115 protein-coding genes and 1 tRNA gene (2 of these 116 running past the window's edge) are annotated in these 115,343 nt (G+C 36.1%); 63 read left to right on the top strand and 53 right to left on the bottom strand.

Features of this window, described 5'->3' with window-relative positions; translation table 11 throughout:
• Positions 1-191 carry the start of a DUF1573 domain-containing protein gene (locus AEQU1_RS05470; RefSeq protein ID WP_111879421.1) on the bottom strand. The gene continues 205 nt to the left of window position 1, outside the view, so 191 of the gene's 396 nt are visible here — the first part of the coding sequence; its start codon is at positions 189-191; the stop codon falls past the left edge of the window.
• 127 nt (positions 192-318) lie between these two features.
• Here AEQU1_RS05470 and AEQU1_RS05465 point away from each other — a divergent pair, with 127 nt between their 5' ends.
• Positions 319-2,949, top strand: a complete 2,631-nt coding sequence (locus tag AEQU1_RS05465) for a valine--tRNA ligase (protein WP_111879420.1) — start codon at positions 319-321, stop codon at positions 2,947-2,949.
• Positions 2,950-3,103: 154 nt separating this feature from the next.
• Positions 3,104-3,346, top strand: coding sequence for a hypothetical protein (locus AEQU1_RS05460; RefSeq protein WP_111879566.1), 243 nt, complete (start codon positions 3,104-3,106; stop codon positions 3,344-3,346).
• A 1-nt stretch (position 3,347) separates the two neighbouring features.
• Here the strand turns inward: AEQU1_RS05460 and AEQU1_RS05455 are convergent, their stop codons facing one another.
• The 6 genes from AEQU1_RS05455 to rsfS all read right to left on the bottom strand — a co-directional run bounded on the left by AEQU1_RS05455 (position 3,348) and on the right by rsfS (position 8,155).
• Complete coding sequence (locus AEQU1_RS05455) at positions 3,348-3,614, bottom strand: acyl-CoA-binding protein (RefSeq protein ID WP_111879418.1); 267 nt, start codon at positions 3,612-3,614, stop codon at positions 3,348-3,350.
• Positions 3,614-4,264, bottom strand: a complete 651-nt coding sequence (locus tag AEQU1_RS05450; RefSeq protein ID WP_111879417.1) for a phosphatidylserine decarboxylase family protein — start codon at positions 4,262-4,264, stop codon at positions 3,614-3,616. Before AEQU1_RS05450 ends, AEQU1_RS05455 begins: the two co-directional genes overlap by 1 nt.
• The gene (locus AEQU1_RS05445; RefSeq protein ID WP_258455146.1) at positions 4,254-5,087 is read right to left on the bottom strand and encodes a phosphatidate cytidylyltransferase; all 834 of its coding nucleotides are present in this window, start codon (positions 5,085-5,087) and stop codon (positions 4,254-4,256) included. The genes AEQU1_RS05450 and AEQU1_RS05445 overlap by 11 nt, the downstream gene beginning before the upstream one ends.
• Before the next feature lies 1 nt (position 5,088).
• Positions 5,089-5,700, bottom strand: a complete 612-nt coding sequence (locus AEQU1_RS05440) for an LUD domain-containing protein (RefSeq protein WP_111879414.1) — start codon at positions 5,698-5,700, stop codon at positions 5,089-5,091.
• A 113-nt stretch (positions 5,701-5,813) separates the two neighbouring features.
• Positions 5,814-7,769, bottom strand: a complete 1,956-nt coding sequence (ftsH, locus tag AEQU1_RS05435) for an ATP-dependent zinc metalloprotease FtsH (protein WP_111879412.1) — start codon at positions 7,767-7,769, stop codon at positions 5,814-5,816.
• A gap of 14 nt (positions 7,770-7,783) precedes the next feature.
• Complete coding sequence (gene rsfS, locus AEQU1_RS05430) at positions 7,784-8,155, bottom strand: ribosome silencing factor (RefSeq protein WP_111879411.1); 372 nt, start codon at positions 8,153-8,155, stop codon at positions 7,784-7,786.
• Between the two features lie 89 nt (positions 8,156-8,244).
• Here rsfS and AEQU1_RS05425 point away from each other — a divergent pair, with 89 nt between their 5' ends.
• On the top strand, positions 8,245-8,976 hold the full coding sequence (locus AEQU1_RS05425; RefSeq protein WP_111879565.1) for a biotin--[acetyl-CoA-carboxylase] ligase: 732 nt from the start codon (positions 8,245-8,247) through the stop codon (positions 8,974-8,976).
• Positions 8,977-8,978: 2 nt separating this feature from the next.
• Here AEQU1_RS05425 and AEQU1_RS05420 read toward each other — a convergent pair whose 3' ends face one another.
• Entirely contained in the window at positions 8,979-9,371 is a 393-nt protein-coding gene (locus AEQU1_RS05420) for an SRPBCC family protein (RefSeq protein ID WP_111879409.1), read from the bottom strand.
• A gap of 24 nt (positions 9,372-9,395) precedes the next feature.
• Positions 9,396-10,037, bottom strand: a complete 642-nt coding sequence (gene pyrE, locus AEQU1_RS05415) for an orotate phosphoribosyltransferase (protein ID WP_111879408.1) — start codon at positions 10,035-10,037, stop codon at positions 9,396-9,398.
• A 7-nt stretch (positions 10,038-10,044) separates the two neighbouring features.
• Between pyrE and AEQU1_RS05410 the strand changes: the two genes are divergently transcribed.
• Entirely contained in the window at positions 10,045-10,674 is a 630-nt protein-coding gene (locus tag AEQU1_RS05410; protein ID WP_111879406.1) for an NUDIX hydrolase, read from the top strand.
• Here AEQU1_RS05410 and AEQU1_RS05405 read toward each other — a convergent pair.
• Entirely contained in the window at positions 10,636-12,372 is a 1,737-nt protein-coding gene (locus AEQU1_RS05405; RefSeq protein ID WP_111879405.1) for a M14 family metallopeptidase, read from the bottom strand. The genes AEQU1_RS05410 and AEQU1_RS05405 overlap by 39 nt on opposite strands.
• A gap of 107 nt (positions 12,373-12,479) precedes the next feature.
• Between AEQU1_RS05405 and AEQU1_RS05400 the strand changes: the two genes are divergently transcribed.
• A complete protein-coding gene (locus AEQU1_RS05400) occupies positions 12,480-13,394 on the top strand; it encodes a T9SS type A sorting domain-containing protein (RefSeq protein WP_111879403.1) in 915 nt (304 codons plus the stop codon).
• A gap of 227 nt (positions 13,395-13,621) precedes the next feature.
• On the opposite strand, the gene rho is transcribed toward AEQU1_RS05400, so the two are convergent.
• Positions 13,622-15,379 carry a transcription termination factor Rho gene (gene rho, locus AEQU1_RS05395; RefSeq protein WP_111879401.1) on the bottom strand — a complete coding sequence of 586 codons (1,758 nt, stop codon included), beginning with the start codon at positions 15,377-15,379 and terminating at the stop codon, positions 13,622-13,624.
• A 200-nt stretch (positions 15,380-15,579) separates the two neighbouring features.
• Here rho and AEQU1_RS05390 point away from each other — a divergent pair, with 200 nt between their 5' ends.
• On the top strand, positions 15,580-15,990 hold the full coding sequence (locus tag AEQU1_RS05390; RefSeq protein ID WP_111879400.1) for a DUF4293 domain-containing protein: 411 nt from the start codon (positions 15,580-15,582) through the stop codon (positions 15,988-15,990).
• Positions 15,991-16,090: 100 nt separating this feature from the next.
• Here AEQU1_RS05390 and AEQU1_RS05385 read toward each other — a convergent pair whose 3' ends face one another.
• A complete protein-coding gene (locus AEQU1_RS05385) occupies positions 16,091-16,582 on the bottom strand; it encodes a metallophosphoesterase (RefSeq protein ID WP_111879563.1) in 492 nt (163 codons plus the stop codon).
• Positions 16,583-16,688: 106 nt separating this feature from the next.
• On the opposite strand from AEQU1_RS05385, the gene truA reads away from it, so the two are divergent.
• Together truA and AEQU1_RS05375 are read left to right on the top strand one after the other, a co-directional pair.
• Complete coding sequence (truA, locus tag AEQU1_RS05380) at positions 16,689-17,432, top strand: tRNA pseudouridine(38-40) synthase TruA (RefSeq protein WP_111879398.1); 744 nt, start codon at positions 16,689-16,691, stop codon at positions 17,430-17,432.
• Positions 17,432-19,198, top strand: coding sequence for an ABC transporter ATP-binding protein (locus AEQU1_RS05375; protein WP_111879397.1), 1,767 nt, complete (start codon positions 17,432-17,434; stop codon positions 19,196-19,198). Before truA ends, AEQU1_RS05375 begins: the two co-directional genes overlap by 1 nt.
• Here the strand turns inward: AEQU1_RS05375 and cdaA are convergent.
• Complete coding sequence (gene cdaA, locus AEQU1_RS05370) at positions 19,195-19,968, bottom strand: diadenylate cyclase CdaA (RefSeq protein ID WP_111879395.1); 774 nt, start codon at positions 19,966-19,968, stop codon at positions 19,195-19,197. The two genes, AEQU1_RS05375 and cdaA, sit on opposite strands and share 4 nt — an antisense overlap.
• 49 nt (positions 19,969-20,017) lie before the next feature.
• Positions 20,018-20,791: a dihydropteroate synthase gene (folP, locus tag AEQU1_RS05365; protein WP_111879562.1), complete on the bottom strand. Its 774-nt coding sequence runs from the start codon at positions 20,789-20,791 to the stop codon at positions 20,018-20,020.
• A 186-nt stretch (positions 20,792-20,977) separates the two neighbouring features.
• Here folP and AEQU1_RS05360 point away from each other — a divergent pair, with 186 nt between their 5' ends.
• The 7 genes from AEQU1_RS05360 to AEQU1_RS05330 are packed head-to-tail and all read left to right on the top strand — an operon-like array spanning position 20,978 to position 26,750.
• Positions 20,978-21,523 (top strand): DUF1599 domain-containing protein, encoded by a 546-nt coding sequence (locus tag AEQU1_RS05360; RefSeq protein ID WP_111879560.1) that lies wholly within the window; start codon positions 20,978-20,980, stop codon positions 21,521-21,523.
• Positions 21,524-21,541: 18 nt separating this feature from the next.
• A complete protein-coding gene (locus AEQU1_RS05355) occupies positions 21,542-23,251 on the top strand; it encodes a BT_3928 family protein (protein WP_111879394.1) in 1,710 nt (569 codons plus the stop codon).
• Between the two features lie 5 nt (positions 23,252-23,256).
• Complete coding sequence (locus tag AEQU1_RS05350) at positions 23,257-24,333, top strand: ABC transporter permease (RefSeq protein WP_111879392.1); 1,077 nt, start codon at positions 23,257-23,259, stop codon at positions 24,331-24,333.
• A 51-nt stretch (positions 24,334-24,384) separates the two neighbouring features.
• A complete protein-coding gene (locus AEQU1_RS05345; protein ID WP_111879391.1) occupies positions 24,385-24,861 on the top strand; it encodes a redoxin family protein in 477 nt (158 codons plus the stop codon).
• On the top strand, positions 24,858-25,607 hold the full coding sequence (gene tpiA / locus AEQU1_RS05340) for a triose-phosphate isomerase (RefSeq protein ID WP_111879389.1): 750 nt from the start codon (positions 24,858-24,860) through the stop codon (positions 25,605-25,607). Before AEQU1_RS05345 ends, tpiA begins: the two co-directional genes overlap by 4 nt.
• Positions 25,607-26,443 carry a 50S ribosomal protein L11 methyltransferase gene (prmA, locus tag AEQU1_RS05335; protein WP_111879387.1) on the top strand — a complete coding sequence of 279 codons (837 nt, stop codon included), beginning with the start codon at positions 25,607-25,609 and terminating at the stop codon, positions 26,441-26,443. The genes tpiA and prmA overlap by 1 nt, the downstream gene beginning before the upstream one ends.
• A gap of 31 nt (positions 26,444-26,474) precedes the next feature.
• Positions 26,475-26,750, top strand: a complete 276-nt coding sequence (locus tag AEQU1_RS05330) for an ATP-dependent Clp protease adaptor ClpS (RefSeq protein ID WP_111879386.1) — start codon at positions 26,475-26,477, stop codon at positions 26,748-26,750.
• On the opposite strand, the gene AEQU1_RS05325 is transcribed toward AEQU1_RS05330, so the two are convergent.
• Both AEQU1_RS05325 and AEQU1_RS05320 read right to left on the bottom strand, forming a co-directional pair.
• Complete coding sequence (locus tag AEQU1_RS05325) at positions 26,747-26,905, bottom strand: hypothetical protein (RefSeq protein ID WP_181566714.1); 159 nt, start codon at positions 26,903-26,905, stop codon at positions 26,747-26,749. The genes AEQU1_RS05330 and AEQU1_RS05325 overlap by 4 nt on opposite strands.
• Before the next feature lie 101 nt (positions 26,906-27,006).
• Positions 27,007-27,080, bottom strand: a tRNA-Arg gene (locus AEQU1_RS05320).
• 73 nt (positions 27,081-27,153) lie between these two features.
• Here AEQU1_RS05320 and AEQU1_RS05315 point away from each other — a divergent pair.
• On the top strand, positions 27,154-27,666 hold the full coding sequence (locus tag AEQU1_RS05315; protein ID WP_111879385.1) for an adenine phosphoribosyltransferase: 513 nt from the start codon (positions 27,154-27,156) through the stop codon (positions 27,664-27,666).
• Here the strand turns inward: AEQU1_RS05315 and AEQU1_RS16285 are convergent.
• The gene (locus AEQU1_RS16285; RefSeq protein ID WP_111879383.1) at positions 27,663-27,815 is read right to left on the bottom strand and encodes an SsrA-binding protein; all 153 of its coding nucleotides are present in this window, start codon (positions 27,813-27,815) and stop codon (positions 27,663-27,665) included. The genes AEQU1_RS05315 and AEQU1_RS16285 overlap by 4 nt on opposite strands.
• A 64-nt stretch (positions 27,816-27,879) precedes the next feature.
• Entirely contained in the window at positions 27,880-28,767 is an 888-nt protein-coding gene (locus tag AEQU1_RS05310; RefSeq protein WP_111879382.1) for a hypothetical protein, read from the bottom strand.
• Between the two features lie 133 nt (positions 28,768-28,900).
• Between AEQU1_RS05310 and AEQU1_RS05305 the strand changes: the two genes are divergently transcribed.
• The 15 genes from AEQU1_RS05305 to AEQU1_RS05235 all read left to right on the top strand — a co-directional run bounded on the left by AEQU1_RS05305 (position 28,901) and on the right by AEQU1_RS05235 (position 48,794).
• Entirely contained in the window at positions 28,901-29,854 is a 954-nt protein-coding gene (locus AEQU1_RS05305; protein WP_111879380.1) for a calcium/sodium antiporter, read from the top strand.
• A 133-nt stretch (positions 29,855-29,987) separates the two neighbouring features.
• Positions 29,988-32,174 carry a glutamine synthetase III gene (locus AEQU1_RS05300; RefSeq protein WP_111879379.1) on the top strand — a complete coding sequence of 729 codons (2,187 nt, stop codon included), beginning with the start codon at positions 29,988-29,990 and terminating at the stop codon, positions 32,172-32,174.
• A 406-nt stretch (positions 32,175-32,580) separates the two neighbouring features.
• Positions 32,581-34,575 carry a hypothetical protein gene (locus tag AEQU1_RS05295; protein WP_111879377.1) on the top strand — a complete coding sequence of 665 codons (1,995 nt, stop codon included), beginning with the start codon at positions 32,581-32,583 and terminating at the stop codon, positions 34,573-34,575.
• Between the two features lie 640 nt (positions 34,576-35,215).
• The gene (locus AEQU1_RS05290; RefSeq protein ID WP_111879375.1) at positions 35,216-36,670 is read left to right on the top strand and encodes a hypothetical protein; all 1,455 of its coding nucleotides are present in this window, start codon (positions 35,216-35,218) and stop codon (positions 36,668-36,670) included.
• 935 nt (positions 36,671-37,605) lie between these two features.
• Positions 37,606-39,048, top strand: a complete 1,443-nt coding sequence (locus AEQU1_RS05285; RefSeq protein WP_146743717.1) for a curlin — start codon at positions 37,606-37,608, stop codon at positions 39,046-39,048.
• A gap of 178 nt (positions 39,049-39,226) precedes the next feature.
• Entirely contained in the window at positions 39,227-39,763 is a 537-nt protein-coding gene (locus AEQU1_RS05280) for a hypothetical protein (RefSeq protein ID WP_111879372.1), read from the top strand.
• Positions 39,764-40,567 (top strand): CsgE family curli-type amyloid fiber assembly protein, encoded by an 804-nt coding sequence (locus AEQU1_RS05275; protein ID WP_111879370.1) that lies wholly within the window; start codon positions 39,764-39,766, stop codon positions 40,565-40,567. It abuts the gene before it with no gap.
• Between the two features lies 1 nt (position 40,568).
• On the top strand, positions 40,569-40,985 hold the full coding sequence (locus tag AEQU1_RS05270) for a curli production assembly/transport component CsgF (protein ID WP_111879369.1): 417 nt from the start codon (positions 40,569-40,571) through the stop codon (positions 40,983-40,985).
• Between the two features lie 9 nt (positions 40,986-40,994).
• Positions 40,995-42,377 carry a CsgG/HfaB family protein gene (locus tag AEQU1_RS05265; protein WP_111879367.1) on the top strand — a complete coding sequence of 461 codons (1,383 nt, stop codon included), beginning with the start codon at positions 40,995-40,997 and terminating at the stop codon, positions 42,375-42,377.
• An 18-nt stretch (positions 42,378-42,395) separates the two neighbouring features.
• Complete coding sequence (locus tag AEQU1_RS05260; RefSeq protein ID WP_258455141.1) at positions 42,396-43,928, top strand: carboxypeptidase regulatory-like domain-containing protein; 1,533 nt, start codon at positions 42,396-42,398, stop codon at positions 43,926-43,928.
• An 80-nt stretch (positions 43,929-44,008) separates the two neighbouring features.
• Complete coding sequence (locus tag AEQU1_RS05255) at positions 44,009-45,187, top strand: AIR synthase related protein (protein WP_111879366.1); 1,179 nt, start codon at positions 44,009-44,011, stop codon at positions 45,185-45,187.
• 100 nt (positions 45,188-45,287) lie between these two features.
• Positions 45,288-45,995 (top strand): hypothetical protein, encoded by a 708-nt coding sequence (locus AEQU1_RS05250; RefSeq protein WP_220092309.1) that lies wholly within the window; start codon positions 45,288-45,290, stop codon positions 45,993-45,995.
• A 105-nt stretch (positions 45,996-46,100) separates the two neighbouring features.
• Entirely contained in the window at positions 46,101-47,177 is a 1,077-nt protein-coding gene (gene prfA / locus AEQU1_RS05245; protein WP_111879363.1) for a peptide chain release factor 1, read from the top strand.
• A gap of 26 nt (positions 47,178-47,203) precedes the next feature.
• Positions 47,204-48,025, top strand: coding sequence for an orotidine-5'-phosphate decarboxylase (gene pyrF / locus AEQU1_RS05240; RefSeq protein ID WP_111879359.1), 822 nt, complete (start codon positions 47,204-47,206; stop codon positions 48,023-48,025).
• Complete coding sequence (locus AEQU1_RS05235; RefSeq protein WP_111879358.1) at positions 48,012-48,794, top strand: ABC transporter substrate-binding protein; 783 nt, start codon at positions 48,012-48,014, stop codon at positions 48,792-48,794. The genes pyrF and AEQU1_RS05235 overlap by 14 nt, the downstream gene beginning before the upstream one ends.
• 2 nt (positions 48,795-48,796) lie before the next feature.
• On the opposite strand, the gene AEQU1_RS05230 is transcribed toward AEQU1_RS05235, so the two are convergent.
• The 3 genes from AEQU1_RS05230 to AEQU1_RS05220 all read right to left on the bottom strand — a co-directional run bounded on the left by AEQU1_RS05230 (position 48,797) and on the right by AEQU1_RS05220 (position 50,813).
• Complete coding sequence (locus AEQU1_RS05230) at positions 48,797-48,979, bottom strand: Lacal_2735 family protein (RefSeq protein ID WP_111879356.1); 183 nt, start codon at positions 48,977-48,979, stop codon at positions 48,797-48,799.
• A 110-nt stretch (positions 48,980-49,089) separates the two neighbouring features.
• Positions 49,090-49,803, bottom strand: coding sequence for a DUF4197 domain-containing protein (locus AEQU1_RS05225; RefSeq protein ID WP_111879354.1), 714 nt, complete (start codon positions 49,801-49,803; stop codon positions 49,090-49,092).
• An 83-nt stretch (positions 49,804-49,886) separates the two neighbouring features.
• Positions 49,887-50,813 (bottom strand): T9SS type A sorting domain-containing protein, encoded by a 927-nt coding sequence (locus tag AEQU1_RS05220; protein WP_111879353.1) that lies wholly within the window; start codon positions 50,811-50,813, stop codon positions 49,887-49,889.
• A gap of 162 nt (positions 50,814-50,975) precedes the next feature.
• On the opposite strand from AEQU1_RS05220, the gene AEQU1_RS05215 reads away from it, so the two are divergent.
• Genes AEQU1_RS05215 through AEQU1_RS05205 form a run of 3 tightly spaced genes read left to right on the top strand, consistent with a single transcriptional unit; the run spans position 50,976 to position 55,417 of the window.
• Positions 50,976-54,401, top strand: coding sequence for a methylmalonyl-CoA mutase family protein (locus AEQU1_RS05215; RefSeq protein WP_111879351.1), 3,426 nt, complete (start codon positions 50,976-50,978; stop codon positions 54,399-54,401).
• A gap of 54 nt (positions 54,402-54,455) precedes the next feature.
• On the top strand, positions 54,456-54,956 hold the full coding sequence (locus AEQU1_RS05210; protein ID WP_111879350.1) for an antitoxin Xre/MbcA/ParS toxin-binding domain-containing protein: 501 nt from the start codon (positions 54,456-54,458) through the stop codon (positions 54,954-54,956).
• A gap of 2 nt (positions 54,957-54,958) precedes the next feature.
• A complete protein-coding gene (locus AEQU1_RS05205; RefSeq protein ID WP_111879348.1) occupies positions 54,959-55,417 on the top strand; it encodes an RES family NAD+ phosphorylase in 459 nt (152 codons plus the stop codon).
• A gap of 95 nt (positions 55,418-55,512) precedes the next feature.
• On the opposite strand, the gene AEQU1_RS05200 is transcribed toward AEQU1_RS05205, so the two are convergent.
• Entirely contained in the window at positions 55,513-55,908 is a 396-nt protein-coding gene (locus AEQU1_RS05200; protein WP_111879347.1) for a hypothetical protein, read from the bottom strand.
• A gap of 126 nt (positions 55,909-56,034) precedes the next feature.
• Between AEQU1_RS05200 and AEQU1_RS05195 the strand changes: the two genes are divergently transcribed.
• Together AEQU1_RS05195 and AEQU1_RS05190 are read left to right on the top strand one after the other, a co-directional pair.
• Positions 56,035-56,478 (top strand): Lrp/AsnC family transcriptional regulator, encoded by a 444-nt coding sequence (locus AEQU1_RS05195; protein ID WP_111879345.1) that lies wholly within the window; start codon positions 56,035-56,037, stop codon positions 56,476-56,478.
• A 113-nt stretch (positions 56,479-56,591) separates the two neighbouring features.
• Positions 56,592-56,795, top strand: a complete 204-nt coding sequence (locus tag AEQU1_RS05190) for a DUF1328 domain-containing protein (protein ID WP_111879343.1) — start codon at positions 56,592-56,594, stop codon at positions 56,793-56,795.
• A 3-nt stretch (positions 56,796-56,798) separates the two neighbouring features.
• Here the strand turns inward: AEQU1_RS05190 and AEQU1_RS05185 are convergent, their stop codons facing one another.
• On the bottom strand, positions 56,799-58,022 hold the full coding sequence (locus AEQU1_RS05185) for an MFS transporter (protein ID WP_111879342.1): 1,224 nt from the start codon (positions 58,020-58,022) through the stop codon (positions 56,799-56,801).
• A gap of 450 nt (positions 58,023-58,472) precedes the next feature.
• Between AEQU1_RS05185 and AEQU1_RS05180 the strand changes: the two genes are divergently transcribed.
• Complete coding sequence (locus tag AEQU1_RS05180) at positions 58,473-59,078, top strand: DUF1684 domain-containing protein (protein ID WP_111879340.1); 606 nt, start codon at positions 58,473-58,475, stop codon at positions 59,076-59,078.
• Here AEQU1_RS05180 and crcB read toward each other — a convergent pair.
• A complete protein-coding gene (crcB, locus tag AEQU1_RS05175; RefSeq protein WP_111879339.1) occupies positions 59,075-59,446 on the bottom strand; it encodes a fluoride efflux transporter CrcB in 372 nt (123 codons plus the stop codon). The genes AEQU1_RS05180 and crcB overlap by 4 nt on opposite strands.
• Positions 59,447-60,502, bottom strand: a complete 1,056-nt coding sequence (locus AEQU1_RS05170) for an SRPBCC family protein (RefSeq protein WP_111879337.1) — start codon at positions 60,500-60,502, stop codon at positions 59,447-59,449.
• 150 nt (positions 60,503-60,652) lie between these two features.
• Between AEQU1_RS05170 and AEQU1_RS05165 the strand changes: the two genes are divergently transcribed.
• Positions 60,653-62,692 (top strand): dipeptidyl-peptidase 3 family protein, encoded by a 2,040-nt coding sequence (locus AEQU1_RS05165; protein WP_111879336.1) that lies wholly within the window; start codon positions 60,653-60,655, stop codon positions 62,690-62,692.
• 72 nt (positions 62,693-62,764) lie between these two features.
• Here the strand turns inward: AEQU1_RS05165 and AEQU1_RS05160 are convergent, their stop codons facing one another.
• Positions 62,765-62,953, bottom strand: a complete 189-nt coding sequence (locus tag AEQU1_RS05160) for a hypothetical protein (RefSeq protein WP_111879334.1) — start codon at positions 62,951-62,953, stop codon at positions 62,765-62,767.
• Between the two features lie 46 nt (positions 62,954-62,999).
• Here AEQU1_RS05160 and AEQU1_RS05155 point away from each other — a divergent pair, with 46 nt between their 5' ends.
• Positions 63,000-63,386, top strand: a complete 387-nt coding sequence (locus AEQU1_RS05155; RefSeq protein ID WP_111879333.1) for a nucleoside triphosphate pyrophosphohydrolase family protein — start codon at positions 63,000-63,002, stop codon at positions 63,384-63,386.
• A gap of 58 nt (positions 63,387-63,444) precedes the next feature.
• Here the strand turns inward: AEQU1_RS05155 and AEQU1_RS05150 are convergent, their stop codons facing one another.
• Positions 63,445-64,515, bottom strand: a complete 1,071-nt coding sequence (locus AEQU1_RS05150; RefSeq protein ID WP_111879331.1) for a branched-chain amino acid aminotransferase — start codon at positions 64,513-64,515, stop codon at positions 63,445-63,447.
• A 112-nt stretch (positions 64,516-64,627) separates the two neighbouring features.
• Here AEQU1_RS05150 and AEQU1_RS05145 point away from each other — a divergent pair, with 112 nt between their 5' ends.
• The 3 genes from AEQU1_RS05145 (at position 64,628) to AEQU1_RS05135 (ending at position 66,928) form a co-directional block, all read left to right on the top strand.
• A complete protein-coding gene (locus AEQU1_RS05145; RefSeq protein ID WP_111879330.1) occupies positions 64,628-65,143 on the top strand; it encodes a DUF4920 domain-containing protein in 516 nt (171 codons plus the stop codon).
• Positions 65,144-65,147: 4 nt separating this feature from the next.
• Positions 65,148-65,843, top strand: coding sequence for a tRNA (5-methylaminomethyl-2-thiouridine)(34)-methyltransferase MnmD (gene mnmD / locus AEQU1_RS05140; protein WP_111879328.1), 696 nt, complete (start codon positions 65,148-65,150; stop codon positions 65,841-65,843).
• 176 nt (positions 65,844-66,019) lie between these two features.
• A complete protein-coding gene (locus tag AEQU1_RS05135; protein WP_111879327.1) occupies positions 66,020-66,928 on the top strand; it encodes a TIGR01777 family oxidoreductase in 909 nt (302 codons plus the stop codon).
• Positions 66,929-66,985: 57 nt separating this feature from the next.
• On the opposite strand, the gene AEQU1_RS05130 is transcribed toward AEQU1_RS05135, so the two are convergent.
• Positions 66,986-67,639 carry a YceI family protein gene (locus AEQU1_RS05130; protein WP_258455137.1) on the bottom strand — a complete coding sequence of 218 codons (654 nt, stop codon included), beginning with the start codon at positions 67,637-67,639 and terminating at the stop codon, positions 66,986-66,988.
• Between the two features lie 106 nt (positions 67,640-67,745).
• Here AEQU1_RS05130 and AEQU1_RS05125 point away from each other — a divergent pair, with 106 nt between their 5' ends.
• From AEQU1_RS05125 to AEQU1_RS05090, 8 genes are all read left to right on the top strand, one after another.
• Complete coding sequence (locus tag AEQU1_RS05125; protein WP_111879325.1) at positions 67,746-68,342, top strand: nucleotide exchange factor GrpE; 597 nt, start codon at positions 67,746-67,748, stop codon at positions 68,340-68,342.
• A 3-nt stretch (positions 68,343-68,345) separates the two neighbouring features.
• Positions 68,346-69,458, top strand: a complete 1,113-nt coding sequence (dnaJ, locus tag AEQU1_RS05120) for a molecular chaperone DnaJ (protein ID WP_111879324.1) — start codon at positions 68,346-68,348, stop codon at positions 69,456-69,458.
• A gap of 248 nt (positions 69,459-69,706) precedes the next feature.
• Positions 69,707-70,633: an ABC transporter ATP-binding protein gene (locus tag AEQU1_RS05115; protein ID WP_111879322.1), complete on the top strand. Its 927-nt coding sequence runs from the start codon at positions 69,707-69,709 to the stop codon at positions 70,631-70,633.
• A 6-nt stretch (positions 70,634-70,639) separates the two neighbouring features.
• On the top strand, positions 70,640-71,947 hold the full coding sequence (locus tag AEQU1_RS05110) for an ABC transporter permease (RefSeq protein WP_111879321.1): 1,308 nt from the start codon (positions 70,640-70,642) through the stop codon (positions 71,945-71,947).
• Positions 71,948-72,010: 63 nt separating this feature from the next.
• Complete coding sequence (locus AEQU1_RS05105; protein WP_111879319.1) at positions 72,011-72,955, top strand: hypothetical protein; 945 nt, start codon at positions 72,011-72,013, stop codon at positions 72,953-72,955.
• Positions 72,955-74,118, top strand: a complete 1,164-nt coding sequence (locus AEQU1_RS05100) for a sigma-54 dependent transcriptional regulator (protein ID WP_111879318.1) — start codon at positions 72,955-72,957, stop codon at positions 74,116-74,118. Before AEQU1_RS05105 ends, AEQU1_RS05100 begins: the two co-directional genes overlap by 1 nt.
• Before the next feature lie 79 nt (positions 74,119-74,197).
• Positions 74,198-75,076, top strand: a complete 879-nt coding sequence (locus AEQU1_RS05095) for a PPK2 family polyphosphate kinase (RefSeq protein WP_111879316.1) — start codon at positions 74,198-74,200, stop codon at positions 75,074-75,076.
• 51 nt (positions 75,077-75,127) lie between these two features.
• Positions 75,128-76,519: a M28 family peptidase gene (locus tag AEQU1_RS05090; RefSeq protein ID WP_111879314.1), complete on the top strand. Its 1,392-nt coding sequence runs from the start codon at positions 75,128-75,130 to the stop codon at positions 76,517-76,519.
• 2 nt (positions 76,520-76,521) lie between these two features.
• Here AEQU1_RS05090 and AEQU1_RS05085 read toward each other — a convergent pair whose 3' ends face one another.
• From AEQU1_RS05085 to AEQU1_RS16360, 3 genes are all read right to left on the bottom strand, one after another.
• Complete coding sequence (locus AEQU1_RS05085) at positions 76,522-77,220, bottom strand: DUF1853 family protein (protein ID WP_258455159.1); 699 nt, start codon at positions 77,218-77,220, stop codon at positions 76,522-76,524.
• A 104-nt stretch (positions 77,221-77,324) separates the two neighbouring features.
• Positions 77,325-77,522: a hypothetical protein gene (locus AEQU1_RS16365; protein WP_309300249.1), complete on the bottom strand. Its 198-nt coding sequence runs from the start codon at positions 77,520-77,522 to the stop codon at positions 77,325-77,327.
• Complete coding sequence (locus AEQU1_RS16360) at positions 77,501-77,779, bottom strand: DUF1801 domain-containing protein (protein ID WP_309300247.1); 279 nt, start codon at positions 77,777-77,779, stop codon at positions 77,501-77,503. Before AEQU1_RS16360 ends, AEQU1_RS16365 begins: the two co-directional genes overlap by 22 nt.
• Before the next feature lie 187 nt (positions 77,780-77,966).
• On the opposite strand from AEQU1_RS16360, the gene AEQU1_RS05075 reads away from it, so the two are divergent.
• Positions 77,967-78,299, top strand: coding sequence for a hypothetical protein (locus AEQU1_RS05075; protein WP_111879311.1), 333 nt, complete (start codon positions 77,967-77,969; stop codon positions 78,297-78,299).
• 21 nt (positions 78,300-78,320) lie between these two features.
• Here AEQU1_RS05075 and rlmF read toward each other — a convergent pair whose 3' ends face one another.
• The 3 genes from rlmF to AEQU1_RS05060 form a co-directional block, all read right to left on the bottom strand.
• Positions 78,321-79,166 (bottom strand): 23S rRNA (adenine(1618)-N(6))-methyltransferase RlmF, encoded by an 846-nt coding sequence (gene rlmF, locus AEQU1_RS05070; protein WP_111879310.1) that lies wholly within the window; start codon positions 79,164-79,166, stop codon positions 78,321-78,323.
• Between the two features lie 316 nt (positions 79,167-79,482).
• Positions 79,483-81,327 carry a PLP-dependent transferase gene (locus AEQU1_RS05065; RefSeq protein WP_111879308.1) on the bottom strand — a complete coding sequence of 615 codons (1,845 nt, stop codon included), beginning with the start codon at positions 81,325-81,327 and terminating at the stop codon, positions 79,483-79,485.
• A 214-nt stretch (positions 81,328-81,541) separates the two neighbouring features.
• Positions 81,542-81,928 carry a lipocalin family protein gene (locus AEQU1_RS05060; protein ID WP_111879307.1) on the bottom strand — a complete coding sequence of 129 codons (387 nt, stop codon included), beginning with the start codon at positions 81,926-81,928 and terminating at the stop codon, positions 81,542-81,544.
• Positions 81,929-82,170: 242 nt separating this feature from the next.
• Between AEQU1_RS05060 and AEQU1_RS05055 the strand changes: the two genes are divergently transcribed.
• Entirely contained in the window at positions 82,171-82,500 is a 330-nt protein-coding gene (locus AEQU1_RS05055) for a hypothetical protein (RefSeq protein ID WP_111879305.1), read from the top strand.
• A 1-nt stretch (position 82,501) separates the two neighbouring features.
• Here AEQU1_RS05055 and AEQU1_RS05050 read toward each other — a convergent pair whose 3' ends face one another.
• The 4 genes from AEQU1_RS05050 to AEQU1_RS05035 all read right to left on the bottom strand — a co-directional run bounded on the left by AEQU1_RS05050 (position 82,502) and on the right by AEQU1_RS05035 (position 85,591).
• Positions 82,502-82,858: a hypothetical protein gene (locus tag AEQU1_RS05050; RefSeq protein WP_111879303.1), complete on the bottom strand. Its 357-nt coding sequence runs from the start codon at positions 82,856-82,858 to the stop codon at positions 82,502-82,504.
• Between the two features lie 180 nt (positions 82,859-83,038).
• On the bottom strand, positions 83,039-83,329 hold the full coding sequence (locus AEQU1_RS05045) for a helix-turn-helix domain-containing protein (RefSeq protein WP_111879302.1): 291 nt from the start codon (positions 83,327-83,329) through the stop codon (positions 83,039-83,041).
• Positions 83,326-83,667: a type II toxin-antitoxin system RelE/ParE family toxin gene (locus AEQU1_RS05040; protein ID WP_111879300.1), complete on the bottom strand. Its 342-nt coding sequence runs from the start codon at positions 83,665-83,667 to the stop codon at positions 83,326-83,328. The genes AEQU1_RS05045 and AEQU1_RS05040 overlap by 4 nt, the downstream gene beginning before the upstream one ends.
• A gap of 85 nt (positions 83,668-83,752) precedes the next feature.
• Complete coding sequence (locus AEQU1_RS05035; protein WP_111879299.1) at positions 83,753-85,591, bottom strand: ABC transporter ATP-binding protein; 1,839 nt, start codon at positions 85,589-85,591, stop codon at positions 83,753-83,755.
• Between the two features lie 170 nt (positions 85,592-85,761).
• Between AEQU1_RS05035 and AEQU1_RS05030 the strand changes: the two genes are divergently transcribed.
• The 3 genes from AEQU1_RS05030 to AEQU1_RS05020 all read left to right on the top strand — a co-directional run bounded on the left by AEQU1_RS05030 (position 85,762) and on the right by AEQU1_RS05020 (position 88,105).
• Positions 85,762-87,150 carry an MATE family efflux transporter gene (locus tag AEQU1_RS05030; protein WP_111879297.1) on the top strand — a complete coding sequence of 463 codons (1,389 nt, stop codon included), beginning with the start codon at positions 85,762-85,764 and terminating at the stop codon, positions 87,148-87,150.
• A gap of 59 nt (positions 87,151-87,209) precedes the next feature.
• A complete protein-coding gene (locus tag AEQU1_RS05025) occupies positions 87,210-87,440 on the top strand; it encodes a hypothetical protein (RefSeq protein ID WP_111879296.1) in 231 nt (76 codons plus the stop codon).
• 86 nt (positions 87,441-87,526) lie between these two features.
• Positions 87,527-88,105 (top strand): phosphatase PAP2 family protein, encoded by a 579-nt coding sequence (locus AEQU1_RS05020; protein WP_111879294.1) that lies wholly within the window; start codon positions 87,527-87,529, stop codon positions 88,103-88,105.
• Positions 88,106-88,231: 126 nt separating this feature from the next.
• Here AEQU1_RS05020 and AEQU1_RS05015 read toward each other — a convergent pair whose 3' ends face one another.
• The 3 genes from AEQU1_RS05015 to AEQU1_RS05005 are packed head-to-tail and all read right to left on the bottom strand — an operon-like array spanning position 88,232 to position 91,186.
• Entirely contained in the window at positions 88,232-89,857 is a 1,626-nt protein-coding gene (locus AEQU1_RS05015; RefSeq protein ID WP_111879293.1) for a glycosyltransferase family 39 protein, read from the bottom strand.
• Positions 89,847-90,479, bottom strand: coding sequence for a lipid-A-disaccharide synthase N-terminal domain-containing protein (locus AEQU1_RS05010; protein ID WP_111879291.1), 633 nt, complete (start codon positions 90,477-90,479; stop codon positions 89,847-89,849). The genes AEQU1_RS05015 and AEQU1_RS05010 overlap by 11 nt, the downstream gene beginning before the upstream one ends.
• Positions 90,476-91,186 carry a glycosyltransferase family 2 protein gene (locus AEQU1_RS05005; protein WP_111879290.1) on the bottom strand — a complete coding sequence of 237 codons (711 nt, stop codon included), beginning with the start codon at positions 91,184-91,186 and terminating at the stop codon, positions 90,476-90,478. Before AEQU1_RS05005 ends, AEQU1_RS05010 begins: the two co-directional genes overlap by 4 nt.
• A gap of 96 nt (positions 91,187-91,282) precedes the next feature.
• Between AEQU1_RS05005 and AEQU1_RS05000 the strand changes: the two genes are divergently transcribed.
• Genes AEQU1_RS05000 through AEQU1_RS04985 form a run of 4 tightly spaced genes read left to right on the top strand, consistent with a single transcriptional unit; the run spans position 91,283 to position 95,883 of the window.
• Positions 91,283-92,221: an NAD(P)-dependent oxidoreductase gene (locus tag AEQU1_RS05000; protein WP_111879288.1), complete on the top strand. Its 939-nt coding sequence runs from the start codon at positions 91,283-91,285 to the stop codon at positions 92,219-92,221.
• A gap of 58 nt (positions 92,222-92,279) precedes the next feature.
• Entirely contained in the window at positions 92,280-94,277 is a 1,998-nt protein-coding gene (locus AEQU1_RS04995) for an LTA synthase family protein (RefSeq protein WP_111879287.1), read from the top strand.
• Positions 94,267-95,154, top strand: coding sequence for a diacylglycerol kinase family protein (locus AEQU1_RS04990; protein ID WP_111879285.1), 888 nt, complete (start codon positions 94,267-94,269; stop codon positions 95,152-95,154). The genes AEQU1_RS04995 and AEQU1_RS04990 overlap by 11 nt, the downstream gene beginning before the upstream one ends.
• A gap of 30 nt (positions 95,155-95,184) precedes the next feature.
• Positions 95,185-95,883, top strand: a complete 699-nt coding sequence (locus AEQU1_RS04985) for a DUF1003 domain-containing protein (protein ID WP_111879283.1) — start codon at positions 95,185-95,187, stop codon at positions 95,881-95,883.
• A 13-nt stretch (positions 95,884-95,896) separates the two neighbouring features.
• Here AEQU1_RS04985 and meaB read toward each other — a convergent pair whose 3' ends face one another.
• The gene (gene meaB, locus AEQU1_RS04980) at positions 95,897-96,976 is read right to left on the bottom strand and encodes a methylmalonyl Co-A mutase-associated GTPase MeaB (RefSeq protein ID WP_111879282.1); all 1,080 of its coding nucleotides are present in this window, start codon (positions 96,974-96,976) and stop codon (positions 95,897-95,899) included.
• Between the two features lie 94 nt (positions 96,977-97,070).
• Here meaB and AEQU1_RS04975 point away from each other — a divergent pair, with 94 nt between their 5' ends.
• Positions 97,071-97,499, top strand: coding sequence for an organic hydroperoxide resistance protein (locus AEQU1_RS04975; RefSeq protein WP_111879280.1), 429 nt, complete (start codon positions 97,071-97,073; stop codon positions 97,497-97,499).
• Between the two features lie 46 nt (positions 97,500-97,545).
• On the opposite strand, the gene AEQU1_RS04970 is transcribed toward AEQU1_RS04975, so the two are convergent.
• Positions 97,546-98,079 carry a DUF2383 domain-containing protein gene (locus AEQU1_RS04970; RefSeq protein WP_111879278.1) on the bottom strand — a complete coding sequence of 178 codons (534 nt, stop codon included), beginning with the start codon at positions 98,077-98,079 and terminating at the stop codon, positions 97,546-97,548.
• Between the two features lie 148 nt (positions 98,080-98,227).
• Between AEQU1_RS04970 and AEQU1_RS04965 the strand changes: the two genes are divergently transcribed.
• The 3 genes from AEQU1_RS04965 to AEQU1_RS04955 are packed head-to-tail and all read left to right on the top strand — an operon-like array spanning position 98,228 to position 100,770.
• Positions 98,228-98,773 (top strand): RNA polymerase sigma factor, encoded by a 546-nt coding sequence (locus tag AEQU1_RS04965; RefSeq protein WP_111879277.1) that lies wholly within the window; start codon positions 98,228-98,230, stop codon positions 98,771-98,773.
• A complete protein-coding gene (locus AEQU1_RS04960) occupies positions 98,757-99,377 on the top strand; it encodes a hypothetical protein (protein ID WP_111879275.1) in 621 nt (206 codons plus the stop codon). The genes AEQU1_RS04965 and AEQU1_RS04960 overlap by 17 nt, the downstream gene beginning before the upstream one ends.
• On the top strand, positions 99,349-100,770 hold the full coding sequence (locus tag AEQU1_RS04955) for a hypothetical protein (protein WP_111879274.1): 1,422 nt from the start codon (positions 99,349-99,351) through the stop codon (positions 100,768-100,770). Before AEQU1_RS04960 ends, AEQU1_RS04955 begins: the two co-directional genes overlap by 29 nt.
• Positions 100,771-101,016: 246 nt before the next feature.
• Here the strand turns inward: AEQU1_RS04955 and AEQU1_RS04950 are convergent, their stop codons facing one another.
• From AEQU1_RS04950 to miaB, 10 genes are all read right to left on the bottom strand, one after another.
• Positions 101,017-103,671: a YCF48-related protein gene (locus tag AEQU1_RS04950; RefSeq protein ID WP_111879272.1), complete on the bottom strand. Its 2,655-nt coding sequence runs from the start codon at positions 103,669-103,671 to the stop codon at positions 101,017-101,019.
• Positions 103,672-103,866: 195 nt separating this feature from the next.
• Complete coding sequence (locus AEQU1_RS04945; RefSeq protein WP_111879271.1) at positions 103,867-104,997, bottom strand: tetratricopeptide repeat protein; 1,131 nt, start codon at positions 104,995-104,997, stop codon at positions 103,867-103,869.
• Entirely contained in the window at positions 104,981-106,540 is a 1,560-nt protein-coding gene (locus AEQU1_RS04940; protein ID WP_111879269.1) for a helix-turn-helix domain-containing protein, read from the bottom strand. The genes AEQU1_RS04945 and AEQU1_RS04940 overlap by 17 nt, the downstream gene beginning before the upstream one ends.
• Before the next feature lie 63 nt (positions 106,541-106,603).
• Positions 106,604-107,080: a DUF4199 domain-containing protein gene (locus tag AEQU1_RS04935; protein ID WP_111879268.1), complete on the bottom strand. Its 477-nt coding sequence runs from the start codon at positions 107,078-107,080 to the stop codon at positions 106,604-106,606.
• A 113-nt stretch (positions 107,081-107,193) separates the two neighbouring features.
• On the bottom strand, positions 107,194-110,553 hold the full coding sequence (gene secA, locus AEQU1_RS04930; RefSeq protein WP_111879266.1) for a preprotein translocase subunit SecA: 3,360 nt from the start codon (positions 110,551-110,553) through the stop codon (positions 107,194-107,196).
• Between the two features lie 221 nt (positions 110,554-110,774).
• Positions 110,775-110,996 (bottom strand): DUF2795 domain-containing protein, encoded by a 222-nt coding sequence (locus tag AEQU1_RS04925; protein ID WP_014782927.1) that lies wholly within the window; start codon positions 110,994-110,996, stop codon positions 110,775-110,777.
• Positions 110,997-111,138: 142 nt separating this feature from the next.
• Positions 111,139-111,711 (bottom strand): cob(I)yrinic acid a,c-diamide adenosyltransferase, encoded by a 573-nt coding sequence (locus tag AEQU1_RS04920; protein ID WP_111879264.1) that lies wholly within the window; start codon positions 111,709-111,711, stop codon positions 111,139-111,141.
• A gap of 372 nt (positions 111,712-112,083) precedes the next feature.
• Entirely contained in the window at positions 112,084-113,361 is a 1,278-nt protein-coding gene (locus AEQU1_RS04915; RefSeq protein ID WP_111879263.1) for a sigma-54-dependent Fis family transcriptional regulator, read from the bottom strand.
• A 33-nt stretch (positions 113,362-113,394) separates the two neighbouring features.
• Positions 113,395-114,270, bottom strand: a complete 876-nt coding sequence (locus AEQU1_RS04910) for a hypothetical protein (RefSeq protein WP_111879261.1) — start codon at positions 114,268-114,270, stop codon at positions 113,395-113,397.
• A 43-nt stretch (positions 114,271-114,313) separates the two neighbouring features.
• A protein-coding gene (miaB, locus tag AEQU1_RS04905) for a tRNA (N6-isopentenyl adenosine(37)-C2)-methylthiotransferase MiaB (protein ID WP_111879259.1) crosses the window boundary here: on the bottom strand, positions 114,314-115,343 show its 3' portion. Its footprint extends 416 nt past the window's final position; only the last 1,030 of its 1,446 coding nucleotides appear in the window; its start codon lies off the right edge, out of view; its stop codon occupies positions 114,314-114,316.

The raw sequence follows: 115,343 nt of genomic DNA, 5'->3' as shown, positions 1-115,343 counted from the left end.
CTAGATTTTACATCACTAATAATAAGGGGAGCATCTCCTGTGTTAGTGAATTCAAATACACGAACGCCATCACTACCTTTTGCAATAGTACCGTAATCAACGGTGTCGTCCTTGAAACTGATTTTTGCTTGTTGCGCCTGAGCGGCAAAACCGATAAAGGCAACAAGAGCCATAAGAGCTAATTTTTTCATGATTTTGTGTTTTTAATATTGCTAAAGTATATAACTTTTGAACAACGAGCAAAATAACTTATTCACTTTTATTATCCTTTAGTTATAATTACTTTTGCAACTCATTACACAAATACCAGACCAAAGTATGGCTTTAGAAGCAAAATATAATGCAAAAGAGATTGAGAATAAGTGGTATAGCTACTGGATGGAAAATAAATATTTCCACTCAGAAGTTGATGAAAGAACGCCATACACCATCGTCATTCCACCGCCAAACGTTACGGGAGTTTTGCATATGGGCCACATGCTCAACAATACTTTACAAGATGTTTTAATTCGTCGCGCACGTTTACAGGGCTTTAACGCTTGCTGGGTGCCGGGTACCGATCATGCTTCTATTGCAACTGAAGCAAAAGTTGTTTCAAAATTAAAAGTCGAAGGAATTAATAAAGCGAACCTTTCCCGCGAAGAGTTTTTAGAACACGCTTGGGAATGGACACATAAACACGGTGGAATTATTCTAGAACAGTTGAAGAAACTTGGAGCTTCCTGCGATTGGGAACGAACCAAATTCACCATGGATGAAGATATGTCAGCCTCCGTTATAAAGGTTTTTGTGGATTTGTACCGAAAAGGAAACATTTATCGCGGTTATCGCATGGTCAATTGGGATCCCCAGGCAAAGACCACGCTTTCTGATGAAGAGGTGATCTATGAAGAAAAACAAGGTAATCTCTATTACCTAAATTATAAAATTGAAGGTAGTGATGAAACATTAACAATCGCTACCACACGTCCCGAAACCATTTTGGGAGATACAGCAATATGTATAAACCCAAATGATGAACGTTTTGCACATCTTCGCGGAAAAAAAGCCATTGTTCCAGTTTGCAATCGTGTAATACCTATCATTGAGGATGAATATGTTGATATTGAATTCGGGACGGGATGTCTAAAAGTAACTCCCGCACACGATGAAAACGACAAGATGCTGGGCGACAAGCACAATCTTAAAATCATAGATATCCTGAATGACAACGGAACCTTGAACAGTTTTGGCCTTCATTACGAAGGCAAAGACCGTTTCGTGGTTCGTAAGGGAATAGTAAAAGAGCTTGAAGAAATGGGCGTGGTTTCAAAAATTGAAACCCATATGCACAAAGTTGGTACAAGCGAGCGTACTGGTGCAGTAATAGAGCCAAAACTCAGCGATCAATGGTTCCTTAAAATGAAAGACCTTGCACAGCCTGCTTTAGATGCCGTGCTTGAAAAAGAGGTGCATCTTTTCCCAGAAAAATTCATAAATACATACCGCCACTGGATGGAAAACGTGCGCGATTGGAACATTTCCCGCCAACTTTGGTGGGGACAACAAATCCCAGCGTATTTCTATGGTGATGGAAAAGAGGATTTCGTAGTTGCTGAAAATATTGAGGAAGCACTTCAACTTGCAAAAGAAAAAACCAGCAACCAACAACTAACCACCGCAAGCCTAAAACAAGACCCAGATGCCTTGGACACTTGGTTCTCTTCATGGTTATGGCCCATTAGCGTTTTCAATGGAATCTTAGAGCCAGACAACAAAGAAATTAATTATTATTACCCAACTAACGATCTCGTTACGGCCCCCGAAATATTATTTTTCTGGGTAGCAAGAATGATTATTGCTGGATACGAATACCGAAACGAAAAACCGTTCACAAATGTTTACTTAACGGGAATCGTACGTGATAAACAACGTAGAAAGATGAGTAAATCTTTAGGAAACTCTCCTGATCCTATAGATTTAATGAACGTTTACGGCGCCGATGGTGTACGTGTAGGAATGCTTTTAAGCTCACCTGCAGGAAACGATTTAATGTTCGATGAAGACCTCTGCAAACAGGGGAGTGGCTTCGTAAACAAAATCTGGAACGCCTATCGTTTAATTGATGGTTGGGAAGTTGACCTAGAAAAAGAGCAGTCACAAAGTGATATAATCGCTCTGCAATGGTACCGAAGTAAGTTCCAAAAAAACCTAGCTGAAATTGAAGATCATTACAGCAAATACCGTATAAGCGACGCTTTAATGTCAACCTATAAGTTGGTGTGGGATGATTTCTGTTCTTGGCTTTTAGAAATGGTAAAACCACCTTTCGGCGAAAAGATTTCAGAAAAAACCTATTTGGAAGTAATCTCTGTATTAGAAGATAATTTAAAAGTATTACACCCTTTCGTTCCCTTTATTTCTGAGGAAATTTGGCAACACATCACACAACGTGATATTTCCGAAGCCTTGATAATTGCTGAATGGCCAAAAATGGAATCTTTTGACGAAAAAATTATTAAAGACTTTGAATTCGCTTCTGAGGTAATCTCTGGAATCAGAACAATTCGCAAAGAAAAGAACATTTCTTTTAAAGATACCATTTCTCTTTCTGTATTGAATAACGACAATGCTTCAAAAGAATTTGATGCGGTAATTTCAAAACTCGGCAATGTTTCAGCGTTGAATTACATTTCAGAAAAATTGGATGGCGCCCTCACATTCCGCGTAAAGAGTAACGAATATTTTATTCCAATTGCTGGTGCTATAAACGTAGAAGAAGAAATTGCAAAGCTTTCCGAAGAATTAAAATACACCGAAGGTTTCTTAAGAAGTGTTCAAGGGAAATTAAAAAATGAACGTTTCGTAAGTGGTGCCCCCGAACAAGTTGTAGCTTTAGAAAAACAAAAAGAAGCTGATGCTTTGGCGAAGATTGAAACTTTGAAAGCTAGTCTTCAAGGATTGAAATAATATTTTTTACTGTATTACGGACCTGTTAGATTTTAAAATCTGACAGGTCTTTTAAATTAAAAGCAGTTAAAAATTCTTAATTTATTCTAAAACAAGGTTAATTTATAATTTTTGAAATGTTTTGCCCGTAACTTGTTCAAAAATTAAACTTGTTATGGATCAATCAAAGTATAATGAAATGGAAGCAATGCTTCACAAACTGGAAGATATCAAAAACAGTCAAAAAAGTATTATTGACAAAATTAATCATGTAATCACAGATCTTTTCCAGCACCCAGATAAAGACTTAGAGAAAGCAATGGAAGACGCTCACGAGCGCGCATCAGAAAACGTTGATAAAATTCGAGAAGCTATCGAGGAGTACGAAATAAAATTTAATAAGCAGCAACAGAATTAGTTCATTTTCTGTATAAAAAATATTGGGTTACCGCTTCTATGTAAAGCTTTTTAGCCTCATCACATGTTAAACCACGCGTTTGGAAAAGCGCATTGGTTTTAAAAGCAGAAATATGCGGCTTCCCGCCCGTGGGTGTATCATCATCATTACTGGCTCGTTTGTAATAAGCATATAAACGCAATAAAACATCTGCAGGAAAAGGTTCTTTATGGTCGTTAATGCTTTTTACTGCATTTTTAAAGGCTATATCGAGCTCTTTGGAAGTCATTATTTTTCAGCGATTATTGAGATACCTCCCTTAACTTTTTGGTTAAGGGTTACTTTTATTTTAGCATCTAGCGGAAGATAGATATCTACACGAGATCCAAATTTTATAAAACCACTGTCTGCTGCCTGCTCAACTTCTTGATTAATTTCGGCATAATTTACAATTCGCTTTGCCATGGCCCCGGCAATCTGTCTAAATAAAACATCTCCGAATATTTCATTTTTTACAACAACTGTTGTGCGTTCGTTTTCTTCGGAAGATTTTGGATGCCAGGCAACCAAATATTTTCCTGGATGATATTTGCTATAAACCACCTCTCCGCCCACTGGGTAGCGCGTTACGTGCACATTAATAGGGCTCATAAAGACAGAAACCTGTAATCTTTTATCATTGAAATATTCCTTTTCAAAAACTTCTTCAATAACCACTACTTTGCCGTCAACGGAAGAAAGAATATAATCTGGATGAACCAAAAAGTTGCGCTTAGGATTTCTGAAGAACTGTAAAACCAGCAGCAAAATTATTATCAAAGAAATAATTACTCCACCGCGAATGGTTGGATCTCCCACAAAAACATTTGCCAAAAGGCTAAGCCCGATAACAATTACCAGTGCTACAAAAATAATTTTAAAACCTTCTCTATGAAACATTGTCAACAATTAATAAAAACGCATAAACAAAAGGGCTGGCGTAAATAATGCTATCTAACCTATCATACAATCCACCGTGACCCGGCATAATAATCCCGCTATCTTTAACACCTGCCTGTCTTTTAAATTTGGACTGTATTAAATCTCCAATCGTTCCAAAAATAGCAACGATAATAGCCATTACAATCCAAACCCACAATGGATACTTTACAGCATCCATTGGCCGATAGTTTTCCAACACTTTAAAGATAACGAATCCTGCCAAAAGAGCACCCAGCATGCCACCTACAAAACCTTCAATAGTCTTTTTGGGTGAAATGCGCTCTAGGAGCTTATGTTTTCCAAAGTTTTTACCGATGAGGTAAGCAAACGTATCGTTGCTCCAAACCAATATAAAAACCGCCACGATTATTTCTGGCATAAACCTACCGTCAATATTCATTATGGGTATTAGGGTAAGAAACACGAAACCACTTATAATATACAATATTACAGTAACATATTTTTTCTTTTCAAACATCGGAATTTTACTGGTCCAGAGTACATCTTTTAAAAGATAAAGGTTTACAAAACCACTTAAAATTAAAAAAAGATAAACTGCATTATCGTCAAAAACGTTGTAGCTCAAAAAGTAAAAAGCAGCAGCAAGTAGAAAGTAGGCTAGATAACTGGTAAGGTGTACTAGTTTTAAGTATTCGCTTAAAGTGATAACAGCAAGTACAAAAAAGAGCCCCATAAACCATTCACGCGACGTGAACATTGCAAAAATGATGATCGAAATGTATAATACGCCCGAAAGGGTCCGTACGAGAATTTCCTTCATATTATAAGTCTTCCAGTAGCAACAAATATAGGTTTTTTGTGCTACTTCCATAACTCATAAAATCCTTTTCTTTTTCAGTTTCAAAGTCTTGAATAGTAGTAATGTTACTTGGGATATAACCTGAACTTTGGTTTTTAATTGTCCGTAAACCTTCACTAATGGTATCAACAATTTGACTAGTAGTTGCAAAAATGATAAAGTTTGATGGCAGTTCTTTTAGTTTCTTTTCCTTTATTTGGTTTGAGGAAAGCAAGACGGAGCCATTATTAGAAACCAATGATTCGCAGGTAGAGAGGAAAAATTTTGAATCCGCATTTTTCACGAAACTAAGGTTAAAACCATCAAATTTTTTGGAAAGCATTTCATTAACGCAGAAGACATCCTGTTCATACCAATCATTTTCTAGCATTATATTGTCAAAACTTTCCAATATCTCTTCCCAATTTTCACAGTAAATGAATTTACCTCCGTTATTTTTGAAATTATAGGTGAACTTTTCGTCAATAGGAAGTTTCTGTTCTGGGTAATAACTGCTATGGTCGGCTTTGTCGGCGCGCTTGGCCTTCTCTTCCGATTTATATTTAGGGTTTAGAAGCCTTTTAAATAGACTCATTATAATTCATTGAGGAGTTTATAATTACGTTGAACTTCAAATATATAAAATCTATATTGAAGTGTTGTTACCTAATATCAAAGTTTCAGAACAAATCTAAATAAACGGCAACTTTATGTTGTTGCCGTTCTTGTAGCTTCTTCGGGAATTTCAAAAGGACGGTCACCAAATATTTTCTGGAGATTATCCTTAAAGATAACTTCTTTTTCAAGAAGCACATTCGCGAGTTCGGTCAATTTATCTTTATTGTCTTCTAAAAGTTTAATAGCACGTTCGTACTGACTTTCTATTAATGCGGAAATTTCTTTATCTATCAATTCCGCTGTTTTTTCACTGTATGGCTTAGAGAAGTTATATTCAGACTGTCCGCTGCTATCGTAATAAGTAATGTTTCCAATTTTATCATTTAGACCATAAATAGTAACCATTGCGCGGGCCTGTTTTGTCACTTTTTCCAAATCACTCAAAGCTCCCGTAGAAATACGATTGAAAATTACTTTTTCAGCAGCACGGCCACCAAGTGCAGCGCACATCTCGTCCAACATTTGTTCTGGGTGAATAATCAATCTTTCTTCAGGTAAATACCAAGCGGCACCTAAAGATTGTCCTCGGGGAACAATAGTAACTTTCACCAATGGCGCAGCGTGTTCAAGCATCCAGCTCACTGTAGCGTGGCCAGCTTCATGATATGCAATAGCACGTTTTTCGTCCATTGTCATTATCTTATTTTTCTTTTCAAGTCCGCCAACTATTCTATCAACGGCATCCAAGAAATCTTGCTTACCAACAGATTTCTTTCCATTTCTTGCAGCAATTAATGCAGCTTCGTTACAAACATTGGCTATATCTGCACCAGAGAAGCCTGGGGTTTGTTTTGAAAGAAAATCAGTATCTAAATTATCATCTTTTTTAATAGGGCGTAAGTGAACTTCAAAAATTTCTTTACGTTCACGAACGTCTGGAAGGTCAACATATATCTGCCTGTCAAAACGACCGGCACGCATTAATGCTTTGTCTAATACGTCTGCACGGTTTGTGGCGGCAATAACAATAACGTTTGTATTGGTGCCGAAGCCATCCATTTCAGTTAAAAGCTGATTTAATGTGTTTTCACGCTCGTCGTTACTTCCGGAAAAGTTGTTTTTTCCACGAGCACGTCCAATAGCATCTATTTCATCAATAAAAATAATTGCTGGCGATTTGTCTTTTGCTTGTTTGAAAAGATCACGAACACGTGAAGCTCCAACACCAACAAACATTTCAACAAAATCTGAACCTGAAAGCGAGAAAAATGGAACTTTTGCTTCACCTGCAACAGCTTTTGCCAAAAGCGTTTTACCAGTTCCCGGAGGTCCTACTAATAATGCTCCTTTAGGAATTTTACCTCCTAAGGAAGTATATTTTTCAGGTTGTTTTAAGAAATCTACAATTTCTTGCACTTCTTCTTTAGCGCCTTCTAAACCTGCAACATCTTTAAAAGAAGTTTTAACATCTGTTTTTTCATCAAAAAGCTTCGCTTTAGATTTTCCAATATTAAAAAGTTGCCCACCAGCGCCACCTCCGGCACCTGAAGACATTCTTCGCATTATAAAGATCCAAATACCAATGATGATAACAAATGGCAAGATGCCCATTAAAATATCGCCCCAAACATTATTCTCTGTATCAAAGTTTAAGTTTGCTGGTAAATTGTTTTGAGTTTTAATATCTTGGAAATCTTTTTGAAACAATTGTAGATCGCCAAATTCAAATTGATAGTTTGGGTCATTTGGCCCAGGTGATAAAAAAGAAGGGGCATTATCTTTTTTGGAATGGATTTCCTTTGCCTTGGCATCTTCTGTAAGATAAACTTTCGCAATTTTTTTATTAATAACGTCAACTTTTTCAACGTCACCATTTCTCAAAAACTCCTCAAATTTTGCTTGATTGATTTTTGCTGGTTGGGACCAGCTACCGCCGCCAAAAATGTTTATACCCACAAATAAAAGTGCTATGGCTATATAAATCCAATAATAACTGGACTTAGGCTTTTTTGAATCGTTCTTTTTATTCTTATTTTCTTCAGCCATATGGCAAATTCTTTTTAGTTTGTTGTTTCTATTTTAACCGATTTTGCATCACCCCAAAGCCCCTCAATATCATAAAACTCGCGAATATGCTTTTGAAAAACGTGTACTACTATATCAACGTAATCCATAAGTATCCACTCCGAGTTGTCGCTTCCTTCGACATGCCAGGGCTTTTCTTTTAAAGCTTTGCTTACTGATTTTTGGATGGAGTTCACAATGGCATTAACCTGTGTGTTTGAGGTACCATTGCAGATTATAAAATAGTCACAAACGGTATTTTCTATATCTCGGAGGTCAAGAATTTCTATATCTTTCCCTTTTACTTCTTCAATCCCTCGTATTATTTGGGTAATAAGCTGATCTGTTCCTGCTTGTTTTTTCTGCATTAATTATTTTTCTTTTCTTTTTCGCAAAGTTATTACTTTTTTGTTTCTTGAAGCGCCATAAAAGCGTAATACTAAACATAATTATCGTTTTGAAGATAATCAAACTTAATGCCATCGATTCTACCAATACTTACTTAAAGCAATTGGCAAAAGAAACTCTGCTGCAGGACGAAACAGTTGTCCTAGCAAAGAGTCAACTTTCTGGTCGCGGGCAAATGGGTAGCGGGTGGCTGTCAAGGGAAGGGCAAAGCCTTACATTCAGTATGTTTAAGACTTTTGAGGAGCTTCAGATAGAGCAACAATTTATGATTTCTATGGCCGTTTCTGTGGCTATTGCTAATGCGCTTAAAAATATAAATATACCTAAAATGGCAATTAAGTGGCCAAACGACATATTGTCAGCAAATCGAAAAATTGGCGGTATTTTAATTGAAAACGTATTGGAAGGTAGTTTTGTGAAATACTCAATAATTGGTATTGGAATTAATGTAAACGAATCAGAATTTCCAAATTTGCCACAAGCTAGTTCCTTAAAACTTGAAACTGGTAAAACATTTCAGTTGGAAGAAGTTTTTCATAAAGTTTTGAAAAGCATTTCCAAAAATCTAAAAAATATTTCAGCAGAAGATTTTTTAGATATGAAGCAGCTTTATGAAAACAGTTTATTCAGAAAAGATATAGTTTCGGTTTTTGAAACTCCGGATGGTTCACGTTTTAACGGAATTATAAAAGGAGTTTCTAATATTGGCGAACTTTTAGTGGAAACTGAAAATGATCCGTTACAAAAATTCCAATTGAAAGAGATGAAACTAATTTATTGAACTTAAACTTGTTCCAAATTTGAGGCAAGGGTATCAATAAATTTTGAAATTGGCCCCTTCACCATCATTGCCATCATTGTATTGAATTCCCCTTCAAAAAGCAGTTCTACTGTTGAACTATTTTCAGAAATTTCTTGAATATTTCCAGTTAAAGAGAAGGGGATTTTATCACTTATTGCTCCCAAAACAACTTTATTTGGCTTTTCAACTTCTTTTACTTCCAATGCAATTTCGGGCATTCCCTTTAGTGCAAAAACAAATGCATTTTCTCTGATAACCTCAAATTTGCTGATGTTTTCAGGCATTAAGGTTTCAAAATTCTTTACATCTGTCAAAAAATCACAAAGTGCTGCTGCAGATTTTTGAGTGGTTACTTTTTTACTGTTTAATTTCATTTTGCAATTTTTAAATTAATTTTTTTATTGTCCCCAGGTTTCAGGATTTTTACGCCATTGATTAAGTAAAATAGCTTCCTCGGAATTTATATATCTTGATTTCTCCGCTTCTTCCAGCAACATTTCATAATTGCTCAAGGTATTTAAAGTAACTTCGGCATTCTTGAAATTTTCTTCCGCGGTTTTAAAACCGTAGCTGAAAATTGCTAACATTCCTTTCACATTCGCATTTGCTTCTTTTAAAGCTTCAACGGCCAATAGACTGCTTTTACCGGTACTTATTAGGTCTTCAACAACAATTACACTAGTATTTGGCTCTAAATGCCCTTCAATTTTATTTTGACGTCCATGACCTTTTGCTTCTGGACGAACATAGCAAAAGGGAACGTTCAGATAGTCTGCAACTAAAGCACCCATCCCGATAGCTCCTGTGGCCACTCCAGCAATCATTTCGGGCTTTCCGTAAAGTTCCTCAATTTGTTTTGCAAGGTTTTCGCGGATGTAATTTCGTATTGTTGGATAGGAAAGTGTGATGCGGTTATCACAGTAAATTGGAGATTTCCATCCCGATGCCCATGTAAAAGGGTTTTGTGGTTGCAATTTTATTGCATTAATTTGCAATAATAACGCAGCGGTTTTTTGTGCCGTCTCTTTGTTTAATATCATTGTGCAAATGTATAAAGTTTTTGTAAAAGATATTCCCATTATTCTTTCTACGGAAAAAAATATTGGGGAGCATTACACCACCATTCCTTTAAAACACGCTCGTTTTAAAAAGTTGGTAAAAAAAATAAATAACGGAGAGCTACTCTACGTGAACCTTTACCACAAAAATGCTGAAAAGCTGGAACGCTTTCTACGCAAAAAGATGAAGGTAGTGGAAGCTGCGGGAGGTTTGGTTTATAACAGTAAAAAGGAAATTCTTTTTATCCGCCGAAATAAAAAATGGGATCTTCCAAAAGGGAAAATTGAAAAAGGGGAAACCCACGAACAAGCTGCTATTCGTGAAGTTGTGGAGGAAACTGGGGTAAAGGATCTTGAAATTCGTCAATTTTTAATGACCACCTATCATGTTTTTACGCGCAACAATAAGTTTCGTCTAAAAATCACGTATTGGTATGAAATGTTCAGTGATTATGATGGCCCCCTAATACCCGAGCCTTCCGAGGGAATTAAAAAAGTAAAGTGGAAAAATTTTGAAAAATCGCAAAAGGCACTTCGGGATTCTTACGAAAACATAAAATTACTTTTTCCCAAGGAATACCTAACCACCCACCCGAACGATAGGATAACGGAGGTGTGATTTTTCGTAATACGGAGATTGTTTATGAATCCAATCAAGTTGTAAATACCAGTTATTTGCAAATTCGGGCTCATTGCGCCTTTTTGTTTCAAACTCTTTTTTGATTTTCGGGTTTTCATTTATGAATTTTTCAGCCATATCTTCCCAAACGTACGGTGAAAAGCCTTCTTTTTGCTGAAGTATTGCATCGAAAAAATTCCAGTTAAAAAATGAATCGCGAGCAGATGGTTCCAGCGTTTCTAATAGATAACGAATACCAGGCTGTTGGGTTTTAATTAAAATATCACCTTTTTTCACCGTAACGTTTTCTTTGCTTTTCGTCACTTCCGTTTTGTAATGAAGATAATGCCCTTCAAACGGACTTTTCACAGTTTCAAAACTTGCTATTCTGTACACTTCGGCTGAAATAGCGGTGTCATTTTTAATTTCTGAAAATTCAATATTATTCAATTTTAAAAGTTCAATAACGTTCCAATAGCCTTTCGGAACAATATATGCCGAAGGAATTGACACGGAGTCAGTAGCCTTGAAATAATTGTAATAAGTCACCTCTTTTGTAAAAGGTTTATCTCTGAAATATTTTAAACGTTCTGCGCCAGTTATGTTGCTCGTAATCATTTTTCCTTCAAAACCTTTAAATTTAAGTGTTGCGTTTTTTGAAGAATCTACTTCCCAAGAAATAGGGTAATAATTTCCTGTTTTATATTTTTCTAAAGCATTTTTACGAAGTATTTTTATTTTTGAAGCATCCGAATCTACGATATTTATAAAACTTTTCATCAATTGATAAGTGCCCTCAACTCTTTGTTTGTAAGGTTTTAGCATATGTGTTTCTACCATCATTCCCAAAGTATTGAATAGTGTGGTATAGCCTGTGGAATAGCGCGGTGAATCCATAAATTGTTCAAAACCTATTTCGGGCACTTGGTTGAAGACATTTACATACGGAGTTATATCCCAGTTTTTTTGATGAAGCGAATCCTCTAATTGTGGCATTAAAGAAGTATGTAAATAATTCCCTAATTCGCCACCCAATTTGTCGTGTTGCGTAAAAAGATGGGTGAGTACATATTGGTAATCTGCGCCATTGCTTACGTGATTATCTATAAATAAATCTGGGTTGAGCCAATGAAAAATTTCCGCGAAAGCGCGAGCATTTTTTGTGTCAGATTTTATAAAATCCCGATTCAAATCATAATTTCTTGAATTGCCCCGAAAACCGTATTCCTCAGGGCCATTTTGATTGGTTCGGCTGGTGCTGTTTCTATTTAAAGCACCACCAATATTGTAAATAGGAATAGTTGCAATGATAGTATTCTTGGGGGCTGGAATTTTATTTTCAGCAAAATCTCGAAACAGTAGCATTGTCGCATCAATTCCATCGGGTTCACCAGGATGAATACCATTGTTTATCAGCAATAAATTTCTGCCGTTTTTTGAAAATTCTTGTTGCTTTTTCGCTTGAGTTTTATTTTGCGGATCAAAAATTACCAAATGCAGTGGGAAGCCGCTATCGGTCTGGCCCATTTCAAAAACGGTAATTGTGGAAGATTTCTTTTCTAAATTTAAGTAGAAGTTGATGGTTTCTTGGTAAGTTAATGTTTGATTGAATTCCGAATCTTTAATAGTACTGCTATTTAATTGTTGTGCTTTGGTCTGAGAAATAAACAAAAGCAGGATAATTAAGGTAGTTTTCATGAATTTAAAAAATAAATAAAAAGGATTAGAATTTGTTGTTGTAATATATAGACTTTATATTTTTTTTTGTAATATTGTTCTTATAAACCTTTAAAATTATAAATATTATGAAAAAAATTACATTTTTATTCGCACTTTTTATAAGTGCAGTGTCAATTCAAGCTCAATCGACGCTATCGTCTTCTAGCAGCACAGGAACTACTGTCTTTATCAATCAAGATGCAAATAGAGCTCCAGTAATTATTACACAAAGTAATACTCAAACTATCGAAGTTGGTCAAGAGATTGCTTGTGCTTCACCTACAAGTTTCCGTGATAATAATCTTTTTAGATCATTTGATCTTGCTGGAGATTTTGGAATTGTTAATGGACTTCAAGTGAATGCAGTAGAATTTGCAATGGGTACAATTACAACCCCTGCTGGTTTCGAAATTTTCGCAAACATTTACTCTACAACTCCTGGTTCTTTTCCTGGTGGAACATTAACGTTGCAAGGAACTGCAGTTTACTTTGCTACAAACGCTGATGCTTTTACTATGATAAACCTTCCTTTAGCAGCAGTTATTCCTGCTGGAGAAGAAATGGTTATGGAATTGGTTCTTTTTGATGATGGTACTGATACAAACTTTATGCGTTTTGGATGTAATAATGATGGTCAAACAGGCCCTTCTTATATTCAAGCTGTAGATTGTGGAGCTGCTACACCTACAGACTTTACTACATTAGGATTGACTCAAGGTTTGGTTTGGAATGTTCTTGGAGATGATGAAATTCTTTCTACTGGAAGCAATCTTCTTTCTCAAGTAGCTGTTTATCCAAATCCTACATCTACTACTTTAAACTTAAAAGTTCCTTCAACTGTTGAAGTAAACAAAGTTTCTGTATTTGATTTATTAGGAAGAGACACAGGTGTTTCTTATAATGATGGAGTTATCAATACATCAAACCTTTCTCAAGGTGTTTATCTATTGAAAGTTCAAACTTCTGCTGGTACTTACACACAAAAAGTTGTTAAGCAATAAGTAATAACATATTAAATATTTAAAACCCTAGCTTTTTAGCTAGGGTTTTTTTATGCGGAAATTTCACATAAAAGGGCTGGAAAGTTTAGTGGGTAATTAGAAGTTGGGTTAAGCATGAAGAACTGTGTATACTTGTTTTAATATAATAAAACTGCCTACACGTCATAAAAAAACCAGTTGCGAAAGTGAATCCACAACTGGTCTATAATACATTTAAATAACTTCTCTTATCCGTTCATCGAAATCAAGAACTCTTCGTTATTTCGAGTCTGTTTAATTCGGTCGTTGATGAATTCCATTGCTTCCACAGGGTTCATGTCCGCAAGGTATTTACGCAATACCCACATTCTTTGAATAGTGTTTTCGTCAAGTAATAAATCATCTCTACGAGTACTTGAAGAAGTAAGGTCAATGGCCGGGAAAATTCTTCGGTTGGAAATTTTTCTATCCAATTGAAGTTCCATATTACCAGTTCCTTTAAATTCTTCAAAAATAACCTCGTCCATTTTAGATCCGGTTTCTGTAAGTGCAGTTGCAATGATAGTTAAAGAACCACCGTTTTCTATATTACGAGCAGCACCAAAGAAACGTTTTGGTTTGTGAAGCGCATTTGCATCCACACCACCACTTAATATTTTACCACTTGCAGGCTGTACAGTGTTATAAGCACGAGCCAAACGTGTAATGGAATCCAAAAGAATTACCACATCGTGACCGCATTCTACTAATCTTTTTGCTTTATCAATAACAAGGTTAGCTACACGCACGTGTTCGGTGGCCTCTTTGTCAAAGGTTGAAGCAACCACTTCGCCACGAACGTTACGTTGCATATCTGTAACTTCTTCAGGACGTTCGTCAATTAAAAGAATAATTTGATAAACTTCTGGATGGTTTGCAGCTATTGCGTTTGCAATATCTTTCAGCAACATGGTTTTACCCGTTTTAGGTTGCGAAACAATCATACCACGTTGTCCTTTTCCGATAGGAGTAAAAAGATCCATGATTCTCGTAGAAATAGTACTCTGCTTATCAGCAAGGTTGAATTTTTCTTGTGGGAAAAGCGGCGTTAAGTGTTCAAATGAAATACGGTCGCGAACCACATTTGGGTTTAAACCATTTATTTTATTCACCTTAATTAAAGGGAAATATTTTTCACCTTCTTTTGGTGGGCGCACTTCACCCAAAACAGTATCACCGGTTTTTAATCCGAAAAGACGAATTTGAGATTGTGAAACGTAAATATCATCTGGAGAAGATAGATAGTTGTAATCGCTTGAACGCAAAAAACCATAGCCATCCTGCATAATATCGAGTACGCCTTCGCTTTCAATTATTCCATCAAATTCATAATCTGGCTCACGATAACGATTTCGGGAATCTTTGTTTCCGTTGCTTCTGTTGTCCTGCACATTGCCATCCTTTTGTTTATGGTTTTGGTGCTTAGGGCGATTATCAGAGTTGCTATTGTCGTTCCGTTGATTTTTTTGTCTGTTGTCGTTATCGTTGGAATTTGATTTTTGGTGTTGCGGTCTTTTATCGTCTCTTTTATCGTTGCTAGAGCGTTTGTCGTCTTTATCATTACTAGAAGAGCGCTTATCGTCTTTGTCATTGCTAGAACGCTTGTCGTCATCAGACTTGTTGCTGTCACTCCCTTTTTTGTCGTCATCATTTTTTTTATTCGGATGCGGCTTTTTGGGCTGTGGCTTTTTGTTTCTATTATCGTTCCTTTCTGGACGAGGTTTTTGTTCTTTATCCTGCGTATCCTTTGTAGAGGAAGTGGCTGGTTCGGACTTTTTTGCTTCTGAAGAAGGCTCTTCCGATTTAAGGACTGCTTTTACGGCCTTAGGATTTGCCGCTTGGTAGTCAAGAATTTGATACACCAAGTCCAATTTTTTTTGAGTGCGGTATTTTGGCACATCAAGTTCTTTTGCTATCTCCTGGAGTTCAGGTAGCTTTTTGTTTTTTAAATCTGAAATTTCAAACATGTAAAAAATACTGTAGTTTAAGTTGATACTATTTGTTCCTGTTGAGAAGGTAAGTACGTTGAAAAAATTTTCGAAGACTAAGTAACCTTTGTTGAGTTGGTTACGAATAGATAATGCAATAATACAATAATAAATTAAAAAGTACTGTTATTTTTTTTAAAAAGATAGCGTATTTTTGCTGCCTAAATGATTTTTAGAAAATGATCCAACGCATTCAAACTATCTATTTAATATTTTCAGCCATAATTATGGGAGCTCTGTTTATGTGGTTCCCAATTGTGCTGTCTGATGATGGTTTGGTAATTATTGAACGAAACGAGCCGTTGGTTTTTGGATTAATTTTCGTTTCTATCGCACTGGCTATTATTTCAATTTTAAGTTTCAAAAAACGACAGCTACAATTTGTGCTTAACCGTTTAAATATCATATCAAACTTTATATTACTGGGAGTTTTCGTTTACAGGTTGCTAACATTATCCGGAGAAACTATTGTTTCAGAGAAGGGTATTGGGGTGCTTTTTCCCATCATTTCTATCGTATTTTTAGTGCTGGCCAATAAGGCCGTAAAAAGGGATGAGGACCTTGTAAAATCTGTTGATCGTTTACGATAAACCAATCTTGGTATATTAGTGCAAGACCCCTAAAGGATGCCACCTTTGGGGGTTTTTTGATTTTTTGATAATTTCAAAGCATTTCGCCTTTCACTAAAATTTACTTTGGAAATTCAATAACCTCCAAATTCTGGATTTTTTCGCCATCAATCTCAAAACGAAGCATTGTTCTCACCTGTTGAAAACCATGCTTACCAGCAGCCCCTGGATTCATATGAAGCAATCCAGTGGTTTTGTCTGGCATCACTTTAAGAATATGCGAATGTCCACAAATAAATATCTTTGGAGGATTGGAATAGATTTCCTGCCTGATTGAAGGGTTGTACTTTCCGGGATATCCGCCTATATGCGTTATCCAGACGTCAACATCTTCACACATAAAACGATTGTGAAGGGGAAACTCCATGCGTGCTTCGGTGCTGTCTATATTTCCATAAACAGCACGTAATGGTTTCAGTTTTTTTATGGTGTCTGTAACTGAAAGATCGCCAATATCACCAGCATGCCAAACTTCATCAGCCAGTTTTACATATTTGAGAATTTTTTCATCAATATAACTATGAGTGTCGCTGAGTAGGAGAATTTTTTTCAAAATATGCAGAATTGATAGATTGCGAAGGTATTTAAGTTTTTCAAATTTATAAAGGAAATGCTGGCTAGTAAATCGTAATTTTGTCAATTCTGAAAAAAATAATCTATTGCGATATTTCATAGAAATAGCCTACAACGGGGGAAACTATTTTGGATGGCAGCGCCAACCCGAACAGATTAGCGTGCAGCAAGTGTTGGAAGAAACACTTTCCACTTTGCTTCGGAAAAAACTGAAAATTACCGGTGCTGGTAGAACTGACGCCGGCGTTCATTCAAAACAACTTTATGCGCACTTTGATTTTGATGAAATTCAAGACAAAGATGAATTGATTTTTAGATTGAATTCTTTTCTTCCAAAGGATATATCAGTAAAAAACATTTTTGAAGTAAAAGACGATGCACACGCAAGATTTAATGCCGTTCAAAGGGAATACGAATACATTATATCACTTAAAAAAGATCCTTTTTTACAGAATTTCGCGTTTCAAATAAACAATAAACCAAATGTAGATTTGATGAACGAAGCGGCTAAAATGCTATTGCATCATAAAGATTTTCAATGCTTCTCGCGCTCAAAAACGGACGTAAAAACGTACAATTGTACAATTGTAAAAGCTTATTGGGAAACGCAAAATAATACCCTTATTTTTACAATCGCAGCAGACCGATTTTTAAGAAATATGGTACGCGCAATAGTAGGAACACTATTGGATATAGGTTACGAAAAAAAAACGTTGGAAGAATTTCAACAAATATTGGACAGCAAGAGAAGGGAAGAGGCAGGTGCTTCTGCTCCCGCACATGGATTGTATTTAACAAAAGTTGTTTATCCCGATAACATACATTTATAATGGCAGAAACTACAGGAAACGCATTCGATTTTAAGCTTTTTAAGCGGTTGTTGGCTTTTACAAAGCCCTACCAGGGTGTGTTTTATTTTGTTGCTTTTGCGGCAATTATAATGTCTGGACTTGCCGTTTTGAGACCTTATCTTTTAGAATTGGCAATTGACAATTCTATGGTGCCCAAAAATGGCGAAGGGTTTATGAAGTACATCATCTTAATGATTGTTGTACTGCTACTTGAAGTAATTTTTCAGTTTGCCTTTATATTTTATACAAATTGGCTCGGCCAAAGTGTAATACGCGATATGCGCCAAAAACTCTTTCGGTTAATGATGAGTTTTAAAATGCAGTATTTTGACAAAAGTGCTGTTGGAAGGTTAACAACCCGAGCTGTGAATGACGTTGAAACTATTTCCAGTATTTTCAGTGAAGGACTTTTTATGATTATAAGCGATTTACTTAAAATGCTTGTAATTGCAGTGTTTATGCTTACGCAAAGCTGGAGGCTCTCGTTAATAGTTTTTATAGTTCTCCCTTTTATTCTCTACGCTACACGCGTGTTCCAAAAAGCGATGAAAGTTGCTTTTGAAGATGTTCGGAACCAAGTTGCAAATTTAAATACCTTCGTGCAGGAACGGATAACAGGGATGAAAATAGTACAGATTTTTACCCGTGAAAAAACTGAATATGAACGTTTCCAAGAAATAAATAAAAATCACCGAAAAGCGTGGATCAAAACTGTTTGGTATAACTCCATCTTCTTCCCAATTGCTGAAATGACGGGGGCCATAGCTACAGGTTTAGTGGTTTGGTATGGAGGTTTAAACGTGATTGGTGGGGGAGTTGTTACACTCGGTATTATTACAGCATTTATCCAATATGCCGAAATGCTTTTTAGGCCACTTCGGCAGATAGCAGATAAGTTCAATACGCTTCAAATGGGGATGGTGGCAGCTAATCGTGTTTTTGGAATTCTCGACACCAAATCGCACATTGCAGATACGGGAACTGTTGATTACATAAGCACCAAAGGCGAAATTGAATTCAAAAATGTACATTTTGGTTATAATGAAAACGAAGAGGTAATTAAAGGAATTTCATTTGAGGCAAACCCTGGAGAAACCATTGCTATAGTTGGTGCTACGGGAGCAGGTAAAAGTACGATTATCAATCTTTTAAACCGATTTTATGAAATAAATAGCGGTGAAATTATGATTGATGGAATTTCTGTAAAGGAGTATAAACTTTCTTCACTTCGAAACCAAATTGCTGTAGTCTTGCAGGACGTATTCCTTTTCGCAGATTCAATTTTGAACAACATAACCTTGAACAATCCAAATATTTCCGAAGAAGAAGTAATTGCTGCGGCTAAGGAAATTGGCGTACACAAATTTATAGAATCGCTTCCCGGCGGCTATCATTATAATGTGAAGGAACGCGGAAGCATGCTTTCTTCCGGACAACGACAATTAATAGCCTTTCTTCGTGCTTATGTAAGCAAGCCGAGTATTTTAGTGCTGGATGAGGCTACTTCTTCCGTAGACACCTATTCTGAAGAAATGATTCAAACGGCTACAGATAAAATTACCAAAGGCCGCACTTCAATAGTAATAGCCCACCGTTTGGCAACTATCAAAAAAGCTGATAAAATTATTGTAATGGATGCTGGAAAAATCGTGGAAGAAGGTACTCACAAAGAATTGCTAAAACTTCAAAATGGTTTTTATAGAAATCTTTATGAGGTCCAATTTATGGCAGAAGAAGCGATTTAACTTAAATCCTTTTTTAAGATTTTCAGCAATTCGTCCGTATTTTCAAAAAGCACAAAGTCACCATCCTTTAAATAGGAAATTGTACCATTTTCTTCGGAAACCACTAAACAAACGGCATCTGTTTTTTCAGTAATTCCAACGGCTGCCCTGTGGCGAAGACCAAAACGCAACGGGATTTTCCGATCGTTTGAAACGGGTAAAATTACGCGGGTTGCGGTGATTCTGTTTTCCTCAATAATCATAGCGCCATCGTGCAGCGGACTGTTTTTAAAGAAGACACTTTCAATTATGGGTTGGTTTACTTCAAGGTTCATTTCGTCTCCTGTGTTTTTCACAAAATCCAGACTATTGTTTCGTTGAAGTACAATCAAAGCTCCGGTATTTGAAGCAGACATTTTTTTGCAGGCACTCATTATTCCTTCAAGATTCGTTTTTGGTCCTGAATCCCTGCCCATCATTTTAAATTGTTTGAAAAAACGTCGGCGAGCATTGAAATTTGTAGAACCCAACATCAATAGAAATTTTCTAATTTCCTGCTGAAAAACAACAATCAAAGCAAACATTCCCACCCCTAAAAAACCACCGAGAATCTTACTCAGCAGTTCCATTTCTAAAAGTTGTGTAACGATGAAAATCGCATAAACTATGATAATTCCCACCAAAATATTTATTGCCACTGTCCCTTTTACTAAATTATAGAGATAGTACAGTAAGAAAGCCACCAGCACGATGTCCACAATATCTAAGATCCGTATGTCGAGAAAATCCAAAGGTGTGCGTTTTTTGTAAAAGTACTTTAAAAAATTTAATGATTTGCGATCAAGATTTTAGGTTTTCAAACAATTTTACACATTCCACGGCTTCTTTTACGTCGTGTACTCTTAAGATTGATGCCCCTTTTAAAAGTGCAATGGTATTGAGTGAAGTGGTTCCGTTCAATGCATTTTCTGCAGAAGTTTCCAATGTTTTATAAATCATAGATTTTCGGGAAACGCCAACCAAAATCGGCACGTCTAAATTTTGAAAGAGTTCAAGGTTGTTTAATAACTGAAAGCTTTGTTCGCGTTTTTTTGCAAAACCAAATCCTGGATCTGCAATAATGTCATTAATTCCTTCCGCCCGGGCGCGTGCAATTTTTTCAGATAAATCTTTTAAAACATCAACAGTAACATTTTTGTAATCGTTCAGTTTTGTCATTGTTTTTGGAGTACCGCGCATATGCATCAGTATGTAAGGTACGTTCAGTTTTCCAACTGTCTTGAACATTTCAGCATCTAGTGTTCCACCAGAAACATCATTTATAATTGCTGCGCCTGCTTCAACAGCTTTCTTTGCGACTTCACTTCGAAAAGTATCTATAGATATGATGGTTTCGGGAAATTTTTTTAAAATGCTTTTAATGGCTTCAACAACTCTTCTTATTTCTTCCTTTTCAGAAATTTCATCTGCACCTGGTCGTGAACTGTAGCCACCAATATCTAAAAATGTAGCACCTTCCGAAAGCATTTTTTCAGCTTGCTTTAAAATATCCTTTTTAGCAAAAGTTTTTCCGCCGTCATAAAATGAATCGGGCGTTACGTTAATAATGCCCATCACTTTGGGCACAGATAGGTCTATGAGTTTGCCGCGGCAATTAAGGGTCTGCAATTTTTTAAACTTTTTAGCTTTCAAAATTCAAAAACTTTTAGTCAATGTGCCCTTTGGCGAATAACTTTAAGCGTTCAACTTTGAACTTTGAACTATTTAAGCGAAATTTACGCAAAATCTTACACATCACTAATGGCGGATACTTCAAATCAATACAATGATCAGATTGAAAAATGCAGAGAGCTGTTTATCAATAAAATGCACGACTATGGAAGTGCGTGGCGTATTCTTCGTCTTCCTTCGTTAACCGATCAGATTTTTATAAAAGCACAACGCATCCGCGGTTTGCAAAAAAATAAAGAACAAAAAATTGCTGAAGACGAAACTAGCGAGTTTATTGGAGTTGTAAATTATTCAATTATGGCTTTGGTTCAATTGGATAAAGGCGTAGTGGAACAGCCCGATCTTTCCTTAGAAGAAGCCACCCAACTTTATGATGAGCAAGTAGCCAAAACCAAACAGTTGATGCTAAATAAAAATCATGATTACGGCGAAGCTTGGCGCGATATGCGAGTAAGTTCTTTAACAGATTTAATTCTTCAGAAATTATTACGTGTAAAACAAATTGAAAACAACAGTGGTAAAACCTTAGTTTCCGAAGGGATTGATGCAAATTATCAGGATATGATTAATTATGCGGTGTTTGCGCTAATTCATTTAGAAAAAATCAAAGAATAATATTAAACAAAGAGAGGAATGAAAATATTAGTAGGAATATCACGAATAGTTGTTGGCGTTTTATTTATAATCAGTGGATTGATTAAGTTGAACGATCCAGTTGGTTTTTCATTTAAACTAAAAGACTATTTCGCGCCCGAAGTTTTGGATCTTGGTTTTTTGGTTCCTTATGCATTGCTAATTGCAATATTTGTTGTGATTTTTGAAGTTTTATTAGGAGTGGCGCTGCTTTTGGGCTATCTAAAAAAGTTCACTTCTTGGTGTCTTTTATTGATGATTGTCTTTTTTACATTTCTCACGTTTTATTCAGCATATTTTAATAAAGTAACAGATTGCGGCTGTTTTGGTGATGCGATAAAACTTACGCCTTGGGAATCTTTTAGTAAAGATATTGTGCTATTGGTTTTGATTTTAATTCTATTCTTTGGAAGAAAATATATTCAGCCGATTTTTACCAAGGGAACACGGAGCATCCTCATTTTTGCTTCCTTCGTGGTGTGCCTTGGAATAACTTATTACGTGTTGTTGCACCTTCCAATTATAGATTTTCGTCCTTATAAAATTGGCGCAAATATTAAAGACGGCATGGCTGTTCCTGAAGATGCTCCTGCTCCAGTTTATGAGTATAAGTGGAAATTCAACGTTAATGGTGAAGAAAAAGTAATAACAACAAACGGCGAATATCCTCAAGTTGAAGGTGAATTAATAAGCACTGAAACCGAAATGATCCAAGAAGGTTACTCACCGCCAATCCACGATTTCACTATGGAAAGGGATGGAGAGGATTATACAGCCCAGTTTTTGGACGAGGAAAATCTTGTTGTTATCATTGCTTATAGCTTAGGAAATACAGAAAAAGACGGTTACATTCCAATAAAAGAGATTACCGATAAAGCATTGAAAAATGGGTATAATGTGATTGGTCTTTCCGCATCTTCACAACAAATGACGGAAGCTTTGACGGAAGAATATAAATTGAATTTTAAGTTTTATTTCTGTGATGAAACTACACTGAAAACCATCGTCCGCAGTAATCCTGGAATTTTAGAGCTGGATAACGGAACCATCAAACAAAAACTTCATTGGAATGATGCGGATCAATTGGAACTTCCTACGGTTGAAAATGCAAAACCAAAATTGGACCTTTCATTGAAACAGCGTTTGGACAGTATTGCAGTACTCGACCAAAAATACCGTTTGCTTATGCAAGCACAATCTTTGGAAGAAAGAAAAAAATTGGGTGAAGGCATGGGACTATCCGAAGCTGAGTACAGCGGCGATCTTTCTCAAATGCAGCGAGTTTTGGATAGTGTTAATATGGTTTTCGTTGAAAGGTATTTTCTTAATAATGGATATCCCGGCAAATCGGTTGTTGGTGAAGAATCAAGCTTAATAGCTTGGAATGTTTTACAGCATAATCCTGATAAAATTCCGCTTTATTTACCATTAGTTAAAAAAGCTGCTGAAGCTGGCGAAATTCCTAAAACTTCCGCGGCAATGATGGAAGATCGCTATTTGATGATGGAAGGAAAACTGCAAATATACGGCACTCAAGGAATGAGCTATGATGATGAACGCGGTTCTTTCATTTGGCCTATAGAAAATCCCGAAACTGTTAACCAAAGAAGAAAGAAAGCTGGTTTTGAAGAAACCATTGAAGATTATGCAAAAATTCTTTTTGGAGATGACTTTATTTATCAGCCGCGTACTATGGAACAAATAAAATAGACGATTTGATAAGCTACATACTTCAAAAATTAGGTTATGCTTTGCTCACATTGTTTGGGGTTGTAACTGTAATTTTTCTATTATTTACAATACTTCCCGGTGATCCTGCGCGAATGATGCTGGGTCAAAATGAAACTGCGGAACAACTTGCCGTAGTAAAAAAGAAATACGGTTTTGATCAACCTGTTTCTATTCAATATGTAAGATATTTGAATGATCTATCGCCTATATCATTCCACAGTAAAAATCCTGAAGATTACACGTTTCTTTCCGACGGAAAATACAATGCACTAAAATTGCTTTCTGTGGGAAATACAACTGTAGTTTTAAAGACTCCTTATTTGCGGGAATCTTTTCAAAAGAATGGAAAGGAGGTAAGCGAAGTGATTGCAGAAACCCTCCCCAACACATTTATATTGGCAGTCTCTGCAATTATTATTGCAATGATTATCGGTGTTTTCTTGGGAATTATTTCGGTGCTATTTAAAGATGGCTTTATCGATAAAATGATACAATTGGTGAGCACTTTGGGGATGAGCGTTCCCTCTTTTTTTAGTGCAATTATTTTTGCGTGGTTTTTTGGTTTTTTGCTTCACGAATACACAAACTTGAATATGACCGGAAGTCTTTATGAAGTTGATGATTTCGGTAACGGAAAATACATTCAGTGGAAAAACTTAATACTTCCCGCAATTGTTTTGGGAATCCGCCCACTTGCTGTAGTGAGCCAATTAATGCGAAACTCACTGCTTGAGGTTCTAAACCAAGATTACATTCGCACGGCAAAAGCAAAAGGTCTTTCTTTTTATCAAATTATAAAAAGGCATGCTTTAAAAAATTCTCTAAATCCTGTAGTAACAGCTATTTCTGGATGGTTTGCCTCCATGCTTGCAGGAGCGGTTTTTGTAGAATATATTTTCGGATGGAACGGTTTGGGAAAGGAAATTGTAAATGCATTGAATACTTTGGATTTACCAGTAATTATGGGAGCCGTGATAGTTATAGCCACCTTGTTCATTATAATCAATATTTTTGTGGATATAATTTACGGTTGGCTCGATCCTAAAATAAGTAGGCAATAAAAATTTTTAGTAGTCAGTAATTTAGTACATCATTTTAATAGATTTTATAATATGAAAATACTAATCGTCTTTCTTTTATTTATAACCTTTGCACAAGCGCAACAAAAATCTTTTTCTGAGGCTGCATTGAACGATGTATTTCTTTCAGAAAACAACAAGGAAATCACGCTTTCCGAAGTCCTTCAGCAATACAAAGGTAAAACGGTATTTATAGATATTTGGGCCAGTTGGTGCAAGGATTGTATTGTGGGAATGCCAAAAGTGCAAAAGCTTCGTGAAAAAAATCCAGAGATTATTTTTCTTTTCCTTTCATTGGATAAAGAAATTGATAGCTGGAAACACGGTATCGAAAAATACGGGGTAGGGGGTGAAAATTACTTTATCCCTTCCGGTTGGAAAGGTCCGTTCTGTTCTTCCATAGATTTAGATTGGATTCCGAGATATATGGTAATAAATTCCGAAGGAGAAATAAGTCTTTACAAAGCCATTGAGACAAATGACAAAAAACTTTTAAAAGCATTGAAATGAGAAAAAAAATTGTAGCTGGAAACTGGAAAATGAACAATGATTTGGCTGAAACAGAAGTATTTTTGGTCGAACTGAAGAAGCAGGTTTTTCCAGAGAATGTAGTAATTATGATTGCGCCATCATTTACAAATCTAAATCACGCCTTTAAATCTTTACGCGAACATAATGTAGAGCTTGCCGCGCAGAATATGCACCAAAACAATGAAGGTGCTTTTACAGGTGAAATTTCTGCAAAAATGTTGAAAAGTGTGGGCGTTAAAACGGTTATTCTAGGCCACAGTGAACGTCGTGCCATTTTCCATGAAGACAGCGCTATTCTTGCAGAAAAGGTTAATACCGCTCTCGAAAATGAAATGACCGTTATTTTCTGCATCGGTGAAGAACTGGAAGACAGAAAAAAAGGAAGTCATTTTGAATTGATAAAAAAGCAACTTTCCGAGGGACTTTTCCACATTTCTGACGATGCTTGGGATAATATAGTTATTGCTTATGAACCCGTTTGGGCAATTGGCACAGGTGAAACCGCCAGTCCGGAACAAGCTCAGGAAATGCATAAATTTATTAGAGAAATTATTGCTGAAAATTATTCAAAAGCAATAGCCGATAATGTTTCAATACTTTACGGTGGTAGTGTGAAACCGGATAACGCAACTGAAATTTTTGGACAGGATGATGTTGACGGTGGGCTTATTGGCGGAGCTTCGCTGAAAGTAGATAGTTTTATGAAAATTATAAATTCTTTTTAATGTCGCAGATTTATATTGGATACGATTTTAAGGTAAACCCGCTTCAACCGGGAACAGAGATTCTTATTGCTGAATTGGGTTACGCGGGTTTTGAAAGTTTTGTGGAAACGGAAGAAGGGGTTTCGGCATATATTCAAAAAGACGAATGGAATGCCGATATTTTGGAAGATATTAATGTTTTGGATTCGGAAGAATTTAAAATTGAATATACATTTTCTGAAATAGAGCAAGTCAATTGGAATTCTGAGTGGGAAAAAAACTTTGATCCTATTGAAGTGGATGGAAAATGTACCGTTCGGGCGCCATTTCATCCAGCTAAAAATTTTGAATATGAAATTGTAATCGAGCCTAAAATGTCTTTTGGAACTGGACATCACGAAACTACTTTTATGATGTTGCAGTTTATTTTAGAAAATAATTTTGAAAATAAAACAGTGCTTGACATGGGTTGTGGCACAGCCGTTCTAGCTATTTTGGCAGAAATGCGTGGTGCTTCAAAATTAGACGCCATTGATATAGATGAGTGGTGTTTTGAGAATTCAATAGAAAATATAGAGAGAAATAATTGTGAAAATATTTCAGTATTTCTTGGAGACGCTTCGTTGCTTTCTTTAAGGAGATATGATATAATAATTGCTAACATCAACAGAAACATTCTGCTCAATGATATGCAAGTTTATCGAGAAAGTTTGAATGATAATGGACAGCTTTATTTGAGTGGGTTTTATAAAGAAGATTTGCCAATTATTACAGAAAGTTGCAATAATTTGGGTTTCAATTTCGTTGAAAACAAAGAGAAAAACAATTGGGTTGCCGCTAAGTTTAAAATTTCGTAAATTTAATTAGTTGCAGAAATATTATAAAATTATGAGTACCAAAGAAAAAATTCAGGAAGATATATCAGTTTTAGAAAAGGAAAGTGGGCAAAATGAGATTGTACTTTACAATGACGACGTAAATACTTTTGACCACGTAATAAATAGCTTAATTTTTGCTTGTGAACACACGCCAGAACAGGCTGAGCAGTGTTCAATAATTGTGCATTACAAAGGAAAATGCACTGTAAAAACGGGTGAATTTAGTGAGCTAAAACCTAAATGCACAATGCTTCTAGAAGCTGGCTTGAGTGCAGAAATAGTTTAAAACCATCCAAAATATACCGCTGAAACAATTACGGCGATTATTAAAATTATCAACACAACAATTATAAAACCTGCACCAAAGCGGGTTTTTTTATTGTCTTGAAGGATATAGTCTCTTTCTTGTTCGTTATCTGAATCTTTTATTATTTTAGTCATTCACGTTGGTTTAAGAATCCAAATTAACCAAAAAAATGGATTTGTTATAAATTTTATAAATAAAAAAACCACGTCTTTTAAAACGTGGTTTTTTATTTTAGTGACCTTGCCAAGATTCAAACTTGGAACCTCCTGAGCCGTAATCAGGTGCGCTATTCAGTTGCGCCACAAGGCCAATTTAATTTCGCTTTAAGCGGGTGCAAATATATTTCTTTTTAAATTGCAAGACAAATTAATATCTAAAAAAAATGAATTTATCTGAATTTATTCGAAATGTAGAAGATTTTCCAAAGGCTGGCGTGCACTTTAAAGACATCACTCCTTTGCTTGCAAATAAAGATGCGGTGGAGTTTTGTTTGCAGCAATTGGCTGCGATGATAGCCGGTGAAAAAATTGATAAAGTTGTTGGAATAGAGTCGCGTGGATTTTTCTTTGGAACACTTTTAGCGCATAAACTAAATGCTGGTTTTGTGCCAATTCGAAAACCTGGAAAGCTTCCTTATAAAACATTAAAGGAACCATATCAATTAGAATATGGATTGGATACACTTGAAATTCATGAAGATGCAATTAAAAAAGGAGAGCGAGTTCTGCTTCACGACGATGTTTTAGCTACGGGAGGAACAGCAAGAGCTGCCTGTAATTTAATAGAAAGCTTGGGCGGTGAAATAGTGCAGTGTAATTTTTTAATTGAACTGGAGTTTTTAAAAGGAAATCAAAAATTAAAAAATCAGACAGTTAAATCACTACTGAAATATTAATCCAATGCATTTTTGGTAACCCATAACTTATAAGCGAAAATTGCCATTTGAAGTTTTGATGCCTTTTCTAGGTCTACGCCTTCCTTAGTTAAACTTGGTAACACTTTACTATTCAATTTTGATAGTAATTTAAAAAACGACTTTTTCACTTTTATTTATTTTAATTGAAGATAAATAAATGGAATTGAATTTTTTAAAAAATAGAGTTAAAATCTATTCAGCGCTTTTCATAATGGTGTGTTGTTTGTCCACCGCCAGCGTAATATCTTTTATTGCATTATTTCCGTTTCCAAATCCTGAAGTGGAAATGGAACCATTCTGATTGTTAATAGTAATGGAAATTTGAGTTATTTCATCTTTACTATTGCGTTGCAAATTTTTGTAATAAAATGAAATGTTTTCAGATTCAAAGATTTTTTGAAGTTCCAGTAAATCCGAATCTGAGGTATTTTTAGTTATAATGTGTGAGTTTCCATTAAATGCTTCAGTTGAAGATGAAGACTGGTTAAAAATACTGTCGCTTCTTTTTTGCATTTGCGCTTGTCTTTGGGCGTGTCTGTCTTTCATAGCCTGCATACGGTCTTGCATTTCTTTTTCCATTTGATCGCTTCTTTCTTTCATAGCCTTTCTTCTATCTAAGACAGATGTTTCAGTATTTTCAGAATTTTGTTCTCCGCTTCCTTGATTAATAAAAGCTTGGTTAGAACTGCCTTGGCTTTTAACCGAAATTCTGGTTCCTTCTGAAACAATTACAATATTATTAATAGGATTTTGACTGCTCACACTGTAGTTTCCTGAATTATTATTCAAGTCTTTATAATATATTGAAATGCCAACAATTTCATTTTTATCATTATAGGATACGTTTGAATACTTAAAACCAAGACCTTCGTCCGTCATTTGTTTTTTGATTTTTTCAAGTTCTTCCTTGGTAGTTTTTTTAGTAATTACAATGGTTATTTGTTGTTCCATTAGTGTGTTATTTTCTTCCGCATCACTTTCTGTGTCTTTTATCTGAAAAGATAAAAGTGCCAAGCACATAAGAATCAAAATTGGGAAAGAAAGTTTTTTGTGAAGTGTTTTTTTGAAATCTGTTTCCATGATAGTCGTGAATTACAAGGTTTATGCCAAAAATAAATTTTGGAAAATTATGCGCGTTAAACTTTTGGGGATAGTCCCAAATATACAATTAAATCTTTTTTGCATTTAGTATCTTCGCGAACAATTGTTATTTATGGATTATTTACAACTTTTTTTAGGTCTTGTTTTGCTTGTTGTGGGTGGAGAATTCTTAGTGCGTTCATCCGTTGCGCTTTCTTTTAAACTTCACCTCTCCAAAATGGTCATTGGGCTTACAGTGGTTTCCTTTGCAACTTCTGCTCCTGAACTTTTGGTGAGCCTTCAAGCTGCGCTTACAGGTTTTTCAGACATTGCTTTGGGAAATGTAATAGGGTCTAATATTGCAAATATAGGTTTGGTTTTGGGTATAACTGCAATAATTTCACCGTTGGCGATTGACAAGGATTTTTATAAAATGAATTGGCCCGTAATGATGATTCTTTCTGTCGGGCTTTATTTTATTCTGAAAAGCGGTATGCAGATTTCCCGTTCCGAAGGAGTAGCGTTGTTGCTTATGCTTTTTGTTTATCTCTGGGTTTTAATAAAAAGAGCTAAGAAAGAAAGAGTGACAGTACCTGTAAATGATGATATTGATGAAGGTTTGTCTAAAGCTTCAAATTTTAAAATTATAGTTTGGTTATTAATAGGCGGTGTTGCCCTTTATGCCGGAAGCGAGTTTTTGGTTACAGGGGCGGTTTCATTGGCAGAAGGTTTTGGTGTAAGTGAAAGAGTAATTGCCGTAACTATGATTGCAGTGGGTACAAGCATTCCAGAACTTGCGGCTTCCGTTATTGCCGCCCTTAAAAAAGAAAAAGCCATTTCATTAGGAAATCTTATAGGTTCAAATATTTTCAATATATCTTCTGTATTGGGCATTACAGCTATCATTCAGCCAATTGCTGTTAAAAGTACCGAAGTGCTTACAAATGATATTTTTTGGATGATTGGTTTTTCTGCGGTACTAATTCCATTGGCTTTTCTTCCAAAGCAATTTGAATTAGGACGCAAAAGAGGGATTGTATTGGTAGGAGCCTATGCTATTTTTATAGGAATTACTGTTTTGAGTTAATTTTATTTATCACCCCTAAAAATGATGGGGTGTTATTAAAAACTTAATTATTTTAATAACTTTTTAATAAAAAATAGGGGGGTGTCTTCTGGAATTATATATTTTTGTAGCGTCAAACTCTAAATATATACTTATGCCCACTTTAAGATTTCATGCTTTAAAGGAAACTTTTAATAGAGTTCCTATTCCAGTTACCGAACCTGAAAGACGTTCTGATATCTTCGGAAAGAACGTTTTTAACGAGGCTGCAATGCGGCAGTATCTTACCAAAGATTCCTTTAAAAGTGTAATGGATGCCGTTGAAAACGGTTCAAAGATTGAACGCCATATTGCGGATCATATTTCAACAGGAATGAAAGAGTGGGCGATTGCCAAAGGAGCAACACATTACACACACTGGTTTCAGCCACTAACGGGAGCTACTGCCGAAAAACACGATGCTTTTTTTGAAACTATGGAAAATGGGCAAGCGATTGAAAAATTTGGTGGCGGACAATTAGTGCAGCAGGAACCCGATGCGTCCAGTTTTCCAAACGGGGGAATTAGAAATACATTTGAGGCACGTGGTTATACCGCTTGGGATCCAACTTCTCCAGCATTTATTTATGGCACCACTTTATGTATTCCAACTGTTTTCGTTGCCTATACAGGTGAAGCACTGGATTATAAAACGCCCTTACTGCGCGCACTTCAGAGCATCGATGGTGCAGCAACTGCTGTGGCAAAATATTTTGATAAAAACGTAACCAAAGTTATTGCTACTTTGGGTTGGGAGCAGGAATATTTTCTTATTGATAGTGCATTGGCCGCTTCCCGTCCAGATATTTCTTTAGCAGGAAGAACCTTATTGGGGCATTCGTCTGCAAAAGGACAACAGTTGGACGACCATTATTTCGGTTCTATCCCGGCACGAGTTCTTAATTTTATGCGCCATTTGGAAACAGAGTGTATGCTTTTGGGTATTCCTGTGAAAACACGTCATAATGAAGTGGCTCCAAATCAATTTGAATTGGCTCCCATTTTCGAGGAAACAAACTTGGCTGTAGATCACAACTCCTTATTAATGGACTTGATGCACAAAATTGCCGAAAAACATAATTTCAAAGTTTTATTTCATGAAAAACCTTTTGCAAATGTAAACGGAAGTGGAAAACATAATAACTGGTCTTTGGCAACCAATACAGGGGTAAATCTTCTTGGCCCAGGAAGTACACCGATGAAAAATCTTCAGTTTTTAACCTTTTTCATAAACACATTGAAAGCAGTAAATGAGTATGAAGAATTATTGAGAGCTTCCATTGCCAGTGCAAGTAACGATCATCGTCTTGGAGCTAATGAAGCTCCTCCGGCAATCATTTCGGCATTTATTGGTTCTCAGCTTACAAGTGTATTAGACGAGCTTGAAAAAATGACCAGTGGTAAATTATCTCCACAGGAGAAAACAGATCTTAAATTGAATGTAGTTGGTAAAATCCCTGAGATTTTATTGGACAATACAGATCGAAACCGTACTTCACCATTTGCATTTACAGGTAACAAGTTTGAATTTCGCGCTGTGGGTTCAACAGCCAATTGTGCTAACCCAATGACTGTATTAAACGCAATTGTAGCAAGACAATTGATAGACTTCAAAAAACAAGTTGATGCTCTTATCAAGGATAAGAAGATGAAAAAAGACGATGCTATCTTCAACGTTCTTAAAGAATATATTAAAGATTCAAAAAGAATTCGTTTTGAAGGTGATGGTTATGGTGAAGCCTGGGAGAAAGAGGCTGAAAAAAGAGGTTTGAGTAACCATAAGACTACTCCAGAGGCTTTAAAGGCGAAAGTTTCAAAGAAAACAATTGAGCTTTTTGAGGGACTGGGTATTATGAGCAAGATAGAAATTGAGGCTCGTCACGAAATAGAAGTTGAGGATTATGCTTTAAGAATTCAGATAGAAGGACGTATTCTAGGTGATATTGCTCGTAACCATATTATTCCAACAGCAATTAGATATCAAAATATTTTAATTGAAAATGTTCAGGGGCTAAAAAATATTTATGGAACTGACTTTAAAAAATTCTCTGTTGAACAAATGCACCTTATCGAGCAAATTAGCGAACATATAGCAAAAATCAACAAAGGAATCACCGATATGATTGATGCAAGAAAAAAAGCAAATAAAATTGAAGATGCCGAAGATAAAGCATTCGCTTATTGTAATGACGTGAAACCATTTTTCCAAGTCATTCGTTATCACTGTGATAAGCTTGAATTGCTTGTAGATGACGAGCTTTGGCCTCTTACCAAGTATCGGGAACTTCTTTTCACAAAATAAAAATTAACATTTATTTAACTTTTTACAAAATCAAGCCGTTCAAATGTTTTTGAGCGGTTTTTTTTTGCTTTTAATACCCCAAATGCATGCCAGTGTTGAAGTATTTTTCTTACATAAAATTCTACCATTTTTTTCAAAATCACATCCCTATTTTTTTTAAACGAAAAGAGTTTCTACTTTTGAAAAAGTAAATGAAAAGATGGCCTTAAAATCGTCTACCATTAATTAATGTAATCGGTATCTCCCCAACGCCGGTAAAGACTTTTGTCCAAAAGTCTATTTCTGAATTTTTTTAAAATAAGTGTAATTTCTAGGGATACATGTGTCCTATAAGGAACAGTTTTTTACGGCATTTTATGAATTTATTGAATCTGAATATTAACTCAAAATTAAATTATAATTCTTTATGAAAAAAGTAGTATTAAGTGCAGCAGTACTAATGTGTGGAACAATTATGTTCGCACAATCAAATGTGAGCGATGTTGACCAAAATGGTAACAGTAATGGTTCCGTAGTTATGCAATCTGGTGGTGGAAACGACAGTGAAGTTATTTCAACAGGAAATAGCAATACTTCAAATGTTACACAAACTGGTACAATCCACAACTCTACAGTAGAGCAACGTGGAGATGACAATTCTAGTACAGTGACTTCTATTGGTAGAAATAACAATTCAAAAGTAGGTCAAGTAGATGAACGCAATACAAGTGTGGTTCTTCAACAGGGAGGTAATAATAACTCTTCAAGAGTAAGCCAAGGTCAAATTAGTAGTAATGGAACAGTAAGCAGAACTGGTAGAGATAACACGAGTGATGTTTCACAAGATGGAAATAGCAACAAATCTGTAGTTGAGCAGTGGGACTCAAATTTGCTTTTAGGCGAGTTTAACGAATCTACAGTTGCACAAGAAGGTGATGCAAACGACAGTAAAGTAAGACAGACTGGAGACAATAATATTTCAGACGTTTTACAAGATGGAAATGCAAACATTAGCGACGTTCTTCAAGATGGGGATCAAAATGATAGCAAGTTAAGTCAAGTTGGGAGTGATAATAGCACTACTGTGAGCCAAACTGGAGATTTGAATAAATCTACTCTTCTTCAAGAGGGTACATTAAATAATTCAGACTTAATTCAAAACGGGAATAATAATAATTCAGAGATAACTCAAAAACAATTTGGAAATATGGCAACCGTCTCTCAAGATGGTAACAACGATAATTCTAACCTGACCCAGGATGGATTGAGTAACGAAGCTGTTTTAAAACAATATAACGGAAATAACATTACATCATCAATAGGCCAAAAAGGAGATCGCAACAAAATCGATGCAGATCAAAATGGTTCTAGTAACACAGCTTTCTTGCGTCAAACGGGTGATGAAAACGACATAGATTTAAATCAAACTGGTTTTTATCAAACTTCAGTAACTCAGCAAAAAGGTAATAATAATATTGCTAAGATAAATCAAGCTGATAATCGTAACAGGCTAGAAAGTACTGCAAAAGGCGATAGAAATAATCTTGATGTAATACAAGATGGTTACAAGAATAAGATTGTTAATTTTCAAACGGGTGATGAAAATACTGCAACTTCTAGTCAAATAGGCACTACTAACTATATTGGCGACAATCAGTTAGGTGACAACAACACTATCACGGATGCGCAAAATGGTACTAACAACGATTCTAAGATTAAGCAAGAAGGTAATATTAACAACAGTATTGTTTCTCAAACTGGAGATAATAACGATAACGATGTTATACAGACTGGAGATGAAAATAAATCAGATATTGCCCAACTTGGAACCTTGAACAAGGCTATTCAAACACAAACTGGCAACGAGAATGAGGCTTCAATTGTACAAGGAGAAGCTACAAAGCTTGCGACTGATAACGATGCTACACAAACGCAAACAGGTAACTTAAACAAAGCATTTGTTGTTCAAGCTTCAATTTACGGGACTGGAACTAATAACTCAGTAGTTTCTCAAACTCAGATTGGTGATGAGAATTTTGTGAGAAGTGAGCAACAAGGAAATAATCATGTTTCAACAACTACCCAAGATGGAAACAATAACGAAGCTCGTGATCTTCAAAAAGGGTCAAGTCAAACATCAACTGTTAGCCAAGATGGAAATCTTAACAAAAGCGGCGTAGTTCAAAACGGATGGGGACATAACTCTACAGTTGCTCAAAATGGGAATGAGAACGAAAGTGATGTTTACCAAACAGGGGGTCAAAACACTTCAGATGTTTCACAAACAGGTAATCTAAACATGAGTGATGTAATGCAAAATGGTACTAGTAATATGAGCGATGTAATGCAAAATGGTTTAAACAATATGAGTAATGTTGACCAAATAGGTAACATGAATACTTCAACTGTAAACCAAAACTAAGTACTGGATAAACTATAAATAGTTTTCTTTACATTAGAGAAGTGTGGGCATTTGAAAAAATGACCCACACTTTTTTTTAAAAGATATGAGTATAATAAAAGAAATAAAAATTCGATTAAATCCAAAATATTAAAACATTCATTTTCCTAAATCATTAATGTTTTTTAATGAATATTTAAAAATAATTATTTTTTTAACAAAAAATTAACTTTTTGCTATAAAAGCCAATTTTTTGTAATTCATCGATAACATTTTGTTTTTATCCAAGATTTTAAGGTTTATTGAGGAGGGAAAATAATTATAATTAATTAAATACTATATTTAGACTATAGTCTTTACCACTAAGTTGTTTATTGATATTTTTTTTTGCATATTTGAGATGTGGTTACTATACCTAATCATAAACACTTATTCTAAAAAAGTGTTAAAAAACAAATCTATCCCTTAAGTATCCTTTTAGCGTTGATTTAATTATTCAGAAAACGCTAGATGTCCTCCCTAGTTCTGAAATATATTTTTAATTCTATCCCTATTATTATTTTGAAAACAGTATTATCGAGCTTTAGATATATTCCATTTGAATTAATCCTTGCAGGAGAACTGAAGATGCTTAGTTAGATAATCTTTAAATATTTAAATTATGAAAAGGATAATTATTAGCGCAGTAGGATTATTAGTAGGTGGTTTTGTCTATTCACAAAGCCCCGCACCAACCCCGCCACAACAGGCCGAACATATTGCTATTATTCCAGGAGCAGCTTCTACAGCTAACTCTGGACAATCACAACAAAATGGAAACAATAACCGAGTACAAGTCTTTCAAGCTGGTACAAATCAATCCGCTTCTACTTATCAAGGAAATGGTTCTGGTATAGGAGGTAACTTAACGTATATTACTCAAGTGGGTGCTGTTTCTTCCACTAGCGGAATACAAAATAATGCTGAGGCTCACCAAATAGGTACAGCAAATGAACTTATTGTGGATCAACAGGGAGACTACAATAGCGCTTTGAGCAACCAAGGAATTAATGATGATGGAAGTGAGAAAAATAAATCTTGGATTCGTCAGGGTGATAACCAACAAGCTGAACACAATGCATCTGAAGTAAACCAAGATGGCGATAACAATATTGCGAAGTCACTTCAGACGTATGATAATAGTGAGTCTTTAATAACTCAAGCTGGAAACGAAAACATGGCTTTTAGTGAGCAAGATGCTGGGCCAAATGGAACAGATGGACACGCTTCTGAAATTAGTCAACTTGGAGATGCTAACCAAGCATACACATTTCAAGAAGGAAGTGGAGCACGTAATAATGCAGTAACCCTTCAAGAAGGTAACAGTAATAAATCTTATCAAACACAAGAAAATACAGCTACTATGGGAGGAGCCCAAAATGAAGTCTTTGTAGCACAAGGAGGTGTTTTCTACAATACAAACTTAGATTTAACAATTGGTAATGATCTTCGGGCCATGGATGATGTTTATGCAGGTACCTCATTTCAAACAGGCTCTGAAGCTGGAATCGCCTACCAAAATCAAATAGGTAATGGTAATGATGCTGAAACCCAACAATTTGGAAAAACAGGATTCGCTAGCAATTATTCTGAACAAAATCAAATTGGAAATAACAACGAAGCATACGGCATTCAAAATGTATATAATAATGCGGGAGGCGATAACTATTTAAATCAAGACCAACATGGTAATGAAAACCAAGCGGGAGTAGCTCAAAATGGTCAAGGTCATAAGGCATATCAAACACAAGATGGTAGTAATAACATAGCTCTATCTACACAAAAAGGAGCCAATAATAAAACCAATATCCGTCAATTTGGAGATCAAAATGTTGGTAAAACGATTCAAAATGGTACGTGTAATAAAGCTTTTTTAGTTCAACATGAAGGACAGAGTTATACCATTAGTCAAAACTTTAATGATCCAACTGGTGGTGGAAACCAAGCAAATATTTTTCAAACAGATCCTGCAGGAACTAATTCTGATGTATCATGTACATTCCCAGATATGAGAACAGAAGTGGGAGATTATAGTACCCCAGTACTCACTATTGAAGATGTTTGCCCAGGGTGTTAAAATTATATATAAGAATATCAAATACTTTAAAAAAGAGAAGAGGTTTTTCCATTTCTCTTTTTTTTATATACTTACTAAAAAACATTAAGTTTTTTAAACGGGTCCTTTAAAACGAAAGATTATACTTTACTTGCTAAAGATTCAAATGCTTTTATGCATTGTGAAGGCGTTTTAGATTGGTTAATAGCTCTTTTTTTTTCATCTAACTCATCATATACCTAAAAAATTTGTAGTTATATTCTATATACAACTATTTGTATACGACTGACTTTAAGGTTGAGTAATTATACTTAAGAGGTTAACTTGTTTTTCCTACATATATATTAGATAATATCTAAGTAAAAAAAGTGTTTTTCAAGGAGTTTTTAATAATATGGATTTTGCTAATAATAAGATATCCATATATTTAACATCATAAAAGTCAGTCGAAAATATTTTTAACAAAATTTTAACCTTTTCTGTTAATTTTAATATTTGCGCGCTTCATCGATAATTTTCAGTTTTTCATCCAACAAATGAATATTTTTTGTAAGTAAAAACCTATTTTAAAAAGGGGTTTTCCCCCTATTTAGGGTTTTGCGATTGTAACAGCTTGTGTATTAATATATTTTGTTGCATATTTGAATTGTCGTTGAGGTAGTAATATCAAAAACGATTCTCCTCAAAAATGTTAAAATACAAACCTATCCCCCTAGTAAAAGAATCATTTGGTATTTAACTGTATTGATTCATCAAATTAAAGTATCCCTTATTTCTAAAATGTGTTTTAAATACATTTTAAAACTCATCCCCTTAATAACAATAGATCATTTAATTATGATTTATTGAGATCCAAGGAAGCAATTCCTTGCTGAAAACTGAATATTATTTTAACCAAATATTAATCTTTAAATCTTTTAATTATGAAAAAATTAATTTTAAGCGCTGCGGCGCTAATGATTGGGTCCTTTGCTTTTGCACAGGTTATTACGGCTCCAGTGCAGGCTGAACACATTGGTATTCTTCCAGGTGCTGCACCAACAGCCAATTCTGGTCAATCCCAACAAAATGGTAATGACAACCGAGTACAGGTAATGCAGGCAGGTACTAATCAATCTGCATCTACTTACCAATCTGATGGGTCAGGAGCTGGCGGAAATTTAACCTGGATTCGTCAAATTGGAGCAGTAAGTAGTGCAAGTGGAGTTGCAAATAATGCTGAAGTTCGTCAAAAGGGAACCGAAAATGAGTCTACTACTGACCAACAGGGTGACTACAACAGCGCTCTGACTAAGCAAGGTTTAAATGATGATGGCAGCGCCAGAAATAAGGCGTGGATACGTCAGGGAACGAACGAGCAAGCGCAAAACAACGCTGCGGAAATCAATCAAGATGGGGATGACAACGTTGCTAAAACCAAGCAAACTTACGATAATAATGAAGCTTTAATCAACCAATTAGGTGATGATAACAAAGCATTCAGTATCCAAAATGGTGGTCCTAATGGAACAGTAGGTCACGCTGCTCAAATTGATCAAACTGGTGATGATAACGAAGCATACTCAAACCAAAGCGGTAATGGTGCTCAAAATAATGCATTAGTGTACCAACTTGGTGATGATAACGAATCGCAACAAGTTCAAATAAATTCTGCTTCATCAGGGGGGTCTCAGAACTGGGCTTCTGTTACTCAAGGAGATGGTGTTCGAGACGGATGGGCTCTTAATGGCTCTATTTGGTTAGGTCAATTGACTAGCCTTGATGATATTCTTACTGGTAGCTTCAATGGAGATTCTTATGGTGCAACTGCTTACCAATTTCAAGATGGTACCGATAACCAAGCTGAAGTTCACCAATTTGGTGGTGGAAGTCAAAATCCTCCAGGTAACTATGCTGAACAACATCAAGATGGTGATAGAAACGATGCTTTCATACAACAAAATGCGTATGGTAGCGCTGCAGGTGGAGCTAATTACGCACGCCAAGATCAGGATGGTAATAACAATCAGGCCGGTGTGGCTCAACTTGGTGTAGGACATAAGCTTTTTCAAACTCAAACTGGTAATTACAACATTGCAATGTCAACTCAGAGAGGTGAATGCAACCAAGTTAATACACACCAGATTGGAGATCAGAATGTTGTTAACACAGCGCAAAGAGGAATTGACAATGGTATTTTAGTAGTTCAAGATGGAGGTCACAGTTATTCTGTAACTCAAAATCTTCCAAACGGATCTCCTGTTGGAATGCCAAATGGTCACAATTCAGTTAATGTACTTCAAATGGGACCAAGCGGAACTAATCCTGGAATTGACTGTGCATTTGACCCTGCATTGGATATAAATCAGAATTACAATGTTCCAGGTTTGAACATTGATGACGTATGCCCAGGCTGCTAAGCCGCTCTCGGTTAATACAATTTTATAATAAAAAAGGAGGGCAGTTTTATGCCCTCCTTTTATAATAAATTTAATATCTTTAGTGCAGTTTAAATCAATGCCGGTATAACTTATTGTCTTTGAGTTATATGGTTTTAAAAAATAGATAAATACAATATGAATAATTAAATTTCGCGTTATGAAGACATTATTTAAAAATTTAGCTTTCGGGTTTCTTTTCTTATCAATTATACAAGTAGCGCCAGCTCAAACTTATAAGGAAAATAATAATACTGATGGAAAACAGGTTGTGTTGCAAGGCCAAAATGTAACACCTGAACTTTTGGCTAACTTAGGAATTATTGGTGCGCCAAATCCCAAAAACGCAACTGTTGAAGGTAATTCCGTATTTGTAAGGCAGATTGGAGATTTTAATACCGCCAGTATCAGAAGTACCACAAATGCTAGCGAAATAAATTTGCTGCAAAATGGAAACTCTAATGATACCCAATTAGATTATGTGGCAAACACAGCAATTGCTGATCTTGTACAGAATGGAAATAACAATAAAATAAAAGATTATGTAAATGCTCCAAATGAAGATATATCTTTAGATCTTATTCAAAATGGTGACAATTTAAATTTTGAAAGAAACGGAGTGAATGAACTCACTAAATCTTTGAAATTTAAACAATCTGAGGCATCCCCTACCATTATAGTTAGAAGTTATTTTTAAATGAACCTAATCAAAATAAATAAACAAAATTTTCTAAAACATTTTGCTGCTATACTAATCCTTACAATAGGTTTTAGTGCAACAGCACAATTCTACAATAAAGAGTTTGTTGGTAAAATCTACGTTAAACAAGATAGTGAGTTCTTCACTTTTACAGCAACCGCTGAAAATTTAACGCCAACCGATGTTAATTTGAAATATGACTTTATAGTTTATAAAACAGATGTAAACAATAATGTTTCAAAAAGTAATCAGTCCAATCTTTTTTTTTTAAAAGGAAATGATAAAATAGTACTTTCTTCTGTCGCAATCAATTACAATGAAGAAGGAAAAATAATATTAGCACTTATTTTATATGATAGTGATGGAAAGCCTGTAGGTCAAGATCGAATAGAATTGAACTCAGAAGGAGGGAATCAAGAGGTTGTAGTGGATAAATCAGCTCTAAAAGAAGAAAACAAAGGAGGCTCAGATCAAGCTGCTCCACAAGACGGTATTATTCTCGACGGCCTTGTTTTAGAAAAAACAATTACAAAAGCAGGTCGTGATTTTTATAAATACTTCTATGCAGAATACTATAATCGACAAATAAAAACTGAAAAAAATATTTTCATAGAGGAAGTGCCTGGGAGATTTCGTAATACAAGAATTTCCGTAAAAATTGATGATCAGTTGGTTTGGCAGTTTTTTTCGCAACCTAAAAAATCTTTTTTACAAAGTATGGCTACTACAGCTTTAGACCGCTCAATTTCGTATCTTCAACAATTACAAAAACAAGGCGACAATACCTTAACCCGATATTAAGATGAAAGCACCAAAACTACTTTTTACCGCAGTTATACTTTTTTTCTTTTGTTCAATGGGCTTTGCCCAACAATTTTCATATAGTCCATTAAATCCAGCTTTTGGAGGAGATACATTTAATTATAACTGGTTGTTAAGTTCCGCAACTTCGCAGAATAAACTTACAGCCCCCGCTAACGCAAGCAATCAACAATCTGAATTAGAGCAGTTTGGCGCAAATCTAAATAGACAAGTTTTAAGTCAGATTTCTCGAATTCTTTTACAACAACAATTGGGAGGCTTAGGGAATCTTGATCAAGAAGGCACATTTACCTATGGCACATTGAATGTTGAGATATTCCAATCTGATGAAGGGTTGGTTATAAATATTCTAGACACGTCTAATGGTGAAGAAACACAAGTTATTGTCCCAAATTAAAAACATTTCATGAAGATATTTTATAAAGCAATTTCGTTATTGGGAATTTTTCTATTTTCATCCTGTGCGGCTTTTTTTAACCAGCCCGTATTTCAGGAGCCTTCAAGAACTGGAGAGTTTTCTAAATCTACAAAAACACTTTTAGATTTGCCGCCTGCTTCACAGCCAGTTGAAGTGGCCGTTTATAATTTTAGCGATCAGACTGGTCAATATAAAGCAGTTGAAAATGGTAGCACTTTTAGTACGGCAGTTTCACAAGGCGGTACTACTATGCTAATAAAAGCATTGGAAGATTCTGGATGGTTTATACCAATAGAAAGAGAGAATTTGAATAATCTTTCTACAGAACGCAACATTATAAGAAACACCAAACAAGAATATATTAAAAACTTAAATCCCAATGAACCACCACTCCCGCCATTGTTGTACGCGGGTTTAATCCTGGAAGGAGGAGTTATTTCTTATGACACAAATATTATCACCGGAGGGTTAGGAGCACGCTACTTTGGCTTGGGAGGTTCATCAAAATATAGACAGGATAGAATAACTGTTTATCTTCGGGCAGTATCTACAAGTAATGGAGAAATTTTGAAAACTGTATATGTTTCCAAAACAATCCTTTCACAGGCTATTGATGCTAGTTTTTTTCGTTTTGTAAAATTCCAAAGATTGTTAGAAGCTGAAACTGGTATAACACAAAATGAACCTGTGCAACTTGCAATGAAAGACGCTATTGAAAAGGCGGTTCACGATCTAATTATTGAAGGTATTCAAAAACAATTTTGGAGCACTCAAGGTGGTAAGGAAGTAAATGATCAATTGGTTGCAGATTATGTTGCAGAAAAAGAAAAGGATGAATCCACGCTACTTTTTGATAGATTGCAAGTAAGTAGGCAAGCCCAAAACGCTTTGGGAATTTCAGTAGGAGGTAATTTACCTGACAATGATTATTCAACGCAAGACATAGGGTTTTTAGGGCGTTTAGAATATCAAAGATATTTTGGGAGGTATTTCAATGTAGGTCTTAAAGCCTCTGTTTTTCGTATTGATAATGGAAGACAATATAGAAATATTTTTGCAAGTGCAGATTTAAACGGTCAATTTGCATTATTGCCCAATGATAAATTAACGCCATTTATTTATGCTGGTTCTGGAGTAATAATAAGTCTCTTAGATCCGTTTAATGATTTTGAATTTAAAACGGGAGAACCCTTTTTCAAAGTTCAATATGGAGTAGGTCTGGAATATTTTATTTCAAATAAAGTTGGGATTAAAGTATTTGGAGAACATAATCTTGTTTTTACAGATAAGCTTGAGAAAGCTGTTCAAGGAAAAAGAAACGATTTTTACTATAATTTTGGTGTTGGCTTAAATTATTATTTTAAGTTATAATTATTAAATAAAAACCTAATGATGAAAAAATATATAACCTTGTTTTTAGTGAGTTTCTTCCTTCTGATACTTAGTTGTAGTGAAGACACGTTAGATGTTGTGCTAAAGGGAAGCATTTCTGGAAAGGTTACAGATAAAATAACTGGTGCAGCGCTAGAAAATGTAAAAATAACCACCAATCCAGCTTCAACCACAGTTTTTACAGATTCAGTGGGTAGATTTAGGCTGAATGATGTAATTGTTGATGATTACTCTGTACAGGCAGAATTGAATGGATATGCAGCAGGTTTTGAATCTACTACGGTTACTGAGGCAGTGACTGCTGTAGTTGCCTTTGAACTTTCGCTTGCCAATTCAGATAACAATCCACCCTCTGTTCCCATTTTAGTATCTCCGGAAGATGGAGCGGAAGAGCTACCGCTTGAAGTACAATTTATTTGGCAAGCCTCCGATCCCGAAAATGATGAACTTACTTATACCTTGAATTTAAGAAACGGAAGTACAGACGAGATGCAGGAAATTGTAGTGGGGCAAGACACAACATATACAGTAAGCAATCTGCAATTGGCAACCAAATATTTTTGGCAAATAACCGTAACCGATGATACTAACGATCCCGTCAGTTCTTTAATTAGTGAGTTCAAAACATTAACCTTACCGAACAATCCTTACTTATTTGTAAAAGAAAAAAGCGGAAATCTCGTAATATATTCTGGAGCCAAAAGTGACACCGTAACTGGTGGAAATACAATTCCTGATTTTAATGTGCTGCAGCTTACAAGTGAAAATTTGAATAGTTTTAGACCTAAAAAAAGTAATATACTTAATAAAATTGCTTTTTTAAGAAATTCAGGCGGCAATACGCATATTTTCACTATGAATTTTGATGGAACTGATGTAAGGAAAATTACAGGTCAAAAACCCGTAGCAGGTTTCAGAACTGAAGAATTGGAATTTACTTGGGCACAAAATGATAGTAAAATTTATTATCCGCATTTTGATAAATTATATTCCATAAACTCAGATGGAAGTGGATTTAAATTAGAATACACTACAAGCGACGGAGCATTTATTTCAGAAGTTGCCGTTCCAGAATTTGATGATAATTTGGTTTTATTAAAAACGAATAGCTCCAATGGATATAATGTGCGTATTTATACAGCAACACTTGAACCCGATTCAGAGGAAACAATAATTCTTGAGAATGTTCTAGGTGCCGCAGGAGGAATAGATATTTCCGCAAATGCGGATAAAGTATTATATACTCGGGACATTGATGGAGCACAAAACTCTTCTTATAAAATTTTTAATAGTCGTATTTTTCTTTATACGATTGGACAGCCTGATCAACCAGTAGAATTCGAAACAGATGTTTTAATCGGAGAAAACAATTTGGATGCAAAGTTTTCACCTTCCGAAGGCGGTGTTATATTTACCCGAGTGAAAAATAACTTTGGAGCCATACCTGCTATTTACTCTCAATTTTTTGATCAACAAGCTCAGGATGACCAGTTATTATTCACAAATTCTTTTATGCCCGATTGGGAATAAAACATAAATTCAACAAAACTAAAAAGCCCACCTTTGTGGGCTTTTTTTTAATCCGTACTTTTGCAACTTAACAATATCCAATGAGTAAAGAGATTTCAAAACGTTATGCGCAAAGAGGCGTTTCTGCAGGAAAAGAAGATGTGCATAATGCCATAAAAAATGTAGATAAAGGCCTTTTTCCAAAAGCATTCTGCAAAATTGTTCCCGACTACCTTACAGGTGATGATGATTATTGCTTAATAATGCACGCTGATGGCGCAGGTACTAAATCTTCTCTTGCCTATACTTATTGGAAAGAAACTAATGATTTATCTGTGTGGAAAGGTATTGCCCAAGATGCATTGATAATGAACATTGATGACCTGCTTTGTGTAGGTGCAGTTGATAATATAATGCTTTCATCGACCATTGGGCGAAATAAAAATCTTATTTCTGGGGAAGTTATTTCTGCAATCATAAATGGGACGGAGGAATTGATAAACGAAATGAAACAATATGGTGTAACTATTCATTCAACTGGTGGTGAGACTGCAGACGTTGGAGATCTCGTTAGAACTATTATTGTGGACTCTACTGTAACTGCACGAATGAAACGCAGTGAAGTTGTAGATAATGCAAATATTAAACCCGGCGATGTTATTGTTGGGCTAGCTTCATTTGGTCAAGCAACTTATGAAAAGGAGTATAATGGTGGAATGGGCAGTAATGGATTGACATCTGCGAGACACGATGTTTTCGAAAAATATTTGGCACAAAAATATCCTGAAAGTTTTGATGCCTCTGTACCTGAGGAACTTGTTTTTTCAGGTTCAAAGAAACTAACTGACCGTGTTGAAAACAGTCCTTTAAATGCCGGAAAATTAGTGCTTTCACCTACACGTACATACGCTCCCATTATAAAAGAGATTTTATTTCAATTCAGCAGCAAGGAAATTCATGGAATGGTTCACTGCAGCGGCGGCGCACAAACAAAAATTCTTCATTTTATAGAAAACCTCCATATTATTAAAGATAATATGTTTGACGTCCCTCCACTCTTTAAACTCATTCAATCTGAAAGCAATACTGAATGGAAAGAAATGTATCAAGTTTTCAATATGGGACACAGAATGGAAATTTACGTTCCCGAAGAAATTGCAGAGAGTATTATTAAAATCTCAAAATCATTTAATGTGGATGCCCAAATTGTTGGAAGGGTAGAAGGTGCCTCATCAAAAAAGCTCACTATAAAATCAGCACTAGGCGAATTTTTTTATTAGTAATTTCGACTATATTCGTAAATGAATTTGAGCTTAATACCTTTTATCCTCAAATTTTTATCAACGAATGTCAAATAATGCTTTCTTCAAAAATTACAAAGTGGGATTGGGTATTTTGGCAGTGTTCTTCATCTGCTTAAGCATAGCAATCTATCTTTTCCAAAATTATTTTTTGTTTCGTTTATTACGCGCAATTATATGTTTTACCGCGCTAAGCTACTTGTTTGTTGCTCACAGAAAAAGAATTCAAAAATGGATTGTTGGTTTTCTTTTCTTTTATGGTGCCTCTAGCATTACAACAGTTTGGTATGAAAATGGAACAATGGCGAGTATTTCAATGATATTGAATTTTATAGCTTTTTTGTTCCTTCTCTGGTATATTGTTCCAAAAGTGAATTTGCAAAATCTTTCAAAAACATTTACCATTCTCTTTATTTTGATTGTACTGGTGAATGGTTATTTGTTTTTTAAATTAATTGAACTTATGAAAGAAATGATATTGAGCAAGACTCAATATATTTTCATGCTCCTAGATGCTCTTTGTGGAATTTTACTGGTTTTCTTATCTCTTTTATACAATCATTCTGTCAATAATGCGAAATCAATGAGTTACGCGCTTTTGATTTTTTTACTCATTTTCGGTGAAATATTTCGCAGTATAGCTTATTATAATCTTGCCTATGGCGCAACATTCGTTTATTTGGGAAGAATTTTTTTTGTGCTCAGTATGTATATGGTTGTTCATTTTTCATTCCTAGAGTTAAAGTCTACTCACAGTTTAAAATACCCACTTCCTAGGACATTTTAAAAAATTAGCGTCCTTTTTATAAATCTCTTAACCTAAATTGAAAGGTTCTGCGATAGTTTTGGTTTAGGTAAAAAATTGTAAATTTGCACCCATTATAAAATCTATATGTTAGACAGGCTTCAAATTATAAAACAACGTTTTGACGAGGTGAGTGACCTCATTATCCAACCAGATATAATTAGCGATCAAAAGCGTTATATTCAGTTGAACAAGGAATATAAAGATTTAAGAATTTTGATGGATAAGCGTTCTGAATTCTTAGAACTAACCGATAACATTTCCGAAGCCGAAGAAATAATTTCCGATGGCAGCGATGCCGAAATGGTTGAAATGGCAAAATTGCAACTCGATGAAGCAAAAACCCGTCTGCCGAAACTAGAAGAGGAAATTAAATTTCTGTTAGTTCCAAAAGATCCTGAGGACAGCAAAAATGCAGTAATGGAAATCAGAGCTGGTACTGGAGGTGACGAGGCAAGTATTTTTGCAGGCGATCTTTTTAGAATGTATACTAAATACTGTGAAAATAAAGGCTGGAAGACAAACGTAATTGATTTTAATGAAGGAACCAGTGGCGGTTTTAAAGAAGTTCATATTGAAATTGAAGGTGAGGACGTTTATGGAACCTTAAAGTTTGAAGCGGGAGTTCACCGCGTGCAAAGAGTTCCGCAGACCGAAACTCAAGGGCGCGTTCATACAAGTGCCGCAACAGTGATGGTTTTTCCGGAAGCTGAAGAGTTTGATATAGAAGTAAATCCTAAAGATGTTCGGGTAGATTTCTTTTGTTCATCGGGTCCGGGCGGACAGTCTGTAAACACGACCTATTCTGCGGTTCGTTTAACGCACGTTCCCACAGGAATCGTGGCTCAGTGCCAAGATCAAAAATCACAACACAAGAACAAAGAGAAAGCTTTTAAAGTTTTGCGATCTAGACTTTATGATATGGAGCTGGCAAAGAAACAAGCTGAAGATGCCTTAAAACGTGGCTCAATGGTAACTAGTGGAGATCGAAGTGCTAAAATTAGAACTTACAACTATTCGCAAGGGCGTGTTACAGATCACCGTATAAATTTTACTTTATATAATCTTGGTAATATTATGAATGGTGATATTCAAGAAATAATTGACGAGCTACAATTAGTAAGTAACACAGAAAAATTAAAGGAAACAGGCGAAGCTTTTTAAAAATGCAATCTTCTGAAATGTAACGTATGAAAACAGAAAATCTAATTTCAGAAATAAAAAAGAAGAAATCCTTTCTTTGTGTTGGCCTTGATGTAGATCTCGATAAAATTCCCGAATTTCTTTTAAAAGAGGAAGATCCTATATTTTCTTTTAACAAAGCTATTATTGATGCAACCCATCAATATGTGGTTGCCTATAAACCAAATACAGCTTTTTATGAAGCTTATGGTTTAAAGGGTTGGCAGTCGTTGGAAAAAACCATAAATTATTTAAACGAGAACTATCCTGAGATTTTTACCATTGCAGATGCAAAACGCGGTGATATTGGCAATACATCTTCCCGCTATGCCAAAGCTTTTTTTGAAGATTTAGGTTTTGATGCGGTTACTGTGGCTCCTTATATGGGAAAAGATTCTGTAGAACCTTTTCTTGCCTTTAAAAACAAGCACACTATTCTACTGGCTCTAACCTCCAATGAGGGCGCTTTTGATTTTCAAACTAAAAAAATTGAAGGAGAAGAACTCTATAAGAAAGTTTTGAACACTTCAAAAGATTGGAAAGACAGTGATAATTTAATGTATGTCGTGGGTGCCACCAAAGCTGAATATTTTGAAGAAATCAGAAAGATTGTCCCAAATAGTTTTTTGCTCGTTCCAGGTATTGGTGCACAGGGGGGTAGTCTTAAAGAAGTTTGTAAGTACGGACTGTCCAAAGATATTGGTTTGCTAGTAAATTCTTCCCGAGGAATTATATATGCGTCAAACAATAAAGATTTTGCAAAAGTAGCCGCTGAAGAAGCTAAAAAAATCCAACTTCAAATGAATACTATAATTGATGGAATTCGTTGATCAATTAAATAGAAAAGTATTCCTTAAAAAAACTCCTTCAAGAATTGTATCACTTGTTCCTTCCCAAACTGAGCTATTGGTTGATTTTGGTTTGCGAAAAAGTATAGTAGGTATTACTAAATTTTGTGTGCATCCACCAGATTTGAAAGAAGAAAAGAAAATCGTGGGTGGAACAAAAAAGGTAAATTTTGATAAAATAAAAGCACTCAACCCAGATATCATTATTTGCAACAAAGAAGAAAACACCGAAGAAATGGTACTTCAATTAGAAAGCATAGCTCCAGTTTGGGTTAGTGATGTGAAAACAATAGCTGAGAGTCTTTCGATGATTGGAATGTTGGGGGGAATTTTTAAAAAAGGCGAAAAGGCTTCTGAAATTATTTCAAAAATTGAAATCCAACTTTCGGAATTACATCAAGTTATTAAAGATATACGGACAAGAAAAGTACTTTACTTAATATGGAAAGATCCATATATGGCTGCAGGTAAAAATACTTTTATAGATGCACTTCTTCAGCTTAATAATTTCAAAAATATAATAGATTCCAAAGCATCTAGATATCCTGAAATAGGAAATATGGAATTTAAAAAGGCGGATTTAATTTTTCTTTCTACAGAACCCTATCCATTTAAAAAGAAAGATGTTTTAAAATTGAATGCTGAAATTAAAGAGGAGGTTAAATTAGTTGATGGAGAGTTTTTTAGCTGGTATGGCTCGCGTTTAATAAAGTCTCTTAATTATTTTAAAACACTTCATAAAGTAGAGTAATATCATTTATCGCCATGCTGAAATGTTAGATATTTTATTTCTCTAAAAAGTTTGTCAGCTTGGTGGTGTACTTTTTCACTTTTTGTAATATCTTTCAATGCAGTTTCATAGGACTTTTTCATTAAAAGAGTATATCTTTCCTTTAATACTTCAACTTTCGATTTTTTCCTAAACCAACTTAGCATCTCTTAATTTTGTTTTTGCAAAGTTAATTTTGAATAACAAAACTTATTGCTAACACGAGGTTAATGGTATCATAAAGCTTATGTAGAGATTTTTTGTATAGAAAATTAATTTAGTCCTGCAAAGCAAAAACCTGCCTCAACAAAGTTGTTGTGCGTGCGGAAAGATTATTCCGAATATCTTTCTCTTCTACACTTATCATTTTATATACTCCATTTAGCGCCTCGTTAGTTACATAATCTGTAAGATCAGGATTCACTCTAGTAACAAACGGAACGGAGTTATATTTGGTAATAATATTACTCCATACTTGATCTGCACCTACTTTAGAAAATGATTTTTTTATAACTGGATTAAATTTTGAATATAGTTCGGTATTAGTGCGTTGTTCCAAATAATTTGTAGCTGCATTATCTGGACCTAATAGGATGTTTTTTGCATCAGAGAATGTAATTTGTTTTACTGCATTCACAAAAATAGGCGTTGCTTCTTTTACTGCATCTTCGGCGGCTCTGTTTAAAGCTTTTATACCTTCGTCGGCTAAACTACCCAATCCAATATCTCTTAAGGTTTGATCTACTTTCTGTAATTCTTCCGGCAATAGAATCTTTACTAATTGATTTTTGTAAAAACCATCTGTCTGCGTAAGTTTGGTTACTTGTTTCTCAATTCCAAAATCAAGTGCCTGTCTTAAGCCATTTGCAATCATTGTTGGATCTGTTCCGATGCCTGTTTGATTGGGAAGTGTGTTTACTACTTGTTGTAATTCAGCACAAGAAAATAACATAAATACTGAACAGAAAAGAAAGAGTTTTTTAAGTAACATAGGGTTAAAATTATATGATTTTCAAATATAAAAAAAGACCCTTCAACTATGAAGGGTCTTTTGATAAAAAATTTTAAAACTTCTTATTTAAGAACTTTAACTGTTTTTGAAGTATTTCCAATAGTTACTTGAACCAAGTAAGCTCCAGAAGCAAGTCCGCTCATGTCGATTTTTGGAGAAATAACATCTGGCTGAGCTGTAAGTACAGTTTTACCTAAAACATCATAAACTGTAACATTGTCTACAACAGTTTTAGTGCTGATGTTCAAAATGTCTTTTACAGGGTTTGGATAAATTTTGAAAGAGTCAGCTGCAAAATCATTTACACCAGCTGTACCAGAGGTAAAAGTTACATCATCAACGTAAAATTGATTGTTTGGATCAATTGCGAAGAAATCTATTCCTCCAAGAATAGCATCACCTCCAAAAAGAACTGGAGCACCATCTACACCATCAATTGATAAAGTATACATAGTTGCGTCAACGTCAAAATGAAATTTAACTTCAAACCAAAAATTCTGAGGGTATGCAAATGTATTGTTCACAGTTCCATCAGCATCAATGTCTTCAACAACTCCAGGAGATAAACCATCTAAGTTAAAAGTAACGTTTCCTGAATTAAAAACACCAGTACCAGGAGCTGAAGCAGGTCCAGCGCCTCCGGCTACAGTTTCGCCTTGAAAGTTAAAATAAGCTGTTTTGTCTGAAGGGATGTACATAAAAAATGATAAATCGTATTCTCCAGATGTTTGGTTACCAAGAAGTAAAATAGCATCTTGAGGACCACCAGCTGCTGCACCTGCATCAATTAATCCAGATTGTGAACCAGATTGAGCTTGATCAGTTGTGATAATCATATCTTCTGCACCAGCAACGCCACTCCAGCTAGACCAATGATCTTCATGAACACCACCAGTAGAATAGCTTTCCATGTCATCCTGAATTATTTGAGCATTTGCAGAAAATGCAAAAGCTCCTAAAGTAAATGCTAATAAGTAAATTTTTTTCATAATGTTAAGTTTTTAATTGTTTAATATTGATGCTGCAATATACAAAAAAAATGAACTATTGCAATTTTTTTATAATAATTTTATGAGATGAATACTTACTTAAAGCACGATGTTCTATAGCTTTTTACTAAATTTGCCTTTCATATTACTAAGAAATATTCTATGCAACAAACAACTCCTTATAAGCCAAAACACAAAGTGCGAATTGTTACAGCCGCCTCTCTTTTTGATGGGCACGATGCGGCAATAAATATTATGCGGCGTATTATACAGTCCACCGGAGTAGAGGTGATACATCTTGGTCATGATAGAAGCGTAGAAGAGGTTGTTAATACAGCAATTCAAGAAGACGCTAATGCAATAGCTCTGACTTCTTATCAAGGGGGGCATAATGAATATTTTAAATATATGTATGATTTATTGCGTGAAAAGGGTGCGAGTCATATTAAGATATTTGGAGGGGGCGGTGGTGTTATTCTTCCTTCTGAAATTAAAGAATTAATGGATTATGGCATTACCCGCATTTATACACCAGATGATGGACGTGAGCTGGGCCTACAGGGAATGATTAATGATTTAGTGAAACAATCAGATTTTGCTATTGGTGATAAATTGAATGGTGAATTTTCAAAGTTGTCTAACAAAGAAAGTGGAGCCATTGCCAGAATTATATCTGCAGCAGAAAATTTTCCAGAAGTCGCAAAGGAAACTCTTGATAAAATTCATATTAAAAATAAAAAAATCACAACGCCAGTTTTGGGGATTACCGGTACAGGTGGTGCTGGAAAATCATCTTTGGTTGACGAATTGGTGCGAAGGTTCTTAATAGATTTTCCAAAAAAAACTATCGGGATTATTTCCGTAGATCCTTCCAAAAGAAAAACGGGGGGCGCTTTGCTGGGAGACAGAATTCGTATGAATGCTATAAACTCTCCTAGGGTTTATATGAGAAGTTTGGCAACAAGACAAAGTAACTTGGCACTTTCGAAATATGTTTCAGAAGCAATTGAAGTTTTAAAAGCGGCTGAATATGATTTAATTATTCTTGAAACTTCAGGAATTGGGCAGAGCGATACAGAAATCATTGAGCACAGTGATGTCTCATTATATGTTATGACTCCAGAATTCGGTGCTGCAACCCAGCTAGAAAAAATTGACATGCTCGATTTTGCTGATTTGGTTGCGATAAATAAATTTGATAAACGTGGCTCATTAGATGCACTTCGCGATGTTAAAAAGCAATACGTGCGAAACCATCAGCTATGGGAAACTCCTCAGGATAAACTTCCTGTTTATGGTACTATAGCTTCCCAGTTTAACGACCCGGGTATGAATAAATTATACAAGGCGGTAATGAAAGAAATTACTGAAAAAACTGAAGCTGATCTTAATAGCGATTTTCATGTGTCTGAAGAAATGCACGAAAAAATATTTGTAATCCCTCCTTCCCGAACACGTTATCTCTCAGAAATTTCTGAGAATAACAGAGCATATGATAAAAAAGCGAACGATCAATCTGAAGTAGCACAAAAACTTTACGGAATATTTAAAACCTTGGAATCCATTTCGGGTGACAAACCTAAATTGGATAAAGCTGGAATCGTTTCAGAGTCAATAGTAAATTCAGAAAAAAACAAAGATTTATTGAAAATGCTTTTAGCTGAATTTGATCGTGAAAAGCTGAATTTAGATCCTTATAATTGGGAAATAATCACCGGTTGGGAAAATAAGATAGATAAATACAAAAACCCTATTTATAGCTTTAAAGTTCGTGGAAAAGAAATAAATATTGAAACTCATACTGAATCTCTTTCTCACACTCAAATCCCCAAAGTTGCCCTTCCAAAATATAAAGCCTGGGGTGACATATTAAAGTGGACATTACAGGAAAATGTTCCAGGGGAATTTCCGTATACTTCCGGACTATATCCATTCAAAAGAACAGGGGAGGATCCAGCACGTATGTTTGCTGGCGAAGGAGGACCAGAGCGAACAAACCGCCGCTTTCACTACGTGAGTATGGGCTTGCCTGCTAAACGGCTTTCCACTGCTTTTGACAGTGTAACACTATATGGAAATGATCCAGACCATCGTCCAGATATTTATGGAAAAATAGGTAATGCCGGTGTTTCCATCTGTTGTTTGGATGATGCCAAGAAGCTGTATTCTGGATTTGATTTGAGCCATCCTATGACTTCGGTAAGTATGACTATTAACGGTCCCGCACCCATGTTGCTTGGATTTTTTATGAATACTGCCATTGATCAAAATTGTGAAAAGTATATAGTTGAAAACGGCATGGCCGATGAAGTTGAAAAGAAAATTTCAGCTATTTACAAAGAAAAAGGAATTGAGCGACCTAAATATCATGGTGAACTTCCAGAAAATAACAACGGCCTAGGGTTGATGTTACTTGGGGTAACTGGTGACCTAGTTTTAAACGCTGAGATTTATAATAAAATTAAATACGAAACCCTTCAACAAGTACGTGGTACTGTTCAAGCAGATATTTTAAAGGAGGACCAAGCTCAAAATACATGTATATTTTCAACAGAATTTGCATTGCGATTGATGGGTGATGTACAAGAGTATTTTATTGAGAAAAAAGTTCGAAATTTTTATTCGGTTTCCATCAGTGGCTACCATATTGCTGAAGCAGGAGCAAACCCAATTACCCAGTTGGCTTTTACACTTTCCAATGGTTTTACATACGTTGAATATTATTTAAGCCGAGGTATGGACATTAACGAGTTTGGACCAAATCTCTCCTTTTTCTTCAGTAATGGTATCGATCCGGAATATGCGGTAATTGGGCGCGTAGCACGCAAAATCTGGGCAAAAGCACTTAAAGAAAAATACGGAGCAAATCCGAGGGCACAGATGTTGAAATATCATATTCAAACCTCAGGACGTTCGTTGCACGCCCAAGAGATTGATTTTAATGACATTCGCACTACACTCCAGGCTCTCTATGCAATTTATGATAATTGTAATTCTTTGCATACAAATGCGTACGATGAAGCAATTACTACCCCAACGGAAGAAAGTGTTCGTCGGGCGATGGCAATTCAGCTTATAATAAATAAGGAGTTAGGGCTTGCTAAAAATGAAAATCCAATTCAAGGCTCTTTTATTATTGAAGAATTGACTGATCTTGTTGAAGAGGCTGTTTTAAAGGAATTTGATAGTATAACTGAGCGTGGAGGTGTTTTGGGAGCTATGGAAACTATGTATCAACGTAGCAAAATTCAAGAAGAAAGTTTGTATTATGAAACCTTGAAACACAATGGAGAATTTCCAATAATAGGTGTAAACACATTCTTGAGCAGCAAGGGGTCACCTACAGTGCTGCCTGCAGAGGTAATTCGCGCCACCGAAGAAGAAAAATTAGTGCAGATAGAAACATTAAAAAATCTTCACAAAATGTTTTCAGATAAAGCAATAAGTTCAATTGAAAAAGTAAAAACAGCAGCTATACATAACGAGAATATGTTTGAGCAGTTAATGGAAGCTACCAAACTGTGTTCTTTGGGGCAAATTACAGAAGCACTTTTTGAGGTAGGAGGTCAGTATAGAAGAAATATGTAGAATAATTTCTAAGAAACGACAAAAATACGTATATTTGTGTCAAATGTCGTTACAATGAAAAAATACGAAACACATACCGATGTAAACTTGGTAAAAGAACCAGAGGTTTTTTATCTGCTTGATAATCCCTTTGATAGAATTGTCGGCGTCTTGGGTGGGGTAGGTCAAGTTGGTCAAGTAGTAAACAGCGATATAGACCTTATTACAATTACCAGAAAAGGTTTGCCTAAGAGTGTGGCATATTCCATTTGTGAAGTTCTAGATATTTCTATGGATAGGCTTAGTGAGTTATTGCATATTTCTCACCGCACTTTACAGCGTAAAGAAGATAATGATCTTTTAAGTGTTTACAGTACCGAGCAGCTTTTTGAAATTGCCGAGGTTGTTTCTGAAGGTATCGATGTTTTTGATACACTTGATAATTTTAGAGCATGGTTACATTCTACGCCTTATATTTTTAATGGTCAAAAACCTCTAGATTTTTTAGATACGAGGTTTGGTATACAATATGTTAAAAATACTTTAGGCCGAATTGCCCACGGAATTCCTTCATAATAATGCGTATTTTCAGAATTGCTAAAACAAGATATATCCATGATTTTTCGGGTGAAGGCTCACGACTATTTGGCGGGAGATGGAACAAGGTTGGAGATCCTGTAATTTATTTTTCAGAACATCTTTCTTTGTGTTTACTTGAAATTATTGTTCACGTAGACTACGGAAAGCTTCCCTTGGATTATTCATTCTCAGAGGTTGAAATTCCTGATGCATCTATTAAAACCATTCGGTCAATAGATTTTATTAAACCAAAGTGGAGCACTGAGCAAGCCGTAAACCAGTTGCAGTTGTTTGGTTCCAATTGGTTAAAAAAACAAGAAAGCTTGGCTTTAAAAGTACCTTCGGCCGTTTTGCAAAGAGAAAATAATATTCTGATCAATCCGCATCATAAGGATTTTAAAAAACTCAAAACTATAGAAATTGATAAAATGGATTTTGACCCACGATTGTTGCGTTAATCTATATTTTTAATAAAAATTATAAAAAGGGAATTTAGGAGTTGTGATGTTTTCAAAACTATTTTGCGAAAAATTAGAGTAGAAAATTTGAAAATTTAAAGAGTCAGCCTCCAAGTATGTTGCAACTTTCTGAATTTCTTAATTTCTTTTCGAAGTAATGGCAAGAAATCTTTTCCATTGCTATTAATTCGCTCTAATCGTTCGCAGTTTTTGTAAAGCAAATTTGAGAGTCGCATTACTGATGTTGCATACTTATGCTTTTCTTCTGAAAAAGATTGACTTTCCGCTTTCAATATTTGTGGTGCAAGGGAAACGGATTGTTGCACGATATCGCCCGTGAAATATATATTTTCATCTTCCTTGCCGTTTCTTTGAAGGTAAGCCAAATCATGGCTTAAGTAGTAAGAAATATGCCTTGATAAGGCAAATATTTCCAACGCTTTTTTATAAACGGCAGACTGCGGATTGTTTCCAAAAGAATGGGGCGACATTTTTCTTTTCTAATTTTTTTATAGCATATCAAATTTAATGACAAGCATTGTCTTTACGCAATAGATATTAAAGTAATTTGATATATTTGCTTTAAATTATATGTTAATTTAGTTTAAAACTTTAATATGAGTATAGATTCCCTAAACTGGAAAATACTGAATTGTCTTCAGAAAAATGCCCGACAACCAAATACGGAGATTGGCAGAAAAGTAGGAATTAGTTCTCCAGCAGTGGCTGAACGTATAAAAAAAATGGAAGATTCTGGTATCATTAATGGTTATTTTACAGTGGTTTCATCTCTTGAAGCGGGATATCAGTTTAAAGCTATAATTACCCTGCGTGCATTTATGGGGAAGTTGAAACCTTTTCTTGAAATTGTTAAAACCTATGATGAGGTTTTAAACTGTTACCGCATTACTGGGAATGAAAATATAGTTATGGAGGTGGTCCTAAAAAATCAAAAACATTTAGAAACATTTATTGACCAACTTATTGTCTATGGCGAAACAAAGACGCAAATAGTTCTTTCACATGTGGTAAAAAATAATGATTTAAAACCTTGGAAATAAATTTTCTAACGTTAAAAATGTCATAATTGGATTCTTATTAAGATTTATAACAGCCTGTTAATTTACTTTTATTAAAAATTAAAATAAATCTGAATTTTGAAATTTATCGAAATATGAAAAACTATACAATTCATTTTTTAATAATTACTATTATTTCCGCACTTTTGGGGTTTACTGGTTTGGAATTTCCTGGAGATACCATAGTTAGAATAATATGTCTTTTTGCAGGAATAGCACTTATGATTTCCTGCTTGGATGCGGTTATTGTCATTAGAAAAAAAAGGAAAATAAAAAAGGATTCTAATTTTAGAAACTAAAGATCAGACATTTTTTAATTCAGCTTTCTTCAAAAGAAAATATAGCCAAATTGTTGCTCCACCTAATAGAAGAAGAAATATTGTAAACACTGTCCAAGTATTAAAATATCCGAAATTGTTAACCATATTCATCCCTCCGTTATGTCCAATTAAATGTGCAAAGCTAAAACTCATACTGTACAAACCCATATAACTTCCTTTCCGTCCTTTCGGTGCCATCTCCAGTGCCAGCGCATTTGAAAAAGGAAATCCTATCATTTCTCCCAGCGTCATCAATAACATGGCAATAATTAGAATTCCGCTCCAGTTTGTAAGATTCAAAACCAAAAAGCTTAGACCTAAAAAGAAGATTCCCCAAAAAGTAGCCATAGTTTTTGACACCTTTTTTCTGTCCAACCAGCCAATCAATGGCATTTCAAAAATAACAATTGTCGCTCCATTTATAAACATGAGCCAGCCTATAACATCTTCAGAAAGAAAATGCACTTTTTCATAATACAAAGGCATTACTGAAAAATATTGCACAAAAGCCAGACTATATGCCACCATTATTAAGAAAAACACTACAAAGAGTTTGTTTAAATATGGCGGTAATCCTTGTTTTATAACCACAATTTTTTCAAAGTTTCTCTCTTTTAGTTTTTTTGGTTTTAATAAAATAAATACTCCTAAAGATGCAATCGTACACGTAATGCCATCAATCCAAAAAAGGGAGGTGTAATTAATATTTGCAATAATCAATCCTCCAATCAATGGGCCAATTGAGAAACCTAAATTTATAGCAAGGCGTATTAAAGCAATACCTCGAGTGATATTTCCAGGTTTACTATATGCATCTGCCGCAACAAAAATTGCAGGCCGTCCTGCATCTGCCATTAGTGTCAATAAAAAAACACCAATACAAAATGCATGAAAACTACTTATTAATTGAAGCAATATAAACCCGATTCCGCCCATAAAAAGACTTGCAAGAATAACCTTGTAAAAACCAATAGAATCTGTTAATCTGCCACCTATGTATGTTCCAACTAAAGAACCCAAGCCAAAACAGGACATAATCCAACCCACTTGTGGCAAGGTAAATCCTTCAACATTTATGAGATACAAAGACAAAAACGGGATCACCATCGCACCTGCCCGATTGATGAAGGTCACCAAAGACAAGAGCCAGATTTCTCGGGAAAGTCCCCGAAAGTTTGCTAAATAGTTGGTGTATATTTTTTTCATTATTGGTTGATGCTATAAATGTAAAACGTCCCGGTTGTTGCCGGGACGTTTTTATATTGAATAAATTTATTTCTATATAATCAATACATACATCGCCGACATTTCTTTCCAGAAATGACCTGGGTTGGTCGATAGGTGTATGTTCTATTTTTCATTTTTTTATTAATTTAAAAATCAAATGTAGTGAAAATATTTATTGTCCTAATTATTTTTTCATTTCTAATCCAGAACTCTTTTTAAATTCATCACCAATCTGATAGCTGCTTTATCATGCGTATCCACATTCTAATAAAGCCGGGTTTTGTATAAGCTTTCATTTGTTTTTAAAAACTTTTCAAGCCAGTTGGTAGATAGTTTTGGGGGAAGATGTTTCATAAAATTTCTTTATTCCAAATAATTGAATTTATCATGAAGTATGGAATTGTTTTCTATTTTTACTAAAAACTAATCATGAAGAACTTATTTTTTCTTTCGCTTTTGCTTTTCAGTATCGTTGTTTCCGCTCAAGATGAAGCTCTTATTTCCGAAAGCAAAGCTGCACAATTAGAGTTGAATGAAGAGTTTAGCAATCCTGAAACAACTATTTTGGAACCTGAAGATTTTAAAGATTTTCACGGTTTGGAATTTTATCCAATAGATGAAAAATTTATTGTTGAAGCCAAGTTTGTGCGAACACCAGATGAAAAACCATTTTTAATGCCCACAACCACTGCTCGTTTGCCGGAATATGTAAAATATGGAGAAGCACATTTTACCATGCACGGGAAAGATTTTGTTTTGAACCTTTTTAAAAGCGTGCAGCCATATGATGAACCTGATTATGAAGATTATCTATTTCTGCCGTTTACAGATTTAACTAGTGGTGATGGTTCTTACGGCGGTGGAAGATTTTTAGATCAAAGAATACCCGAAGGAGATACAATTATTATTGATTTCAATAAAGCCTATAATCCATACTGTGCTTATAGTGTGCGATATTCATGCCCAATTCCACCAAAAGAGAATGATCTTTTAATTAGGATTGAAGCAGGAGTAAAAGCTTTTGGAAAACATTAAAGAAACTTTACCAACCACATTCCTAAAAAGACCATTGCAAAACCTATCACAAAACTTGCAATTGTATAGAGTGCAAACGACATAAAATCACCCGTTTTTAAAAAAACATGATTTTCATAAGCGAAGGTTGAAAACGTTGTAAATCCGCCACAAAAACCCGTGGCCAAAAATAAAACCGTATTGGAAGAAAGTGTTTCATTCTTTAATGCAAGACCCAGGATTACTCCAATTAATAAACTTCCTAAAATATTCGCAATAAAAGTTCCATAGGGTATTCCCGTTTCAAAACTATTTAAATATTTGGAAAGTCCGTACCGAAGTGTACTTCCAAGACCGCCACCTATAAAGACCAATGCTAATTGCTTCATCTAAATTCCTTCTTCAACAAGTTCTGGATTTGAAATTATTGGGATGTAAATTTCCGTCAGCCATTCGGCGGGATTTGGAGTTTCTTCGGGATTGGTTATGTAAACCTCAAACATTTTTCCATTCGGATCACTTTGAAGGCTGTTCTTCTCTATGTATTGTCTTGCTTTTGTATAAGCTTCAGATAGGTGTTTATAATCTCCTTTTAATGATGTTTTAACAGCTGAGACTGGTTCCATAAAACCACAAACAACGGGGCTGCCCTCTGGAGTAATTACTTGTTCTTTAACGGGAACTCCAGTTGAGAAAATAAAGGTGTTGTTTGAGTTGTCTATTTCGTTATATATGGTAAATGGGTTTCCTGCCATATTAAGATTGTTTTTTGTAATGAATCCCATTACCAAATCCATCATTGGTTGCATTTTTTCGTTCAGTTCATCCTGTTTTGCAACAGAAGTTGTATACATATAATAACCACCGCCATATTGGGAAACACCATCAACATTTATAGAGTACTGTTTCATATCTTCGGCCACTTCTGCGGCAATACCTTCTAAACCTGCTTTTTTCATTTGGTGCATCGAGGCATTAAAATCAAATCCGCTTAGAGAATAGTATGCCTTATCAATCAAGGTATGCTCGCCTTTCATTCCCCAGGTTACTTTGGTTCCGCCGTCAACTTCTTCAAAGGTCCAATATACTTGTGGGTTCCGTTCTCCGGCTGGTGTGTTAAGTGTTAAGTCTTGTTCAATTTCTTTATTGGGAATTACTTTCGTAGTCATCATAGACCCACTCATATCGCCATCCCAAGAATAGGATGCACCCTCACCTGAGGTTTTTTCAGCATATGTGAAAGTCATTGTGGAATCTTCCTTTTTCCAAGGTCCCCAATTTTCCCAACTTTTATAATCATTCACTTTGTTGAAAATAACTTCGGGTGGCGCCTGGATAACCAAGGAATCCTGAATATCATAGTTGCCGTCCTTTGTTCCGAAAAAGATAGCGCTGCCAATAATTATTAGAAGAATAAGAAAAAGTAAGTATTTTATTATTTTCATGTTTTAGCGAGGTGTTGATTGGTTGGGCTAAGATAAGGAAATTTCATTGATGCTTTTGAAAATCAGGAGTTACAATCTTTTTGAAGTTTCACTCATTTAATATTGCGGAAAATATTTTAGTACATTTGCGGAAATCTAAAATTTCTTAAAATGAAGAGCACCTTTTTAATAGCAATGGCAATGTCTGGTTTATTCTTTTTTTCCTGTAAGGAAAATAAGGAGGAAAAAGATGTGGCCCAAGTGGAAACAGTAGCTTCCACAGAATTTGATTACAATGTAGAGCAGTTTGGCGACGTAAAAGTTTTACGTTACCAAATTTCAGGTTGGGAACAACTTACCCTAAAAGAACAAAAACTTGTTTATTATCTTACCCAAGCTGGATTAGCTGGGAGGGATATTATGTGGGATCAAAACTATCGCTACAATCTTACCATAAGAAAAGCTTTAGAAAACATTTATACCAATTATGAAGGTGACAAAACTACTGAAGACTGGAAAAATTTTGAAATTTATTTGAAAAGAGTGTGGTTCAGTAATGGTATTCACCATCATTATTCCAATGATAAAATGAAGCCAGATTTTTCTTCAGACTATCTAAAACAACTTTTGACAGATACCAATACAACTTTGGAAGGCGAAGCTTTTGATATTATTTTTAATGATAAAGATTTCAAAAAAGTAAACCAAGCAAAAGGAGTAGATAATGTATTGGAGAGCGCCGTTAACTTTTATGGCCCGGAAGTAACCAATAAAGATGTGGAAAATTTCTATTCAAAAATGAAATCTCCAGACCCCAAAAAACCACTTTCATACGGTTTGAATTCCAAATTAGTTAAAGAAAATGGTCAACTTAAGGAATTGGTTTATAAATCTGGCGGACTTTATGGCCCTGCTATAGACAAAATTATTGAATGGCTTGAAAAAGCGCAAGGTGTTGCTGAAAACAAAGCACAAGGAGACGCGCTGGGTCTATTAATTCAATATTATAAAACAGGTAGTCTTCAAACTTGGGATGACTATAACGTAGCTTGGACAGCTGCAACCGAAGGAAACATTGATTATATAAACAGCTTTATTGAAGTTTACAACGATCCAATGGGTTATCGCGGCTCCTACGAAACTGTTGTTCAAATAAAGGATTTTGATATGTCTGAAAAAATGTCGGTTGTTTCTTCAAACGCGCAATGGTTTGAAGACAATTCACCATTAATGCCAGAGCATAAAAAGAAAAATGTTGTTGGGGTGACGTATAAAGTTGTTAATGTTGCCGGTGAAGCTGGGGATTCTTCTCCAAGTACTCCAATTGGAGTAAACCTTCCAAACGCAAACTGGATTCGCGCAGAAGTGGGAAGTAAATCTGTTTCTCTGGGAAATATAATTGAAGCTTACAATAACGCAGGAACTACGGGACGATTGAAGGAATTCGTCAACGATTCTACAGAACTGGAACTTGAAGAAAAATACGGTCAAATTGCAGATAAACTTCATACTGCGCTTCACGAAGTGATTGGACATGCTTCCGGGCAGTTAAATCCTGGCGTTGGTGAAACCAAAGAAACCCTAAAAAATTATGCTTCTACTTTAGAAGAAGGCCGCGCAGATTTGGTAGGTCTTTACTATTTATACAATCCAAAACTACAGGAACTTGGCTTGGTTGAAGATTGGAAAAAAGTTGGAATGGCTGCTTATGACGGTTACATACGCAATGGTTTGATGACGCAGTTAATTCGTTTAAATTTGGGTGATGACGTTGAAGAAGCACACATGCGTAACCGCCAATGGGTTTCAGCTTGGGTTTTTGAAAAAGGAAAAGCCGATAATGTAATTGAAAAAATTACTCGCGACGGAAAAACCTATTACAACATCAACGATTATGAAAAATTACACGACTTGTTTGGCCAATTACTTCGAGAAACACAAAGAATTAAGAGCGAAGGCGATTACGCAGCAGTAGAACATTTAGTTGAAACTTACGGTGTAAAAGTAGATCAAAACCTTCATAAAGAAATTTTAGATCGCAATAAACAGTTTACTTCTGCGCCATACAGCGGGTTTGTAAATCCAGTATTAGTTCCAAAAATGGACGATAATGGAGAGATTGAAAGTTTTACTATTGAGCAGCCAAAAACATTTGCTGAACAGATGTTATTTTATTCTGAAAACTATAGCAATTTGCCTGCAACAAATTAAAGTCATATTTAATTCAAATAAAAAAAGCTCTTCGATTATCCGAAGAGCTTTTTTGTATTAAACAATCTAATATTAGTCTTTTAAATAAGTTTTTATTGCCAATAGAAATATTATAAAAGCAATAAAACCCAATAAAATCCAAAGGCTCCCTTTATATTGTTTCTTATGAAGTTTTTTATCACCGCGATAGCTATAAATCATTACGAAGACGAACACAATAAAAAATAGAATAGCAAAAACCAACTGGCCGGTAGTAAACATAAATTTGTAGTTTTACAGAACAAATTTACAACCTTAAACTTTAAATATGAAGAATAAAATAGCCGCAGTTTCCGAATTTCACAAAGCTTTTGGTCTCGGAATGAAGGAATCGCCTGCGGCGAATCTTGGAATAAAAAAAAACCTACTGCGTTATGAACTGATGCGAGAAGAAAACGAGGAATATTTGGAAGCTGCTAATAATGATGATTTGGTTGAAGTGGCCGATGCGCTTGGCGATATGCTCTATATTCTCTGCGGTACAATAATAGAACACGGAATGCAACACAAGATTGAAGAAGTTTTTAACGAAATACAACGAAGCAACATGAGCAAACTGGGTGCGGATGGAAAACCAATTTACCGCGAGGACGGAAAAGTTTTAAAAGGCCCAAACTATTTTAAGCCGAATATTAAGGAAATTCTCGAAAAATAGAAAAGCAAAAGACCCAAAGCATATGTTTTGGGTCTTTTATTAAATATATTAAATTGTTTTAAACAACTTCAAATCTCCAATCAAAAGGATCTTCACTGCGGTTGTATTGAATATCCAAAAGTTCTTTTTTGAAACGGGCAGCAAAACCATCGTCCTGTTTTTCAAGGTCGAAAGTATCCTCTTTGTAGCTAAAAGCACAAACAGGACTTATAACGGCGGCAGTACCAGCACCAAATATTTCTTTAAGACTACCATTTTTTGCCGCTTCAACAATTTCTGAAACTAAAACGGGTCTTTCTTCAACCTTTATATTATCTTGTTTTGCAAGCGCAATTACACTTTTTCTAGTTACACCGTCCAATATTCTATCACTGATGGGAGCGGTCAATAGGGTATCATTTACTCTGAAAAAAACGTTCATTGTTCCTGCTTCTTCCAAATATTCATGATTGTTTGCATCTGTCCAGATTACCTGTTGAAATCCTTTTTCACGAGCAAGGTTTGTAGGGAAAAATTGTGCGCCATAGTTTCCGGCAGCTTTTGCGGCTCCTACGCCACCATTTGCAGAACGGCTATAATGATCTGCAATAACAACTTTAACATCACCGGTATAATACGCTTGTGCTGGCGACATCAAAATCATAAATTTATATTCCGTTGAAGGCGATGCGCCTACGCCAACTTGCGTTGCCATTACAAAAGGCCGAATGTAAAGTGAATTGCCAAGTCCCGGTTTTATCCAGTCTTTGTCCATTTTTACAAGCGTGGTTAAAGCATCAAAGAAAATATCTCTCGGAAATTCTGGCATTGCCATTCTTACCGAAGATTTATTAATTCGTAAAAAATTCTCTTGAGGTCTAAAGAGCCAAACTTTGCCGTTATCATCTTTATATGCTTTCATCCCTTCAAAAACGGCTTGCCCATAATGAAAAACCTTGGCTGCGGGTGAAATGGTAAGCGGCCCATAGGGCTTGATTGTTGGATTTTGCCACGTACCGTCTTTATAATCACATTCAAACATGTGATCACTAAAGGTACTACCAAAAGTTAAGTTGCTAAAGTCTACTTGCCCAATTCTGGAAGATTCAACTTTTTGTATATTTAGTTTTTGTGTGGCTGAAGAATTCATTTAAATAAATAGTTTATTTGGTAAAAATAGGTAAAATTTAATCCATTTAAAATTCAAAAAATCATTAAAATTGCAATAAGTTATTAATCAATAAATTATTAAATCCTAAAAAATGAAAAAAATTCTATTCATAATCGCACTATCATTCATTGCATTTAGCTGTAAAAATGAAAAATCTGAAGAAAAATCAACAGCTGAAGCTGAAGTAATAGCAATAAACTATCAAACTTTCGGTGCTGAAATTTCTGATGAAAATGTCCTGTCAAAGCAAGAAATGTTGGAAAAATACAATAATCTAAAACCTGGCGATACAGTAAATGTAAAGTTTGCGGCCCCAGTAAAAGATGTTTGTCAGAAAAAAGGGTGTTGGATGAATCTTAATATGGGCGAAAAAGAGGCTATGGTGAAATTTAAAGATTATGGGTTCTTTATGCCGAAAGACATTGCTGGGCAGGAAGTAATTGTTAACGGGAAAGCATATGTTGAAGAAATGAGTGTTGATGATCAACGCCATTATGCTGAAGATGGTGGATCCACGCCAGAGGAAATTGCTGCAATCACAGAACCTAAAAGAACTCTTGCTTTTGAAGCAGACGGCGTACTGATTCCTGAAGTAGAAAAACAATAATTTTTTGAAACGTACATTATTAAAAACCGGCGACGGTTCTTACACATTACATATTTCTGAATGGGATGAACAATATCATTCCAAACACGGAGCTATAGCTGAAGCCCTTCACGTTTTTATAAAGGAAGGGCTTTATCATTGGGTTTCTAAAAATCCTGCAACAACAATTTCTATAATGGAGATTGGTTTTGGAACTGGACTAAATGGTTTTCTCACTTTTTTGGAAACCGAAAAAGACAACTTGAAAGTTGATTATACAGGAGTAGAGGCATATCCGCTGCAGATTGATGAAATTCAAAAAATGAATTATACATCACTTTTGAAAGCTACGGAAGAAATTTTTATGCAGTTGCACACCTCTTCTTGGGAAGAAAAAATAAATATTTCTGAAAATTTCAACCTTACAAAGCAGCAGAAATTCTTTTCTGAAATAACTGCCGAAAACACTTTTGACCTTATCTATTTTGATGCATTCGGAATACGCGTGCAGCCCGAACTTTGGACAGAAGAAATTTTCCAAAAAATGTATAATGCCCTAAAAGGTAATGGGGTTTTGGTAACCTATGCTGCCAATGGAAATGCCCGAAGAGCTATGCAGACTGTTGGATTTTTAGTGGAACGAATTCCTGGCCCACCAGGCAAAAAGGAAATGTTGAGGGGCACAAAGAAACCGTCAACATTCAGCGAAGCTAAGGCCTAAGAGCTATTAGGAATTATCATTGTTCTCGGAAACTTAATTTATGTGGATCAAATTTTAATATTCATATAACGGCAGATGAGAATTAACAAATATCAAATCACAATTTTGAATCCAAATTTCACAATCTTCCGTTAACTGTCTTTGCGATTCAGTTTTGATTTTTTAAATTTAAAAGTATGATTAATAAAGTATTGATAACAGGCGCCACAGGACTTATTGGGAGGGAGTTGATAAAACAATGTCACCAAGAGGGAATTTCTGTTAACTACCTTACAACGAGCAAGGAGAAAATAAAAAATACCGATAATTATAAGGGCTTTTATTGGAATCCACAAAAAAGGGAAATTGATTTAAATGCTTTTGAGGGGATAACGGCAATAATCAATTTGGCTGGAGCATCAATCTCAAAGCGCTGGACAAAAAAATATAAAAAAGTTATAATTGACAGCAGGGTGGAATCCATGAATTTTATTTATGAAACCCTTCAAAATTTGGAACACAATATTGAGCATTTTATTTCTGCTAGTGGAATAAGTATTTATCCAAACTCAAAAACAAAATTATATACTGAGGAGGATACCGAAGTGGATGACACATTTTTAGCTGATGTAGTAATTGCTTGGGAAGCCGCAGCCGTAAAATTTAAAGATCTCGGCATGGAAGTCAGCAAAGTTCGTACGGGAATAGTATTAGCCAAAGAAGAAGGTGCCTTGCCTCAAATAGCGAAACCAATAAAACTTGGTGTAGGCGCTCCATTGGGAAGCGGTGAGCAATGGCAATCTTGGATACACATTGAGGATATTGCTGGCATTTATCTTTTTATTCTTAAAAACCAATTAGAAGGAAAATTTAATGCCGTGGCTCCAAACCCTGTTCAAAATAAAAAAATGACCAAATTGATTGCATCCAAACTGGATTGTCCTCTTTGGCTTCCAAATATTCCAGCATTCGCACTAAAACTATTGTTGGGAGAAATGTCTGTTCTTGTTTTGGAAGGACAATTGGTCAGTTCGCATAAAATTGAGGAACTTGGCTATTCTTTCAAATTCTATAATTTGGAAAACGCCTTGCAGGATTTGTTATAAATAAAAAGAGAGGCAAATCTGCCTCTCTTTCTAAATATTAATCAATAATTTTTAAGATTATGCTTTTGTAGCAACCAATGAAACAGTAATTTTCATTGTGTCGTTGATAAACTTATCGCCCAAGCTTGGGAAGACAGATTTTGAACCGTAGTTTACATCCCACTTTGTTCTGTCTATTTCAAAAGTTTCACTTTTCAACATCATTTTATCACCTTCCATAGTTACAGTTGCAGGAAACTGAATAGCATTAGTTTTATCTTTTATAGTTAAATTTCCTTTTACCATATTGTTTTCAATGCCAGTCATTTCAAATTTAGCAGTTGGAAATTCTTTCACATTGAAAAAATCACCTTCTTTTCCTTCAACAGTTCCTTTTAAATGTGCTTCTAGATTAGCTTTGTCATCACCTTCCAAATCTTCGTCAGTGATGCTGGTCATATCAATTACAAAATTTCCAGCTTCAGCCTTTCCTTCATTTAAATGAACTGTTCCCGAAGAAAGCTTTATTGTTCCGTGGTGCGTTCCAGTTGGTTTTGAACCTTCCCACATGATTTGGGATGCAGCGGTGTCTACTGTATATTCTGTAGCCATTTCAGTTGCTTCAGAAGCTTCCTCAGCGGTCATTTCGGTTTCTTTTTCAGTGTTTTTGCAAGAAAATGCACCTACTGTGATAAAAGCCATTAAAGTAATTTTCAAAAATGTAGATTTCATAATATATTGGTTTTTGTTACGAGGTGCAAAAATATATTTTACAACTGTAATTCTTCTTAAAGATATACTAAATTAAATCCTGTGACATTTTGACATTTTAAAACAAATGGCAGTACTTTTGCACCCTTCTGAAAAAAATGAAAGAAACGCCACTATTATGAGCAAAAACGATAAATTCAAAGATAACCACGAAGAAGCGGGCTTTGATGATAAAGAAATAAACGAGCAGGAAATTGCTGAAGAAAATGTAACTCATACCCTTTCTGAATTACAGGATGAATTTCAACGCGAAAAAGATCGCTACTTGCGACTTTTTGCTGAATTTGAAAATTACAAAAAACGTACCTCTCGGGAACGTGTTGAAATGTTCAAAACTGCAGGTGAAGATGTTATATATTCAATGTTGCCAATTCTTGATGATTTTGAACGTGCCTTAAAGGAAATTCAAAAAAGTGATGATGACAATCTTTATAAAGGAGTAGAACTTATTAATGACAAAATGAGGGAAACCCTAAAAGTAAAAGGGCTTCAGTTAATGGAGGTTAAAGCTGGCGATGTTTTTGATGCCGACTCGCATGAGGCAATCACTCAAATTCCAGCTCCCGAAGAAAAAATGAAAGGAAAAATTATAGATGTAGTTGAAAAGGGATATACCCTAGGCGACAAAATAATACGCTTTCCAAAAGTGGTTATAGGACAATAATATATGAAGGAAGATTATTACGAAATTTTAGAAATCACAAAGAGTGCAACGGCAGCCGAAATTAAAAAGGCATACCGAAAAAAAGCAATTCAACATCACCCAGATAAAAATCCGGGCGATCACGAAGCAGAGGCCCTGTTCAAAAAATCGGCAGAAGCCTATGAGGTGCTTAGTGATCCCAATAAACGTTCCCGTTATGACCAATATGGTCACCAAGCCTTTGATGGCGGTGGCGGTTTCAGTGGCGGTGGAATGAATATGGATGATATTTTCAGCCAGTTTGGAGACATTTTTGGCGGAGCCTTTGGTGGAGGTTTCGGCGGTGGCTTTGGTGGCGGTGGACGTAGAACCTTAAAAGGAAGCAACCTGCGCATTCGCGTGCAACTTACTTTGGAGGAAATAGCCAATGGTGTTGAGAAGAAAATAAAAGTAAAACGAAAAAAACTAGCACAGGGAACTACCTATAAAACTTGTACTACTTGTAATGGGCAAGGACAAGTAACCCGAATCCAAAACACTATTTTGGGCCGTATGCAAACATCTGCTACTTGTAGTGCTTGTGGCGGTTTGGGTCAAATTGTAGATTCAAAACCTGAAAATGCCGATGCTGAAGGAATGTTGGTTACCGAAGAAACGGTTTCCATCAAAATACCAGCAGGCGTTGTGGATGGAATGCAACTAAAAGTTTCTGGAAAAGGAAATGATGCGCCAGGCAACGGAATTCCCGGCGATCTGTTGGTTGCCATTGAAGAAAAACAGCACGACACTTTACAACGAGAAGGAGATAACCTTCACTACGATTTGTACGTAAGTTTTTCTGAAGCTGCCTTAGGAACTTCTAAAGAAATAGAAACCGTAACGGGAAAGGTTCGTATAAAAATTGATTCTGGAGCGCAAAGCGGAAAAATTCTGAGACTCCGAAATAAGGGAATTCCAAGTATAAATGGCTATGGAACGGGAGATTTACTCGTACACATTAATGTTTGGACACCCAAATCGCTTTCAAAAGAACAAAGAGAATTTTTTGAAAAAATGAGTGATGACGAACACTTTCAGCCGAAACCTGAAAAAGAAGACAAGTCTTTTTTTGAAAAAGTGAAAGATATGTTCTCTTAAATAAACGTTAAATAAATATTTTTGTATATATTTGAAATGTCGCTTCGTCTTAGAGGCGATAATTTTTCTTTTTCATAGCAATTTTTTTTCCCACCCAAGAATTTATTCTTGGGTGGGTTTTGTTATTATATGGTTTTATTTCTCCCTAATTTTCTTTCTTTTTTCAATTTGCAATCACTTAAAATACTCTTAATAGTTATAGTGCTTCGCAGTCAAATCAATATATTTACATACTTCAAACAAAATTTATGGAAAAACTTTTAGTAGTCAACAATGTTTCCAAAATCTATGGTGATTATAAAGCGCTTAACAATGTATCCATAGAGGTTGAAAAAGGAAGCATCTTTGGTCTATTGGGGCCTAACGGTGCCGGAAAAACAACTTTAATCAGGATTATTAATCAAATTACAATGCCCGACACGGGATCCGTTATTTTGGACGGTGAGCCACTCCAACCACACCACATTCAATATATTGGGTATCTTCCCGAGGAACGCGGACTCTATAAAACGATGAAAGTTGGAGAGCAGGCTTTATACTTGGCACAGTTAAAAGGCCTTTCAAAACAGGAAGCCAAAGAACGGTTGAAATATTGGTTCGATCGTTTGGAAATTGGCGATTGGTGGGACAAAAAAATACAGGAGCTTTCAAAGGGAATGGCTCAAAAAATACAATTTGTTGTTACGGTATTACACAAACCAAAATTGCTGATTTTTGATGAGCCTTTTAGCGGTTTTGACCCGATTAACGCAAACCTTATAAAAGATGAAATTTTAAAGCTTCGCGAAGATGGAGCTACAATTATTTTTTCAACGCACAGGATGGAATCTGTGGAAGAAATGTGTGATCACATTGCTTTAATTCACAAATCCAACAAAATTCTAGATGGAAGATTGGTAGATATAAAACGCCAATATAGAAATAATATGTTTGAAATTGGTTTGATAACGCCTAACCACGCAACTACAACGGAATTATTAAAAGAAAAATTCGAAATATTTCCCGCAACTTTCAAAAGTATTAATGACGAGTTGCAATACAAAGTGAAAGTGCCAGATTCAATTTCTAGAAATGATTTTGTAAACTATTTAACCTCGCAGGGGCAATTGACGCATTTTGTAGAGGTAATTCCTTCTGCAAGCGATATTTTTATTGAAACCATCCAAAAAAATTAGATAACGATGAACCATCTTCCTCTTATAATTAAAAGAGAATACCTTACCAAGATTCGCAATAAATCGTTCATAATTATGACGTTTTTGAGCCCGTTTATTTTTGTGGGAATTTTTGCTTTGGTAGCCTATTTGTCAAGCTTGAACAATGATACCATTCGTAACATTTCTGTATTGGATGGGAGTGGAATGTTTGCAGGAGAGTTTAACAGTACGCCGCACACACGGTATAAAGTATTGAAAAATGTTTCCTTGGAAGAAGCAAAAAAAGAAGCAGAAGATGAAGAGGTTTATGGCTTGTTGTACATTCCGAAAACCGAAAACTTAGAATCACTTTCCCAGGGCATCACTTTTTACTCTCAAGATTCCCCATCACTTTCATTGATGGGCGATATTAACGATATGTTGGAAACTAAAGTGAATAGTGTGAAGCTGAAAGAAGCTGGAATAGATTCCGAAACAATTAAAAGTCTTCACATAAATATTAGGGCGAATCAAGAAACCTTTAAAGGAAAGGAGACTTCAAAATTGGGCTCTGGACTTAAACTTGCCTTTGGTGGTGCAGCTGGATATTTGCTATTTATGTTCATCATCATTTACGGCAATATGATTATGCGTAGCGTAATTGAAGAGAAAACCAGTAGGGTGATTGAAGTTATAATTTCATCCGTAAAACCGCGCGTTTTGCTTTTGGGAAAAATATTCGGAACTACGTTGGCAGGTCTTACCCAATTTCTGGTTTGGGTGGTACTGATTTTGGTTTTGATGACCGTTGTAACATCTGTTTTTGGAATTGATCCCGCGGCAGCTTCACCATCACAACAAGTTATTGAAAATAGCGTAGATGGTGGTACACAACAGATTTTACACGATATAATGCTGGAAATAAACAATCTTCCGCTGGCAAACCTTGTAATAATGTTTATCCTCTTTTTTGTGGGAGGATACTTGCTTTACGCATCTATGTACGCCTCTGTTGGAGCAGCAGTGGATAGTGAGACCGACACTCAGCAATTTATGATGCCTATTTTAATGCCTCTTATTTTGGCTGTTTATGTAGGCTTTTTCACGGTAATTGATAATCCTCACGGAACTGTTTCTCAGGTATTCTCTTACATACCATTTACCTCACCGGTGGTTATGTTGATGCGGATTCCATTTGGTGTTCCAATCTGGCAACAGATTGTTTCGGTAGTAATTTTGTTTGCTACTTTCGGTGGAATGGTTTGGTTTGCTTCAAAGATTTATCGCGTGGGAATTTTAATGTACGGCAAAAAACCTACGTACAAAGAAATCTACAAATGGCTTAAATATTAAAAAAAAAGTTTGCCTGAATCTTGCTATGTATTCGGCATAAATTATTAAAAAAAAAGAAAAAATATGAAAAGAAACATTTTTATAACATCATTCCTTTTGCTTTTTGCGATGGGAATTAAAGCTCAAACAACAGATTTGGCTCGTGTAGAATATTTAACACTACCATTTTCTAAATCAGACAACTCAATTAATCGCTATCGCGCATTAGTGCAGGCACCTATTCCTATAAATAAGGAAAAGAAGAATTTTTTGGTAATTGGTTTAGAATACAGATATGTAGATATTAATATAAAAGATAATGAAGACGTTTTAGCATTTACGGATCCAACTCCAAATTCAAATTTTCGGGACAATCTTGTAACTTCAGTCCAACAGTTTGATGCCTATTTGGGCTATACTTGGACTGCGAAGAACGATTGGAGATTTGGCGCAAAATTTGGACCAAAATTCCAAAGTGATTTTCAGGATGGCCTTCAAAGTGATGATATTATATATGAAGGCGCCGTATATGCAATAAAAGATAAAAAGAATGATACCATAGAAGGACACAAACCTTATAGATTGGTATTGGGTCTTACTTATTCAACTACTCCCGGTAGAAATTTTCCGTTGCCAATTTTAAATTATTATAAAGAATTTCGTCCCAATTGGACATATACTTTGGGTGTGCCTAAAACAAACGTTAGGCATTATTTAAACGATAATCATAAAGATGCACTGCAGGCTTTTGCCACTTTGGACAATGTGTATGCTAACATACAGCAGAACTTTGTGCCTACTTCCGATCAAAATTCAGATGGAAAATTTGCCGAAAGTATACAAGAAACAATAGGTCTTTTGGGCTTGGGCTATGAGCATTTCTTTACCAAACATCTTTTGTTTTATGGTTACGCAGCACATTCAGTATATAATGATTTCCGATTGGAAGATGCCGACGGAAATAAAATTTATAAAATTAATACCGAAAATTCGCCTTATTTTAGGGCAGGACTAAAATTCAAATATTAATGGCGAGAATACTTATTATAGAAGACGAAGCAGCAATTAGAAGAGTTTTGGTGAAAATTCTTTCCGAAGAAAATCAAGGCTACGAAGTTTTTGAAGCCGAAGACGGTCTTGCAGGAATGGAAATCATCAAAAAAGAAGATTTCGATTTGGTGCTTTGCGATATAAAAATGCCAAAAATGGATGGGGTTGAGGTTTTGGAAGCCGTAAAAAAGATTAAACCCGAAATTGCTATGGTAATGATTTCTGGTCACGGAGATCTTGATACTGCCGTAAATACTATGCGTTTGGGTGCTTTCGACTATATTTCAAAACCACCAGATTTAAACCGTTTACTGAATACCGTTCGCATAGCCTTGGACCGAAAGGAATTAGTGGTTGAAAATAGCCGACTAAAGAAAAAAGTTTCCAAGAACTACGAAATGATCGGCGAATCGCCTGAAATAGAACAAATAAAAGAAATGATCGAAAAAGTGGCGCCCACCGAAGCCCGCGTTTTGATTACAGGCCCCAACGGAACCGGAAAAGAATTGGTGGCCCACTGGCTTCACCAAAAAAGCGAACGCAGCAGCGGCCCAATGATTGAGGTTAACTGTGCCGCAATTCCCAGTGAACTGATTGAAAGCGAGCTCTTTGGTCACGTAAAAGGGGCATTTACTTCAGCAAATAAAGATCGCGCTGGTAAATTTGAAGCCGCAAACGGGGGAACTATTTTTCTTGACGAAGTGGGAGATATGAGCCTTTCTGCACAAGCAAAAGTGCTTCGTGCATTGCAGGAGAATAAGGTGCAACGTGTGGGTAGTGACAGGGATATTAAAGTAGATGTTCGCGTTATTACAGCGACAAACAAAGACTTAAAAAAGGAAATAGAAGATGGCAACTTCCGGGAAGATTTGTACCATAGGTTGGCGGTTATTCTTATAAAAGTTCCATCTTTAAACGAGAGAAGAAATGACATTCCACTGTTGGTAGATTACTTTTCAGAAAAAATTTCAACAGAACACGGTACCGGGAAAAAGAAATTTTCTACAAAAGCCATAAAGCTTTTACAGGATTACGATTGGACTGGTAATATCCGCGAACTTCGAAATGTTGTAGAACGCTTGATTATTCTTGGAGGAAAAGAAATTAGCGAGGAAGATGTAAAATTGTTCGCTAGTAAGTGAGTTGATGCGTTTAAAGGTTTAAAATTTTAAAAGTATTTAATTTTTCAAAAACAATAGCATCAATACTAACTATCTATTTATGAAAGAAGTAAAAATTGAAGATTTTAAAGTAACCGAGCCCATAAAGTTGGATGGCACACTTAATGATTGGGACCTTGGAGCTTCAGAAGAAAAATTGGAGGATCATCTGGAAGATACCCGGCAAAAGCTAGGCGAACTTCAAGATACACTATATGCCCACGGAAAATACGCTGTGCTAGTTTGTCTCCAAGGAATGGATACAGCTGGAAAAGACAGTCTGATTCGTGAAGTATTTAAAGATTTTAATGCGCGCGGGGTAGTAGTTCACAGTTTCAAAACGCCTACTGTACTTGAAAAAAGACACGATTATCTTTGGCGTCATTATATAGCCCTGCCAGAACGCGGAAAGTTTGGGGTTTTTAATAGAACTCATTATGAAAATGTTTTGGTAACAAGAGTTCATCCAGAATATATTTTAGGTGAAAACTTACCAGACATAAATAGTTTGGATGATATTAATGCCGAATTTTGGGAAAAACGGTTTCAGCAGATCAATGATTTTGAAAAGACTATTCAACAGAATGGGACTATCATTTTCAAATTCTTTTTGAATATTTCCAAAGACGAACAAAAAGACCGTCAACTTCGCAGATTGGACAAGCCAGAAAAAAACTGGAAGTTTTCACCCGGTGATTTGGATGAAAGGGAATTGTGGGAAGATTATAGAAAATACTATGAAGATGCCATCAACAGAACCTCAAAGCCACACGCCCCTTGGTACATTATTCCTTCAGATGATAAAGAAACCGCTCGCGTGATTGTAGCTGAAATTATGCTGCAGGAACTTAAAAAATATAAAGACATAAAAGAACCGGAATTGGAGGATGATATAAAGGCCAAAATTTCCGAGTATCGAGAACGACTTAAAAACGATTAATTTAGTTGACTATTACTTCCATAGGAAATCAATTTTTTTAAAAATAAATCAATGAAAATCCAATTACTCCCCACCCTTCTTTTAACTCTATTTTTCTCGTCCGCAATTATTTCACAGAACGCTGTTCAGGATTCAGTTATGTTGAAAAAACTTTATACAGCTTCATTAACTGAAGGAAAAAGCTACGAATGGCTGGACTATCTTTCCAACGAAATTGGTGGGAGACTTTCCGGCTCCATCGAAGCTCAAAATGCTGTAAATTATACCGAAGCACAACTCAATGAACTTGGCTTAGATAAAGTTTGGCTTCAGCCAGTAATGGTTCCAAAATGGACAAGAGGTTTTAAGGAATACGCATATATTGAAACAGCCAATGGCGAGAAATCTATTACCGAAATTTGTGCGCTTGGTGGTTCTGTGCCAACGCCTAATCTTGGTATAAAAGCGCAAGTTGTAGAAGTAAAAGGCCTTGATGAACTAGCTTCATTAGGTAAAGAAAAACTTGCCGGGAAAATTGTTTTCTATAATAGACCAATGCAGGCCGATTTAATTCAGACTTTTGAGGCTTATGGCGGTTGTGTAGACCAAAGATATTCTGGCGCTGCTGAAGCTGCAAAGTATGGCGCACTTGGGGTGATTGTTCGTTCTATGAATTTGCGTTTGGATGATTATCCGCATACAGGAGCTATGAGTTATGGCGATATGCCCGTTTCACAACGTATTCCCGCCGCTGCTATTAGTACCAACGGGGCTGAATACTTAAGCAAGCTTTTGAAGTTGCAGCCCACTCTTTTATTTTATTTCAAACAGAACTGTAAAACATTTGACGATGTGCAATCCTACAATGTGATTGGCGAAATTACAGGTAGTACAAATCCTGATGAATATATGGTTGTGGGCGGTCACTTAGACAGTTGGGACCTTGCCGATGGATCACACGATGACGGCGCTGGATGTGTACAAAGCATGGAAGTTTTGCGCCTTTTTAAGAAAGTTGGCTATAAACCAAAACATACCATTAGAACAGTTTTGTTTATGAATGAAGAAAATGGGCTACGTGGCGGAACTAAATATGCCGAAGAGGTGAAGCGCAAAGGTGAAAAGCATTTGTTTGCTTTGGAAAGTGATGCGGGTGGATTCACACCCCGTGGTTTTTCATTTCAAACGGATGCAGCCAATTTTAAGAAAGCACAGTCTTGGCAGCCGTTGTTTAAACCCTATTTAATACATTATTTTGAAAAAGGACACGGCGGCTCCGATATCGGTCCTATGGAAGGAAATATTGATGTTATTGCTGGACTACGTCCGGACAGCCAGCGGTATTTTGATTATCACCACGCTGCCAATGACACCTTTGATGCAGTTAATAAACGTGAATTAGAACTGGGTGCGGCTACTATGGCTAGCTTAGTGTACCTTTTTGACACCTACGGAACTAAATAATTTTACCACCAAATTATAAAGAAACGTTCCATTATATGGGGCGTTTTTTTATAGATTAATGGCGATTTGTTTATTTTAAGTTGCGCGTCAATCAATTGTTTTATTTCTGAAAAAGTATACCAATTGGCTACTATTTCTATTGGCAAAAGCCATTCTTTTTTATTCGGAATAGCGTAAAGAGCGGTTTTATCTTCTTCTAAATCATTTGGTTTTATATAATGGCCAACGATGCAATCCTGAAAAGGTTTCGGGAATATTGCAGCAGCCATTTTATTCGGAAGAAAAAGAAAAGCTTTTAAGCACAGTTCCTGTGAAGAAGGTTTTGAAATTCCGAGTTCCTCTAACTTTTGAATGGTTTCGGGAGCTTGAAGCAGGGGAAATTGTTTCAGTTTTACTTTTTCCAGTTTGTCAAAAAGACTGTCTTTTCGGTTGGGACCGATCCATTTTTGTTCTTCTAATGTACCTGCTTTTTCATCGTATAAATAAAACTTGCAAGCCAGTTCTATATGAACAATTTTTTCGGTTTTAAGATTTCGAACTATATAATCTAACTCGCCCAAAGTTTCTTTTGTGCCTTGAATTTGAAGGTTTGCGGTGAGCAATTCAAAGTTATTTGATTGTTTTAAATAGGCTTCAAAACAGGCTTCAGCTTGCATTCCTAGGACGGAATCTTTGGGGAAGCTGAAATTACTTTCATTTATCGTTTCATCTGAAAATTCAAAATTTTCAAACGGATAGTCTCCCGAATTAATTGTTAAATCGGGTGCGTTTTTAAAATGCTGTAATATTGTGTTTGTTTTAATGGCTATCGTTTTATTTCACTTTCATATTTCGCAATCCATTCATCAACAGTAATCTTTGTGGTGAGCGTTCCCAACAATTCAAAAGGAATGTTTTTTAGATTTTTAAAGCGAATGCAGCTTTTGCCCATATCCAGTTTTCCCTTGGCATGTTTGGGGTATTCAGATACAAACCAATTCATCAATTCAAAATCTGTATAAATGCCTGAATGATAAATTGCGATGTGGTTTTTTGTGAAGTAATACTCATAAATGGCAAGGCGTCTGTGGGTTTACAATGATAGCCGTCAGGATAAATAGTATGTGGTACAACATAGCTTATCATTCCATACTGCATTGTTTCTTCAAAACCCTGGGGGAGGTTTTCCCATACTGTTTCGCGTAATTTTTGCATTACTTCCTTCCGTTCTTCTGGAATTTCGGTTATGTATTGGTCTGGAGAAGTGGCTTTGGATTGCATTTTTGAAAATTAAATTTGAAAATTCAAAGTTATATGTTTTTGTTGAAGTATGCTTTACCTTGAGTTACACCTCAGGTAAACACTGTTAAAAATTTTTAGTGAATTGGCTACTCTTTTAGGGTTGTTTATTTGTGTTTTTGCTGCTCAAAATTATAATTGTACATTTAGTTGAAACAAATCTGAACCGATGAAAAAATTTACAGCATTCGCAATAATTAGTATTTTCCTTCTATTTGCCATTGAAGGCTATACCCAAGAAATAATTAAGTACAGTTTTCTGGAAGTTATTGTAGTCCAAAAAGCAAACAATCGCGGGAAGGTGAAGCGCATAAAAGTTGAGGAACAAACTTCTTTAATAGGGCAGAATATTTCTATTGATGAAATTGAAGATATTGAGGAAACTTCTACTTTGTTGAATTATATGAACGCGCACGACTGGGAGTTTTTGGACCGCCAATCTGTGGTTTCCGACGATAACGATCCTGTGTGGATGAGCTATATTTTTAGGAAGAGGAAGTAGTATTTAGTAAGGAATAGTATTTTATTGAAAGGTCCACGCAATAAATCGACTTTGTTTATTGCCCTGCTCCATCTCAATTATTCGTACTTCTGTTGGCAAGGTTTTGTTGATGGCTCTTTTAATATTTTTAAGGTGCTCTTTTTGTGAAACCAAGACGGTAAACCAGTGTACTTGTTTTTTAAACGCTACACTTTCTGCAGCCATTTTTTTAATAAATGCTTCTTCGCCACCTTTATACCACAACTCGTTACTACTGCCGCCGAAATTTTGAGGGGCTACTTCTTCTAACTGAAGATTGGTAACCTTGCGTTGATTGCTCCGTTCAGCATCGGTTCGGTTTTTATAGAAGGGAGGGTTGCAAACCACTACATCAAATACATCATCGGGTTGGATAATATGTTCTAATATACTGTTCTTAAATTTTTGATGGCGCAATTCAATGTCCTTTAAACTCTCATTTTTTGCTATAATTTCCTGAGCATTTTTTAGCGAATCTAGATCTACTTCACTCGCAGTGCACTGCCAATTAAAATGGCTGCATGCCAAAATAGGGTAGATGAGGTTAGCGCCTGTGCCTATATCTAACATTTTTATATCCTCTTTTTGGAGAAGTTCTGCTACGTGTAATAAATAATCCAAGCGGCCAGGGACCGGTGGGCAGAGGTTGTTATCAGGAATTTTCCAATAGTTTATACCGTAATGCGCTTTTAGTAATGCAGTGTTGAGCGCTATTACAGCTTGATTATTTGAGAACTTTATACTGTTGTTGCCGTGTTCGTTTACAAAAACATACTCTTTTAAACTGGGGTGATGAGTTATAAGATTTTCAAAATTATAGTCCTTGGAGAATGGGTTTTTTTGGTGCACGCTTGTGGCTTTAGGTTGGTAAAGGTAGTTTAATAATGAGTAATCAATAATTAATGATTAGTAATGATATATCGACACGCTCATTACAGGCAAGTTTTAGCTAAAATTAACTTGGGAACAGGTTACAAAAATACAGAAGCATGCTATAGCTGTTTTATAATTTAAAACTGTTTGTCTTTTGGTATTATTGAATTTGATTCTTAGAATGCTGTAATGACCTTCCTATAAATCTCAAAATTATTAATTTTAACTGAGTGATGCTAATATGGCGCTGGCCGCCATATAAAAATCGAGTTTTCATAATTATACGACGCGCCTAAATTTTTTCAACAAATTCTAAAAACACTTTTTTATGACGATCTAGATCCATATTCCCCGAAAGTGATACGCGTACAATATAATCTTTGTCACCTTCTTTAGTTGTTCCTTGGGTTGAGGTTGCTGGGATAGTCCAATAACTTCCTTTTAACTGACCATAGCTCACACAAAATTTACATTCATTAGGAATTTCTGTAATCATTAAATTGATTAACTTCAAATTCAGTGCTCTTTTATGCGCTTCTCTTTCTGCATCTGTATTTCCTTTTGTTGGCAGATCTAATGAAAATACAGATGGGGTAAAACCTTGGTCTGCCAGTTCATCTGAAACAAAATTGATTTTCGCTCCTGGTAAGGTTTCGTGAATAAAGTTTACAAACTCACGGGTATTGTCATAAGCATCATCAATCCGTTGGTTCATAGAAGGCAATTGTTTGGCTAAAATTTCATATTGAATGGCTGTAGCCTCATTATCGCAAAGGCTTAGATGCAAATCTATTTTTTCCATCAAACCCTTCGTTTTTGTATTTCCTACCACATAGCCAGCAGTACATTTTCCGCCACTCGGAAATTTTGATCCACTAGCATACGAAATAGCTCGAACCGTAGAGAGTATTTCACCTTCACCTAAGAAGTGATAATCTGGACAAAACGTTTGATCCAGAATAAAAACAGGGTCGATGGCAGTTTCACCTGATGCAGTTTTACGCTTTTTACTTAAAATAGCTTTTAATTGTTGTAAATCTGGAACTTCAACCCTAGGGTTGGTTGGAATTTCTGCGATGATGTAAGGAATTGCATCTTCGTCAGCAATTTTAGTTAAAACGGTATCGATACTACGCACCATTTCGTTATCACCATCTACTAACAAGTCTACAATTTCAACATTATCAATGCAAGCAGCAACGCGTCTGGCTTGGTCGTTTGTGCCACCATAGCAATTTGGCGGAACAATAAACTTTATAGCCTTTCCTTTGTGTTTTTCCAGCGCATCGTGAATAAGCCCCATCATAATGGCATATTGAATTGATAGTCCACTAGAAGCAACCAGTGGAGTTGTAGGGGAACCCGTAATGCCCTTGATAGAATCTAACACACTTGTTTTGTCTGCCGCTACATTGGTTTTGGGATTTTCTAGAGCAGTTTGTACTACTAGGGACTTTAAAGCTGTTAGACAATCGGCTGGAGTCATCGCGATAGTCTCTCTTCTTCGTACGTGTTGAATATCTGAGATATAACTTTCATTTTGTTCACCATTTACTATTAAAATGCTTCCAAGCTGCTCGTGAAGGTTGATGAAAAAGTCAATATTCGGATTGAGATCCATAGTGCCAATTGCATCATTTTGTGAAATGAAGATAGTGCTGCCATTAAATTCTGAAATGTTCTCGGCTTTATCAACCTGCTTTAATTCAAAATTATAACCATAAACACGCTTTACTATTTCAGCATCAAAAAATGGGGGTAATGCATTGGTATAAAGAATTCGGGTATTTTTATTTTCTAATAAATTCTTCCGTAGAATCGCTAAAATAGGAACCGTCTTTGATGAAAAGCTGATTACATTTTCAGACTTTAAATTAGTTGCCTTTGCAATACCCCATTCCAATATACAAGATAGTGGATGCCCCAAGCGGATATAATCGTAAGCCGTGGGTAGTTTTTTTAGAGCTGCTGTTTCAGCGTTATTATTATTATATAGAGTTTCAAACTGATCTAAAAATTGCGTTTTTGCTAAGCTTTCATTATAAATATCAAGTCTGTGCGTAGTCAGGCTCAACCAATCTGTTGGCATGTTTTTTAGTACTTCTTTTATATAATTTCGCATTTTAGTGTCTTGCATAATTTTCACTTTTTTATAGGTCGGCAAGTTACATTAATTAGATTTTTTTAGAAGTGTTTTAAGAGTTTTGTAACAGTGTGTTTAACGGATAATTGAAGTTTTTGAAGATTGACTTAAGATGCTCCGTTTTTACTTTCAAATAGTAATATTTCTTAGAGAGGGGGTAATTTCGTATTCGGCACAAGCTAGAAACTTGCGTTAAACCGTACGTCTATTAAATTTTGTTAAAAGGAAAATCGCTTAAACCAGAAACAAGTAATTGTCCATCTGCGTTTATGGAAAAGGGGGTTGTATTAGTGGCACCGTCTTCATAATCTAGGGTCAATGTATTTTCATTGATATTCCATATAAAGGGTCTGAGATTGGAAATAGCGGTACTATCTGGGTTGGCTATGTATTCTGTGCTGTAACCTTTGTTTTCGGTATTGAAATATAGTTTGTAATCATACATTTCACTTAAGTCGCTGCCTTGCCATACGCCTATTAGATTCTTGGCGGGTTCTGAATTGCTGTTCTTTTCATCATTGTTGCAGGATAGGAATAGGAGGGTTGTTAGTGCAAGAAAGAGAAATATGGCTTTTGGTATTCTATACAGTTTCATTAATGTATTGCAAGCTGTTTATTTGTGGTTGATTTACTCGGGTTAAAAGTATGAAATATAGTTGATAAATATGCTGGGATTTTAGTAGGTTTATTCTTCATTTATACAAGCGGTACGTTCGCGCTAGCTGGGAAAATTGAATTTAACAAACTTATGTAACTATCTAATTTATAGACCACTGTTTTAATAATGCTTCATTTTTCGCTATCTTTAAAACATTACTAATATTAAAAACTACTGTTATGGCACAAGTTACCTTTCAAGTGAATAGTTACAGATATTACCATTGGTCTTCTAGAGGTAATTTAAAAACAACTCTTAATCTTTATGGCAGCGGTAGTAATGCATGCATGGTATTATTTCAGTCAAATCCAGATGCGACACTACCTCCAGCAACAATGCATGGGGAGAATTTCTTTAGGCTTCACTATCATCAATATCAATTAGATAGTTTAATAGATATGCTTCGTAACGAGTCGCCTATTTTTGTATTTTTTAATAATGATAATGGTCAAAACAACTCCCGTATCTCTACATCCAATGAACCTGTAGGTGAGGGCGAATTGAGTTAAGTTATTTACTTTGTAAAGTAATATTTCCTGAACGTTTTTTAACCTCTCGTAAGGCAGTAATTAAATCAAGTGATACAAATTCTGGAGTTATGTAGTTCCAATAACCGCCAGAGTTCTTATAAATTCTTAAATAATAATATTTCTTTTGAGCATAAAAACTCATATAAGGTCTAGAAAAAACCATTGCAATTGGAGTCCACCAATTATTATTTGGATCATAATACCGAATTTTTTGAACCTCACTAAACCTGAATGTGCGGAACTCCCAATGGTCTCTTGCCTTTACTTCAAAATAATCTGCATATATCCTTAAATCTGGGAAGCCTTTTTGTTTAAAGTGAATGATGTGTTCTTTCAAAATTGCTATTGTGAATAGTTAAATGATTTCATGAGCGGGACGCTTTCGCTAGCGAGGGATTTTATTATGATTTCAATTTAATATTTATTTCTCAATTTTCGATTTCGATTTCGATTTCATCCACTAATAACCCGCCGCCTGCAACTTAAACAACTCAGCATACAGTTTAGGACACTAGTATTATTGAATCTGAAGTTTTAAATTTAACTTAGCTCCTAGAGCATCAAAAATTTTCATAACAGTTTCAAAAGTTACATTGCCCGTACTGTTTTCAAGTCTGGAGATTTGGGCTTTTTTTACGCCCACTAAATCGCCTAATTGCTCTTGGGTTAAATTTCTTTTTTTACGGGCGGTTTTAATCATATCGCCAATGAGTTCAAGCTTTAGTTCAAACTCATATTCATCCCGTTCTTTCGTTCCTCTTTTTCCTATTAAAAGATCTTCTGCTTCGTTTAATTTATAGCTTTTCATTTTATCTTATTTTTAAAATAGCTGATTCTAATATTTGTTGCTTTTTCAATTTCTTTTTTATCCACTTTGCTAGTTTTCTTAATGATTCCATGGGTTGCAAAAACTAGGGTATTACTTTTGTTTTCTTTATCCCAAAATGCTAATAGCCTATACTGAATACCAGAATATAAGGTTCTGAACTCCCAAATATCATTGTTTAACTTTTTAAAAAACTTAGGGTCAGCGTGTTGTTCAGAGCGTCTTATATTTTGAAGGATTTTGCTTCTGAATTTTAAATCCTGTTTTTGAATGAATTCAAATGCCTCTTCTAATAATATTGTTTCAAAGCGTTTAATCATTGTGGATTAGTCATTTTCATCAAATACAAAGATAAAAAAGTTTCCATAAATGTAAACTTTTTAATTTCAATTTTATAATAAAATCCTACTGATACCCAGCCGCCTGCAACTTAAACAGCTCCGAGTACAATTTTGGGTGCGCCATCAATTCTTCGTGGGTGCCCAGCTCCAGCACTTGACCGTTTTGCAATACCAAAATACGGTTTGCCATACGCACGGTGCTAAAGCGGTGGCTAATAATAATGCTGGTTTTGCCTTTGGTGAGGGCTATAAAGCGTTCAAAAACATCAAACTCCGCTTGGGCATCCAGCGCGCTGGTGGGTTCGTCCAGCACCATAACATCGGCGTCCTTCATATAGGCGCGGGCAAGGGCCACTTTTTGCCACTGCCCGCCGCTTAGTTCTGTGCCTTTGTAAAACCTTCTGCCAAGGCGTTGTTCCAGCCCGTCTGCCATTTCTGAAACCACTTGTTCCGCAAGGCTTTTGCTGGCAGCGTAGTTTATTATTTCGTCGTTCTGTACTTGGTCTATATTGCCCACGGCTATGTTTTCGCGCAAGGTAAACTCATACTTGAAAAAGTCCTGAAAGATGACGCCAAAACGTTTTCGGTATTCGTCTACATCAAATTTGTTTATGTTGATGCCGTCCAAAAGTATTTCACCCTGCGTGGGTTCGTAAAAGCGGAGGAATAGTTTTATAAGCGTAGTCTTGCCCGCCCCATTTTGACCCACGAAAGCCATTTTTTCACCTGCCTTTAGGGTAAATGTTACGCCTTTTAGCACTTCGGTTTCGCTACCGGCATAGGCGAAGTGAAGGTTATTAACCTGAAAACCTTCCTTAATGTTTTTGGGCATAGGGGTTTTAGCGTCGGCATTTTGTTCAACGGTTAAATCAATAAAATCAAAATAATCCTGCAGGTAGAGTGCACTTTCGGAAATACGGGTAAAGCGAGAAAAGAAGCCCTGCAAATTGCCGCGCAAACGGTTAAACGAACCAGAAAGGAAGGTAAGTTCCCCAATGGTAATCACGCCCGTAAGCACCCGCAGAATAATATACACATATGCGCCGTAATAACTGAGCACACCCAAAATGTTGAACAGCGAGCCGTAAAAACTTTGCCTAAGCGAGAGTTTTTTGTTGATGAGGTAATAGTCGTTTGAAAGACCTTTAAAACGCTCCGCGATAAAATCGGTAAGGCCGAAGAGTTTTATCTCTTTGGCAGTTTGGTTGTTGGCGCCAATGAAGCGGAGGTAATCCAGTTCGCGGCGTTCCGCGGTCCAACTGCGCGCCAATGAGTAACGCGTACTACTGAACTTGGCTTCATTAATAAATGACGGAATGATACTGAGGATAAGGATCAATATCAAAATAGGTTCAAAATAAACCAATCCTGCAATCAGCGAAACCATAGAAATCAAGCTTTCCGCTTGCCCAAGCGCATTGGTCATTAAATCAACCCTGCTGTTGGTTTGGGTACGGGCGCGTTCCAGTTTGTCGTAAAACTCTGGGTCTTCCAGTTGGGCAATGGTAAGCTCGGCGGTTTTGCGGATAATTTTTTCCGAAGACATATTGGAATATAAATCGCCCAAAAGTCCGTCGGTTAGGTTTATCAATCTTCCCAAGAGATCGGAAAGCACGGCAACAGAGAATTCAATTATTACGTAGTTCCATAGTTGTGTGAAATCTTTGTCTGGTAGGGAGACTTGCAGGATTATTTCGTCAATAATCATTTTCCCCACCCACAGGATTACTACAGGCGTGAAAGCGTTGAGCAATCTGCTAAAAGCGTTTAATAGAAACAGTTTTGGACTGCTTCGGTATATTTCCCTAAAAAATCGTGGGATGGTTTTTAGGGCTTTAAAAGAATCCTTGACGCTAGTTTTCTTTTCTTTTTCTGTAATAGATTTTGGTGTGGGTCTTGCCAAGGTTTAATGATTAATTTGTAATGAATAATTGATAATGTGTGATGAATAATTTCTACTTCAAAAAGCTTAATGCTTATAGCCTAAAGCTTACTGCTATAAATTTAGAGTATTTCATGATTTACAAAGCTATTCTAAAAAACGCAACTATCTTTGCGCAAAAATTTTAATAGTTGGCACTTTCCGATTACACCCGCGAATTTAAATACAATACCAAACTGGCAACACCCGTGATTTTGGGAATGCTAGGGCACCAAGTGGTGGCGTTGGTTGATAATATTATGGTGGGCCAGTTGGGGACTGCTGAGCTTGCCGCTGTATCCCTGGGAAACAGTTTTATGTTTATAGCGATGTCCTTGGGTATTGGTTTTTCTACGGCTATCACGCCTTTGGTGGCCGAAGCCGATGGCGAAGGAAACCGCGAAAACGGGAAATCTTCCTTTAAGCACGGCTTGTTTTTGTGCATTGTTTTGGGGGTTGCGCTGTTTGCCTCAGTAATGTTTGCAAAACCCTTAATGTATATAATGAAACAACCGCCTGAAGTGGTGGATTTGGCGATGCCTTACCTGACATTGGTTGCCGCTTCACTTGTGCCGTTAATTATTTTTCAAGGTTTTAAACAGTTTAGCGATGGGATGTCCATGACGCGTTTCCCGATGTATGCTACCATAGTAGCGAATGTGGTAAACGTGATATTAAACTATATGTTTATTTTCGGAAAATTTGGCGCCCCGGAACTTGGCGTAGTCGGCGCGGCAATCGGAACATTGGTGTCGCGGGTGGTGATGGTTGCCTATTTGTGGTATTTATTAAGCCGAAAAGAGAAGTCGCGGTATTTTGTTACCAGCATTAAAATTTTCACTCTCAGCAAAGCAATGCTGAAAAAACTGTTGAACCTTGGTTTTCCTTCAGCTATGCAGATGTTTTTTGAGGTGGCTATTTTTACTTCCGCAGTATGGCTTTCAGGGATTTTAGGAAAGAATCCACAAGCAGCAAACCAAATTGCCTTAAACATCGCTTCTATGACGTTTATGGTGGCGATGGGCTTTAGTGTGGCAGCAATGATACGCGTTGGTAACCAAAAAGGACTGAAGAATTTTAAGGAACTTCGACGAGTGGCAATTTCCATAGTTTTACTGACGTCTATTTTATCCCTAATTTTTGCCATTGGATTTATATTATTCAATGGGGAACTTCCAAAAATATTCCTTGATTACAATAGCGTTACAGACTTTGCCGATAACCACGAAGTTGTTGCCATTGCAGCTCAGCTTTTGATTATTGCAGCCATTTTTCAGTTTACCGATGCATTGCAGGTGGTGGCACTTGGTGCTTTGCGCGGCATGCAGGATGTAAAAATTCCAACGGTTATCACATTTATTGCTTATTGGATTATTGGCTTCCCTATTTCATATTACTTAAGTATGGAAACATCTTTGGAAAGTATGGGAATTTGGATAGGTTTGCTGGCCGGGCTTTCGGCAAGTGGTATTATGTTATTCATCAGATTTAATTATCTTTCAAAAAAATTAATTAGACAGGAAACTATTAGTATTGAGTAGTTAGTATTTAGTAGTTAGTCCCCTTCAAAGGGGGATAGATTTTAAAAAAACATTGAATTATGGACTTTCCAAAATATTTATTAGGTGACAACAGCGAATTTCCCACAGCGATTTTCGTGATACATACGGAGTTCCCTCGTTTCATTATCAACCTTGAAAACGATGAGGTGGAATGGTTGGAAGATTTTGATGCAGAGGATCAAAAAGAATTGGAGAATGAAGCTGAAACTCTTATTCAAGGAGCTACCGATTTTTACGATCGGGAGATTTCGCTTTATGATGAGGATTGATTTTTTGGTGAATAAGTGAATAAGTGAATGCGTGAATATGTGAATGTGTGAATAAGTGAATTTGTTTCGCTTAAGATTTATAAATAATGCTTGACGAACTTTTAAAATACGATACTGAATTTTTCCTTTTTTTGAACAATCTAGGAAATACTTCTTGGGATGGTTTTTGGCTTTTCGTCACCGAAAAATGGTCTTCAATTCCTATCTACGCTTTTCTTCTTTATTTGATTTACAAAAATTACGGATGGAAGGGAACGCTTGTTATTTTGGTGAGCGTTGCACTAATGATAACGGCTACGGATCAAATAGCAAGTTTATTTAAATATGGTATTCGTCGTCCACGACCTTGCCAAGTGGCAGAACTGAAAGAACAAATGCGTTATGTTGCTGATGGTTGTGGCAGGTTTGGGTATTTTTCTGCACACGCGGCAAGCTCTATGGCTGCTGCGGTATTTTTAGGTTTAAGCCTTCAAAAATGGTATAAATACTTGCCTTTTCTATTACTTGTTTGGGCTGTCATTACTGGGTACAGCCGAATCTATTTAGGCGTTCATTATCCGCTGGATGTGATTTCAGGAATGGCCTTCGGTGGTTTGACGGGTTGGCTTTTTTACCTTTTGCAGAAGTGGGGACAGAAAAATTTTAAGACACAAAAAAACCTTTAGTATTTCAATTTTTGTCTTGTCGATCCCTTTAACTGCGCTCAGTATAAACTAAAGTCGAGACCTATCTGCCAGATTATAAACTTGAAATAAAAGAGACCCTTCGACTGCGCTCAGGGTGACATTCGTTTATTTTTTTGTAACAATAAACAATTCCCTGTAAAGCCTAGTTTTGTGGGTTCGGCTTTCTGGACCTTTAGGATTCATATCGTAGCGGGTTACGCGTTCTCTTCTAAAATTTGGAAAGGTTTCCTTAAAAAGTTGCAGCTTTTCTTCCTGCACGAGCACACCAAATTGATTTTCTTCAGGAACCGTCAAATTATCTTCTTCTTTTAAGATTTGTATTTTTTCACCGTAATCCCAAATAAGCTCGGGCGTCATATCTGAAAATTCGTAGACTTTTAAGTTTTGTTGCTTTTCCCAAGTTTGCAATTCTGAAAAGGCTTTGTATTCCGGATTGTTTGTTATAGCAGCACTTAGCGGAAGCCCGAACCAAATAACCAAAACAATAAAAGCTATTGTTAAATAAAAAACTGTTTCAATATTTCTTCGGAAAAGATTCCTGAACATAAAAATTCCGATGCCAAACAAAGCGACTGAAAGCAGTACAAACCAAACCCAATTTCCGGCAAGGCCATCTTTCAGAAAAATATAACCTCCAATAGGGAAAACAATTCCTATAAAAGCAATCAGTCCAAAATTGAAATAGACTGGAAATGTTTCTTTTTTGTCTTTTAATTCTTTAAATCTTCGAAAAAGGTATTCAATATAAAATCCCGTGTTCAGTGCCATTGGAATTAAAACAGGCAACAGGTAACGCGATTTTTTCTCGGGAATTAACGACAATAATATCACTGAAAGCATCGTCCACAGAAACGTGAACCAGTATGCTTTTTTGTTGAAAACCCTATTCTTTAAATACGGATAAAGCAAGCCGATAAACGCGGGAATAGTCCAAACACCACTCTGTGTAAAAAAGCTCCAATAATAGTAAAACGGCTTTGTTTCGTAGCTGATCCAGTTGGTTGTTTCGTTTTTAGTGATTTCAGCAGCGGCTGGATCAAATTTAAGTGTGTACCAATGCCACCAAGCTGAAACTATTGTAGCAACAATTAAAAAAGCTGCTAATGGCAACCAGCGGGATTTAAAGTTTTTGTATTTGTACACGATTCCAAAAGCAATCAAAAAGGGGAGGAGGAGGCCATACATAGAAACAGGTCCTTTACTCAAGAAAGAAAGCCCAAAGAAAAGTCCTGCCAACAAAGCATTTCGGTATTTGTGGGTTTCTTCTGTAAAAAATAAATAGAGCAGGTAAATGCAGACCACCATAAACCCGTGGGTATAAATATCCCATTGCCCATCGCGTGCCGAGGCAACAATGTAAAAAGACGTTGCCATTACCAGCGAACTGATGAAAGCATATAGTTTTTCTGAAGTAAGTTTTTTGGCGAGTTTATAGGAAAACAAAACCAAAAACAGCGTCATTATCGCTGCTGGAAGTCGGAGTGCCCAAATACTTTTTAACCCGAAAATAGCTGCCGAGAAAGCAGTTAACCACGTTGGTAAAGGTGGTTTTTGGTACCGCGGTTCGCCGTTAATGGTCGTTAGCAGCCAATTGCCGTCATGCAGCATTTCACGAGCTGTGATAAAATTGCGCGCTTCCATAATGTTTACGGGCAGCGAATCTAGATTTATAAAGAAAATAGCCGCGCAGGTTAATAAAAGAAGTAATAAATAGTTTTTTTCAACTTTCATAGCGCATTTGTTTTTTCCAGATAAAAATATTCCGAACGTAAATAATTAATCCAGCTCCGTGACCTACCAAAAGTACTGGGTCGTGCCTAAAAATTCCGTAAGTCAAAATTAGGGATGCTCCCAAAACGCTCATTCGCCAAAAGCCAACGGGTAATTGTGAGGTTTTTGTTTTTTCGGAAACAATCCATTGATAAACAAAACGCAGTGTAAAAATTACTTGTGAAATTATTCCCAAAAGCAAAAGCCACAAAGGGATTGCATCATTTCTGAAAAGTTTTTGGATATCGTATTCCCCGTTATTATATGCATACACAACCACGAGAATTGGAAAGATATATAGAAAAATCTGAAGCCATTTTGGCGATTTCTGCCACTCGCCCTGTAACTGTAAATTTCGGATGTAAATATAATACGTCAGCGCTTGCCCTAGCATAATTGCAAAATCATCGCGCAAATGGCCATAAACAAAGAGCAGGAAAGAAGCCAATAAACTTAGTTTCCAAAAGGTAGAAGGGGTAATTATTCGTTTATTTTTTTCAGAAAGAATCCATTGTATAAACAACCTTCCGCTGAAAAGGATTTGTGCCAAAAAACCAATACTGTACACAATCCAATTGCTCATCCTTTACTTCTAATTTCGTAGTTGATGTATTTTTTCTTCATCCAAAGGTAGGCGAAACAGTCCATCAAAGGGCCCAATAATCTATTCCAAAGTCCAAATTTAGCCGTTCCCGCCATGCGCGGAAAATGTTTTACAGGAACTTGCAGTATTTTTCCATTTTGCAAAAGAATCATTGCAGGCAAAAACCGATGAAGTCCATTGAACATTGGGATGCGTTTAGCGTAATCAGTTTTTATTACTTTAAGTGGGCAACCCGTATCGTCCATACCATCGTGGGTAAAAGCGCGACGAATTCCATTTGCAATTTTGGAAGACATATTTTTCACGAATTTATCCTTTCTATCAGACCGAACGCCAGTAACCAAATCGTATTCGCCTATTTGCTCGAGCAACAAATTAAAATCGGCTGGATCTGTTTGCAGATCGCTGTCAATATAACCCACCAACGGACTTTCAACGTGATCAAAACCGGCCTTTATTGCGGCACTAAGACCTCGGTTTTCTTTAAAGGAAATAAATTGAAAAGCTTCATTGCGGTTACAAATTTCTTCAATTAATGCTTGGCTATTGTCTTTAGAGCCATCATTTACAAAAAGAATAGATGTCTTTTTGGTCGCAATTTGAGTGTATGCCAGTAATTCCTTTTCCACCCTTTGCAGATTTTCTTCTTCGTTATAAACGGGTACAATAATTGTGAATTCGTACATTTATCTTTTTGAAAAGGTTTCTGCAAAAGTATTTCTTTTTTGAAGAATACCGCAGAACGTTAAAAAAGATGTTATTTTGCATGTGAAATTAATTATATGAAAATTTTAGTTACAGGGGCAGCCGGTTTTATTGGTTCGCACACTTCGGAAAGATTAAAGGAACTGGGGCATGATGTTGTGGGAGTGGATAACTTTTCACCCTATTATGATCTTGCCTTGAAAAAATTGAATGCAAAAGCGCTTTCAAAAAAAAATATTGAGATCCAAAAAATGGATTTGCGAAGCGATGATCTGTCAGAAAAACTTCCGAAAGATTTGGATTATATCTTCCACTTTGCAGCGCATCCAGGAATTTCAAATACTTCTTCGTTCGAGGATTATTTCAGTAATAATATTTTGGCAACTCAACGATTGCTTGAGTTTGCAGAAACTCTTGCTAGCAAGCCATTCTTTGTAAATATAGCCACTTCTTCAATTTACGGATTGGAAGCTACTTTTCCGGAAAGTGTTCCGCCCAAGCCTGCTTCGTGGTATGGCGTTACAAAATTGGCAGCAGAACAGTTGGTTTTGGCAAAGAGCCGTGAAAATAAACTTAAAGGAACATCTTTTCGTTTGTTCTCTGTTTACGGCCCGCGTGAAAGGCCAGACAAGCTTTATACTCGTTTAATTGATAGTGGCCTTAACAACAAACCGTTTCCATTGTTTGAAGGAAGCGAAAAGCATTTACGCAGTTTTACCTATGTGCAGGATATTGTAGATGGTATTGTGAGCGCTATTGGAAATGAAACTGTTTGTAATGGTGAGATTTTTAATTTGGGAACAGAAACCGAGAGCACCACTGCACAAGGAATAACCACTGTTGAAGAAATACTTCAGAAAAAGATAGCAACAGAAAAAAAGCCACCCCGTGATGGCGACCAGTCGCGAACCAAGGCAAATATTGACAAAGCCAGAAAATTGTTGGGATATAATCCACAAACAACTTTAAAAGAAGGCTTGCTTGCCCAGACTGAATGGTTCAAAAATAATTTTTAAAAAACTCATAATCAAAAGATTAAAAATTCGTTCTTTTATTAACTAACCAAGATTAATCATGGCTCTACTATCCAGCTTTTCTCCAAAAAGATTTCGACTTTTATGGTATTTTGTGGGGACGTTTATCGTTCTTTCAACAATTATTCGCCTTGTTTTTATTTTTTGGATGTTGGGAGAAGTGGATACTTCTTTTTTCAAAATTGGCAATACCTTGCTTATTGGTTTCCTTTTCGATGTTGGTACGGTTTCGTACTTTGCCATTCCGTATGCGCTCTATTTGCTGGTATTCCCGAAAAAATGGTATGGTTCTTTGTTTGATAGGATTGTAACTTGGTTTGGTTATACTCTTGGACTGGTTATTTTTCTTTTTTCCTTTTTTGCGGAAATCACTTTTTGGGAAGAATTCAAAAATCGCTTCAATTTTATTGCGGTCGATTATTTGATATACACCTACGAAGTTGTAAAAAACATTAATGAATCCTATCCAATTCCTTTACTGGTAAGCGGTATTTTGGTTTTAACGGCTTTGCTTCTTTTTATTACAAAGCGAAAGGGTGTTTTTCAAAAAACGTTTCATAACGACACCACATTTAAACAGAAGTTGTTGCCTACCACATTTTTTATAATCATTGCTGTAATTTTTGCACTCTTCGTAAAAAACAAGGATGCAGAACAATTTGAAAACCGATACAATAACGAAATCGCAAAAACAGGAATCTATTCCTTCTTTGCGGCCTTTCAAAATAACGAACTTTCGTTTACTGATTTTTACAAAACTATACCCGTAAAAGAAGCGTTCGCAGAAGTAAATAATGAATTTAGAATACGTGGAGACAGTTTACTCTTTCCCGAAAAAGAATTGATATACAGAAATATTGGCAATATAGACTCCCTTCCTGAGGCTAAACCCAATGTCATCTTTATTTGCGTTGAAAGTCTTAGTGCAAAATTTTTAGGCAGCTTCGGAAATACCGAAAATATTACACCAACTTTAGATTCGTTAGCAGACAACAGTTTGTTTTTTAACAATCTTTTCGCCAACGGAACCCGAACTGTTCGGGGCATGGAGGCCATCACCTTATCAATTCCGCCCACCCCGGGACGTAGCATTGTGAAGCGTGAAAATAATCAGCATCTTTTTACGATAGGCGAGGTTTTTAAACAAAAAGGATATGAACGCAATTTCTTTTACGGCGGCGATGGTTATTTTGATAATATGAATAGTTTTTTTGGCGGGAACGGTTTCAATATTGTAGATCGCGGTCGTGGTTTTTTAATGGATAAAAGTATCACCACAACACGGACCAATGTTGAAGATGAAGAAGTAACCTTTGAAAACGCTTGGGGAATTGCAGATGGAGATATTTATAATAAAGTAATTAAAATTGCGGATGAAGCTCACAACAACGGGAAACCATTTTTCGATTTTGTGATGACAACTTCAAACCACCGCCCATATACTTATCCTGAAGGGAAAATAGACATCCCGTCGGGCTCGGGGAGAAGTGGTGCTGTTAAATATACCGATTATGCAATTGGGGAGTTTTTACGAAAGGCCCAACAGAAAGATTGGTACAAAAATACCGTTATCATCATTATGGCAGACCACTGTGCCTCTAGTGCCGGACGCCAAGAACTGGATGTAAAAAATTATCATATTCCCGCACTTATGCTGAACTTGCCAAATACGGCTCCGCAAAAAGTTGATAAAATGGCTTCGCAAATAGATATTTTTCCGACGCTTTTTTCGATTTTAAACTGGAATTTTAATTCCAATCTATACGGCACAGATATTCTTAAGATGAAACCTGAGGAAGAACGAGCTTTTGTTGGCACGTACCGAAAACTTGGTTTGTTAAAGGGAAATAATGAAGTAATGGTGCTGGGCGACCAAAAGGTTTCAAATAGCTATCAGTGGAACCGAGAAACGAATGAACTTGTGCCAATAAAAGAAAATGATAATTTTTTAAAAGAAATTATTTCAAACTTTCAAACCGCAGACTATTTATTTTCAAACGGTGGATTGAAATTAAACAGCTTGGGTCTTGAGGACTAACATCCATTTTATTGTAAATCCGATTGCTGGCAAAGGTAAGAATGAACTTTCTGCCACTTTGCTGGAAATATTTTTTCCCAAAACGGAATTTTCAATTACTTTAAAGAAGACAGAATTTGTTTTGCACGCTACGGTTCTCACAAAAGCTTCAATTGATGAGGACGCAGATGTTATAGTTGCCTGTGGCGGCGATGGTACTATTAACGAAGTTGCCTCCTGTTTGGTAAATACTCCGGTTATTTTAGGCATTTTACCAATGGGTTCAGGGAATGGCTTGGCTTCCCATTTAAAAATTCCTAAGAATTTGAAAAAGGCACTTACTATACTCAAAAACCGAAAAGTAATTTCCATTGATACGGGAACTATAAATGGCGAACCGTTTTTCAGTAATACAGGTGTTGGTTTTGATGCACACGTTATTTCTGATTTTGAGGAAAATACTACACGACAACTTTTTAGCTATGTGCAATCTACGCTGAGAACGTTGAAGAAATATCACTTTAAAAATGTGGTGGAACTGAAATACAACGGAATCACCGAATTGATTTCTCCCTTTCTTCTTTTCGTTTCAAACTCTAACGAAATGGGCTATAAAATGAGTTTGACGCCACGGGCATCGCTGCAGGATGGGTTGCTGGATTTGGTTATCGTGCCCGAACTCTCAAATTTTAAACTTTTGATTTTTTCTATACTTTTTCTTTTTAAAAAACATCATTGGTTAAAGGAAGTTAGATTTACACAGGTCACCGCTTTGGAAATAAAAAGCTTGGATAACATTATTTTAAAAACCCAAAAAGACGGTGAGTTTTTTCTTCCGAAAGAGCCTAAAATTGAAATAGCCATTCATCCGAAGAATTTGAAGGTCTGTGTTTTATAATAGTCTATTTTTAGACTAAATTTTTTAGTCATGAAGACATTTGTAAGTAGTATTTCCGGCAAGGAATTTCCTGAAAGCGAAATAGTTCAAGTTAAGGTAATTCGAAAAGCTATTTTCGATTTGATAAAAAAGGAACATTCACATTTTAATCATAACAGCTATATATCTGTTTCAGAATTAAATCAATACCGTCAAAAATATATTTCAGAATATTTACTCAATGAGGTGGGCGAACTGGGAGAGCTTGAAAAGAATGTTTTGGAAACCATCGAAAATCAAGAGACACTTTCATCCAAAATAATTTTAGATGAAGCATCAGCTAAGTTTACCTATGGGCAAAGGTTGGCAGATAAAATAGCAAGCTTTGGAGGGAGTTGGAAATTCATTATCATTTTTGGAACTTTCATTTTTATTTGGATGTGTATTAATATCATTTTCTTGGCAAGTAAACCTTTTGATCCGTACCCTTTTATTTTACTCAATTTAATTCTTTCGTGTTTGGCGGCTCTTCAGGCCCCTGTAATTATGATGAGCCAAAACAGGCAGGAAGAAAAGGATCGGGAGCGTGGGAAACAGGATTATATGATAAATCTTAAATCTGAACTAGAAATACGGATGCTGCACGAAAAATTGGATCATTTGATTATCCATCAACAACAAGAATTATTAAATATTCAGGAAGTGCAAGTAGAAATGATGGAAGATATTATGAAGCGTTTGGAGAAGTGATTCACTATTTCTTCTATTCTATTGCCAGTAATTTCTCAGCCGCCTCAAAAGGCGTCGTCTTGTTTTCATCCAAAGCCTTCAACTGTTTTTCAAGTTCTTTTTTAACCAAAGGGTTTGCATAAAACTCGCTTTTCAATCTACTTTCAATGGTTTGCATCAACCAAAATTTGTTCTGCTCTTTTCTTTTGTGTTGAAAGTAGCCATTAGCTTTTACAGTTTCAAAATAGGTTGAAATTACTTCCCAGATTTCAGAAATACCTTCATTTTTGATGGCGCTACATAAAAGTGTTTTGGGCGCCCAATCACTTTCTTTTGGAGGGTACAGATGTAAAGCACGGTTAAATTCATTTTTTGCCATTTTGGCGGCTTTCAGGTTGTCACCGTCTGCTTTGTTTATTACAATTGAATCAGCCATTTCCATAATACCGCGTTTTATGCCTTGCAGCTCGTCGCCAGCACCAGAGAGTTTCAATAATAAAAAGAAATCGGTCATGGAGTGCACTGCGGTTTCGCTTTGGCCCACGCCCACAGTTTCAATCAAAATAACTTTAAAACCTGCGGCTTCACAGAGAATGATTGTTTCGCGGGTTTTTCGGGCTACACCTCCTAAAGTGTCCCCACTGGCGGAGGGACGTATAAAAGCATTGGGTTCTTTAACTAAATCTTCCATTCGGGTTTTATCGCCCAAAATACTTCCTTTGCTTATACTGCTGCTGGGATCTACTGTGAGAACAGCAACTTTTTTTCCTTCGGAAATTAATAGCTTTCCAAAACTTTCAATAAAGGTGCTCTTACCTACACCGGGCACACCAGTAATTCCAATACGAATAGATTGGTTGGCGTGTGGTAAGCATTTTTCAATTATTTCTTTGGCTTGTTGCTGATGTCTTTGAGCTGTGCTTTCAATAATAGTAATGGCTCGACTTAGTGAGGCCTGGTTTTTATTTAGAACTCCAGAAATCAATTCATCAACAGATTGCGCTTTCTTTTTAAAGTTTTTAAGATGTTTAACAGCCTCGGGATTTAAGGTTTCTAGCTGAGAAACACCTTCTTTTTCATTTAAAGCACTTATATTTTTTTTCTTCTCTGGCACAGTGTGAATTTAGGACAAATTTATGAATATGTTTTTTTAAAAACGGGTTTAACGCAGTATCTTGAAATTTAATAATTTTAAAATTCAAACGAAAATGAAAACTTTATATGAAGCTACCGCTACTGCCATAGGAGGCAGAAAAGGTCACGTGAGTACAGAGGATGGAAAAATAGATATGGAACTTTCTGTGCCAAAAGGCTTGGGTGGTGATGGTGGAAAAGGCACTAACCCCGAACAACTTTTTGGAAGTGCCTATGCTGCTTGTTTTGGCAGTGCAGTGCAACTTGTTGCCGAAAATGAAAAAATTAAATTGGGTGATGATATGAGCGTTACCGCAAACATCGAAATAGGAAAAACAAAAGAAGGCGATTTACAATTGCGTGCAACTTTAGACTGTTATTTGCCGGGCGTAGATGTAGAAACTGGAGAAAAGTTAGTGAATAAAGCTCATGAGGTTTGCCCATACTCAAGAGCTACTCGCGATAATATTACCGTTACACTGAATTTACTTTTGGATGAGTAAATTTTAAATATGTAACAAAAAAAAGCCCTGATTTCAGGGCTTTTTTTTACATTGCTTTTAGATTAATAACCTTTCCGCGTTCATTTTCTTTTTGCGGTTCCTCTTTTTTTTCCTCTTTCTTTTCTTCCACAAAAGGGGTTTTCTTAGGTTGCTGTGCTGCCTGCTTTATATACCACTCCAATTGATATTTCTGTTTTTCCAAAAGTTCAAGAATGCCATCAGGCAATTCTTTGCGTTCCAAAAGCTCATCATATCTTTTAATATTATTTCGGTCTCGGTTAATGCAAGAGTTCACGATGGATTCGGCATCAAAAAATTCAAGCGCTTCTTTAATTTGCTGCCAAGTACGGTCCAAGTTTCCTTTTTCGGCATCATCTTTCAAAGGTTCAATGTCACGGGAGTGAAGTTCGTTTGAAATGTCGTGGCTCATTCTGTTACGTTCAACAGCCATGTAGTTCAAAAACCTTTTTAAATCTGTAGTTTGGGCATCTTGTGCAGCGTTGTAATACAATTTTTCTGCTTCAAAACAAGCAACCAGCAGGCGGTTAAGTTTATCAAAATCTGCGTATTTCTTTTTCATAATTGTACAATTTTAACAAAGTTAGTATAAAAATGGTTCATTCAAAATTCTAATTCTCAAATATTTCTTAAAAAATTCAACATAAATTGCAACATCCTATTTCTTTTGTCGTCTTTTAATTGAACAGCAACCAATAAAACCATCAAATTTGTCCGATCTATTACTCATCGAGCAATGCAAACAGAGCAACCGTAAGGCGCAAATGGCGCTCTATGGAAAATATTGTGACGGCATGTTTGTTATTGCACAAAGGTATTTAAAGGACACCGCGGCCGCGGAAGACGCGATGCAGGAAGCTTTTATTAAGGCGTTTCAAAAACTGAGCCAATTTAAAGGAGACGTCACTTTTGGGGCTTGGCTGAAAAGAATTGTTATCAATACCTGCCTCGATACAATTAAAGCGAGAAAGCTAGAAACGGAATCCATAAATGAAGAGGTTTTAACAATTGTTGAAATGGATGATAATTGGTCTATTACTGATGAGACAACGATTTCTGAAGTGTTGACTGCAATTGATGAATTGCCTGAAAATTATAAAATAACGGTTAAGTTATTCTTAATCGAGGGATATGACCATCAAGAAATTTCTGAAATACTGCAGATTTCTGAAAATGCATCCAGAACCTATCTGCACCGAGGAAAAACGAAATTAAAAGAAAAACTAAAACACTTGCGCTATGGCACGGGATATTAAAAAAATGTTTGAGAATTACACCCCAGAAACTTCAGAACTTCCGAAGGGACATGAAGCACGATTTGAGGCGAAATTGAACAAGGCTTTTTCAGAAACCGTTTGTGAGGAAAAGGACACTTCATTTCCTTGGCTGAAAATAGCTGCGGTGGCTATCGTATTTTTAGCTGTTAGCTTTTTTGGATACCAACAATTGTCCAAAAAGGATTTGGAAATTACAGAAAACACTATTAATTCAGTAGTTGAAAACAATCCTGAAAACCTTGAAAAAAACGATGCGCCCAAGCTTACATTGGCCAACCTTTCACCAGACCTTAAGAAAGTGGAGGAATATTATATGACCGGGATTAACCTGCAGTTAGCGTCTTTAAAAATAAATGGTGAAAACAAGGAATTTGTTGAGGGGTATATGCAAAGGCTTTCAGAATTGGACAAGGAATACACTTTACTGAATGCTGAACTGAACCAAGTTGGCCCTTCGGAAGCCACTGTAACTGCACTGATTGATAATTTGAAAATGCGTTTGGATTTGCTGTTCAAACTAAAAAGCAAATTAAAAGAACTTAAAAATCAAAACAATGAAGAATTTAAAGCTATACAAACGTAAAACAGCGGTCTTTTTATTACTGCTGACTGGCGCATTGGCCTATTCACAACAAAAGCAGGTGGAAAGTTTTAATGTGGTTGACGATGTAGAGGTCTCTGTAAATACTTCCTATACAAACATCGTTTTTGAAACTTGGAACAAGAACAAAGTTGAAGTGGAAGCCTATATTGAAGGTGAGAAACTTACTGAAAAGGAGAAACAGAATCTAATGAAAAACTGGGATTTGAACATCACAGGAAACAGTAAAAAGGTTAATATCAGCTCCAATGCCGGAAGTCAAAGTTTTGCTATGGACGATATGCCCGAAATGGATTTTATTGGTCCATTGTTGGAAAACATGATTATGCCCATGATCCAAAACATAAACGTGCCACCTTTACCTGAAGATTTATTGCAGAATATAGGCAATATTCAATTTGATTATGAAGCTTATCAAAAAGATGAAGAAGGGTATATGAAAAAGTTTGAGGCGCAGATGGACAATAAATTCGGGAAGGATTTTCAAAAGAAGATGGAAAAATGGGGCGAGAGCTTTCAAAACTCTTGGGATGATAAAAAAGCGGACAGCATAGGCGAAGCTTATGGAAAGAAAATGGAGGTTTGGGGAGAAAACTACGGAAAGAAGATGGAAGCTTGGGGCGAGGAATACGGTAAAAAAATGGAAGCATGGGCGAGCCAGGTTGAAAAGAAGTATGAAAATGAAGGCAACAATTATACAAAAACAGTAACCAAAAGCCCCAACGGGACCTCTATCATTATTCAAGAAAGCCGAAGCAACAATACAAGTAATGGCAATGCAAAAAAAACCATAATCATCAGGTTACCAAAAAACGCCAAAACTAACGTAAACATACGCCACGGAAATTTAAAAATGGCAGATGCAAACAACTTGAAAGCCAATTTGGATTACACACCTTTTAAAGCAAACAGCATTGATGGGGGACAGACCCTCATCAGTGCTTCATATGCGCCTGTAACTATAAATACTTGGAAACAAGGTGCATTGAATTTGAAGTTCGTTGATAAATGTTCTATAGAAACTGCCCATAATATAAACTTACAGGCCAACTCCAGCGATGTAAGGATTGGAAATATCACGAATCAAGCTTTCCTATCGGGTTCTTTTGGCGATTTGAAAATTGAAAAGGTTTCAGAGAGTTTTGAAACTTTAGATATTCGTTTGGAAAATACCGATGCTAAAGTAAAAGTACCCGTGGGTGCGTTTTCATTTTATTTCAATGGAAAAAAATCTGTATTGAAATATCCCAAAACACTTCAACTGAAAGAATCAAAAAGTGCTGATAGGGTTTTGGTAAAAGGATTTAGCCAAAATAACAGCTCTAATAAAACTATAACTATTAATTCTAATTTCAGTAACGTTTCCATTCAATAATATTTTTGTGTGAATTAAAAAATACTTTCAAATCACTTTACAATACTCCTTCAAAACAAAAACCCCTTTCCAAAAAATGAAAAGGGGCTAGCACATATAGTGCAAATAAACAGGGGAGTCTACAATTTATTTTAAAATGATGCTATGTGTTAATGGGTGAGATTTTTTCTTTAAAACCGCCTCCAATCTCTTTGGAGGCGGCACTTTTTAAATCAAATTAACTATAAAAAAAATTACTATTAACTATTATTTTTTTGCGATTTTGAAAGTTTCTGTTGCATTGTTTGCGGTTACCCTTGCAAAATAAATACCTGTTGAAAGCGCAGTCATATCTATTTCGCCGTTCATACTGTTTAGCTCTTTGCGCAACAATTGCTGTCCGTTGATATTGAAAATAACCACGGAAGTAATTTCAGTTTTTGCAGATATTTGCAACACGTCAGTTACGGGATTTGGGTATAACGCAACATCTTGCAACTGGTTATCTTGAGTACCAAGAATAGTCTCGCAGCTTAGTTCCAATTGGAAGTTACCAGCTTTGGTATCATCATAACCTTCTATCATTATGATATAAGTACTTGTTCCGTCCGATTCAAATGTCAACTCTGGTTGATTAACACAAGAACTATCGTTGAAAGCGATTTGATTGGTTAAGGTGCAATCACTATAAACTCTAACTGTAGTTGGGAAGTTTGTGTCAGGCCCACAAGCATTCAAAGTAATATTTTCTGCGCTACCTGTGCCAGTATATGAATAATAGACATCTGGGGAAGCATTTCCACCTGAATCCGTAGCAAATACAGTTGAGTTGGTAACTAAATCGCCGCAAGCCAATGGAGTTGACTCAACACAGTCGTCATTTGTAGGGACGGTTGGAAGTTTTACGCGATAGGTAAATAGATCTCCCCAAGGGCCAATAGTAGGGTCATACCCCCAACCTGTAATATATTCTCCGTTAGCGGACAATCCATTTGCAGACCATATTGGACCAGCGTCCATTGTATATCCTAATGTATCTGTTACAAAAGAATTAAATTCAACCATACCAGTAGCTTCAGTCCAGATGAAAGGAATATTTGGATCCCAAGGGCCTACGATAAATAATCCAATTATTCTACTTCCGTCAGCACTCATCCCAGTTACAATTCCTGAAGCTCCAGGATATAAAGTACCCAATGATTCATATCCTGTAGCTTCGCTCCATCTCCAAGGCTCATTGTTGTTGGCGAAGTCTCCATTACCAGCTATCCAGTTACCATCAGCAGAAACTGCTTGGCACTCACCCAATTGGTTAAATTCATCATTTGGATCGCCATTAGGATCAATAAGTAGATATTCGTTTGGTAGGTAATCGCCATTTGCGTCTTTTCTCCATACAGCCGATTTCCACGGGCCGTTAAAATCTTGCCACCCTACAATAACACTTCCATCACCGTTAACAGCATTTGCACGTGTGCTTCTGTTAGTGCTTGCGTGAAGGCTTCCTAAATCTATTAAGCCGGTTGCAGCTGTCCAAGCAGTGGCATGAGCAGGAGTTCCAGGTACTCCTGGTACTTTTTCAACATAAGCAAGTCCTACAATGGTAGAGCCATCTCCTGAAATATCATAGCCTGAGCTTCTGCTACTGTCCACATTAATTCCAAAACTTCCCATTGAGGTCCACTCATCATTAGTTACGTTATACATTGATTGTTCTGTATAAGTATTTGTTGCTCTTGCTTTACGGAACATTACCCCATGCGCCCCAACAATATATCCTGTACCGTTTGGTGTATAAACAACGTCGTACAATGCTTCGTTAAAAGTGGTAGTTCCTAGGTTGTTTATTGGCCATGTTGCACCGCCGTCTTGAGATTCAGCGATAATTTCGGGAGTCCCTACAAGAACTACATTATCTGCGTCAGACCAAGCTGCATCGCGCCAGATTACTCCTTCAATAACTTCTTGTCCTGTCCAAGTTACACCACCATCAGTAGTTCTATAAAGATCACTATCTGCTGTAGCTATTCCGTTCATTAAATCGTAGAAAGCTATTCCAACCAATAAATCATTTGCAGGAGTAGTGAATACGGTGGTCCAAGTAGCTCCATTGTCGGTAGATTTCTGAATCTGACCTGCATTAGTAACTAAGAAGTAGGTGTCACCTTCAACATACGTTAATTTATAAGGAATAGCTTCCAGTCCTGAACCTGCTACCCAAGTAGCCCCACCATCATTAGTAGTATAAACTGCCATTCCGGTATCTGTTTGGGCCGTAACAACGCCATTCGATTCATCCTTAAATTCTATACCAGTATAAATATACGCATCAGGAATAGGTGTTTGTGTGGTCCAAGTATTACCACTATCAGTTGTTTTTGCAAAATATTGGTTCCATCCACCAACGTAACCAGTCCATTGTGAAGGAAAGCTCATGGCTTCTATGCCCTGGTCTTCTCCTGTCCAAAGTTCGGTCCAAGAATCGCCACCGTCATCAGTTCTCAATACAATTCCATCGCCATTATAGGTCAATGATTCGCCTGCGGCATAGGCAATAATATCACTACCACCGGGAAATGTAATATCTCTGATGATATAATCGAAACCAACATCCAACTTTTCCCATTCTACAGGAACGGTAGTGGTAACATTATCTGTTCCTGAAAGTAGGTTTCCGTCATCAGAAAATTCTGCTGAGCCACCTCCACCTAAACCAGGTGCGGTACCGCCAATTTCTTCAAAAGTATTGGTCTCTGGAGTCCATAGTGAATATGGTCCGGCTTGAACTTCGTATCCTGAAACGACACCGTCATTTGAAACATCCTGTGTTTCGAAAAATGTGGGTTTAACTACAAATTGGGCAAACATAGTACCTGTGCCAATTACACAAGTGAGTAAAAGAAGTAATAATGTTTTTTTCATTTTAAAAGTTTTTTGAATTAAAGGTATTTATTATAACTGAAGGCTAAAGTAAGTGGGCCTATACTATAATAAAAGGGAATACCTTTTGAATTTCGTGAATTTCGAAAGAACAAATAAAGTGTAAGGTGCTGTAGAATAATTAGTTATGTGGTATTTGTGACTTTTCGTTAAAAAAGGAATACGAAGTTGGAAAAACTAGTTTTTCAGCTTGTTTTCTAGTTTTTTTAAGTTCTTTTCCCAAATTATCACGGCGCGTATGAGAAAAAAAAGCGCGAAGCTTATAATGATAATGAAGATGATTTGAATGGGCTTAAAGGTGCTATCTAGCTTTTCAATTTCCTTCGCTTTGTTTTCTGTTAGATTTATAAGCGATTGGTTTATTGTTTTTCTTTCTGAAATTTTATTTTCTTTTTTTATTGCTAAATATTTGTTTTGATATAGCGTATAATTTTCCCAATCGCCTAAAACAAGATAATTATTGGCAAGACCTTCATAAATACCACGATTTAAGATAATATCGCCCACATCTTTGGATATAGCAAGCGCTTCGTTAAGAAGCGATAAAGCTCCTTGATAGTTTCCTCTTGCAGCTTCAGCCTCTGCAAGTCCTTTTTCTCCAAATGCTATCAAACTTTTTGCATTCAGTATTTTGGCGTGCTCAATTGCTTTTAAAAAGTTTTTTTTTGCTTCTTCAATTTTATTGAGTGATACTAAACAGTTTCCTTTATTATAATAGCAAATACTCAAGTTTGCATTCATAATAGGTTTGTTTAAAATTGTTTTGTCATAAGCCATTATAGCATCGTCAAAATACTTTATGGCAATATCGCAGTTGGTTTGTTCGCGGTAAATAAACCCGCGTAATATTGAATTATACCCCAAGTAGGTTTGTACAGAATCTTGTATTGGATATTTCGCTATTAAAACCAGTGATTCATCAAGATACTCCATGGCTTTATCGTAAATCTGGAGTTCTTGATAGTGAGCGCCAATACGGTTTAAGATGTTCATCTTTTGGATTTCATCATTTATTTTCGGAATAAGCTCATTTATTTGAACTATATATTCCGAAGCCTTTTCATAGTCTCTTTTAGAAGAATATGCCGTGGAAATAGTTAGCAGGGAGTTTATTTTATTTCGAATGGTTATCCTTTGGCTATTCAAAGCTACATTGGCATTAATTATTGCCTCATCCGGATTTTCATAAATCTGTTTATTGGCTATCTTTAAAATACTGTCCACTTCCTTTTGGGAATACCCAATTTGGACTGTGAAAAACAATCCTGCCAAGAACAATTGGATGCTATATCTATTCCACTTCTTCATAGCTTTTTTTAGACGATTTCTTGGCGCTTCTTAATAGATCGATAAACACGGTAGGGGGAATTCCAGTAACAGCTTTAAAAACAGTAGCAAAACTGCTATGGGATGAAAAACCGCTTTCTTCAGCCAAATAACTTATTTTGTATTGCAGGTAGGTCTTGTTGTTTTTGAGTTTGTTAATAATGTAATTAATGCGGAGTTCGTTGATGTAGCTATTGAAATTTTTACCTTTATGGGTATTTATTACCTCTGAAAGATATTTTGTGTTGGTCTCAAAATGTGCAGCTAATAAAGCTAATGACATATCCTGTTTTGTAAACTGTTTTGAATTTTCAAATTGGATCAGTTTATTAACGAGGATATTCTCAGTTTCCTGTGGTATGTTAAGACCTTTTGAAACTTCTTTTATAGGGAGAACTTCTTTTGGTTTTAGACTATTTTCGAAATAGGCAATAAAGCTGTTGTATTGCTTAGTTCTATTTCTGTACCGAAATCGTAAAAGAAACCAGGTTATAATGATAACAGCAAATACCCCCGACAGCAACAGCAAATTTCGCACATACATTTTTTTCAAAGAGTCTCTTTTTGTCGTGTGGTTGTTGTTTACATAATTGTAAATGGAGTTTATAGCTTGATCTTCCTCTGTTTCTATTTCCCTGTCTAGTTGTTGTGCCGCTTTTTTGTACGAATAGAATTTTGCGGTATTCTTTAATGCTAAATAAACAGCCGAAAGGTTGTCTGAAATTTGTGATTGATAGCTTTTGTTTTCGAGCTTTTTTGAAATTTCCAAAGCAGTCTGGTAATCTTCGATTGATTTGTTGTAGTCCTGTTTTTGAAAAAATAATTTCCCCAATTGATCGTGCGCCACCATTTTTAGAAAATTATTGGGATGATCGCCAACTGTATTTTCTAGAAGACTTAGAAGGTATTCTTGTGCCTTATCTGCATCATAAACCTTAGCGTAAATGGCAGCCATTGTTGCAGTAGTTTCATTTATCAAGGTTTTATCGGGAATTTGTTCAAAAAATGAATTTGCTTGAGTGAAATACTCCAAAGCTTTCTGCACGTTATCTTGTGACCTTGCCTTGTAAGCATTTTGTAAGGCTTTTCCGCCTTTAAGAAAAAGATCGGCTTCCCTGGTATTTAGAGATTCAGCAAGTGCACTTGTGTTTGTATAATATTGTTCCGCTACTGCGTCCAATCCTAAATCGTTCAATAAAGGGATGGATGTTATTGTTGCCTTTAGTTGAAGGGGTATGTTTTCAGTTGATTCGGCACGTATTTTTGCTTCAATAACTGCTTTTACAGCATTTTCAAATTCTCCTCTTATATAATAAGCAACAGTGTTGAGGAGATTTGCTTGTATAAGTTGATTTGTATTGTTTGAATTTTTAAGAATGTGATCTGCTATTTTAATGGATTCCTCAGGCTGGGTATATAAAATAGTTTCGGCATTCTCTAACATTTTATTATAGCCATCATAATCCTGAGCAGAAGCAAATGCGCTACCTATAATTATTAAAAATATACAAAATATGGAGCGCATGTTTTAATAATGTGTCGATGACACAAGATACATAAAGTTAAATTTTTAATAGAATTTATAAGTCTATTTTTTCCGTACAAAAATTGCAACAACCGCTGCTATAACAATTCCTAGACCTAAGGCGCCAAATGCAGATTGCCACATATAACTGTTTATATTAAAATAATCATTGGCTTTAGTGCGTGACATTAAATCGTTTGTTACGGAATATTCTATCACGTTGTTGAAATATTGTGGAGTTATGAAATTATGTGTAATATATTGCGCCAATGGCGAAAGCAAAGCTATAAAAACACTCAAGATTATTCCAGAAATGAACCCTTGCATCCAAGTCATTTTTCCCCCGTAAACCCTTCTTCTTTTTTCGCGCATTTCCAACAAGTACATCAAAATAGCAAAAGGGGCGAACAGTAATGTAAGCCATTGGTGATTTGCTATTTGCTCCTCGTGCCATCCTAAAGTTTTCTCCAATAACATCCACGAAAGTATTGTAATGCTAAAGATTATGGCCCATTTAAATTCTATGTATATTTTTTTCATTGTAGTGTAATAATAGGGAGATTACTTATTCCAAATTCAAATAAAGATAACTTTTTTTCATAAAAAAAATCCCGAAGAAATACTTCGGGATTCTTACTTTAAGTTTTGAAATTTTATTCGTCAACCAAAACCCAATCACCTTTGTCAAGCATCGGGATAGCTTGTTTAAATTTCATCGTTTTGTTCTCACCGCTCATTACGTGCTTAATGGTCACTTTATCGTTACGGTTAATTTTTGGGCGTTCACGTGTAATGGTTTCGGTTCTTTGTTGATGTTGGGGTTGCGTGTTGCCTGCAGCGCGAGACTGTGCTGCACGTTCGTCCATATTTGGAATCTCGTCTTTTTGCTCGCTCAACTTTTCTTTTTGTTTTACTTCGCGAGCTTCTTGTATTTGTTGTTGATTTTCCTGCGGCAATTCACCTTTGAAAAGGAATGAGATAACATCTTTATTCACTTTCTCAATCATTGCTTTGAAAAGTTCAAATGCTTCAAACTTATAAATAAGCAACGGGTCTTTCTGTTCGTGCACTGCAAGTTGAACAGATTGTTTCAATTCGTCCATTTTGCGAAGATGCGTTTTCCAAGCGTCGTCAATAATGGCAAGGGTAATGTTTTTCTCAAAATCGTTTACCAATTGCTTTCCTTCACTTTCGTAAGCTTTTTCAAGATCGGTGGCCACGTTTAAGGTTTTTACACCATCGGTAAATGGAACCAAAATTCGTTTGTATTTGTCCTTTTGCGTTTCGTAAACGTTTTTAATTACAGGATAAGCCATTTCGGCATTGCGTATCATTTTATCTTGATAGTGAAGATAAGCGGCTTTATAAACTTTCCCAGCAATTTCCTTACTGTCCATTTTCTCAAATTCCTTTTCAGAAATAGGGGAGCTCATGGAGAAGAAACGGATCAATTCAAACTCAAAGTTCTTATAATCCTGGGCCATTTTGTTGCTCTCGGCAATTACTTCGGCGGTGTCAAAAATCATATTCGCAATATCCACACGAAGACGGTCTCCAAATAGCGCATGATATCTACGTTTGTAAACAACCTCACGTTGGGCGTTCATTACATCATCATATTCAAGCAATCTTTTACGGATTCCGAAGTTGTTCTCTTCTACTTTTTTCTGCGCACGCTCAATGGATTTTGAAATCATGCTGTGTTGAATCACTTCGCCTTCCTTCAAGCCCATACGGTCCATCATCTTTGCAATTCGCTCACTTCCGAAAAGACGCATCAAGTTATCTTCTAAAGAAACGTAAAACTGTGAGCTTCCCGGATCTCCTTGACGCCCACTACGCCCACGCAACTGTCTGTCCACTCGTCTTGAATCGTGACGCTCCGTACCTACAATAGCAAGACCACCGGCTTTTTTCACTTCGTCACTCAATTTAATATCAGTACCACGACCAGCCATGTTGGTAGCTATGGTTACAATACCGCTTTTTCCAGCTTCAGCAACAATATCTGCCTCGCGTTTGTGAAGTTTTGCGTTCAAAACGTTATGCGGAATGTTACGGATGCTCAACATTCGGCTAAGCAATTCTGAAATTTCCACGGAAGTAGTACCAATCAAAACAGGTCTTCCTGCTTTTGAAAGGGCTGTAACCTCTTCTGCAACGGCGTTGTATTTTTCTCTTTTTGTCTTGTAAATTTTGTCCTCGCGATCAAAACGTGCAATGGGGCGGTTTGTTGGAATCTCAACCACATCCAGCTTGTAGATTTCCCAAAGTTCGCCAGCCTCTGTAACTGCTGTACCCGTCATCCCCGAAAGTTTGCGGTACATTCTGAAATAATTTTGAAGTGTTACGGTTGCAAAGGTCTGTGTTGCAGCTTCAATTTTTACGTTTTCCTTGGCCTCAATTGCTTGGTGAAGTCCATCGCTGTAACGGCGTCCATCCATAATACGGCCAGTTTGCTCATCAACAATCATCACCTTGTTTTCCATCACCACATATTGGTCATCTTTTTCAAACAGAGTGTAGGCTTTCAAAAGCTGATTCATTGTATGTATGCGCTCGCTTTTTACAGAGAATTCACGGAAAAGCTCGTCTTTCTGAGCAATTTCTTCTTCTTTTTCAAGACCTTTTCTTTCAATTTCCGCTATTTCGGTACCAATTTCTGGCATTACGAAGAAATCTGGATCACCTTCGCCAGATAGATAGTCCACACCTTTGTCTGAAAGCTCTATCTGATTGTTTTTTTCATCTATTACAAAATAAAGTTCGGCATCAACCTTTGGCATTTCACGGTTGTTGTCGCTCATATAATGGTTTTCCGTTTTCTGAAGAATTTGTTTCACTCCTTCTTCGGAAAGATATTTAATAAGTGCTTTGTTTTTTGGCAACCCACGGTATACACGTAACAATTGGAAACCACCTTCTTTAACATCGCCTTCTTTAATCAGTTTTTTTGCTTCAGCTAAAACTCCGGTCAGATATTTTTTCTGAACCTCAACGATATCGTTAATTTTAGGTTTAAGTTCGTTGAATTCGTGGCGGTCTCCTTCAGGTACGGGCCCGGAAATGATAAGTGGGGTACGTGCATCATCAATCAAAACGGAATCTACCTCATCCACAATTGCATAGTGCTGCGGACGCTGCACAAGATCATCGGGTGCGTGGGCCATATTGTCACGCAGATAATCAAAGCCAAATTCGTTATTGGTTCCGTAAGTAATATCAGACATATAAGCCTTTCTTCGCTCTGCTGAATTGGGACGGTGATTGTCTATACAATCAACAGTCATTCCGTGGAATTCAAATAATGGCGCCATCCAAGCGCTATCACGTTTTGCAAGGTAGTCGTTCACGGTTACAAGGTGAACTCCATTTCCTGCAAGAGCATTTAGGTACATTGGAAGTGTTGCAACTAAAGTTTTTCCTTCCCCTGTATGCATTTCAGCTACTTTACCTTCGTGAAGGGCAACCCCTCCTATAAGTTGAACATCGTAGTGAACCATATCCCAAGTAATGGGTTTTCCAGCGGCATCCCAAGAATTTTTCCAAATGGCTTTATCTTCATCAAGAGTAACGTAATCTTTGTTTGCAGAAATTTCGCGATCAAATGGGCTCGCGGTAACAGTAATGGTTTCGTTATTTTTAAAGCGTTTTGCGGTTTCTTTCATCACAGCAAAGGCTTCGGGAAGTATTTTGTTAAGGGTCACTTTTTCAATTTCGTAGCGCTCATCCTTCAGTTTGTCAATCTGGTTGTAATGATCTTCTTTTTTATTGATATCCTGCTCTTCCTCAGATTGTTTTTCAAGAGAATCAATTTGGTCCTGCACATCTTTTTGGGCATCCTTTATTTCTTTTCTAAAGAAATCTGACTTCGCTCGAAGTTCATCGTTTGATAGTTTTTCAATTACTGCCTCGTGCTTTTTTACTTCGTTTACCAGCGGCTGTATTTCGCCAATATCTTTTTTTGATTTATCGCCTACAAAAACTTTTAATACATTATCTAATAATCCCATGATGTTAATTTATTTTGAAGTGTTGCCCGGCAGCACTGTTTTGTCATTTTTAATTTAGTTTCCAATCGTCAATTAAGTCTCTATTTAGTTATTCAAAGCGAAGCTTAAGAAAGCGACCAGACCTCGTGACGACATTTAATTTTCAATACTTTTTAAATAAAAAAAAGCCTCGTAAAAGAGACTTTTTATATTATTTTTAAATGTTTCCCAAAATATTGGGATTAATATTCATCCTCATTCCAGAGATAATCGTCGTCTGTAGGGTAGTCTGCCCATATCTCTTCAATAGAGTCATAGGAGTCGCCCTCGTCTTCAATTGCCTGAAGGTTTTCCACTACTTCTAGCGGAGCACCAGTCCTGATCGCGTAATCAATCAATTCGTCTTTCGTTGCGGGCCAGGGTGCATCGCTTAAATAGGATGCTAATTCTAATGTCCAGTACATAGCACTTTAGGTTTAATTTTCTGCAAAAGTAATTTTTTAGATCAAAAAGTCAAGAAAAATCTCAATTATTTCTGCTATATTTTAAAGAACTTATGTAAACAACTGAAAATCAGGTGTTCTAAAATTTTAATTTAGAAAAAAATTATAGCTTCTTTGGAATCCATTGTGTTTCTTCCGCATTAAGGTCTTTGGACAACTTCCGTGCCAGCACAAATAGGTAGTCAGATAGTCGGTTTAAATACATGAGCACTTGTTCATTAATAGGCTCATTTTCATTTAAAAGCGTTGTTCTTCGTTCTGCGCGACGACAAACTGTTCGGGCAATGTGACAATATGACACGGTAGAATTTCCACCAGGCAAAATAAAATGTGTCATGGGTGGCAGGGAATCATTCATCAGATCCATCTCCTTTTCCAAGAGTTCGATATCTTCTTTCTCAATTCTTGGAATGTTTAAGCGTTCCTTTCCGCTTTTTAATTTTGCCTTTGCTGGATCGGTTGCTAAAATGGCACCAAGGGTGAATAACCTATCTTGAATATGAATTAATATTTCTTTGCTGTGTTGATCAATTTCTTGGGTGCGTATCAATCCGAGATATGAATTAAGTTCGTCAACCGTACCATAACTTTCAATACGCATATTGTGTTTGGGAACCCTGGTGCCGCCGAAAAGGGCAGTAGTGCCTGCATCGCCGGTTTTGGTATAAATTTTCATTGTTGATTCTGGTTTATGGGTTTCAAATTTACGAATAACCCTAATAATATTGCGTTGTAATCGCTGTCAACTTTCTTTCTCCCGTTCCTTTTTCCTTTCGTAATAACTGCTTCGAAAACTTTTTTGTTTTCGCTCTCGCTGCTTGGTTGTGTTTCGTTTATTCCAAAAATACAGAAAGGCTAAAAAAAGTACTCCGCCAATAATTAAAACAATAGGGTTTGAAAGGTCAAAATTCATTTTCCAAAGATAAAATACGAAACGTGAAATACGAAATGGGAGATAATATTTTTATTCACTACTCACTACTCACTACTCACTACTCACTACTCACTACTCACTACTCACTACTCACTACTCACTACTCACTGCTCACTAAAGATCGTACTGTTTTATCTTTCTGTAAAGCGTTCTTTCAGAAATGCCCAGCTCATCGGCGGCATCTTTTCTTTTTCCGTTGTATTTTTCTAAGGATTTTTTAATGAGCTCTAATTCTTTTTGTTGAAGGGAAAGATTTTCTTCTTCTTCAATGTCTTCAGCATATTCATATTTATCTTTTCGTGAATCTGAAGCATTTTCTGGAATACTGAAAACTTCCACATCTGCATCGTCGTCATTGTTTTCTTCTTCAATTATGGAGGCTAATTCTTCTTCTGCATCACTTTCTTCTGAATAAATTTTATTGATAAGCGAAGATTGTTCTTCTTTTACTTTAGCAGCGTTGCCGGTTTTCATCAATTCCAAAGTAAGTTTTTTTAGATCGTTAACATCGCGTTTCATATCAAAAAGAACTTTGTAAAGAATCTCGCGTTCACTGCTGAAATCGCTTTCGGCCTTTTTAGAATTTACTACTGCGGGAAGATTGCTGCCCATATCTGGCAGATAGTGTTTTAAAGTGTCATAAGAAATTTCGCGATTCTGCTCCAAAACCGAAATCTGCTCTGCAACGTTGCGCAACTGACGAATATTTCCACTCCAGCGATATTTTAATAATAAATCTGTTGCTTGATCTGTTAGCCTAATTGTTGGCATTTTGTATTTCTGTGCAAAATCTGCCGCAAATTTTCTGAATAGCAAGTGAATATCGTCTCTTCTTTCACGAAGCGGTGGTAAATTAATTTCCACGGTACTTAATCTGTAATAAAGATCTTCACGGAATTTTCCTTTTTGGATAGCATCGGCCATTTTCACGTTGGTTGCAGCCACAATGCGGACATCAGTTTTTTGGGCTGCGGAAGAACCAACTTTTAAGAATTCGCCATTTTCCAAAACTCTCAAAAGCCTAACTTGTGTAGGCAATGGCAACTCGCCAACTTCATCAAGAAAAATTGTCCCACCGTCGGCAACTTCAAAATAACCACTTCGTGCTGCCGTGGCTCCCGTAAACGATCCTTTTTCGTGGCCGAAAAGTTCGCTGTCTATCGTGCCTTCAGGAATGGCACCACAGTTTACGGCTATGTATTTCCCGTGCTTTCTGTGTGAAAGCGAATGAATTATTTTCGGAATACTTTCTTTCCCCACGCCGCTTTCGCCCGTAACCAATACAGAAATATCAGTTGGCGCAACCTGAATTGCTTTTTCCACGGCACGGTTTAGTTTTGGATCGTTGCCTATTATTCCGAAACGTTGTTTTGTTGCTTGTATGCTTTCCATAAATTACCCCTGCAAAGGCAGGAGTCTGTTTTATTAATAATATTCGTAAGTGAATCTCTCAATTAACTCTCCATCAACCAATACCTCAGCACTAATTGGGTAACCCAAATCATTGTATTGATAGGTAATAACGCGCAAATTACCATAGTCATTATACGATGTTATGTTGTTTTTTGAAAAAGAATATGTCTTATTATAGGCTAATGAAAGACCCATGTCATCTAAAATAAAAGTCTTGTAATCTCTCGTAAGTACAGGGTGCAAGGGATTTTTTTTATCGTCGTGTTCATAATTTATATTATAAATATTTGAGCCATTATCTTCATTTATATTAATAAGATTTCCGTTGCTATAGCTGTACTTTGTTACTGTAGGGTTAGGATTCCACGCGTGGGATTCTAAATTTTCTTGGATTAGTAGATTGTTGGCTCCGAATATTAAAGTATAATTAGTATCACCATCCTCACCAAATTCTCTTTCTACTTGAATGCTATCCTGATAATGGGTAGCTGTCAACAATCCAAAAGCAGAGCCATTTTCGTTGAATCTATTAACTTTTTCAAGCTCATTGGAACTGTTATATTCGTTTACAGTGTGTAGCCAAGGCGTTGTTTGGCCTTCATTAATTAAAACACCTACAACTCCTGTTAATTGCCCTAAATCGTTATATAAAATATCCACTTTAACTCCATTAATGCTATCAAGCGTACTAAAGTATTGTATTGGCTTAGCCTCTTCGTCAAAAGAATATTCTAAGCGCCAGTTGTTATTATAAATAGCAGTTATTGTAAACTTTTTTATTTTTAGTTCAATGTTTTGTTCTTGCTCTTCTTCTTGAACTACATCATTGTCATTGTTGGAGCATCCTAAAACAATAAAAAATAAACTAAGTAGAATAATATATCTCATAACTATGATTTTTGGTTATACCTAAAGATACTATTTTTTGTATTTAATTATTTTCTGAATATCCAACCGCTTTCCCAATAAGCGTTGCAGTAGTACAATCAGTTATTTTTACTTTTACAAAATCTCCAGCTTTATAAGTTGACTTCGGAAAAACAGCAACATTATTGTGTTCCGTTCTTCCGCTCCATTCTTCTTTGTTTTTTTTTGATTCTTTTTCAATTAATACAGTTACTGTTTTGCCTAAAAAACTCGCAGTGCGAAGAGCGCTGTGTTTCTGCTGAAGATCAACAATTTCAGTCAATCTTCGGCTTTTTGTTTCTTCGGGAATATCATCTTCAAATTTTCGAGCAGCCATTGTTCCGGGTCTTTCAGAATATTTGTACATATAGCCAAAACTGTATTTCACATATTCCATCAAGCTCAAGGTTTCTTGATGATCATCCTCGGTTTCGGTAGGAAAACCAATAATCATATCCTGCGAAATGGAACAATCTGGAATGATTTCCCAAATTCTATCGATCAACTTCATATATTCCTCACGCGTGTGCTGACGGTTCATTTCCTTTAAAATACGCGTACTTCCACTTTGAACCGGAAGATGAATGTGGTTACATATATTGTCGTGTTTTGCAACAATATGTAGCACTTCTTCGTGCATATCCTGCGGGTTGCTGGTTGAAAAACGAATGCGCATTTTTGGATGGGCTGTTGCGGCCATATTAAGCAATTGAGCAAAATCTGTAGCAGTAGCTTGCTGCATTTCCGAAGCGTTTTTAAAATCTTTTTTCAGTCCGCCGCCATACCATAAATAGCTATCTACATTTTGCCCGAGAAGCGTAATTTCCTTGTAGCCTTTTTCGGCCAAATCGTTTATTTCATTTAAAATGCTCTGCGGGTCGCGGCTTCGTTCACGACCGCGGGTAAAAGGTACAACGCAGAAAGTACACATATTATCACAACCGCGGGTGATACTAACATAAGCAGTAATTCCATTTCCGCCCAAACGCACGGGCGAAATATCGCCATAGGTTTCTTCTTTGGAGAGAATTACGTTTACTGCATCACGGCCCTCT

Source organism: Aequorivita sp. CIP111184, from assembly GCF_900489465.1.
Lineage (GTDB): Bacteria > Bacteroidota > Bacteroidia > Flavobacteriales > Flavobacteriaceae > Aequorivita.
The sequence above is the reverse complement of the archived record's forward strand: the minus strand, read 5'-3'. Positions and strand labels throughout refer to the sequence as shown.

What these genes read in the sequence shown, in the direction of transcription:
- AEQU1_RS05465 (WP_111879420.1), top strand. Translation starts at nt 319, where the DNA reads ATGGCTTTAGAAGCAAAATATAATGCAAAAGAGATTGAGAATAAGTGG.
- AEQU1_RS05460 (WP_111879566.1), top strand. Translation starts at nt 3,104, where the DNA reads ATGGATCAATCAAAGTATAATGAAATGGAAGCAATGCTTCACAAACTG.
- AEQU1_RS05455 (WP_111879418.1), bottom strand. Translation starts at nt 3,614, where the DNA reads ATGACTTCCAAAGAGCTCGATATAGCCTTTAAAAATGCAGTAAAAAGC.
- AEQU1_RS05450 (WP_111879417.1), bottom strand. Translation starts at nt 4,264, where the DNA reads ATGTTTCATAGAGAAGGTTTTAAAATTATTTTTGTAGCACTGGTAATT.
- AEQU1_RS05445 (WP_258455146.1), bottom strand. Translation starts at nt 5,087, where the DNA reads ATGAAGGAAATTCTCGTACGGACCCTTTCGGGCGTATTATACATTTCG.
- AEQU1_RS05440 (WP_111879414.1), bottom strand. Translation starts at nt 5,700, where the DNA reads ATGAGTCTATTTAAAAGGCTTCTAAACCCTAAATATAAATCGGAAGAG.
- ftsH (WP_111879412.1), bottom strand. Translation starts at nt 7,769, where the DNA reads ATGGCTGAAGAAAATAAGAATAAAAAGAACGATTCAAAAAAGCCTAAG.
- rsfS (WP_111879411.1), bottom strand. Translation starts at nt 8,155, where the DNA reads ATGCAGAAAAAACAAGCAGGAACAGATCAGCTTATTACCCAAATAATA.
- AEQU1_RS05420 (WP_111879409.1), bottom strand. Translation starts at nt 9,371, where the DNA reads ATGAAATTAAACAGTAAAAAAGTAACCACTCAAAAATCTGCAGCAGCA.
- pyrE (WP_111879408.1), bottom strand. Translation starts at nt 10,037, where the DNA reads ATGATATTAAACAAAGAGACGGCACAAAAAACCGCTGCGTTATTATTG.
- AEQU1_RS05410 (WP_111879406.1), top strand. Translation starts at nt 10,045, where the DNA reads ATGTATAAAGTTTTTGTAAAAGATATTCCCATTATTCTTTCTACGGAA.
- AEQU1_RS05405 (WP_111879405.1), bottom strand. Translation starts at nt 12,372, where the DNA reads ATGAAAACTACCTTAATTATCCTGCTTTTGTTTATTTCTCAGACCAAA.
- AEQU1_RS05400 (WP_111879403.1), top strand. Translation starts at nt 12,480, where the DNA reads ATGAAAAAAATTACATTTTTATTCGCACTTTTTATAAGTGCAGTGTCA.
- rho (WP_111879401.1), bottom strand. Translation starts at nt 15,379, where the DNA reads ATGTTTGAAATTTCAGATTTAAAAAACAAAAAGCTACCTGAACTCCAG.
- AEQU1_RS05390 (WP_111879400.1), top strand. Translation starts at nt 15,580, where the DNA reads ATGATCCAACGCATTCAAACTATCTATTTAATATTTTCAGCCATAATT.
- AEQU1_RS05375 (WP_111879397.1), top strand. Translation starts at nt 17,432, where the DNA reads ATGGCAGAAACTACAGGAAACGCATTCGATTTTAAGCTTTTTAAGCGG.
- folP (WP_111879562.1), bottom strand. Translation starts at nt 20,791, where the DNA reads ATGGGCATTATTAACGTAACGCCCGATTCATTTTATGACGGCGGAAAA.
- AEQU1_RS05360 (WP_111879560.1), top strand. Translation starts at nt 20,978, where the DNA reads ATGGCGGATACTTCAAATCAATACAATGATCAGATTGAAAAATGCAGA.
- AEQU1_RS05355 (WP_111879394.1), top strand. Translation starts at nt 21,542, where the DNA reads ATGAAAATATTAGTAGGAATATCACGAATAGTTGTTGGCGTTTTATTT.
- AEQU1_RS05345 (WP_111879391.1), top strand. Translation starts at nt 24,385, where the DNA reads ATGAAAATACTAATCGTCTTTCTTTTATTTATAACCTTTGCACAAGCG.
- tpiA (WP_111879389.1), top strand. Translation starts at nt 24,858, where the DNA reads ATGAGAAAAAAAATTGTAGCTGGAAACTGGAAAATGAACAATGATTTG.
- prmA (WP_111879387.1), top strand. Translation starts at nt 25,607, where the DNA reads ATGTCGCAGATTTATATTGGATACGATTTTAAGGTAAACCCGCTTCAA.
- AEQU1_RS05330 (WP_111879386.1), top strand. Translation starts at nt 26,475, where the DNA reads ATGAGTACCAAAGAAAAAATTCAGGAAGATATATCAGTTTTAGAAAAG.
- AEQU1_RS05325 (WP_181566714.1), bottom strand. Translation starts at nt 26,905, where the DNA reads ATGACTAAAATAATAAAAGATTCAGATAACGAACAAGAAAGAGACTAT.
- AEQU1_RS05315 (WP_111879385.1), top strand. Translation starts at nt 27,154, where the DNA reads ATGAATTTATCTGAATTTATTCGAAATGTAGAAGATTTTCCAAAGGCT.
- AEQU1_RS05310 (WP_111879382.1), bottom strand. Translation starts at nt 28,767, where the DNA reads ATGGAAACAGATTTCAAAAAAACACTTCACAAAAAACTTTCTTTCCCA.
- AEQU1_RS05305 (WP_111879380.1), top strand. Translation starts at nt 28,901, where the DNA reads ATGGATTATTTACAACTTTTTTTAGGTCTTGTTTTGCTTGTTGTGGGT.
- AEQU1_RS05300 (WP_111879379.1), top strand. Translation starts at nt 29,988, where the DNA reads ATGCCCACTTTAAGATTTCATGCTTTAAAGGAAACTTTTAATAGAGTT.
- AEQU1_RS05295 (WP_111879377.1), top strand. Translation starts at nt 32,581, where the DNA reads ATGAAAAAAGTAGTATTAAGTGCAGCAGTACTAATGTGTGGAACAATT.
- AEQU1_RS05290 (WP_111879375.1), top strand. Translation starts at nt 35,216, where the DNA reads ATGAAAAGGATAATTATTAGCGCAGTAGGATTATTAGTAGGTGGTTTT.
- AEQU1_RS05285 (WP_146743717.1), top strand. Translation starts at nt 37,606, where the DNA reads ATGATTGGGTCCTTTGCTTTTGCACAGGTTATTACGGCTCCAGTGCAG.
- AEQU1_RS05280 (WP_111879372.1), top strand. Translation starts at nt 39,227, where the DNA reads ATGAAGACATTATTTAAAAATTTAGCTTTCGGGTTTCTTTTCTTATCA.
- AEQU1_RS05275 (WP_111879370.1), top strand. Translation starts at nt 39,764, where the DNA reads ATGAACCTAATCAAAATAAATAAACAAAATTTTCTAAAACATTTTGCT.
- AEQU1_RS05270 (WP_111879369.1), top strand. Translation starts at nt 40,569, where the DNA reads ATGAAAGCACCAAAACTACTTTTTACCGCAGTTATACTTTTTTTCTTT.
- AEQU1_RS05265 (WP_111879367.1), top strand. Translation starts at nt 40,995, where the DNA reads ATGAAGATATTTTATAAAGCAATTTCGTTATTGGGAATTTTTCTATTT.
- AEQU1_RS05260 (WP_258455141.1), top strand. Translation starts at nt 42,396, where the DNA reads ATGATGAAAAAATATATAACCTTGTTTTTAGTGAGTTTCTTCCTTCTG.
- AEQU1_RS05255 (WP_111879366.1), top strand. Translation starts at nt 44,009, where the DNA reads ATGAGTAAAGAGATTTCAAAACGTTATGCGCAAAGAGGCGTTTCTGCA.
- prfA (WP_111879363.1), top strand. Translation starts at nt 46,101, where the DNA reads ATGTTAGACAGGCTTCAAATTATAAAACAACGTTTTGACGAGGTGAGT.
- pyrF (WP_111879359.1), top strand. Translation starts at nt 47,204, where the DNA reads ATGAAAACAGAAAATCTAATTTCAGAAATAAAAAAGAAGAAATCCTTT.
- AEQU1_RS05235 (WP_111879358.1), top strand. Translation starts at nt 48,012, where the DNA reads ATGGAATTCGTTGATCAATTAAATAGAAAAGTATTCCTTAAAAAAACT.
- AEQU1_RS05230 (WP_111879356.1), bottom strand. Translation starts at nt 48,979, where the DNA reads ATGCTAAGTTGGTTTAGGAAAAAATCGAAAGTTGAAGTATTAAAGGAA.
- AEQU1_RS05225 (WP_111879354.1), bottom strand. Translation starts at nt 49,803, where the DNA reads ATGTTACTTAAAAAACTCTTTCTTTTCTGTTCAGTATTTATGTTATTT.
- AEQU1_RS05220 (WP_111879353.1), bottom strand. Translation starts at nt 50,813, where the DNA reads ATGAAAAAAATTTACTTATTAGCATTTACTTTAGGAGCTTTTGCATTT.
- AEQU1_RS05215 (WP_111879351.1), top strand. Translation starts at nt 50,976, where the DNA reads ATGCAACAAACAACTCCTTATAAGCCAAAACACAAAGTGCGAATTGTT.
- AEQU1_RS05210 (WP_111879350.1), top strand. Translation starts at nt 54,456, where the DNA reads ATGAAAAAATACGAAACACATACCGATGTAAACTTGGTAAAAGAACCA.
- AEQU1_RS05205 (WP_111879348.1), top strand. Translation starts at nt 54,959, where the DNA reads ATGCGTATTTTCAGAATTGCTAAAACAAGATATATCCATGATTTTTCG.
- AEQU1_RS05200 (WP_111879347.1), bottom strand. Translation starts at nt 55,908, where the DNA reads ATGTCGCCCCATTCTTTTGGAAACAATCCGCAGTCTGCCGTTTATAAA.
- AEQU1_RS05195 (WP_111879345.1), top strand. Translation starts at nt 56,035, where the DNA reads ATGAGTATAGATTCCCTAAACTGGAAAATACTGAATTGTCTTCAGAAA.
- AEQU1_RS05190 (WP_111879343.1), top strand. Translation starts at nt 56,592, where the DNA reads ATGAAAAACTATACAATTCATTTTTTAATAATTACTATTATTTCCGCA.
- AEQU1_RS05185 (WP_111879342.1), bottom strand. Translation starts at nt 58,022, where the DNA reads ATGAAAAAAATATACACCAACTATTTAGCAAACTTTCGGGGACTTTCC.
- AEQU1_RS05180 (WP_111879340.1), top strand. Translation starts at nt 58,473, where the DNA reads ATGAAGAACTTATTTTTTCTTTCGCTTTTGCTTTTCAGTATCGTTGTT.
- crcB (WP_111879339.1), bottom strand. Translation starts at nt 59,446, where the DNA reads ATGAAGCAATTAGCATTGGTCTTTATAGGTGGCGGTCTTGGAAGTACA.
- AEQU1_RS05170 (WP_111879337.1), bottom strand. Translation starts at nt 60,502, where the DNA reads ATGAAAATAATAAAATACTTACTTTTTCTTATTCTTCTAATAATTATT.
- AEQU1_RS05165 (WP_111879336.1), top strand. Translation starts at nt 60,653, where the DNA reads ATGAAGAGCACCTTTTTAATAGCAATGGCAATGTCTGGTTTATTCTTT.
- AEQU1_RS05160 (WP_111879334.1), bottom strand. Translation starts at nt 62,953, where the DNA reads ATGTTTACTACCGGCCAGTTGGTTTTTGCTATTCTATTTTTTATTGTG.
- AEQU1_RS05155 (WP_111879333.1), top strand. Translation starts at nt 63,000, where the DNA reads ATGAAGAATAAAATAGCCGCAGTTTCCGAATTTCACAAAGCTTTTGGT.
- AEQU1_RS05150 (WP_111879331.1), bottom strand. Translation starts at nt 64,515, where the DNA reads ATGAATTCTTCAGCCACACAAAAACTAAATATACAAAAAGTTGAATCT.
- AEQU1_RS05145 (WP_111879330.1), top strand. Translation starts at nt 64,628, where the DNA reads ATGAAAAAAATTCTATTCATAATCGCACTATCATTCATTGCATTTAGC.
- AEQU1_RS05135 (WP_111879327.1), top strand. Translation starts at nt 66,020, where the DNA reads ATGATTAATAAAGTATTGATAACAGGCGCCACAGGACTTATTGGGAGG.
- AEQU1_RS05130 (WP_258455137.1), bottom strand. Translation starts at nt 67,639, where the DNA reads ATGAAATCTACATTTTTGAAAATTACTTTAATGGCTTTTATCACAGTA.
- AEQU1_RS05125 (WP_111879325.1), top strand. Translation starts at nt 67,746, where the DNA reads ATGGCAGTACTTTTGCACCCTTCTGAAAAAAATGAAAGAAACGCCACT.
- dnaJ (WP_111879324.1), top strand. Translation starts at nt 68,346, where the DNA reads ATGAAGGAAGATTATTACGAAATTTTAGAAATCACAAAGAGTGCAACG.
- AEQU1_RS05115 (WP_111879322.1), top strand. Translation starts at nt 69,707, where the DNA reads ATGGAAAAACTTTTAGTAGTCAACAATGTTTCCAAAATCTATGGTGAT.
- AEQU1_RS05110 (WP_111879321.1), top strand. Translation starts at nt 70,640, where the DNA reads ATGAACCATCTTCCTCTTATAATTAAAAGAGAATACCTTACCAAGATT.
- AEQU1_RS05105 (WP_111879319.1), top strand. Translation starts at nt 72,011, where the DNA reads ATGAAAAGAAACATTTTTATAACATCATTCCTTTTGCTTTTTGCGATG.
- AEQU1_RS05100 (WP_111879318.1), top strand. Translation starts at nt 72,955, where the DNA reads ATGGCGAGAATACTTATTATAGAAGACGAAGCAGCAATTAGAAGAGTT.
- AEQU1_RS05095 (WP_111879316.1), top strand. Translation starts at nt 74,198, where the DNA reads ATGAAAGAAGTAAAAATTGAAGATTTTAAAGTAACCGAGCCCATAAAG.
- AEQU1_RS05090 (WP_111879314.1), top strand. Translation starts at nt 75,128, where the DNA reads ATGAAAATCCAATTACTCCCCACCCTTCTTTTAACTCTATTTTTCTCG.
- AEQU1_RS16360 (WP_309300247.1), bottom strand. Translation starts at nt 77,779, where the DNA reads ATGCAATCCAAAGCCACTTCTCCAGACCAATACATAACCGAAATTCCA.
- AEQU1_RS05075 (WP_111879311.1), top strand. Translation starts at nt 77,967, where the DNA reads ATGAAAAAATTTACAGCATTCGCAATAATTAGTATTTTCCTTCTATTT.
- AEQU1_RS05065 (WP_111879308.1), bottom strand. Translation starts at nt 81,327, where the DNA reads ATGCAAGACACTAAAATGCGAAATTATATAAAAGAAGTACTAAAAAAC.
- AEQU1_RS05060 (WP_111879307.1), bottom strand. Translation starts at nt 81,928, where the DNA reads ATGAAACTGTATAGAATACCAAAAGCCATATTTCTCTTTCTTGCACTA.
- AEQU1_RS05055 (WP_111879305.1), top strand. Translation starts at nt 82,171, where the DNA reads ATGGCACAAGTTACCTTTCAAGTGAATAGTTACAGATATTACCATTGG.
- AEQU1_RS05045 (WP_111879302.1), bottom strand. Translation starts at nt 83,329, where the DNA reads ATGAAAAGCTATAAATTAAACGAAGCAGAAGATCTTTTAATAGGAAAA.
- AEQU1_RS05040 (WP_111879300.1), bottom strand. Translation starts at nt 83,667, where the DNA reads ATGATTAAACGCTTTGAAACAATATTATTAGAAGAGGCATTTGAATTC.
- AEQU1_RS05025 (WP_111879296.1), top strand. Translation starts at nt 87,210, where the DNA reads ATGGACTTTCCAAAATATTTATTAGGTGACAACAGCGAATTTCCCACA.
- AEQU1_RS05020 (WP_111879294.1), top strand. Translation starts at nt 87,527, where the DNA reads ATGCTTGACGAACTTTTAAAATACGATACTGAATTTTTCCTTTTTTTG.
- AEQU1_RS05015 (WP_111879293.1), bottom strand. Translation starts at nt 89,857, where the DNA reads ATGAAAGTTGAAAAAAACTATTTATTACTTCTTTTATTAACCTGCGCG.
- AEQU1_RS05010 (WP_111879291.1), bottom strand. Translation starts at nt 90,479, where the DNA reads ATGAGCAATTGGATTGTGTACAGTATTGGTTTTTTGGCACAAATCCTT.
- AEQU1_RS05005 (WP_111879290.1), bottom strand. Translation starts at nt 91,186, where the DNA reads ATGTACGAATTCACAATTATTGTACCCGTTTATAACGAAGAAGAAAAT.
- AEQU1_RS05000 (WP_111879288.1), top strand. Translation starts at nt 91,283, where the DNA reads ATGAAAATTTTAGTTACAGGGGCAGCCGGTTTTATTGGTTCGCACACT.
- AEQU1_RS04995 (WP_111879287.1), top strand. Translation starts at nt 92,280, where the DNA reads ATGGCTCTACTATCCAGCTTTTCTCCAAAAAGATTTCGACTTTTATGG.
- AEQU1_RS04985 (WP_111879283.1), top strand. Translation starts at nt 95,185, where the DNA reads ATGAAGACATTTGTAAGTAGTATTTCCGGCAAGGAATTTCCTGAAAGC.
- AEQU1_RS04975 (WP_111879280.1), top strand. Translation starts at nt 97,071, where the DNA reads ATGAAAACTTTATATGAAGCTACCGCTACTGCCATAGGAGGCAGAAAA.
- AEQU1_RS04970 (WP_111879278.1), bottom strand. Translation starts at nt 98,079, where the DNA reads ATGAAAAAGAAATACGCAGATTTTGATAAACTTAACCGCCTGCTGGTT.
- AEQU1_RS04960 (WP_111879275.1), top strand. Translation starts at nt 98,757, where the DNA reads ATGGCACGGGATATTAAAAAAATGTTTGAGAATTACACCCCAGAAACT.
- AEQU1_RS04955 (WP_111879274.1), top strand. Translation starts at nt 99,349, where the DNA reads ATGAAGAATTTAAAGCTATACAAACGTAAAACAGCGGTCTTTTTATTA.
- AEQU1_RS04950 (WP_111879272.1), bottom strand. Translation starts at nt 103,671, where the DNA reads ATGAAAAAAACATTATTACTTCTTTTACTCACTTGTGTAATTGGCACA.
- AEQU1_RS04945 (WP_111879271.1), bottom strand. Translation starts at nt 104,997, where the DNA reads ATGAAGAAGTGGAATAGATATAGCATCCAATTGTTCTTGGCAGGATTG.
- AEQU1_RS04940 (WP_111879269.1), bottom strand. Translation starts at nt 106,540, where the DNA reads ATGCGCTCCATATTTTGTATATTTTTAATAATTATAGGTAGCGCATTT.
- AEQU1_RS04935 (WP_111879268.1), bottom strand. Translation starts at nt 107,080, where the DNA reads ATGAAAAAAATATACATAGAATTTAAATGGGCCATAATCTTTAGCATT.
- secA (WP_111879266.1), bottom strand. Translation starts at nt 110,553, where the DNA reads ATGGGATTATTAGATAATGTATTAAAAGTTTTTGTAGGCGATAAATCA.
- AEQU1_RS04925 (WP_014782927.1), bottom strand. Translation starts at nt 110,996, where the DNA reads ATGTACTGGACATTAGAATTAGCATCCTATTTAAGCGATGCACCCTGG.
- AEQU1_RS04920 (WP_111879264.1), bottom strand. Translation starts at nt 111,711, where the DNA reads ATGAAAATTTATACCAAAACCGGCGATGCAGGCACTACTGCCCTTTTC.
- AEQU1_RS04915 (WP_111879263.1), bottom strand. Translation starts at nt 113,361, where the DNA reads ATGGAAAGCATACAAGCAACAAAACAACGTTTCGGAATAATAGGCAAC.
- AEQU1_RS04910 (WP_111879261.1), bottom strand. Translation starts at nt 114,270, where the DNA reads ATGAGATATATTATTCTACTTAGTTTATTTTTTATTGTTTTAGGATGC.